89 protein-coding genes, 1 tRNA gene and 1 pseudogene are annotated in these 110,646 nt (G+C 61.6%); 56 read left to right on the top strand and 35 right to left on the bottom strand.

The window, feature by feature from the left end:
- Positions 1–44 precede the first annotated feature (44 nt).
- Entirely contained in the window at positions 45–266 is a 222-nt protein-coding gene (rpmE, locus tag RNA01_RS15190) for a 50S ribosomal protein L31 (protein WP_147181059.1), read from the bottom strand.
- Between the two features lie 188 nt (positions 267–454).
- Here rpmE and RNA01_RS15185 point away from each other — a divergent pair, with 188 nt between their 5' ends.
- Complete coding sequence (locus RNA01_RS15185) at positions 455–2,260, top strand: ABC transporter transmembrane domain-containing protein (RefSeq protein ID WP_235916666.1); 1,806 nt, start codon at positions 455–457, stop codon at positions 2,258–2,260.
- A 25-nt stretch (positions 2,261–2,285) separates the two neighbouring features.
- Here RNA01_RS15185 and RNA01_RS15180 read toward each other — a convergent pair whose 3' ends face one another.
- The 7 genes from RNA01_RS15180 to RNA01_RS15150 all read right to left on the bottom strand — a co-directional run bounded on the left by RNA01_RS15180 (position 2,286) and on the right by RNA01_RS15150 (position 10,260).
- Positions 2,286–3,929 carry an FAD-binding dehydrogenase gene (locus tag RNA01_RS15180; protein WP_147181058.1) on the bottom strand — a complete coding sequence of 548 codons (1,644 nt, stop codon included), beginning with the start codon at positions 3,927–3,929 and terminating at the stop codon, positions 2,286–2,288.
- A 98-nt stretch (positions 3,930–4,027) separates the two neighbouring features.
- Entirely contained in the window at positions 4,028–5,059 is a 1,032-nt protein-coding gene (locus RNA01_RS15175; RefSeq protein ID WP_147181057.1) for a peptidoglycan -binding protein, read from the bottom strand.
- 2 nt (positions 5,060–5,061) lie between these two features.
- Positions 5,062–6,099: a flagellar motor protein MotA gene (locus tag RNA01_RS15170; RefSeq protein ID WP_147181056.1), complete on the bottom strand. Its 1,038-nt coding sequence runs from the start codon at positions 6,097–6,099 to the stop codon at positions 5,062–5,064.
- Between the two features lie 102 nt (positions 6,100–6,201).
- Positions 6,202–7,002, bottom strand: a complete 801-nt coding sequence (locus RNA01_RS15165; RefSeq protein ID WP_147181055.1) for an inositol monophosphatase family protein — start codon at positions 7,000–7,002, stop codon at positions 6,202–6,204.
- Positions 7,003–7,144: 142 nt separating this feature from the next.
- Entirely contained in the window at positions 7,145–8,413 is a 1,269-nt protein-coding gene (locus RNA01_RS15160) for an MgtC/SapB family protein (protein WP_147181054.1), read from the bottom strand.
- A 27-nt stretch (positions 8,414–8,440) separates the two neighbouring features.
- The gene (locus RNA01_RS15155; protein WP_431308589.1) at positions 8,441–9,484 is read right to left on the bottom strand and encodes a tetratricopeptide repeat protein; all 1,044 of its coding nucleotides are present in this window, start codon (positions 9,482–9,484) and stop codon (positions 8,441–8,443) included.
- 122 nt (positions 9,485–9,606) lie between these two features.
- Positions 9,607–10,260, bottom strand: a complete 654-nt coding sequence (locus RNA01_RS15150; protein ID WP_147181052.1) for a thiamine phosphate synthase — start codon at positions 10,258–10,260, stop codon at positions 9,607–9,609.
- 105 nt (positions 10,261–10,365) lie between these two features.
- On the opposite strand from RNA01_RS15150, the gene RNA01_RS15145 reads away from it, so the two are divergent.
- Entirely contained in the window at positions 10,366–11,133 is a 768-nt protein-coding gene (locus RNA01_RS15145) for a sulfite exporter TauE/SafE family protein (protein ID WP_147181051.1), read from the top strand.
- Positions 11,134–11,212: 79 nt separating this feature from the next.
- Entirely contained in the window at positions 11,213–11,473 is a 261-nt protein-coding gene (locus RNA01_RS15140; RefSeq protein ID WP_147181050.1) for an ArsR/SmtB family transcription factor, read from the top strand.
- 122 nt (positions 11,474–11,595) lie between these two features.
- On the opposite strand, the gene RNA01_RS15135 is transcribed toward RNA01_RS15140, so the two are convergent.
- Entirely contained in the window at positions 11,596–11,772 is a 177-nt protein-coding gene (locus RNA01_RS15135; RefSeq protein ID WP_147181049.1) for a YdcH family protein, read from the bottom strand.
- 237 nt (positions 11,773–12,009) lie between these two features.
- Here RNA01_RS15135 and RNA01_RS15130 point away from each other — a divergent pair, with 237 nt between their 5' ends.
- The 6 genes from RNA01_RS15130 (at position 12,010) to RNA01_RS15105 (ending at position 15,951) form a co-directional block, all read left to right on the top strand.
- A complete protein-coding gene (locus RNA01_RS15130) occupies positions 12,010–12,213 on the top strand; it encodes a YdcH family protein (protein WP_147181048.1) in 204 nt (67 codons plus the stop codon).
- Positions 12,214–12,231: 18 nt separating this feature from the next.
- The gene (gene purE / locus RNA01_RS15125) at positions 12,232–12,732 is read left to right on the top strand and encodes a 5-(carboxyamino)imidazole ribonucleotide mutase (protein WP_147181047.1); all 501 of its coding nucleotides are present in this window, start codon (positions 12,232–12,234) and stop codon (positions 12,730–12,732) included.
- A complete protein-coding gene (locus tag RNA01_RS15120) occupies positions 12,729–13,790 on the top strand; it encodes a 5-(carboxyamino)imidazole ribonucleotide synthase (RefSeq protein ID WP_147181046.1) in 1,062 nt (353 codons plus the stop codon). The genes purE and RNA01_RS15120 overlap by 4 nt, the downstream gene beginning before the upstream one ends.
- A gap of 181 nt (positions 13,791–13,971) precedes the next feature.
- A complete protein-coding gene (gene ykgO, locus RNA01_RS15115) occupies positions 13,972–14,097 on the top strand; it encodes a type B 50S ribosomal protein L36 (protein WP_003497670.1) in 126 nt (41 codons plus the stop codon).
- Between the two features lie 118 nt (positions 14,098–14,215).
- Entirely contained in the window at positions 14,216–14,827 is a 612-nt protein-coding gene (locus RNA01_RS15110) for a tetratricopeptide repeat protein (protein ID WP_147181045.1), read from the top strand.
- 80 nt (positions 14,828–14,907) lie between these two features.
- A complete protein-coding gene (locus RNA01_RS15105; protein ID WP_147181044.1) occupies positions 14,908–15,951 on the top strand; it encodes an alpha/beta fold hydrolase in 1,044 nt (347 codons plus the stop codon).
- 123 nt (positions 15,952–16,074) lie between these two features.
- Here the strand turns inward: RNA01_RS15105 and pyk are convergent, their stop codons facing one another.
- Together pyk and RNA01_RS15095 are read right to left on the bottom strand one after the other, a co-directional pair.
- Positions 16,075–17,514, bottom strand: a complete 1,440-nt coding sequence (pyk, locus tag RNA01_RS15100) for a pyruvate kinase (RefSeq protein WP_147181043.1) — start codon at positions 17,512–17,514, stop codon at positions 16,075–16,077.
- Entirely contained in the window at positions 17,514–18,047 is a 534-nt protein-coding gene (locus RNA01_RS15095) for a DUF1036 domain-containing protein (RefSeq protein WP_371864072.1), read from the bottom strand. The genes pyk and RNA01_RS15095 overlap by 1 nt, the downstream gene beginning before the upstream one ends.
- Positions 18,048–18,191: 144 nt before the next feature.
- Here RNA01_RS15095 and RNA01_RS15090 point away from each other — a divergent pair, with 144 nt between their 5' ends.
- Entirely contained in the window at positions 18,192–18,989 is a 798-nt protein-coding gene (locus RNA01_RS15090) for an N-formylglutamate amidohydrolase (RefSeq protein ID WP_147181041.1), read from the top strand.
- 187 nt (positions 18,990–19,176) lie between these two features.
- Positions 19,177–19,440 (top strand): DUF2312 domain-containing protein, encoded by a 264-nt coding sequence (locus tag RNA01_RS15085; RefSeq protein ID WP_147181040.1) that lies wholly within the window; start codon positions 19,177–19,179, stop codon positions 19,438–19,440.
- Between the two features lie 86 nt (positions 19,441–19,526).
- Here the strand turns inward: RNA01_RS15085 and RNA01_RS15080 are convergent, their stop codons facing one another.
- Both RNA01_RS15080 and RNA01_RS15075 read right to left on the bottom strand, forming a co-directional pair.
- Positions 19,527–21,245, bottom strand: a complete 1,719-nt coding sequence (locus RNA01_RS15080; protein WP_371864074.1) for a peptidoglycan L,D-endopeptidase MepK — start codon at positions 21,243–21,245, stop codon at positions 19,527–19,529.
- A gap of 311 nt (positions 21,246–21,556) precedes the next feature.
- The gene (locus RNA01_RS15075; RefSeq protein ID WP_147181038.1) at positions 21,557–23,095 is read right to left on the bottom strand and encodes a sigma-54-dependent transcriptional regulator; all 1,539 of its coding nucleotides are present in this window, start codon (positions 23,093–23,095) and stop codon (positions 21,557–21,559) included.
- 236 nt (positions 23,096–23,331) lie between these two features.
- Between RNA01_RS15075 and RNA01_RS15070 the strand changes: the two genes are divergently transcribed.
- The 13 genes from RNA01_RS15070 (at position 23,332) to RNA01_RS15010 (ending at position 38,422) form a co-directional block, all read left to right on the top strand.
- Positions 23,332–25,185, top strand: coding sequence for a M3 family oligoendopeptidase (locus tag RNA01_RS15070; RefSeq protein ID WP_147181037.1), 1,854 nt, complete (start codon positions 23,332–23,334; stop codon positions 25,183–25,185).
- Positions 25,186–25,205: 20 nt separating this feature from the next.
- A complete protein-coding gene (locus tag RNA01_RS15065; protein ID WP_147181036.1) occupies positions 25,206–26,366 on the top strand; it encodes an aminodeoxychorismate synthase component I in 1,161 nt (386 codons plus the stop codon).
- Positions 26,351–26,980 carry an aminotransferase class IV family protein gene (locus RNA01_RS15060; protein WP_147181035.1) on the top strand — a complete coding sequence of 210 codons (630 nt, stop codon included), beginning with the start codon at positions 26,351–26,353 and terminating at the stop codon, positions 26,978–26,980. The genes RNA01_RS15065 and RNA01_RS15060 overlap by 16 nt, the downstream gene beginning before the upstream one ends.
- The gene (locus RNA01_RS15055) at positions 26,980–27,264 is read left to right on the top strand and encodes a YciI family protein (protein WP_147181034.1); all 285 of its coding nucleotides are present in this window, start codon (positions 26,980–26,982) and stop codon (positions 27,262–27,264) included. Before RNA01_RS15060 ends, RNA01_RS15055 begins: the two co-directional genes overlap by 1 nt.
- A gap of 48 nt (positions 27,265–27,312) precedes the next feature.
- Entirely contained in the window at positions 27,313–28,206 is an 894-nt protein-coding gene (locus RNA01_RS15050; protein WP_147181033.1) for a heme-dependent oxidative N-demethylase family protein, read from the top strand.
- A gap of 112 nt (positions 28,207–28,318) precedes the next feature.
- The gene (locus tag RNA01_RS15045; RefSeq protein ID WP_147181032.1) at positions 28,319–29,764 is read left to right on the top strand and encodes a homospermidine synthase; all 1,446 of its coding nucleotides are present in this window, start codon (positions 28,319–28,321) and stop codon (positions 29,762–29,764) included.
- 209 nt (positions 29,765–29,973) lie between these two features.
- Positions 29,974–30,336, top strand: coding sequence for an outer membrane lipoprotein Omp10 (gene omp10 / locus RNA01_RS15040; RefSeq protein ID WP_147181031.1), 363 nt, complete (start codon positions 29,974–29,976; stop codon positions 30,334–30,336).
- 216 nt (positions 30,337–30,552) lie between these two features.
- Entirely contained in the window at positions 30,553–32,391 is a 1,839-nt protein-coding gene (locus RNA01_RS15035) for a 5'-nucleotidase C-terminal domain-containing protein (RefSeq protein WP_147181030.1), read from the top strand.
- Between the two features lie 124 nt (positions 32,392–32,515).
- A complete protein-coding gene (gene hemH, locus RNA01_RS15030) occupies positions 32,516–33,550 on the top strand; it encodes a ferrochelatase (protein ID WP_147181029.1) in 1,035 nt (344 codons plus the stop codon).
- Positions 33,551–34,081: 531 nt separating this feature from the next.
- A complete protein-coding gene (locus RNA01_RS15025) occupies positions 34,082–34,660 on the top strand; it encodes a hypothetical protein (protein ID WP_235916664.1) in 579 nt (192 codons plus the stop codon).
- A gap of 101 nt (positions 34,661–34,761) precedes the next feature.
- Positions 34,762–36,711: a methyl-accepting chemotaxis protein gene (locus RNA01_RS15020; protein ID WP_147181027.1), complete on the top strand. Its 1,950-nt coding sequence runs from the start codon at positions 34,762–34,764 to the stop codon at positions 36,709–36,711.
- A gap of 244 nt (positions 36,712–36,955) precedes the next feature.
- Positions 36,956–37,960, top strand: coding sequence for an SPFH domain-containing protein (locus RNA01_RS15015; RefSeq protein ID WP_147181026.1), 1,005 nt, complete (start codon positions 36,956–36,958; stop codon positions 37,958–37,960).
- A gap of 3 nt (positions 37,961–37,963) precedes the next feature.
- Positions 37,964–38,422: an NfeD family protein gene (locus RNA01_RS15010; RefSeq protein ID WP_147181025.1), complete on the top strand. Its 459-nt coding sequence runs from the start codon at positions 37,964–37,966 to the stop codon at positions 38,420–38,422.
- On the opposite strand, the gene RNA01_RS15005 is transcribed toward RNA01_RS15010, so the two are convergent.
- Complete coding sequence (locus RNA01_RS15005; protein ID WP_147181024.1) at positions 38,423–39,418, bottom strand: KpsF/GutQ family sugar-phosphate isomerase; 996 nt, start codon at positions 39,416–39,418, stop codon at positions 38,423–38,425. It lies immediately after the preceding gene.
- Positions 39,419–39,627: 209 nt separating this feature from the next.
- Between RNA01_RS15005 and RNA01_RS15000 the strand changes: the two genes are divergently transcribed.
- Positions 39,628–41,142, top strand: a complete 1,515-nt coding sequence (locus RNA01_RS15000) for an outer membrane beta-barrel protein (protein ID WP_170253466.1) — start codon at positions 39,628–39,630, stop codon at positions 41,140–41,142.
- Between the two features lie 64 nt (positions 41,143–41,206).
- On the opposite strand, the gene galU is transcribed toward RNA01_RS15000, so the two are convergent.
- A complete protein-coding gene (gene galU / locus RNA01_RS14995; RefSeq protein ID WP_147181022.1) occupies positions 41,207–42,094 on the bottom strand; it encodes a UTP--glucose-1-phosphate uridylyltransferase GalU in 888 nt (295 codons plus the stop codon).
- 257 nt (positions 42,095–42,351) lie between these two features.
- On the opposite strand from galU, the gene RNA01_RS14990 reads away from it, so the two are divergent.
- Together RNA01_RS14990 and RNA01_RS14985 are read left to right on the top strand one after the other, a co-directional pair.
- Positions 42,352–43,503 (top strand): lytic murein transglycosylase, encoded by a 1,152-nt coding sequence (locus RNA01_RS14990; RefSeq protein ID WP_371864073.1) that lies wholly within the window; start codon positions 42,352–42,354, stop codon positions 43,501–43,503.
- 72 nt (positions 43,504–43,575) lie between these two features.
- On the top strand, positions 43,576–44,757 hold the full coding sequence (locus RNA01_RS14985; protein ID WP_147181065.1) for an SGNH/GDSL hydrolase family protein: 1,182 nt from the start codon (positions 43,576–43,578) through the stop codon (positions 44,755–44,757).
- 49 nt (positions 44,758–44,806) lie between these two features.
- On the opposite strand, the gene RNA01_RS14980 is transcribed toward RNA01_RS14985, so the two are convergent.
- Together RNA01_RS14980 and gltB are read right to left on the bottom strand one after the other, a co-directional pair.
- Positions 44,807–46,261 (bottom strand): glutamate synthase subunit beta, encoded by a 1,455-nt coding sequence (locus RNA01_RS14980; protein ID WP_147181020.1) that lies wholly within the window; start codon positions 46,259–46,261, stop codon positions 44,807–44,809.
- Between the two features lie 92 nt (positions 46,262–46,353).
- Positions 46,354–51,045: a glutamate synthase large subunit gene (gene gltB, locus RNA01_RS14975; protein WP_235916667.1), complete on the bottom strand. Its 4,692-nt coding sequence runs from the start codon at positions 51,043–51,045 to the stop codon at positions 46,354–46,356.
- A 449-nt stretch (positions 51,046–51,494) separates the two neighbouring features.
- On the opposite strand from gltB, the gene RNA01_RS14970 reads away from it, so the two are divergent.
- Positions 51,495–52,544 (top strand): threonine aldolase family protein, encoded by a 1,050-nt coding sequence (locus RNA01_RS14970; protein WP_147181018.1) that lies wholly within the window; start codon positions 51,495–51,497, stop codon positions 52,542–52,544.
- Positions 52,545–52,632: 88 nt separating this feature from the next.
- Here RNA01_RS14970 and RNA01_RS14965 read toward each other — a convergent pair whose 3' ends face one another.
- Entirely contained in the window at positions 52,633–53,100 is a 468-nt protein-coding gene (locus RNA01_RS14965; protein ID WP_147181064.1) for an Hsp20 family protein, read from the bottom strand.
- 412 nt (positions 53,101–53,512) lie between these two features.
- Between RNA01_RS14965 and RNA01_RS14960 the strand changes: the two genes are divergently transcribed.
- Positions 53,513–54,502 (top strand): alpha/beta fold hydrolase, encoded by a 990-nt coding sequence (locus tag RNA01_RS14960; protein WP_147181017.1) that lies wholly within the window; start codon positions 53,513–53,515, stop codon positions 54,500–54,502.
- 4 nt (positions 54,503–54,506) lie between these two features.
- Here RNA01_RS14960 and hisN read toward each other — a convergent pair whose 3' ends face one another.
- Together hisN and RNA01_RS14950 are read right to left on the bottom strand one after the other, a co-directional pair.
- Entirely contained in the window at positions 54,507–55,283 is a 777-nt protein-coding gene (gene hisN / locus RNA01_RS14955; protein ID WP_147181016.1) for a histidinol-phosphatase, read from the bottom strand.
- Positions 55,284–55,548: 265 nt separating this feature from the next.
- Entirely contained in the window at positions 55,549–56,424 is an 876-nt protein-coding gene (locus tag RNA01_RS14950; protein ID WP_147181063.1) for an N-formylglutamate amidohydrolase, read from the bottom strand.
- Between the two features lie 199 nt (positions 56,425–56,623).
- Here RNA01_RS14950 and cpdR1 point away from each other — a divergent pair, with 199 nt between their 5' ends.
- The 4 genes and pseudogenes from cpdR1 to glf all read left to right on the top strand — a co-directional run bounded on the left by cpdR1 (position 56,624) and on the right by glf (position 59,531).
- Positions 56,624–56,986 carry a response regulator CpdR1 gene (cpdR1, locus tag RNA01_RS14945; protein ID WP_028736560.1) on the top strand — a complete coding sequence of 121 codons (363 nt, stop codon included), beginning with the start codon at positions 56,624–56,626 and terminating at the stop codon, positions 56,984–56,986.
- Between the two features lie 94 nt (positions 56,987–57,080).
- Positions 57,081–57,155, top strand: a tRNA-Val gene (locus RNA01_RS14940).
- A gap of 762 nt (positions 57,156–57,917) precedes the next feature.
- Positions 57,918–58,119, top strand: a pseudogene (locus RNA01_RS14935) (IS3 family transposase); the annotation flags it as partial.
- 248 nt (positions 58,120–58,367) lie between these two features.
- Complete coding sequence (gene glf, locus RNA01_RS14930) at positions 58,368–59,531, top strand: UDP-galactopyranose mutase (RefSeq protein WP_235916660.1); 1,164 nt, start codon at positions 58,368–58,370, stop codon at positions 59,529–59,531.
- Between the two features lie 207 nt (positions 59,532–59,738).
- Here the strand turns inward: glf and RNA01_RS14925 are convergent, their stop codons facing one another.
- The 5 genes from RNA01_RS14925 to RNA01_RS14905 all read right to left on the bottom strand — a co-directional run bounded on the left by RNA01_RS14925 (position 59,739) and on the right by RNA01_RS14905 (position 65,040).
- Entirely contained in the window at positions 59,739–60,152 is a 414-nt protein-coding gene (locus RNA01_RS14925; protein WP_147181014.1) for a hypothetical protein, read from the bottom strand.
- 226 nt (positions 60,153–60,378) lie between these two features.
- Complete coding sequence (locus tag RNA01_RS14920) at positions 60,379–61,872, bottom strand: coiled-coil domain-containing protein (RefSeq protein ID WP_235916659.1); 1,494 nt, start codon at positions 61,870–61,872, stop codon at positions 60,379–60,381.
- Positions 61,873–62,163: 291 nt separating this feature from the next.
- Positions 62,164–63,525, bottom strand: coding sequence for an aspartate aminotransferase family protein (locus tag RNA01_RS14915; protein WP_147181012.1), 1,362 nt, complete (start codon positions 63,523–63,525; stop codon positions 62,164–62,166).
- 170 nt (positions 63,526–63,695) lie between these two features.
- The gene (locus RNA01_RS14910) at positions 63,696–64,316 is read right to left on the bottom strand and encodes a TetR family transcriptional regulator C-terminal domain-containing protein (protein ID WP_147181011.1); all 621 of its coding nucleotides are present in this window, start codon (positions 64,314–64,316) and stop codon (positions 63,696–63,698) included.
- 25 nt (positions 64,317–64,341) lie between these two features.
- The gene (locus tag RNA01_RS14905) at positions 64,342–65,040 is read right to left on the bottom strand and encodes a fumarylacetoacetate hydrolase family protein (protein WP_147181010.1); all 699 of its coding nucleotides are present in this window, start codon (positions 65,038–65,040) and stop codon (positions 64,342–64,344) included.
- A 266-nt stretch (positions 65,041–65,306) separates the two neighbouring features.
- On the opposite strand from RNA01_RS14905, the gene RNA01_RS14900 reads away from it, so the two are divergent.
- Positions 65,307–65,765, top strand: a complete 459-nt coding sequence (locus RNA01_RS14900; RefSeq protein WP_147181062.1) for a MarR family winged helix-turn-helix transcriptional regulator — start codon at positions 65,307–65,309, stop codon at positions 65,763–65,765.
- A 24-nt stretch (positions 65,766–65,789) separates the two neighbouring features.
- Here the strand turns inward: RNA01_RS14900 and RNA01_RS14895 are convergent, their stop codons facing one another.
- Positions 65,790–66,770 (bottom strand): zinc-dependent alcohol dehydrogenase family protein, encoded by a 981-nt coding sequence (locus tag RNA01_RS14895; protein WP_147181009.1) that lies wholly within the window; start codon positions 66,768–66,770, stop codon positions 65,790–65,792.
- Positions 66,771–66,900: 130 nt separating this feature from the next.
- Here RNA01_RS14895 and mgtA point away from each other — a divergent pair, with 130 nt between their 5' ends.
- From mgtA to RNA01_RS14805, 18 genes are all read left to right on the top strand, one after another.
- Entirely contained in the window at positions 66,901–69,528 is a 2,628-nt protein-coding gene (mgtA, locus tag RNA01_RS14890) for a magnesium-translocating P-type ATPase (protein WP_147181008.1), read from the top strand.
- Positions 69,529–69,821: 293 nt separating this feature from the next.
- A complete protein-coding gene (locus tag RNA01_RS14885; protein WP_147181007.1) occupies positions 69,822–71,249 on the top strand; it encodes a mannose-1-phosphate guanylyltransferase/mannose-6-phosphate isomerase in 1,428 nt (475 codons plus the stop codon).
- Positions 71,250–71,432: 183 nt separating this feature from the next.
- The gene (locus tag RNA01_RS14880; RefSeq protein WP_147181006.1) at positions 71,433–72,056 is read left to right on the top strand and encodes a TetR/AcrR family transcriptional regulator; all 624 of its coding nucleotides are present in this window, start codon (positions 71,433–71,435) and stop codon (positions 72,054–72,056) included.
- Complete coding sequence (locus RNA01_RS14875; RefSeq protein ID WP_147181005.1) at positions 72,053–73,027, top strand: HlyD family secretion protein; 975 nt, start codon at positions 72,053–72,055, stop codon at positions 73,025–73,027. Before RNA01_RS14880 ends, RNA01_RS14875 begins: the two co-directional genes overlap by 4 nt.
- Complete coding sequence (locus tag RNA01_RS14870) at positions 73,024–73,965, top strand: ABC transporter ATP-binding protein (protein WP_147181004.1); 942 nt, start codon at positions 73,024–73,026, stop codon at positions 73,963–73,965. Before RNA01_RS14875 ends, RNA01_RS14870 begins: the two co-directional genes overlap by 4 nt.
- Entirely contained in the window at positions 73,962–75,104 is a 1,143-nt protein-coding gene (locus RNA01_RS14865; protein ID WP_147181003.1) for an ABC transporter permease, read from the top strand. Before RNA01_RS14870 ends, RNA01_RS14865 begins: the two co-directional genes overlap by 4 nt.
- A gap of 146 nt (positions 75,105–75,250) precedes the next feature.
- Entirely contained in the window at positions 75,251–78,580 is a 3,330-nt protein-coding gene (locus tag RNA01_RS14860; protein ID WP_147181002.1) for a transglutaminase family protein, read from the top strand.
- Positions 78,581–80,995 (top strand): circularly permuted type 2 ATP-grasp protein, encoded by a 2,415-nt coding sequence (locus RNA01_RS14855; protein ID WP_147181001.1) that lies wholly within the window; start codon positions 78,581–78,583, stop codon positions 80,993–80,995.
- A 4-nt stretch (positions 80,996–80,999) separates the two neighbouring features.
- Positions 81,000–81,878 (top strand): transglutaminase family protein, encoded by an 879-nt coding sequence (locus RNA01_RS14850; RefSeq protein WP_147181000.1) that lies wholly within the window; start codon positions 81,000–81,002, stop codon positions 81,876–81,878.
- Positions 81,879–81,994: 116 nt separating this feature from the next.
- On the top strand, positions 81,995–83,209 hold the full coding sequence (locus tag RNA01_RS14845; RefSeq protein WP_307725729.1) for a TadE/TadG family type IV pilus assembly protein: 1,215 nt from the start codon (positions 81,995–81,997) through the stop codon (positions 83,207–83,209).
- Between the two features lie 275 nt (positions 83,210–83,484).
- A complete protein-coding gene (locus RNA01_RS14840) occupies positions 83,485–85,947 on the top strand; it encodes a glycogen/starch/alpha-glucan phosphorylase (RefSeq protein ID WP_147180999.1) in 2,463 nt (820 codons plus the stop codon).
- Positions 85,947–88,160 carry a 1,4-alpha-glucan branching protein GlgB gene (gene glgB, locus RNA01_RS14835; RefSeq protein ID WP_147180998.1) on the top strand — a complete coding sequence of 738 codons (2,214 nt, stop codon included), beginning with the start codon at positions 85,947–85,949 and terminating at the stop codon, positions 88,158–88,160. The genes RNA01_RS14840 and glgB overlap by 1 nt, the downstream gene beginning before the upstream one ends.
- 13 nt (positions 88,161–88,173) lie before the next feature.
- Positions 88,174–89,442: a glucose-1-phosphate adenylyltransferase gene (glgC, locus tag RNA01_RS14830; RefSeq protein ID WP_147180997.1), complete on the top strand. Its 1,269-nt coding sequence runs from the start codon at positions 88,174–88,176 to the stop codon at positions 89,440–89,442.
- Complete coding sequence (glgA, locus tag RNA01_RS14825) at positions 89,442–90,881, top strand: glycogen synthase GlgA (RefSeq protein WP_147181060.1); 1,440 nt, start codon at positions 89,442–89,444, stop codon at positions 90,879–90,881. The genes glgC and glgA overlap by 1 nt, the downstream gene beginning before the upstream one ends.
- Before the next feature lie 4 nt (positions 90,882–90,885).
- On the top strand, positions 90,886–92,517 hold the full coding sequence (locus RNA01_RS14820) for an alpha-D-glucose phosphate-specific phosphoglucomutase (protein WP_147180996.1): 1,632 nt from the start codon (positions 90,886–90,888) through the stop codon (positions 92,515–92,517).
- Between the two features lie 12 nt (positions 92,518–92,529).
- A complete protein-coding gene (gene glgX, locus RNA01_RS14815; protein WP_147180995.1) occupies positions 92,530–94,497 on the top strand; it encodes a glycogen debranching protein GlgX in 1,968 nt (655 codons plus the stop codon).
- Positions 94,498–94,588: 91 nt separating this feature from the next.
- Positions 94,589–95,074: a MaoC family dehydratase gene (locus RNA01_RS14810; protein ID WP_147180994.1), complete on the top strand. Its 486-nt coding sequence runs from the start codon at positions 94,589–94,591 to the stop codon at positions 95,072–95,074.
- A 25-nt stretch (positions 95,075–95,099) separates the two neighbouring features.
- On the top strand, positions 95,100–96,158 hold the full coding sequence (locus tag RNA01_RS14805) for a DUF2332 domain-containing protein (RefSeq protein WP_147180993.1): 1,059 nt from the start codon (positions 95,100–95,102) through the stop codon (positions 96,156–96,158).
- Between the two features lie 22 nt (positions 96,159–96,180).
- Here RNA01_RS14805 and RNA01_RS14800 read toward each other — a convergent pair whose 3' ends face one another.
- Genes RNA01_RS14800 through RNA01_RS14785 form a run of 4 tightly spaced genes read right to left on the bottom strand, consistent with a single transcriptional unit; the run spans position 96,181 to position 101,310 of the window.
- Positions 96,181–96,735 (bottom strand): sarcosine oxidase subunit gamma, encoded by a 555-nt coding sequence (locus tag RNA01_RS14800; protein ID WP_147180992.1) that lies wholly within the window; start codon positions 96,733–96,735, stop codon positions 96,181–96,183.
- Positions 96,728–99,721 (bottom strand): sarcosine oxidase subunit alpha, encoded by a 2,994-nt coding sequence (locus RNA01_RS14795; protein WP_147180991.1) that lies wholly within the window; start codon positions 99,719–99,721, stop codon positions 96,728–96,730. The genes RNA01_RS14800 and RNA01_RS14795 overlap by 8 nt, the downstream gene beginning before the upstream one ends.
- Entirely contained in the window at positions 99,718–100,038 is a 321-nt protein-coding gene (locus RNA01_RS14790; RefSeq protein ID WP_147180990.1) for a sarcosine oxidase subunit delta, read from the bottom strand. The genes RNA01_RS14795 and RNA01_RS14790 overlap by 4 nt, the downstream gene beginning before the upstream one ends.
- An 18-nt stretch (positions 100,039–100,056) precedes the next feature.
- A complete protein-coding gene (locus RNA01_RS14785) occupies positions 100,057–101,310 on the bottom strand; it encodes a sarcosine oxidase subunit beta family protein (RefSeq protein WP_147180989.1) in 1,254 nt (417 codons plus the stop codon).
- Between the two features lie 305 nt (positions 101,311–101,615).
- Between RNA01_RS14785 and rpsU the strand changes: the two genes are divergently transcribed.
- Positions 101,616–101,846 (top strand): 30S ribosomal protein S21, encoded by a 231-nt coding sequence (rpsU, locus tag RNA01_RS14780; RefSeq protein WP_147180988.1) that lies wholly within the window; start codon positions 101,616–101,618, stop codon positions 101,844–101,846.
- A gap of 137 nt (positions 101,847–101,983) precedes the next feature.
- Positions 101,984–102,847: a tetratricopeptide repeat protein gene (locus RNA01_RS14775; RefSeq protein WP_147180987.1), complete on the top strand. Its 864-nt coding sequence runs from the start codon at positions 101,984–101,986 to the stop codon at positions 102,845–102,847.
- A gap of 96 nt (positions 102,848–102,943) precedes the next feature.
- Here RNA01_RS14775 and RNA01_RS14770 read toward each other — a convergent pair whose 3' ends face one another.
- From RNA01_RS14770 to RNA01_RS14750, 5 genes are all read right to left on the bottom strand, one after another.
- Complete coding sequence (locus RNA01_RS14770; RefSeq protein ID WP_170253464.1) at positions 102,944–103,738, bottom strand: NAD(P)(+) transhydrogenase (Re/Si-specific) subunit beta; 795 nt, start codon at positions 103,736–103,738, stop codon at positions 102,944–102,946.
- A 47-nt stretch (positions 103,739–103,785) separates the two neighbouring features.
- Positions 103,786–104,088, bottom strand: a complete 303-nt coding sequence (locus RNA01_RS14765) for a hypothetical protein (protein ID WP_147180985.1) — start codon at positions 104,086–104,088, stop codon at positions 103,786–103,788.
- A gap of 27 nt (positions 104,089–104,115) precedes the next feature.
- The gene (locus RNA01_RS14760; RefSeq protein WP_147180984.1) at positions 104,116–104,340 is read right to left on the bottom strand and encodes an aa3-type cytochrome c oxidase subunit IV; all 225 of its coding nucleotides are present in this window, start codon (positions 104,338–104,340) and stop codon (positions 104,116–104,118) included.
- Between the two features lie 149 nt (positions 104,341–104,489).
- Positions 104,490–105,251, bottom strand: coding sequence for an N-acyl amino acid synthase FeeM domain-containing protein (locus RNA01_RS14755; RefSeq protein WP_147180983.1), 762 nt, complete (start codon positions 105,249–105,251; stop codon positions 104,490–104,492).
- A 201-nt stretch (positions 105,252–105,452) separates the two neighbouring features.
- Complete coding sequence (locus RNA01_RS14750; protein ID WP_147180982.1) at positions 105,453–107,756, bottom strand: putative bifunctional diguanylate cyclase/phosphodiesterase; 2,304 nt, start codon at positions 107,754–107,756, stop codon at positions 105,453–105,455.
- 419 nt (positions 107,757–108,175) lie between these two features.
- On the opposite strand from RNA01_RS14750, the gene RNA01_RS14745 reads away from it, so the two are divergent.
- The gene (locus tag RNA01_RS14745) at positions 108,176–108,727 is read left to right on the top strand and encodes a TRAP transporter small permease subunit (RefSeq protein WP_147180981.1); all 552 of its coding nucleotides are present in this window, start codon (positions 108,176–108,178) and stop codon (positions 108,725–108,727) included.
- Between the two features lies 1 nt (position 108,728).
- The gene (locus RNA01_RS14740) at positions 108,729–110,567 is read left to right on the top strand and encodes a TRAP transporter large permease (protein ID WP_147180980.1); all 1,839 of its coding nucleotides are present in this window, start codon (positions 108,729–108,731) and stop codon (positions 110,565–110,567) included.
- Positions 110,568–110,646 lie beyond the last annotated feature (79 nt).

Genomic DNA, 110,646 nt, shown 5'->3' with positions numbered 1-110,646 from the left:
CCCGGACAAGCCGGGCTTTTCGCAAAACGTCGATCGAAATTCGATCAGAGGCCAAGGCCACCGAAACGCTTGTTGAACTTCGATACACGACCACCGCGGTCCATCAGCTGCTGGTTGCCGCCGGTCCAAGCCGGGTGGGACTTCGGGTCGATTTCGAGGTTCATGACAGCGCCTTCCGAACCCCAAGTGGAACGGGTTTCGTATTCTGTGCCGTCGGTCATGACCACTTTGATCATGTGGTAGGCGGGATGAATGTCAGCCTTCATTGCGATCTTCCTGATGTGCCGGAGGGTCCATGTGCCGCAATTGCGTCCAGCGACCCTATACAATAGATGAAGCCGTAGTCCGAAAAAGCCACGGCTTCCCAATTCGATGCGGTGCCTATACATGAAGGGCACAGGGATAACAAGTGCCATGGTACAAAAGCCCGTTGCCCGGGCCGGAGAAGAGTAAAGTGTCCGCAGTCACCGAAGTTGAAAAGCCGAAACGCCGCTCCATCAAGCCCCTCGCTCGCCTCCTGCCCTATATCATGCGCTATCGCAAGCTCGTCGCCGGCGCCCTGTTCTTTCTCGGTCTGGCCGCAGCGACGACACTCGCCCTGCCGCTCGCCGTCCGCCGCATGGTCGATCACGGCTTCAACGCCTCCGACAGCGGTTTCATCAACAACTATTTCGGAATGATGGCCATCCTGGCGGTCGTTCTCGCGCTTGCCAGTGCCATGCGCTATTATTTCGTCATCACCATCGGCGAGCGGGTCGTCTCAGACCTTCGCCGCGACGTCTTCTCCCATGTGACTAGGCTCTCGCCCGCCTTTTTCGATGTCAACCAGTCCGGCGAGATTGTCTCCCGGCTGACCGCCGACACGACCCAGATCAAGTCAGCGGTCGGCGCGACCGCTTCGCTCGCGCTCAGGAATACCATCCTCTGTCTCGGCGCCATGGGGATGATGATCGCAACCAGCCCGCGACTTTCGGTGATGGTCCTGGCCGCGATCCCGGTCATCGTCTTTCCGCTCGTTGCTTTCGGTCGCTCGGTCCGCCGCCGCTCGCGCGCCGCTCAGGACACGCTGGCCGAAGCCTCCGCCTTCGCCAGCGAGACGATTGGCGCCGCCCGTACCGTGCAGGCGTTCAATGCCGAGAAGATCGCCACCGACCATTATGGCGCAGCCGTCGAACAGGCCTATGAGGCCGCTCGTGCGGCGATCAAGTCGCGCGCACTGTTGACAGGCGTCGCGATCACGCTGGTCTTCGGCAGTATCGTCGCGGTGCTGTGGTTCGGCGCCCAAAGCGTGCTGGCCGGCACGATTTCCGCCGGTACGCTCGGCCAGTTCCTGCTCTACTCGCTGATTGCCGCGGGCTCGATGGGTACGCTGTCCGAGGTCTGGGGCGAACTTGCTCAGGCATCCGGTGCCGCCGAGCGCCTCGGCGAGTTGCTGCACGAAACCTCGCAGGTGCCCACGCCGGTCAACCCGATACCGCTGCCCGAGCCTCCCCTCGGCCGCGTCAGCTTCGGCGACGTTCACTTCACTTACCCGTCGAGCGGTTCCAAATCGGCTCTCAAGGGGTTGAGCTTCCGCGTCGAGCCGGGCGAGACCGTCGCTATCGTCGGTCCATCGGGTGCCGGCAAGAGCACGGTCTTTTCGCTCATCCTGCGCTTTTACGATCCGGTCAGCGGAATCGTGCGGATCGACGATGTCGATGTTCGCGAGGCGGATCCAGAGGCGGTGCGCGCGCGCATCGCCATCGTTCCGCAGGATGTGACGATCTTCGCCTCCTCCATCCACGACAACATCGCCTTCGGCTCGCCATCCGCGACCCGCCAGATGGTCGAGGCGGCAGCCGAGGCGGCCCAAGCGACCGAATTCATCATGCGTCTTGAAAGCGGCTTCGACACGAAGGTCGGAGAACGGGGAATCACCCTCTCCGGAGGCCAGCGCCAGCGCATCGCCATCGCTCGTGCCCTCCTGCGCAACGCCCCGCTCCTCCTGCTCGACGAGGCGACCTCGGCGCTCGACGCCGAAAGTGAAACCCTGGTGCAAAAGGCGCTGGACGGCCTGATGAAGGATCGTACCACGATCGTCATCGCCCACAGGCTGGCAACAGTGCTGAAGGCCGATCGCATCCTGGTTCTCGATAACGGCCATATCGTCGAGGAAGGCACGCACCACAGCCTGATCCAGCACGGCGGCCTCTACGCCAAACTGGCCAGGCTGCAATTCGAGACCGGCGGTCGCGACTTCGCCGCACCGGCGGCCGAATAGCCGGCGGCCAAGACGTCGGAGCCGGTCAGGCTCCGACCGATCGGCCGGCGATGCGGCCGGAGAACAGGCAGCCACCGAGGAACGTGCCTTCCAGCGCATTGTAACCGTGAACACCGCCGCCGCCGAAACCGGCAACCTCGCCGGCCGCATAGAGACCCGGCACCGGCTTGTTGGTATCGTCGAGCACCCGCGAGAAAAGATCCGTGTGCAAGCCGCCAAGCGTCTTGCGGGTCAGAACGTGAAGCCTGACGGCGATCAGCGGACCAGCCTTGCGGTCGAGCAGACGATGCGGTTTCGCCGTGCGCATCAGCCGGTCGCCGAGATAGTGGCGCGCGCCGCGAATCGCCGTCACCTGGGCATCCTTGTTGAAGTCGTTGAGAATTTCGCGATCGCGTGCCTCGACCTGACCACGCAGATGGTGGATGCCGACCCGGTGTTCGCCGGTCAACTCGTTCATACCGACAACCAGATCCTCAAGCGTGTCGCGGACGATGAAATCCTCCCCTTTGTCCATGAAAGCCTGGACAGGACCCGGCGGGTTCTTACCCAGGCGTTTGAGCAGCAGACGAATGTTCTTGCCCGTCAGGTCGGGGTTTTGCTCCGAACCTGAAAGGGCGAATTCCCGTTTGATGATGGCCTTGTTGAGAATGAACCAGCTGTATTCGTCACCTCGGGCCCGAATGGCCTTCAGCGTCGCCAGCGTATCGAAACCGGGCATTGCGGGCGCCGCAAAGCGGTTCCCATCCGCGTCGCACCAGAAGGATGACGGACCGGGGAGAATGCGGATGCCGTGGTTCGGCCAGATCGGGTCAAAATTTCTGAGACCCTCCGTATAGTGCCACATGCGGTCGCCGTTGATGATTTCGCCACCGGCCGCACGCGCAATCGAGAGCATCCGCCCGTCGACGTAGTGCGGCACGCCCGCCACCATCGACTTCGGCGGCGACCCAAGCCGCTCGACCGGCCAGTTCTTGCGCACAAGGTCATGATTGCCGCCGATACCGCCGGACGTGACGATGACGGCGCCGGCAAAGATCTCGAATTCACCGACCACGTCACGCGAGGATTGGGCACCGCGCGGTGCCGCATCTGCCGCCAACATGCTGCCCCGTACGCCGGTCACCGCGCCGTTGCTCGTCACGAGCTGGTCGACCTGATGACGGAAACGGAAAGTCAGACGCCCTTCGCGTTCAGCGTTCCGGGTCCGCCGGACGAAGGGCTCAATCACCGCAGGTCCTGTCCCCCAGGTAACGTGAAAACGCGGCACCGAATTGCCGTGACCAGTCGCCAGTGCGCCGCCTCGCTCAGCCCAGCCAACGACCGGGAACCAGCGGACTCCCTGGCGATGCAGCCAGTCGCGCTTCTCGCCGGCCGCGAACTCGAGATAGGCCTCAGCCCAGTGACGGGGCCAGTAGTCCTCGGCACGGTCGAACCCAGCGGAACCGAACCAATCCTGTCGGGCCAGTTCAAAACTGTCACGGATCCCCATGCGTCTCTGTTCGGGGCTGTCGACAAGGAAGAGGCCGCCGAGCGACCAGAAGGCCTGACCGCCGAGATTCTGCTCTCCCTCCTGGTCGAGCACGCAGACCTTAAGACCTCTGTCGGCGGCCTCGCTTGCCGCCACAAGCCCTGCCAGACCGGCACCGATCACCAGCACATCACATTCCATCCGCGAACTCCCCTCGCCTGCTCCCACTTCCTCTTACTTTTACGGGCACGTCAAGGAGCGCACAACCTAGCAGTTCTGCTAGTCGCCGGCCGACCTGATCAACGCTCGGTAAGTTTCAGTTCAATGCGGCGGTTCTGGGCGCGGGCCTCCGCGCTGTCGCCTTCGGCGATGGGCTGATACTCGCCGAAGCCGGCGGCGACCAGGCGGTTGGATGGGACGCCTTTCGAGATCAGGTATTTGACCACCGAAATGGCGCGCGCGGCCGAAAGCTCCCAGTTGTCGGCATAGCGGCCCGAGCCGCTGAGCGGAACATTGTCGGTATGCCCGTCGACGCGCAACACCCAGTTGATCTCAGGCGGGATTTCCTTGGCCAGGTCAAGCAGGGCGCCGGCTAACTTGGCCATCTCGACTTCGCCCTCCGGATTGAGCACATCGCCGCCCGAGGGGAACAAGACTTCCGACTGGAACACGAAGCGGTCGCCGACGATTCGAATGTTCTCGCGATCCGCAAGGATTTCTCGAAGTCTGCCGAAGAAATCGGAGCGGTAGCGGTTGAGCTCCTGAACCCTCTGGGCGAGCGCCACATTGAGGCGGCGACCGAGATCGGCAATCTTCACCTGCGAATTCTGGTCGCGCGCCTCCGAAGCCTGCAAGGCCTCCTCAACCGCCGCGATCTGGGCCCGTAGCGCCGCGATCTGTTGGTTGAGCAGTTCGATCTGGCTCATCGCCCGCCCGCTCACCTGCCTTTCGGCATCGAGTTCCTGGGTCAGGCGGCCGAGTTTCTGGTTGGCGGCATCCGTCGAACCGGCGCCGCTATCAAGCAATTGCTGCAAACGGCTGCGCTCGCTCTCCGAGGTCGAAAGCGAGGATTGCAGCGAGGCGAGTGTGTCCTCGAGATCCTGCTTGCCGCTTTTTTCCAGCGCCAAGAGTTGCGTCAGTTCGGCGATCTGGCTGTTCAGCCGGTTAAGAACCTCGTCCTTGCCGGTGATCTCGCGGCTGAGGAGGAACTGCGCCAGGACGAAGACGGTGAGCATGAACATGATCGCCAGAAGCAGGGTCGACAGTGCGTCGACGAAGCCCGGCCAATAGTCTACGCCGCGCTCGCGGCGTCGGTTGCGGGCGAGCGCCATGGCTATTTGCCCCCGCCCATCTTCTCATTGAGCCTGTCGAGGGTCTTGCGCATGGCACGGGCATCCTCCTGCTGCGCCTCGATCCAGTCGCGTAGCATCTGCTGCTCGTTACGCATGTTCTTGACCAGCCCCTGGATGCCCTCGGCAAGCCCGGCGATGGCCGCCACCGAGCGGTCGCTGCCGCCGGCATTCTCGCGGGTCGCCAGCTTGGCCAGTTGATCGACCAGCCGCCTGATGTCTTCGGCGGGAACGCCACTCGGGCCGCCTGATGGCGCCGCCATGTCGGAATCGACGTCGGTCACGGACGACAACCAGTTTTCCAGCTCGGTATAGAAACGATTCTGCGCCCGGCCGGCCTGAAGGTCGAGGAAGCCGAGAATGAGCGAGCCGGACAGCCCGAGCAGCGAGGACGAGAATGCCGTCCCCATGCCGGAGAGCGGGCCCGTCAGGCCGGTTTTCATCGCCTGAAGCACGTCGGTGCTGCTGCCGGAGCCCGGATCGAGCGATTGGATCACCGAACTGATCGAGGCGATCGTGCCAAGCAGACCCCAGAAGGTGCCAAGCAGGCCGAGGAAAACGAGAAGGCCGATCAGATAGCGCGAGGTGTCGCGTGATTCGTCGAGGCGGGTAGCGATCGAATCAAGGATCGAGCGCAGCGCCGTGGTTGAGATCGCCATCGAGCGGCGCCCGCCGATGAGCGCCCGCATAGGCGCCAGCAGCCGCGGCTCGCGCCCGACCTTGTCTGCGTCGCCGGCGGCGCGGAACGAATTGAACCAGCGGACCTCGGGCCTCAACGCCAGCACATGATTGAACACCAGAACAATGCCAACCGCCAGAACGCCGAGAATAAGGCCGTTCAGGCCCGGATTGGTGATGAAGGCCGCATGGGCCTGCCGGTAGAGGATCGCGGTGATGAAACCGACGATGATCAGGAAGATCAGCATCGTCGTGAAGAACGGCATTGGACTGGAGAGCTTGTGACCATACTCGCCGGGCGCGGCCTCCGCCGCCTCCAGATCCGCCAGCTTAACCTTCGCCATGTCGTCCGCCGCCTCCGGTAATCTTTGCGCCGGAGGCTAGTGGAAAATTGCGACGAATTGAAGCTAAAAGCCGCCGGGTGAACTCGACGGCTGTATAAAGGCTCAGGCCTTCGGAATCGGCCGCGCGATAACCTCGACGAGAGCCTTGCGAATATACTCGTTGCCGGCGACCACGGTGCCGGTGTGGAACATATCGCTGCCGTCGTGCATGTCGCTGACGAAACCGCCCGCCTCGCGGATCAGCAAGAGACCTGCCGCCATGTCCCACGGGTTAAGCTCGGCCTCCCAGAAGCCGTCGAGCCGGCCGGCGGCGACATAGGCAAGGTCGAGTGCGGCCGCGCCCATGCGGCGGACGCCGGCGACTTCGCCCATAACGTGACGCAATTCAACGAGGAATTTGCCGTGGGCGGCGCGGCCCAGATGCGGAATGCCGCAGCCCACGACGCAATCGGACAGGACCTTGCGCGCGGCGACCCGGATACGACGATCGTTGAGAAAGGCACCACCACCCTTTTCGGCGGTATAAAGTTCGTCAGTCGCCGGATTGAAGATCACACCGGCGACAATCTCGCCATTGCGCTCAAGCGCGATCGATACAGCGAATTGCGGAATACCGTGCAGAAAGTTCGTCGTGCCGTCAAGCGGATCGACGATCCATCGATGCGCGCCGTCGGTGCCCTTGATCTCCTCGCTCTCCTCGCCAAGGAAACCATAGGTCGGACGAGCCTTCAAAAGCTCGTCGCGCACCAGCTTCTCGGCCTTGATGTCGGCCTGAGAAACGAAATCGCTCGGTCCCTTGATGGAAACCTGCAGGTTCTGCACCTCGCCGAAATCGCGCGCCAGGGACTTGCCCGCCTTGAGCGCGGACTGAACCATGACATTGAGGAGTGCTGAACGGGCCATATCGGTTTCCTTGAAAGTGCGGCATGCGCCGGGCGACGGCGGCAGGTGTGGCGCGACGGGTCGCGGCAGTTTGCGCGGTTCAAGATCACAAAAATGGCCGGAATTCAAGGGGTATCCAGCAGCAAGCGCGTGTCCTACCCGCTCATACGACACTGCCGAGCGCCCAGGCACCGAGCGCCGCCGCGGCCGACAATGCGGTTGCCCCCCAAAGATGCCAGGAGAACCGGGCACAGCCGAAAACGCTGCCATAAACCGCCTTTGCCGCCATGTTGGTCAATGCGGCGACTCCGACTGCCTGCGCGGCAACGCCCGGCTGTAGCGACGGCAGCAAGCTCGCCACCGTCACCGTTGCCGCGTCGACATCGGCGAGCGCCGACAGGGCAGAGGCAAAGATAAGCCCCGCGCCGCCAAACTGCTGCGTCGCCGCCCGCGCCAGAAACGCGACACAGGTCAGGAGCAATGCCATTTTCGCCACGGCCGCCAATTCGAACGGGTTGCCCGGAGCCACCTCCCCTCCCGTCGACTGATGACTACGCGCAAGGATCAAAGCATAGAGCGCCAAGACCGCAGCACCGGCAACCAGAGGCCAAAGAAGGACCGGTAACAGCGTCTGGGCCAGTGTGGCGACAAGCAGCGCGGTCCGCAACAGTGAGACCGCGCTTGCGCTGATCGCGCCCGCGCTCAAAGTAGTCCCGTCCTCGCCTGAGGCACTTCGCCGGGCGAAGGCTACGGTCGTACCGGTCGAGGAAACAAGGCCGCCGATGGCGCCGGCGAGGACATCGCCCCGCGTCGAGCCAAACATGCGCACCGCGACATAGCCAGCGAAGGAAATCGAGGCGAGCATGATGGCCAGCATGACAATGCTCTTCGGCGACACCCCACCGAACGGTCCAACCGGTGTGTCGGGCAGGATCGGTCGGAGCACGAAGGTCATGGCAAGCAGGATGACGGCCGAGCGCAGCTCGACCCATGTCAGGCGTCGGATCGCCTGGTGCAGGAACTCTCGGCTCGCCAGGATGGTAACCAGCGCCGCACCGCCGGCGGAGGCGAGCGCCATGTCACCGAGCGCGGCCAACGCACCAAGCCCGAAGGTCAGAATGGCGGCGACCACCGAGGTGACGCTGTATGTCTTTTCGGCGATCGCCTCGCGCATCTCGAAAATCGCCATGACCAGGGCGATTGCGATCAAAAAGCCGGTTAGCGTAATGCCGGAATAGCTTGAGGCGACACCGAAGCTTCGCTCCAGCAGACCAGCCACGCCGCCGGCCATGCCGAACAAGGTGAAGGTGCGGATGCCGGCTGTGCGACCTCCTTCCGGCTCGTCGCGTTCTCGCCAATGACGCTCGACCCCGACAGCGGCGCCGATGGCGATCGCGAGGCCGAGGCGTTCGAAGAGTTCCACATTGTCCACGTTCGCCCCCTGCCCCTACGGCCACCGTCAGATGCGGCGAAACTTGTTCGCCGCGTCGATCGCCTTCTTCTGCTCTTCTTCGGTCAGCCCGAGATAAAAGTCCTCGAGCCCGGGATCTTTCAGACCGGCCCGGCGGGATAGCACATACCACTTGGCCGCCTCGACCGGGTCCGGGGGCGTGCCGAGCGCATTGACGTAGAGATGCGCAATACGGTTCTGCGCGATCACGTTGCCGCGGTTGGCGGCGATCTTCAGCCAGCGGAAGCCCTGCTCGTAATTGCGATCCCCGCCAACGCCGTTGACGAGCCAGATACCAATATCGAGCTGCGCGGTGTCGAAACCGGCGCGCGCCGCCCGATCGAGCCAGTATCGCGCTCGCTTGCGCTTGTCCTCTGGAAGCTCCGTCAGCGCCTGGTAGATCTGCGCTACCGCATATTGCGCGTCGGCAATGCCCTGCTCGGCGGCCTTCTCGTAATAGGGCAAGGCCATGGACAGCCCCTTGGTGCCGGGATTGTCGGAAACCAGCGTCTGCGCCCAATTGAACTGCGCCGACGCATTGCCGGCATCCGCCGCCTTATGCATGTATTCGTCAGCCTTGGCCTTGTCGCGAGGGACGAGCTTTCCCTCCATCAACAGCAAGGCATACTTGAACATCGCCGGTGCATAGCCGCCGGCCGCCGCTTGGCCGTACCAGAAGGCCGCGCCTTTTGGATCGGTCTTGATGCCCAGCCCGCGATTCATCAGTTCGGCGAGCAGGGTCTGCGCCGCCGGATCGCCGAGTTGGGCGCGAGGCAAGGCCTTGTCGACAGCCGTCAGGAAGAAGCCGCGCTGAAACGCGCCATAGGCCTCGTCAATGGGTCCCTTGTATTCCGGCTCGGGCGGCAGGTCGGGAAGAGGGACCCCCATGCGGTAATAGATGTTGACCCCCTGCTGATCCTCAACTCCCGCTGCCTGCCGCTTTTCGTCGTCCTTTGCCTCCGGACGCGCACCGCGATCCAGCGTTCCGGCATCGGTCACAGGGCTCCCTCCACGCTCCAGCCCCGTCGCGTCGGCCGGCGCCAGAGGCCGCATCTTCGGGCGCTCGACGGCTTGCTGGGCGAACAAGGCTTGCGGCAAGACCGCACCCGCCGCAAGGCAGATGACGACGGCGAACAGCACGGATGGATGGAGAAGACTGGAGCGCATGATGCCTTTCAATCTTCAAACCGTGGCGCTTTTTCGTCAAGCGCGGCATTGACCTGCGCAACGATGCTGGCCGCCATGGCCGGATCGGCGAAAACCGCCTCGCGCAAGGCGACGAACTCGACGCCGGTTTCCGCGACGGCAACCGCCGAGGCCGGATCCTGCCCGCCCATCACGATACTGGGAATGGCGATCATCGATGACCACCATTCGCCGAGCGCCAGATTCTTGGAATGCGCCTCCGGCTTGATATCACCGTCGAGCTTGCCGAAGAAAACATAGTCCGGCTGCACTTCGCCCATCTCCAGCGCATGATGCCGATCCATGGCATTGCCGCCACCGACGATCATCTTCGGCACATGCTTCTCCATCGCCTCGGCCAGGGCTGCCGCATTGCCGGTAATGTGCAGGCCGTCGGCCTTTGCCCGCCCGGCCACTCGGCTATTGTCGGCAACGAGGGCCGCAGCGCCCGCGTCCTGGATCACCGGGACAAGCAGTTCGACGTGTTTCTGAAAGACCGAATCGTCGAGGCCATACTGGGGGATAATGACCGAGGCGACGTCGCCGCCCTTCAAGGCGTCGCCCAATACGCGCGCCTTTTCCTCGGCGTCTGCGATGTCGGGAACAATCAGGACGAGACGGCAGCGATCTTGGGGACTGGTCATGACGGGATCCGTTTTGCGGAAGGACGGGACTTTTCCCGCGCGCCTCCCTCGTTTTGCGTGTGTAATTCCGATAGACCGGTCCTTCGAAAGGATCAACCGAAACAAATGAGTCTAGATCTGCTGTTCTATGCCGCGGCCGTTCCCGCCGTCATCCTCGTTGGGCTGTCGAAAGGCGGGCTCGGCGGCGCATTTGCCCTGATCGGCGTGCCGCTTCTGGCCATGGTCGTCCCGCCGATGCAGGCCGCAGCGATCTTCCTGCCGATTCTTCTGGTGATGGATCTCGTCGCCCTCTGGGCCTGGAGACGCCACAACAGCCGCCCAACCCTGCTGGCCATGTTGCCCGGCGGTATTCTCGGCATAGCGATCGGCTGGGCGACGTCCGCCTATGTTTCGGTAAACGTCATGCGCCTGTTGCTCGGCGGGATCTCCGTGTTGTTCGCCCTGCGCTATTTCGTCGATGCAGCGCGGCAGTCGGCAGCGATGGAACCGGCCGCCGCCGTCGAGCGCCCGGTCGCAGCGACGCTCTGGGGCACTCTGTCGGGCTATGGCAGCTTCGTCGCCCATGCCGGTGGACCGCCTTTCCAGGTCTACACGCTTCCGCTTCGCCTCGATCCCCTGACCTATACCGGCACCAGCACGCGCTTTTTCGCGATCATGAACGCCATCAAGGTCATCCCCTATTTCGCGCTTGGTGAACTCGGCACCGCCAACCTCTCCGTCTCGGCCACCCTTCTGCCGGTCGCGCTGGCCTCGACGCTGATCGGGGCGCGCCTCGTGCACTACTTGAAGCCCCGGATTTTCTATCCGTTGATGTATGGCATGGTGCTGATCGCCGGCAGCAAACTGCTCTACGACGGTATCACCGGATTTTAGGCGAGACAGGCGCACACAGTCGATTGCTGCACCGCACAATACGCTTGCCCGCCCCGGAATATTCACGTAACCTGCGTCCATGTCGAACCTGGACCCATTCGTCGCGATCGCCGATCCGCACCGCCGGTACCTGCTGGAAGAACTGCGGCGCGCACCCAAGACCGTAAACGATCTGGCGAGCGGTCTGCCGATCAGCCGACCCGCCGTGTCCCAGCATCTGAAGGCGCTGCTCGACTGCAATCTGGTCAGCGTCACCTCGGAAGGCACCAGGCGGATCTATTCCGTCAACCGGCCAGGCTTCGATCGTCTCAATCTGTGGATCGATCAGTTCTGGTCCTGACCCTTCACCAAGACAAAAAGAAGCCCCGAAAACCGCGCTGGTCTCCGGGGCAAAATTGACTGTCCTGATTTGCCGGCCCGGATCTGCCTTCAGGCGATCCCCGGCCGGCAAGACCCGGAAAACTAGTGTCTGGTCGACGCCCGCAAGCGTTCCATTTCATCCTTGAGCCGCAATTTGAGCCTCTTGAGCTCGGCGATCCGATGGTCGTCTACGGAGGGAGACGTAAGAGCAGTATGGAGCTTTTCCTCAAGAGCGCCGTGCTTCTTTTCGAGCGATTCAAGATGAGCCTGCATGGTCATTTGATACGTCCTTCCTTTTGCCTACCTCCAGCCCTCACAACGCTGGAGTTTCAGGCTTTACGAATGTAATGTGACACGAAGTGTACGGTTTGTCGAAGGCGAAATCGGGGAGAAAGCGCGGCAAATTTGCAGACAGGGATAACTTCCCGTTACCGGTATTTGATGATAGGAGCTTGCGCGAATCTACGGCGCGTCCGAGAAGACGGATGCGTAGGTTGCGAGAATGGGGACGTGATAATGCCCGATCAGGAAAAGGCGGACATTCGGCTGGCGCTCGCTCGGCTCCGGCAGGAGCATGAAGACTATGACGCCGCCATCAATGCCATGACCATAACGGGCTGCGATGCCTTGAGAATACAGCGAATGAAGAAGAAAAAGCTGGGCATCAAGGACAAGATGACCTCGCTTGAGGACCAGATCGTCCCCGACATCATCGCCTGATCTGGCAAGGAGCGTACGATGACCGAAGAACGCCCGCCCGTCGCCATCATCATGGGCAGCCAGTCGGACTGGGAAACCATGAAGAACGCCGCTGACACGCTGGACGTCCTTGGCGTCGGCTATGAGGCGCGTATCGTCTCGGCCCACCGCACCCCCGACCGGCTCGTCGCCTTCGCCAAGGGTGCGCGTGATGAGGGCTTCCAGGTCATTATCGCGGGCGCCGGCGGTGCCGCCCATCTGCCCGGCATGGCTGCGGCGATGACGCCCCTTCCGGTTTTCGGCGTTCCGGTCCAGTCCAAGGCGCTTTCCGGCCAGGACAGCCTGCTTTCCATCGTACAGATGCCGGCCGGCATTCCGGTCGGAACGCTTGCCATCGGCAAGGCCGGCGCCGTCAACGCTGCGCTGCTGGCGGCTGCAGTCCTCGCCCTGCATGACGAGGATCTCGCCGAACGGCTCGACGAATGGCGCGCCCGCCAGAGCGCGGCCGTGGCGGAATACCCGTTGGACGAACAACCATGAACGCACGCACGATCGGCATCATCGGCGGAGGCCAGCTAGGCCGCATGCTTGCCATGGCCGCCGCCCGCCTCAATTTCCGCACCGTGATTCTTGAACCGCAGGCGGACTGCCCGGCCGCCCAGGTCGCCAACAGCCAGATCGTCGCGCCCTATGCCGATCCGCTGGCGCTCGCCGAACTGGCCGCGGCCTGCGACATCGTCACCTATGAATTCGAGAACGTCCCGGTCGAGGCCGCCGCAACGCTCGCCCGCAACGTACCGGTCTTTCCGCCGCCGCGCGCACTCGAAGTGGCGCAGGACCGGCTGACCGAAAAGCGCTTCCTCAATGATTGCGGCATCCAAACCGCCCGGTTCCACGCGGTCGACAGCCAGGCGGAACTGGAAGCCGCACTCGCTGACTTCGGCGGCCAGGGCGTTCTGAAGACCCGGCGGCTCGGCTATGACGGCAAGGGCCAACGCGTGTTCCGCTCCGCCGGCGACCGCCCCGAGGGCGTCTTCGCGGCGCTTGGCAACGTGCCGCTCATTCTCGAGAGCTTCGTCCCTTTCGAGCGCGAGATCTCGATCATCGCCGCCCGTGCGACCGACGGAACCGTCGCGGCCTACGACCCGGCAGAGAACGTCCACCGCGACGGCATTCTCGACACCTCGACACTGCCGGCCAGAATCGGTGACACGACGGCCAAGGCGGCCGGAGAATCAGCCGAGAAGCTGCTGGCGGCCCTCGACTATGTCGGCGTGGTCGGCATGGAGTTTTTCGTCCTTGCGGACGGCAGTCTGATCGCCAACGAGATCGCTCCGCGCGTCCACAATTCCGGGCACTGGACCGAGGCAGCTTGCGTCGTCTCGCAGTTTGAGCAGCATATCCGGGCCATTGCCGGCCTGCCGCTCGGCACCCCGGCCAGGCACTCCGACTGCGTGATGACCAACCTGATCGGTGACGATATCGATGACGTTCCGACCTGGCTTTCCAAGCCCGGCGCGCTCGTTCATCTCTATGGCAAGACCGAGGCCCGGCCCGGCCGCAAGATGGGTCATGTCACGGAAATCATGCGTTTCTAAACCGGAAAGGCCGGAATAATCCGGGCTTTCACCGTTGAATCAGGGCGGACACGGTTGACACCAAGGGGCAGGACGGAGTATTTGCCACCAACCCTTAAGAGCACGCCTCGGAGCGTGCTTTTGATTGTAAGAAGACAATGGCGGATGAATCATTCGCCGATAACCTTTGCGGACCAGTAAAATGAAGATCAAGAACTCGCTGAAAGCGCTCAAGGCCCGTCATCGCGACAACCGTCTGGTTCGCCGCAAGGGCCGCGTCTACATCATCAACAAGCAGAACCCGCGCTTCAAGGCTCGTCAGGGCTGAGGCAAGGGCGCCGCTTTCCAGCGGCGCAGATGTTCGCCTGGCATGGGTCCGAGACCCGAAACTGCCACAGGCGAAGATTTGAGTTTGAAAGCCGGCGCAAGCGGATTATCTTATCCGCATGCGCCGTTTTCGTATTCGTGCCCCACTGATTGCCGCCCTGTTGCTCGCCGCGTCCCATGGTCCCTCGGCCTTGGCGCAGGCGAACGCGACGGAGAGCGTCTCGCTCGATTCGGCCGCTGGCAGCGAATCACCAAGAACGATCGACCAGTTGATGACGGCGCTGAAGCGCGAGCGCGATCCGGAATCAGCCCACCAGTTGACCGAAGAGATCCTAGCGGACTGGAACGTATCGGGCAGCCCCACAATCGATCTGCTGATGCAATGGGCAGCCAGTGCGGCTGCGGAGAAACGCAACCCCGCCGCCCTCGATTTTCTCGACCAGGCCATCGTGTTGAAGCCCGACTTCGTCGGCGCCTTGAGTCAAAGAGCGACGCTCCACTACACGATGGGCAATTACCGCAGGGCGATTTCAGACATCAACCGGGTGCTGACAATCGAACCGCGCCATTTCGCGGCACTGGCCGGCCTTGCCGCCATTCTCAGTGAACGCGGCAGCGAGGCTATGGCGCTGAAGGCCTGGGAACGTTATCTGGACATCTATCCGGCCGATCGCCAAGCTCAGGAGATCGTCAGCACACTCTCGGAAAAGCTGGCCGGCAGCCGCACCTGATTGAGCCGGATACCTTCGCAACGCATCGTGCCTTCGCCAGAGTCCGAGCATTTCCGACTCCAACCTCTCGTGTCCGTCTCATGCTTGTGACCGCACTCGTCTCCCTTGCCGCCCTGTCATCGGCTTCCGTCGCGCTGACGGCGCTGCGCGCCCGTGCCATCGAGACCGATGCTCCGCGCATCGGCGAGCTGACCGATGTCGGCGGCTTTTCGCTGCACGCGCTTCACGTGCCGGCGAATGCCGATGCCAGCCTTCCGCCGATCGTTTTCATCCACGGCGCCAGCGGCAACCTGCGTGACCAGGCCACCGCCTTTCTCGGTCCTCTTGAAGGTCGAGCCGAACTCCTCTTCGTCGATCGACCAGGCCACGGCTATTCACAACGCGGTGGACCAGACACCGCCTATCCGGACGGTCAGGCCGCAGCCGTTGCCCGACTGATGGAGCAGCGTGGCATCGATCGCGCCATCATCGTCGGCCATTCCTTCGGCGGAGCGATCGCCGCGAGCTTCGGCGTGCTCTACCCTGAAAAGACCGCCGGCCTGCTCTTTCTCGCCCCGGCGAGCCATCCCTGGCCCGGCGGCGTCGATTGGTACTATCGCCTGGCCTCAACCCCGCTGGTCGGGCCACTCTTTTGCCATACCGTCGCACTGCACGCGGGAAAGGCTAGGCTGGATGCAGCGACCCGCACCGTCTTTGCCCCCAATCCCTGCCCGCATGACTATGTCCAGCACACAGCCCCCGCCCTTGTGCTGCGCCCCGCCGCCTTTCGCGCCAATGCCACCGACGTCGCCAATCTCCATGGCTATGTATCGCGCTTCGCAAAGCGCTACCGCGAGATCAAGGCGCCAACGGTCATCGTCACCGGTGGCAGCGACGCCATCGTGCTGGAGGAGATCCACGCGCGCGGCCTCGCGCGCGACATCGAGGGATCGGAACTGGTGTGGATCAAGGGTCTCGGCCACAAGCCCGATTACCTCGCAAGGGACCTTGCCATCGCCGCCATCGAGAAGATCGCCGGGCACAAGCGCGATCTGCAGGCCATGGCGCGGGCGCTGGAGCCTGAACTGGCCAAAGCCGGCGTCGCAGTGCCGGAAGGCAACTCCGGACCGCTGGACAATCAATAGCGGCTGAGCGGGAATTCCCCGCCCGTCTTCTGCCCTACCGGCCAGCGGCGGGTTTTGAAGATGTGAAAAAGCCGCCCGCAGGCGGCTTCTTCGGAACCCTATCGTACGTCTCTCTCTATACCGTCAGATGCCCGACAGGCCGTCCGAACCGATATAGGCGATGCGCAGCATATTCGTGGCACCCGGAGTGCCAAGCGGCACGCCGGCGGAGATGATCACCCGGTCACCCGGCCGGCCAAACCCCTCGGCGACGACGATCCGGCAAGCGCGGTTCACCATGTCGTCGAGATCGACCGGCTCTTCAGAGACGACGCAATGCAGCCCCCAGACCATCGACAGCCGGCGAGCCGTCTGCAGGACCGGAGACAGCGCGATGATCGGCACTTCGGGACGCTCGCGCGCAGCGCGAAGCCCTGTCGTGCCCGACGAGGTATAACAAACGATGGCGCTCAGCTTCAGCGTCTCGGCGATCTGACGGGCGGCGAGCGAAATGGCGTCGGCGCCGGTTGCCTCCGGGTGCGCGCGCTGCGCATAGATGATGCCTGGATAATGCGGCTCGCGCTCCACCGTACGGGCGATCGACGCCATGGTGGAGACCGCCTCGACCGGATACTGCCCGGAGGCCGATTCGGCCGAGAGCATGACAGCATCGGCGCCCTCGAATACGGCGGTTGCCACATCCGAGACTTCAGCGCGGGTCGGAACCGGAGCGGAGATCATCGATTCCAGCATCTGGGTCGCGACAACGACAGGCTTGCCGGCGCGCCGGCAGGCCCTGATCAGCTGCTTCTGGAGGCCCGGCACGGCCTCGAGCGGCATTTCCACCCCAAGGTCACCGCGCGCCACCATCAGCGCATCCGAAAGTTCGATGATCTCGTCGATGCGTTCGATCGCCTGCGGCTTCTCGATCTTCGACATCAGGCCGACACGCCCGCGCGCGACCTTGCGGACATCGGCGAGGTCTTCCGGCCGCTGGATGAAGGACAGTGCCACCCAGTCGACTTCATTGGTGGCAAGCACCGCGTCGAGGTCGGCACGGTCCTTGTCAGTCAAGGCGCCGACGGCGAGCAGCGTATCGGGCAGACTGACGCCCTTGCGGTCGGAAATCTTGGTGCCCGAGACAACCGTAGTGACGATCGACTTGCCGTCGCACTTTTCAGCGCGCAGGTGCAACTTGCCGTCATCGATCAGCAGGCGGTGCCCCGGCTTGACCGCGGCGAGGATTTCCGGATGGGGCAGGAAGACGCGGGTGTTGTCGCCCGGCTCGTCCCTGCTGTCCAGCGTGAAGGTCTGACCCGGCACCAGTTCAACGGTCGTCTCGGCGAACTTGCCGACCCGCAGCTTCGGCCCCTGAAGGTCGGCGAGAATGCCGATCGGGCGGCCGCATTCGGCCTCGACCGAGCGGATCTTGACGATCAGGCTACGCATCACATCGTGGCTGGCATGGCTCATGTTGATACGGAACACGTCCGCACCGGCTTCATGCAGCTTGCGGATCATCGCTTCGTCGGACGAGGCCGGGCCGAGCGTTGCGAGGATCTTCACTTTGCGATTGCGCTTCATCAGTTCTGGCTTTCCTGCGTGCCGGGCGTATCGGAAAGCTGGACCATCCAACTACCCTGTCGACCCGTGTCATATTCCTTGAATCCCATCTGCTGGTAGCCGCGCGCGAAACAGTCCTGAACGCCAACGATCTTGAACTCATTTTCGGCAACGCACATGTTGATGTCGCCGGTCCAGCGACCACCGCGCGCAGCGTCCTCGGCATAGAGGTAATAGTAGCGGGATTGCAGCTCGCCCTCGATCAACGTCGCGCAGGTCGAGGCAGGCACCTGCCACCAACCCTCGGTGATCCAGCCCTCGGTCGCGCGGTAGCCGATCGCGACCCCGACCAGATTCTGGGTTCCGTTACAAACCCGAAATTCGGCATGAGCCGCCTCGGCTGCGAACAGCGGCGCGAACAATGCGCTGGCGATCAAAAAATGTCTGAGATGACGCGTGCGCCATGAGGCGCCTGGAATTCTATTTTGCTTCAGCACGGTTTCCGCCGGAACTCCATGTTTGTGCGTCGACTGCTTTCTTGCGATGATGGCCATTGAAAGTCAACGCAATTCTAATCGATTATATTTTTGACATAAACCATCGACCGCGATCTTGGCACAAACGTGACCGGGACGAAAGCTTGCGCTCGTCTTTCCCCCATGTCATCAAGCCGACAACAACCAAAGTGGCGCATCTTCATGCAAGATTTTCCCCCCTTCGAAATCCTGTCCGGACACGATGAGCGCGGCCTCGTGCTGCTGGCGGACCATGCGATGAACCGCCTGCCGGACCGTTACGGCGGGCTCGGGCTCCCGCAGAGCGCCTTCACCCGACACATCGCCTTCGACATTGGCATCGAGGGACTGACCCGCCAGCTGTCACAGCGACTTGGCGCTCCCGCCGTTCTCGGGTGCTTCTCGCGCCTGCTGATCGATCCGAACCGCGGAGAGGATGACCCGACGCTGATCATGAAGATCTCCGACGGGGCGATCGTGCCGGGCAACCATCCGATCAGCGCAGAGGAATGGAACCACCGCATCGAGAGCTTTCACCGGCCCTATCATCAGGCGGTCAGCCAGACGATCGCCGCGGTCGCGGAGGCCTCCGGCAAGGCACCGCTGGTTCTTTCTCTGCACTCTTTCACCCCGGTCTGGAAGGATGTCGCCCGTCCTTGGCACGCCGGCGTACTTTGGGATAGCGACCAGCGTACCGCCGAACCGCTCATCCGTCACCTGAACGCGCCGGGCGATATTATCGTTGGCGACAATGAGCCTTATGACGGCGCCTTGAAGGGCGACACCATGTACCGCCATTGCATGATGACCGGCACGCCCCATGTGCTGCTTGAAGTACGCCAGGACCTGATCAGCGACGAGGCCGGCATTACCGCCTGGGCCGATCGTCTGGCGCCAATTTTCGAGACGCTTAATGCCGACCCTGCCCTGCACCGCTACGAGATACACGCGTCTCGCACCGGTCCCTACCCGACCACGTAACCGAGCCTCCGCGCAGAGCCGGGAATTCGCCGCAATTGCCTGAGCAATTTGCCGCGCGCCCTCACCAACTGCCCGGCAGAGGCCAAGCCCGGGAGCGCTGCACGCAACTTGGGTCTTGACGCAGCCCGTACTTCGCGGCAGGTCAGCCCCACAGAAATGAATTTGTCGCTACCCAAGGAGAATGCCCATGTCTGATGCCCACGGCGTCGCCCGCGACCAGCTTCGCGCTTTTGTCGAGCGCATCGAGCGCCTCGAGGAAGAAAAGAAAACCATCGCCGACGACATCAAGGATGTCTACGGCGAAGCCAAGTCCATGGGCTTCGATACGAAGATCCTCAAGAAGGTGATCGCGCTGCGCAAGAAGGACGAGCAGGAGCGCATGGAAGAGGACCTGATCCTCGATACCTATCTGCATGCGCTCGGCATGATCGAGAGCCCGCCGGAAGAATAATCCGGTCCGACCGCCCCTAAGAACCGAAAAACCCGCCGGGTACTCCGGCGGGTTTTTCGTTTTCATCAGTTGCCGGGGGCATGGCCTTAGGGCGCACCGAAACGACTGGGGTCAACCGAGACCGTCCCCCGCTGGAAGCCGACCGGCAAGGCGGCGGTCGGAACGATGAGCGAACGGCTGACCACGCGTGGCGCCTTGTTGCTCTTCTCGACCTTCTCGAAGTGATCCTGGTTCAGCGCCCAGTAGGAAATCATGTCTTCGGTGAGGCGACCACCCGTCATCGCCATGCGCGCGGTCTCGGCTTCGGCCTGGCTCGGCCGCTTGCCTTTGGTCGGCAGCCCCGCCTCCAAGCCCTTTCCGGCTGCAGGCTTGGGCATGTCGAAGCCGTCGCCGAACTCACCATCGACCTTGGCGGGCTTGGCTTGCGGATAGACTGAGGCGACCTCAACCTGAGGCGCCTCATTCTTCGGAGCCTTGTCCTCAAGCACGGCAACACTCGACGGCTGGGCCTGCGGGCGTGTCGCCGGCATCGGCATATTGCTCTCTTCAAGCGCAGCCGCAGCCTCTGGCGAGAGAATGGCCTGCTCGATTTCGTCGATCTCGGCCTCCGGCTCACTTTCCGCACCGGCCAGCAAGGCTTCGGCCACGGCAGGTCGCGCGATCGGGACGGGAACCGTGGACAGCTGGCCGTCCGCCGAGCCGGAAAGCGCTGGATCCACAGAGGCCGTCATCACGTTGGCTTCATCCGCGTCACCCTTCATGCCACGCGGTCCAAGGAGTGTCGGGACAGGGATTTTCATCGTCTGAAGATCGGCAAATCCCTCTTCGGCGGCCGGATCTGCGGCAGCGACCTTCGACAGAGCGTCCTGGGCCGGGTTACGCGTCGGCGAGTAAAGCGCGACGGCCAGACTGTTATCCGCCGGGGCAAGCGAGGGACGAGCCGCCGGCACAGGAGCATTGAGCGCCAGATTCTGTGTCGGCATCGTCAGTTCCGCCTGACGTGGAGGCGGAGCCGCCGTTGCCACCATCACCGGCTGGGCTGCGGTCACGACGGGCTGCTGCACAATGGAGGGACGCTCGCTCGGAACGCCAACGTCTTCATCCTCATCCTCGTCACCACCGCCAAACAGCATGGCAAGCAGATTCTTGCGTTTGCCCCTGCCGGATTTGTCCTCGGCGATCAGGATCTGGTTCGAGCCAAGTCGTTTCTTGTAGTCGGCCAATGCCTGCTGATAGCCCGGAAGTGGCTTTCCGTCCGAGGGGATGTGAACGGTCTTACCATCCGGGAACAGGCGAACCAGCTCCTGGCGCGACATGCGCGGCCAGGCGCGGACGCCCGCGACGTCCATATGGACAAAGGGCGAGCGGGAACTGGGATAATAACCGACGCCGCCGGCCTGCAGCTTCATGCCGATCTCGCGCAGGGTCTTGAGCTGCACACCGGGAATGTAGAAATCCATCGCCGTGCCCTTCATGTGCTGACTTTCCTTCGCCACCCCCTTGGAGCGCGAACGCAACATGGCATTGGTGGCCGGCGAACGGTAGCCCGACACGACATTGATGTAGCCGCTGCCGCCGGCCCGCCGATACACCTCCCAGACGAGGTCGAACAACCTCGGGTCCATTCTGGTGGGTTCGTTGCGGCGCCAGTCGCGCACGAGATAGCTGAGCTGCTTGAGCCCCTTGGGATCATAGCGGCCGTTGCGCTTGAAGACGATCTCCGCCTTCTCGCCGGTATGAACGAAATGGATTTTCAGGGAACGGGTCTCGGCGGAGGCGCTCGCGGCCGTGCCGAAGAGAACCATGCAGCTGAGCAGAAAGAGGGAGACAACCGACAGAAGCGACACTGCGAAGGAACGTGCATGCGCAGCCGGATGACTGCGCCCGTTTCCGCCGAAAGGCGCGCTGCTATCATGCGTTGTCAGCAATTCAATCCCCGTCCGAAAGACTACGTCCCACGTCAACTCAAATGACTGCCAAATGCGGTAACACCATGGCAAATCTGCCACAGGCGCACAAGCAATCCATATATAGTGAACGTATGCCTAACAAGTGATTAGCCGCTGGTAAAAGAACATCTTTACCCAACAGTTAACAATGGGGCATCATAGTGGCTTCAAGCCGCGTGTTTTTGCGGGTCGTCGGGGTCGATACCGTAGTCTTTCAGCTTTCTATAGAGGGTCGAGCGACCGATACCCAGCTTGCGCGCAACCTGGCTCATCTGGCCGCGGTAGAATTTGAGCGCGAATCGAATCAGCTCCTCCTCGATCTCGGCGAGCTTGCGCACATTGCCCGCTTCGTCGGTGCTGATGATGACGTTGGCGGAAGTGTCAATGACCGGAGCGCCCCGGTCAGCGGATGCGGTTTCGCCGAGCGGAGCCGGCGCCGGAGCCGCTTCGGGCGCGATTGCGGCGGGGGGTTGCGCACCGGTGAAGACTGGACGAGTGCCGACAGCATCGCTGGAAGGCCACGCCGATTGAACTTGCGAGAGAATCTGGGGGAAATCACGCTCGCCGAGAACAGCTCCCTCGGCCAGGACCACGGCCCGGAAGACGGCGTTCTCGAGCTGTCGTGTGTTGCCTGGCCAGTCATAGCCAGTCAGCAAGGCCAGCGCCGCCGCGTCGATCGCCAATGGCTTTACCAACCGCTGCTCCGCCGAGAAACGTGCGACGAATGCCCGCGCGAGATGCGGTATGTCCTCCTTGCGGCGGCGCAAAGAAGGCATGGTGACCGGAAAGACGTTGAGACGATAGTAGAGGTCCTCGCGGAACCGTCCGGCCTTGACCTCCTCGATCAGGTCCTTGTTGGTCGCCATGATCAACCGGACATTCACTTTGCGCGGGCGCTTTCCGGCAACCGTCTCCATTTCCCCGCCCTGCACCAGCGAAAGCAATTTGGTCTGGACCGGCAGCGGCAGCTCGCTCACCTCCTCGATGAACAGGGTGCCTCCCTCGGCTTCGGCGAATTTGCCCTTGATCTCGCCACTGACCAGACCCGACGCGTCCCGACCGAAAAGCACCCCCTCGATCAGGCCGTGCGGAATGGCGGCGCAGTTGACGATAACGAAAGGCCGGGCCGAACGCTCGCTCGCCGCGTGGATGGCACGGGCCATCATCTCCTTGCCGACGCCGGCTTCGCCCTCAAGCATCACAGGGATGAGGGACTGGGCAGCGCGGCGGCCAAGCTCCACGGCTCGCGCCATGGCGGCGCTTGCCGCGACGATATCGCCGAAACCGACGGCACCGGTGCGGGCCCGACGAACGGGTCGGCCTTGCGAACCGCTGCGGGTGAACTTCAGCGCACTGTCAATCGCAGCGGCGATACGCTCGAGCGAACAGGGCTTGACGAGGAACTCGAAGGCACCGGCACGCATAGCGTCGATGGCGTGATGGGTGGCGGCCTCTGACGTCTGGACGATAACCGGCACACCGGCATGCAGATCGCCGAGCGCCCGCATGAAACCGTTGCCGGCCCTCTCGGGCGCCGAAAGGTCGACAAGAACAGCACCAATATCCTCCCGATGCCTGCGGAACAGGTCGAGCCCGGCCTGATCGCTTTCCGCGACAAGAACGCCGTGTCCCAGTCCTTCGATCGCTGCCCTGAGTGAGCGGCGCTGGGCCGCATCGTCGTCGATTACAAGGATATGAGCGGTCAACTTCGAGCTCCCGGATTCATTCTGGCGCTTGATGCGAAAGGCGATGCGCACATCGCGGTTCGGGCAAGCCTGCCAGAAAGGACTGAAGATCCTGTTTTGAGAAAAGCTCGCATTTTATCAATCTCATAGCGGAGATCGGAAGAACCCTGGCTGTGGCTCTTGGCCCGGGTGCTTGCCCCATCGGGCGCGACTGACTACATCTCCTTCTCAACCAGTTCGGAAAAGGAAGGACCACCATGCAGAGAGATTTCCAACCCGCCCGCGTCCTGTCTGCGGCGCCGGCAGCCGCGGCTCCGCAGCCCGAACTCGGCGACCTCCCGCTCTGGGATCTCTCGCACCTCTATCCGTCGCAGACGTCCGAGAGCTTCCGCTCCGATCTTGAGAAAGCCGCCAAGGATTCGGTCTCCTTCGAGGCCAAGTGGAAGGGCAAGCTGACCGAGGCCGCGGGAGAGACTGGCCCCCAGGGGCTGGCGACATCGCTGCGCGAAATGGAGGCGCTGGAAGATCTGCTCGGCCGCATCGCCTCCTATGCCGGCCTCACCTATTATTCCGACATGACGAATGCCGCCAACGGCAAGTTCTTCGGTGACGTGCAGGCAAAGCTCACCGACATCTCCGCCCATCTTCTGTTCTTCTCGCTTGAATTGAACAGGATCGACGACACGACCATCGACACGGCCATGGCGAAGGATCCGGCGCTCGCCCACTACCGTCCATGGCTCGTCGACCTGCGCAAGGACAAGCCCTTCCAGCTGGAGGACAGGATCGAGCAGCTGTTCCTGGAAAAATCGATGACCGGAGCCGCCGCCCTGAACCGCCTGTTCGACGAGACGCTCGCCTCGCTGCGCTTCACGGTCGGCGAAGAGGAACTGCCGCTCGAAGCCACCCTCAACATGCTGCAGGATGCCGATCCGGCGGTTCGCGAGAAGGCCGCCAAGGCACTGTCCAAGACTTTCAAGGACAATATCCGCATCTTCGTGCTGGTGACCAATACGCTGGCCAAGGACAAGGAAATCTCCGATCGCTGGCGCGGCTTTGAAGACATCGCCGACAGCCGCCATCTGGCCAACCGGGTCGAACGCGAGGTGGTCGATGCCTTGGCTGCTGCGGTGCAGGAAGCCTATCCGCGCCTGTCCCACCGCTACTATGCGATGAAGGCCAAGTGGCTCGGCATGGAGCAGATGAACTATTGGGACCGCAATGCACCGCTCAAGGAAACGCCGGACCGGCTGATCCCGTGGACCGAGGCCAAGGACACCGTGCTGTCCGCCTATGGTGCTTTCGCGCCGGAAATGGCAGAGATCGCCGGTCGCTTCTTCGATGAGAACTGGATCGACGCGCCGGCACGCGCCGGCAAGGCGCCGGGCGCCTTCGCTCATCCGACAGTACCCTCGGCCCACCCCTATGTGCTGCTCAACTATCTCGGCAAGCCGCGCGACGTGATGACGCTCGCCCACGAACTCGGCCACGGCGTGCATCAGGTACTCGCCGGCGCTCAAGGCCCGCTGATGTGCCAGACGCCGCTGACGCTGGCCGAGACGGCATCGGTCTTCGGCGAAATGCTGACCTTCCGCGCCCTTCTTGACCGCACCGCGGACAAGAAGGAGCGCAAAGCCATGCTCGCCCAGAAGGTTGAGGACATGATCAATACGGTCGTGCGTCAGATCGCCTTCTACGAATTCGAGCGGAAGGTGCACACCGCGCGCAAGGAAGGCGAACTGACGGCGGAGAAGATCGGAGAGCTGTGGCTTTCAGTGCAGGCCGAAAGCCTCGGTCCGGCCATCAAGATCTCAGAGGGCTATGAGAGCTGGTGGGCCTATATCCCCCATTTCATCCACTCGCCGTTCTACGTCTACGCCTATGCCTTCGGCGACTGCCTGGTGAACTCACTCTACGCCGTCTACCAGAGCGCCGAGGAAGGCTTCCAGCAGAAGTATTTCGAGCTGCTGAAGGCCGGCGGCACCAAGCATCACTCGGAGCTGCTCGCGCCCTTCGGCCTCGACGCCACCGATCCGTCGTTCTGGACCAAGGGGTTGTCGATGATAGAGGGCCTGATCGACGAGCTGGAGGCGCTTGATAGAGCCTCCTGAACCGGAGAACACCCAGCCCTATGGCTGACCATCCGCCCCATGTGCTGTTTCGCGACGACAAGCGCGGAGAGAGTCTGCTGTTTGCCGATCCGCGCGAGATCATCATCGCGCGGACGGCCGACGAGGTCCTGCCGGCTTTCGAGCGACTGGAGGCGGCACGGTGGCAAGGCCGATGGCTGGCCGGGCACGTCTCCTATGAGGCGGGCTATGTCTTCGAAGAAAAGCTAAGGTCGCGGATCGTCGAAGGGCGGGAAACGCCCCTTCTGGCGATCGGCATCTTCGATGCGCCCGAGTCAGCCGGCCACCCGCTGGCGGCACCGCCTGCCGAGGCTTCGAGCGGCTCTTTCCTGACGGATCCCCAGGCGGCCTGGGATTTCGACACCTATCGCGAAAAGTTCCAGCGCCTGCACGACCACTTGCGCAAGGGCGACTGCTACCAGGCGAACCTGACCATGCCGATTGAGGCGCGCTGGCGCGGCGATCCCCGGTCCGCTTTCTGGTCGCTCGTCGCGCGCCAGCCGGTACACTATGGCGCGCTGATCGACCTCGGAGGTCCGGTGATCCTGTCGCGCTCGCCGGAACTCTTCTTCAAGGTCGATGAGCAAGGCTGGATCGAAACCCACCCGATGAAGGGCACAGCCGCCCGTGGCGCCTCGCCGGCCGAAGACGAAGCGATCATCGCCGCCATGCTCGCCGACGAGAAGACGCTCGCCGAGAACCGTATGATCGTCGATCTTCTGCGCAACGACGTCTCGGCGATCAGCGAGGTCGCTACGCTGTCCGTCCCGAAACTGTTCGAGATCGAAACCTATCCAACCGTGCACCAGATGGTGAGCCATGTGCGGGCGAAGCTTGTGAAGGGGATCGGCCTGCCCGACATCTTCCGCGCCCTATTCCCCTGCGGCTCCGTCACCGGCGCGCCGAAAATGTGGGCGATGCGCATCCTCGCCGAGCTTGAAGCCGGACCACGCGACGTCTATTGCGGCGCGATCGGCTTTTGCGACCCGGCCGGACCGATGCGCTTTTCCGTGGCCATACGAACACTGACACTTTTCAAACACGGCCGGGCGGTCTTCAATGTCGGCGGCGGCATCGTCTTCGATTCGAAGGCGGAAGCGGAATACGAGGAATGCCTGTTGAAGGCGCGCTTTGCGGTAGGGGATCAATGGATTTCTCGCTGATCGAAACCATGCGGTGGCAACCGGGAGAAGGCTTTCTCCGGGTCGACCAGCATATGCGGCGACTGTCGCGCTCGGCGGATGCGCTGGGCTTTCGCCAGCCGCAGGATGCCTTGGCCAGGCTCAACGCCGCCGTGGAGGGCGAAAAACCGCTGCGCGTCCGCCTGACCATGACCTTCCGCGGCAAGATCGATGTGACGGCGCGGCCGTTCGACCTGCAGCCGGAGGACACTGTCTGGAGGTTGCGGATCGCCACCACCCGGCTGAAATCCGACGATGCGCTCTACCGCCACAAGACCTCGCGTCGCGAGCCCTATGAGGCTGCCCGCGCCGAGTTCACCCCGGAGGAGGCCGACGAAGTGCTTTTGCTCAACGAGCGCGGCGAGATCTGCGAGGGTACGATCACCAACCTCTTCGCCGAGGTCGAGGAAGGCCAGTTCGTCACCCCGGCCCTTTCCAGCGGTCTACTGCCAGGCGTCCTTCGCGCCGAACTGATCCGCGAGCGCAAGGCCAAGAGCGAGGTGCTGCGCCCGGAAGACCTGAAATTTCGCAAGCTCTATGTCGGCAATTCACTGCGTGGATTGATCCGCGCTGAATTGGTGGAAGGCAACGCCTGATGTTCATCCTCTCCCTCACCTACAAGAAGAGCAACGACGAAGCCGACCGGCATATGGAATCGCATCTGGCCTGGGTGAAACAAGGTTACGACGGCGGCATGTTCCTCGCCTCCGGTCGCAAGGTGCCCCGCACCGGTGGCATGATCCTTGCCAAGGGCGAGCGCTCGGCGATCGAGGCCTATGTGGCGGCCGATCCCTTCGCCTTACACGGTGTCGCCGACTACGAAATCATAGAGGTTGCCATCACGACGGCCTTGCCTCAACTTGAGGATCTCAAGGGGTGACAGCGCGCCGGCCTGTCGCTACCGGCTGCACGAGGTCCTCGACAGAACATGCCCGCCTATACGCCCTACTCCAGCAACACGAGCAAACCTTTCGCCATCGGTCTTTCCGCGCTGGAAACCAGCCGCTGGATCGAACCGGACAGCGACCTTAGCGCCTATCTCGAGGAGAAGCGGCGGCTGGAGGCCGAGCATTTCCGCGACATCTATCGTGATTGTCCCGAAAGTCTGGACGCCCAGCAGGAATGTCTCGACTTGCTCGCGGCCCATCTCCTTGACCACCATGGCGACATCTATGCGCGCGAGGGTTCGATCATGTCGATGGCCGGTCATGAGGTCGATCTTGCCGACGAAAGCCGCCCGCCGCTGCTGCGCGCCGGCTCGCTCGTGCAGGACGACCTGGTGATCCTGCGCAAGAAGGCCGACGGCTGGACGATTATCGCCGCCCACCTCGCCTTCCCCTCCTCCTGGTCACTGGCGGAGAAGTTCATGAAGCCGATGGCCAAGGTTCACGCCCATGTCCCCGGCTTCCAAGGCGGCACGCGCAACGACATGATGATCAACAGGGTCTTCGATAATCTCCAACCAGATCTGCCGGCTGAGCGCTTCAACTGGTCGATCAACTGGCGCTATGCCCTCTATCATCCGGTCAGTGTCCGTCCGTCGAGCGACCCCGCCTCGCTCGGCATAGATCCGCGCGCGGCGTTCGTCCGCGTCGAGCGGCAAACGCTGCGCAAGCTGCCCGCAACGGGTGACCTTGTCTTCACCATTCGCATCTATCTCGACCCTGTCTCCGTGTTCGAACAGCACCCTGACGGCGCCCGTATGGCGCAAGGTCTGGCAAACCAACTCGAGGCGATGACCGAGGAGCAAATCGACTACAAGGGACTGGCGGAAAAGCGCGATGATCTCCTGCGCTGTCTACGCGCCGGCAACTATGCGTAAAAATCCTTCAGGATCGCTTCTCGCGCCTGAAAACGGGCCTTTATTGTGTCAGGTTTTTGTGATCTAGAACCGCCCAGATCAGCGGGCTTACCCGCATTCCAAGGAGATGGAAATGACCCAGAAAGCCTATCCGGTATACGGCGAGATCACCGGCCCGATCGTCATGATCGGCTTCGGTTCGATCGGCCGTGGCACGCTGCCCCTGATCGAGCGCCATTTCAAGTTCGACAAGAGCCGGATGGTGGTCATCGACCCGCGCAATGACGAAGCCGAACTGCTCGCCCAGCATGGCATCAAGCATATCCAGGCCCACGTCACCAAGGACAATTACAAGACGCTCCTGAAGCCACTGCTGACGGAAGGCCAGGGCCAGGGCTTCTGCGTCAATCTCTCGGTCGACACCGGCTCGGTCGACCTGATGAAGCTGTGCCGCAAGCTCGACGTCCTCTATATCGATACCGTTGTCGAACCCTGGCTCGGCTTCTACTTCGACAAGAACATGAAGAACGCCGACCGCACCAACTATGCGTTGCGCGAGACCCTTCGTCAGGAGAAGGCCAAGAACCCGGGCGGCACCACGGCCGTTTCCACCTGCGGCGCCAATCCGGGCATGGTCTCCTGGTTCGTCAAGCAGGCGCTGGTCAACCTCGCCAATGAGACCGGTCTGAAGTTCGAGGAACCGGCCGCAGACGACCGCGAAGGCTGGGCCAAGCTGATGAAGAAGCTTGGCGTCAAGGGCGTTCACATCGCCGAACGCGACACCCAGCGCGCCAAGAACCCGAAGCCGCTTAACGTCTTCTGGAACACTTGGTCGGTCGAAGGCTTCATCTCCGAAGGCCTGCAGCCCGCCGAACTCGGCTGGGGCACCCATGAAAACTGGATGCCGAAGAACGCCAAGAAGCACAAGAAGGGCTGCAAGGCGGCCATCTATCTGGAGCAGCCCGGCGCCAACACCCGTGTGCGCACCTGGTGCCCGACGCCCGGCCCACAATACGGCTTCCTCGTCACCCACAACGAGTCGATCTCAATCGCCGACTATTACACGGTCCGCGACAAGGACGGCGAAGTGACCTACCGTCCGACCTGCCATTATGCCTATCATCCGGCCAATGACGCGGTTCTGTCCCTGCACGAGATGTTCGGCAATGGTGGCAACGCCCAGCCAGTGCTGCACGTCCTCGATGAACACGAACTGGTCGACGGCGTCGATGAACTCGGCGTGCTGCTCTACGGCCATGAAAAGAACGCCTACTGGTACGGCTCGCGCCTGTCGCTGGATGAAACCCGCGAGATTGCGCCTTACCAGAACGCCACCGGCCTGCAGGTGACCTCGGCGGTTCTGGCGGGCATGGTCTGGGCGATCGAGAACCCGAAGGCCGGCATCGTCGAAGCCGACGAAGTGGACTACAAGCGCTGCCTCGAAGTGCAGATGCCCTACCTTGGTCCGGTCGAAGGCCATTACACCGACTGGACACCGCTCGACGGCCGTCCGGGCCTCTTCCCCGAGGACATCGACACCAAGGATCCGTGGCAGTTCAAGAACGTCCTCGTTCGCTGATTCGCCTATCCTCGACAGACGAACTCGCCCGCCGCTTCACGCGGCGGGTTTTATGTTGCCAAATTTCAATAAGTTGCTGCTAAACTTGAATATCCCGGCGCCGGACAGCTTGCGGCCTTGCTTTCACCCTGCCTTCGCGGCATGGTTTTTGCAAAATTGGCCAGGCGTTCCGAGGTCGCTGGCCAAGAGTGATTAGGCAGGAGACGGCGATGAAGATCAGGTCCATTGTAACTTTGCTGGCATGCACGGCGACGCTTGCCGCCTGCTCTTCGGGTGGCCCGCGTCCCCTGCCTCCGATGCGGCAGGCTCCGACCGTCGATGGCGCCTGGGTCGATCCGAACGGTATCGTCTCGACGTTCCAGGGCGGGACCTTCTCGACCCGCACCACCGATAGCAACCAGTTGCTCGCCTCCGGAACCTACGCGATGGTTTCCGATCGGCTTGTTGAGATCAATATGACCTCATTGGTGCGCAATACCCAGTCCAAGGTCAATTGCGCCATGGTCACGCCGAACCAGCTCAATTGCACCTCCGACGGCGGTGCCCAGTTCTCCCTCGCCCGCCGCGGCTAAGCCAGCCTCACATCAGATTTCTGGACACACCGGTCGATGGAAACGTCGGCCGGTGTGTTGTTTTGCGGCCCAGCCAACCTCTAAATTGCAATGCGCAATTTCGCTTGCAGTCGCACGCGCTTGATGAAAACATCGCCGCCATCAAAGACCTTTCCGCGCGCCGCATGAATGCCAAACGGCCTCTTGCTGCGCTATTGCGAAAACAGGAGCTAAGCGATGTTTAAACACCTGCGATCCGGCCTCTTGAGTGCCTCTGTGCTCGCCCTTTCCGCCAGCGGCGCCTTTGCCGATTTCGAGCTGAACATCCTGCATATCAACGATTTCCATTCGCGCTTCGAAGCCATCAACAAGTATGATTCAACCTGCTCGGCCGAAGAGACCGGCAAGAACGAGTGCTTCGGCGGCATCGCCCGCGTCAAGACGGCGATCGACAGCCGCCGTGCGGAACTGAAAGACGCCAATGTCCTGGTTCTCGATGCCGGCGACCAGTTCCAGGGATCGCTTTTCTACACGACCTACAAGAGCCCGCCGATCGCCGAATTCATGAACGGCATCGGCTTCGACGCCATGGCGATCGGCAACCACGAATTCGACGACGGCCCCGAAGAACTGGCCCGCTTTATCGACGCGCTGAAATTCCCCATGGTCTCCGGCAATGTGCTGGCCGGGCTGAACACACCGATTGCCGGCAAGTACAAGCCCTATATCGTCAAGGACTTCGGCGGCGAGAAGGTCGCCGTAGTGTCGGTTCTTGCGACCGATACCGATGAAACCTCCTCTCCCGGAGAGGGCGTGCTGTTCATCGACGAAATCGGCTATCTGAAGGATGCAGTCAAGGAGATCGAGGCGGCTGGCGTCAACAAGATCGTACTTCTGTCGCATGTTGGCTATGTCAGGGATCAGGAAATCGCCAAGGCCGTCGATGGTATCGATGTGATTGTCGGCGGCCACAGCCATACATTGTTGTCATCGACCGACGAGAAGGCCGCGGGCCCCTACCCGACACTGGTCAAGAACCCTTCCGGCAAGGACGTGCCGATCGTCACAGCCTACGCTTATTCCAAATATCTCGGCGACCTCAAGGTCGTTTTCGATGACGCCGGCACGGTGAAGACCGCCGAAGGCGCACCGAAGCTTCTCGACGCCTCGGTGACACCGGATGAAGCTTACACCGCCAGGGTCGCGGAACTCGGCGCACCGCTAGAGGAAGTGAAGCGGAAGGAAATCGGTGAGACCACTGGCATCATCGACGGCTCCCGCGAAGTTTGCCGCGTGGCCGAGTGCTCGATGGGCAATCTGGTTGCCGACGCCATGCTTGACCGGGTCAGGGACCAGGGCGTAACGATCGCCATCCAGAACGGCGGCGGACTGCGCGCCTCGATCGACGCCGGCACCGTCACCATGGGCGAAGCCCTGACCGTCCTGCCTTTCCAGAACACGCTGGCCACCTTCAAACTCAAGGGTTCCGACATCGTCGCGGCGCTTGAGAACGGCCTTAGCCAGATCGAGGAAGGCGCTGGCCGCTTCCCGCAGGTTTCCGGTCTGAAGTATTCCTTCGACAAGTCGAAGCCAGCCGGTAGCCGTGTCGTTTCGGTCGAGGTTAAGGAAGGCGACGCCTTCGTCACCCTCGCCCCGGAAAAACTCTATGGCGTTGCCACCAACAACTACATGCGCGCTGGCGGCGACGGCTACAAGATCTTCGCAACCGCTGGCCAGAATGCCTATGATTTCGGCCCTGGCCTGGAAACCGTCCTGGCCGACTACATCGCCAAGAACAGCCCCTACAAGCCCTACACCGATGGCCGCATCACGGAAGTTGCCACTGCGGCGGCGACGACGACCGAAGCTCCGGCAGCAACAGCCGCACCGGCTGGCGCCGAGGCTGTGGCTGGAACGACAAAGACATACACCGTCGTCCTGGGCGACAGCTTGTGGAAGATTGCGGTCGCAACCTATGGTGATGGCACCTACTGGACGAAAATCGCCGAAGCCAACAAGCTGAAGCATCCGAATGTCATCAGCATCGGCCAGGAACTCGAGCTCCCTGCCAAGTAAGGGCTGTATGCCGCACCTACCGAACCGGTCCGGGCTTTCTCGGGCCGGTTTTTGCTTTTAAGAGATGATCCCGATAGCGCGCTCCGACGTATTGGATATCGAGCGACACAAGCAGGATATCGACATGACCGTAGACAGATCACATCTCCCCGCAGACCACCCACCGGTGAAGTTCGGCAAGGTTGGCGTCCTTCTCGTCAACCTCGGCACGCCGGACGGCACCGACTACAAATCGATGCGCCGCTATCTGGAGGAGTTCCTGACGGATCGTCGCGTGATCGAATGGTCAAGATGGCTCTGGTATCCGATCCTTTACGGCATCGTCCTGAACAAGCGGCCTCAGAAGGTCGGCAAGGCCTATGAGACCATTTGGAACAAGGAACTGAACGAAAGCTACCTGCGCACCTATACGCGCAACCAGGCGGAGCAGATGGCCGCCGCCTTCGCCGATCTTTCGAATGTTCGTGTCGATTGGGCCATGCGCTATGGTCAGCCGTCGATCAGATCCAAGATGGACGAACTGCAAAAGGACGGCTGCGAGAAGATCCTCGTTTTCCCGCTCTATCCGCAATATGCCGCCGCCACCACGGCGACCGTCAATGACGAGGCCTTCAAGGCGCTGCTCGACATGCGCTGGCAGCCGGCGCTGCGCACCGTGCCGCGTTATCATGACGACCCGGTCTATATCGAGGCGCTCGCGGCCTCGATCCGCAAGCATCTGGCGACCCTCGACTGGGAACCGGAAATGGTGCTGACCTCCTATCACGGCATTCCACAGTCCTATTTCAAGAAGGGCGATCCCTATCATTGCCAGTGCTACAAGACGACGCGGCTACTCGGTGACGTGCTGGGCTGGGACAAAACGAAACTGATGGTCACCTTCCAGTCGCGTTTCGGGCCAGAGGAATGGCTGCAACCCTATACCGACAAGACGGTGGAAAAACTCGCCAAGGAAGGCGTGAAGCGGATCGCCGTTATCAATCCGGGCTTTGTCTCGGACTGCCTGGAAACGCTGGAGGAGATCGCCGTCGAAGCGGGCGAGAACTTCCTCCATAATGGCGGAGAGAAGTTCACCCATATCCCCTGCCTCAACGACAGCGAGGAAGGCATGCGTGTGCTTGAGCACGTGGTGCGCCGCGAACTGCAGGGCTGGGTCTGATCGCTCGCCTTGAGCCAGGCGCTCGCTGTATTGCGCCTGGCCAGACTGTGCCCCCTGGCGCGCCTGAATGGACCAATCCGGATGGGAGGGTGCCCTCCGCCCATGATGCAAGAGCGTCTTGGCGACTGCGTCCCCATGCCTTTAATTTGCATTGCAATGCCAGCCCGTGCGTAAAACACGCGGCCTCCGTGCGCTCAAAAAAGTCCAATAGTTCGGCACGTTGCGAACGCAACCCAAACAGGAACCAGATGACGCTGACGGTCACGGAGAGCGGCGGCCTCGTCGGTCAAAAAGTGAACCATATTCAGGAACATGCGCCGTCAGAGCCACATAGCCTAGCAGATCTCGTGATCACGCGTTAGTTGCAAAAATCCTTATCAAGCGCCCATTAACAAAAGTTAAGCCTATGATATTAATGGTGAATCTCGGCGAGAATTTTCAACGTTAACGCTGCTTTAATTGGCCACTGATAGATTTCGCCTTACGGAGGAGAAACCTATGGCAAAATTGAAGACAATGTTGAGCGCCGCAATGCTGGCGCTGTCCGCGTCGCAAACCTTGGCACAGTCACCAGAGCCCAATGCAAGAGCCTTGGTCACGCCGGCCGTACTGGGCGAAATGCGCAAACTTATCGATTCGGAAATTGTCCAGATCTCCATAGCCGCGCAGAACAGGCACCACCAAAAGCTCACGCAGTCCGAAATCGACGCCCTGGACAAGCAGTGGCGCGCCGAGCGCGAACAGGATGACAAACCGCTGATCGCGGCAACCCTGTCCAATCCTCTGTCAGTCTATCTCGCCCGCATCCAGGGACGCTCCCTCGGTCTGTATGCGGAAATCTTCGTGATGGACCAGAACGGCCTCAACGTTGGCCAGAGTTCGGTGACCAGCGACTTCTGGCAGGGAGATGAGGACAAGTTCCAGAAGACCTTTGATGTTTCCAACGATGCCGTCTTCATCGACGCGCCCGAATGGGACGACGAGGCCAAAATCTGGCGTGGCCAGGTCAGTTTCACCGTAGCCCAAAGCGCAGACAAGAAGCCGATTGGCGCGGTCACCGTCGAACTCAATCTGACCGAGCTGGAACGGCGCGCCGCCGCCGGTATCTGAGACTTAGCAAAGAGCCAAACGCCGATCGTCCAATGTCTACCGGATCGGCCGGTCCTCATCCGACAGATCGCTGCTACCTGCGAACCAAATAGGGTTAGATCATGATCAAGAACATATCAGTCAGCGCCAAAGGCTTCGCGGCATTCGGCATTTTGGCGGTCATCGCCATCGGCGCGTCCGGCACCATCTACACTCGCGTCACAACGGCGACGGCACTGGTCGAAAACAAACAGGTCATCGATCAACTGTTGGCAAAGAGCGCGAAACTCAGCGACGACATGGTGCAATCAGATCTGGCGCTCAAGAACTTCCTCCTGACGGGCAATCGTGATTTCGTCACCGAATTGGAGCAGGCATCCCAGAAGATTGACGCTGAACTGCCCGAACTGGAAAAGATCTTCAGCGAAGAGGCTCAGGACGAGTTGCCGATGCTGCGCGAGGCCGTGGCCAAGCTGGGCGAATGGCGTACCACCGTTGCCGACAAACAGATCAAGTTGATGCGTGATCCCATGACCGTCGAGCTCGCCCGCGCGATCGAACTGACCGGTGACGGCTCCAGATTGCTGCACGAGTTCGAGGGAAAGCTCAAGAACCTCACCACGGACTTGCAGCTCCGCGCGGACGCCGCGTCCAATGCTCAGATGGCCGCACTGACCACCGTTGAGATGATCAGCCTGCTGGCCTCGGTTGTGGTTGCGCTGGTTGCCGGCCTGATGGGCTTCCTGAACTTCCAGCTGGTCTCGCGCCCACTGGCTCGCTTGGCCAGCGTGACCTCCCGCCTCGCCAATGGCGATCTGAATGTCACCATCGACAAGGGTGGCAAGGACGAGATCGGCCGGATGGCCGAAGCCATGCAGGTGTTCCGTGAAGCGGCGATCGCCAACCAGCGACTGCAAACGGAGGCCGAGGAAAGCCGTGCGCGGGCGGAAGCCGATCGGATTGCGACCCAGGAACGTGCCGAAGCCGAGGCTGCCGAGCGCCTGCGCATTGCGACCTCCGGCCTGGCCCATGGTCTGAAGCGTCTGGCCGCCGGCGAACTCTCCTTCCAACTCGACGAAGCATTTGCACCTGATTTCGAAGCCTTGCGCCACGACTTCAACCAATCGGTCCGCCAGTTGAACACGACCCTGGCCGCCATCACCAACAGCGTCGCCACCATCGAGACCGGCACCAACGAAATCGCCTCGGGGACCGACCACCTCTCCAAGCGGACGGAACAGCAGGCGGCAGCTCTTGAGCAGACCGCTGCCGCGGTAGAGGAAATCACCGCAAACGTTCTCAACTCGACCAAGCGGACAGAAGAAGCACGCTCCGTCTCCTCCCAAGCCAACTCGTCGGCCAATCAGTCGTCCGAAGTTGTGGCGCGCGCCGAGGAGGCCATGCGCAAGATCGAGGAAAGCTCGTCGCAGATCTCCAACATCATTGGCGTCATCGATGAAATCGCGTTCCAGACCAACCTTCTTGCCCTGAACGCCGGTGTCGAGGCCGCCCGCGCAGGCGATGCAGGCAAGGGCTTTGCGGTCGTCGCCCAGGAAGTACGCGAACTGGCCCAGCGCTCGGCCAATGCCGCCAAGGAGATCAAGGCGCTCATCCACAATTCGACGACCGAAGTCTCGAGCGGTGTGGATCTGGTTCGCCAGGCGAGCGAAGCCTTGCGCACCATCGGTGTCTTCATTGCCGACATGAACACCCATATGGACGCGATCGCGATCTCGGCCAAGGAGCAGTCAACCGGTCTGTCCGAGGTCAACCAGGCCGTTAACTCGATGGACCAGACCACACAGCAAAACGCCGCAATGGTTGAAGAATCCAACGCGGCCTCGGCGGCACTGGCCAGCGAAGCGGCAAAGCTGCGCGAATTGATCTCGCAGTTCACCATCAACGGAGCCACAGCGGTCCAGGCATCCGCCCTGCGGGAAACGGCGCGCAGCATGGCCCGGCCTAGCCAGCCGGTCGCCAGACGCCCGGCACCGCCGGCCCGTAGCAGCGCCCCTGTCATGCGCAGTCATGGAAGCGCCGCAGTCGCCAACGACAGCTGGGAAGAATTCTAGACGTGTCCTGTCCTCTTCCAAGGACGGCACTCGAACAGCAGATGAAAGGGCCGCGCGAATAGCTCGCGCGGCCCTTTCTCGTTTCGATTGCGCAGCTTGATGATTTGACCTGACCCGCCGGGCAAAGCTTCGACCGGAATGGCCACAGACCGGTTTTACCCAAAGCAACCTTGCCATCCGCACCAAGATCGCCCACTTGTATCTGAAGCGGAACCGCCCGCACCATTATGGAGGAGAGAGTTTCATGTCTTTTGCCGGTCCCGACATCGTCGTCGTCGCGCTGGTCGCGCTGGTCATTCTCGTCCTCTTCGCCGGCATTAAGACGGTTCCACAGGGCTATCGCTACACGATCGAGCGCTTCGGCCGCTACACCCGCACGCTGGAACCGGGCTTGAACCTCATCGTGCCCTTCATCGAAAGCATCGGCTCCAAGCTCAATGTCATGGAACAGGTGCTCGACGTCCCGACACAGGAAGTTATCACCAGGGACAACGCCAGCATCTCGGCAGACGCTGTCGCCTTCTACCAGATCCTCAACGCAGCCCAGGCTGCCTATCAGGTCGCCGATCTCGAAAATGCCATCCTCAACCTGACCATGACGAATATTCGTTCGGTCATGGGCTCAATGGATCTGGACGAATTGCTCTCCAACCGTGAGGCGATCAATGACCGCCTGTTGAAGGTGGTCGACGAAGCCGTCCGTCCCTGGGGCATCAAGGTCACCCGCGTCGAAATCAAGGATATTCAGCCGCCCAAGGATCTCGTTGATGCCATGGGTCGCCAGATGAAGGCCGAGCGCGAGAAACGCGCTCAGGTTCTGGAAGCCGAAGGCTTTCGCAACGCCCAGATCCTGCGTGCGGAAGGCGCCAAGCAGTCCGCCATCCTGCAGGCGGAAGGACAGCGAGAAGCCGCGTACCGCGAGGCGGAAGCCCGCGAGCGCCTTGCAGAAGCCGAAGCCAAGGCGACACGCTTCGTCTCGGAAGCAATCGCCGCCGGTGACGTCAACGCCATCAACTACTTCGTCGCCCAGAAATACACGGAGGCAATGGCCGCGATCGGCACGGCGCCCAATTCCAAGATTGTGTTGATGCCGATGGAAGCCGCAAGCCTGATCGGTTCACTCGGCGGCATCGGCGCCATAGCCCGCGAGGTCTTTGGTGAACAGACCTCCGCACCGAAGCCCCGCAGCGTTCCCCCCGCCCGAACGAAGCCGGCCATCAACCCCTTCGCGCCGGATCGGGAAAACTGAGTGATGCTGGGCCGTCTGGTCACCGAACTCGGTCCATGGAGCTGGTGGCTACTCGGACTGTTGCTGCTGGCCGCCGAACTGCTTCTGCCCGGCGTCTTCCTGGTGTGGATCGGCATAGGCGCGCTGGCGACCGGGATCATCTCTCTGGTGCTATGGGAAAGCGCGGTCTGGGCCTGGCAGATCCAGTGTCTGGTCTTTGCTGCGCTGGCGGTTGCCGCCACGCTGCTCGGCCGCCGGTTTCTGTCGAAGCCCGACACGCAGACCGACGAACCAATGCTTAATCAGCGTGGCGCGAGCCTGGTCGGCCGCACAGCAACCTTGCAGGAACCAATAGCCGAAGGCCGCGGCCGCATTCGGCTCGATGACACCCATTGGTCAGTCACCGGGCCTGACCTCCCGGTCGGCACCAAGGTACGGATCGTTTCGTGGAACGGCAATGACCTGACAGTAGAAGCCGACTGATCAGGCGACGCCGATTCTCAGAAGGTCGTGGAAGTGGACGATACCGAGCGGCGTGCCGTCTTCCTCGGTCACGAACAACGCCGAAATGTTGTGCTGGTTGAGGATGCCCATCGCACTGGTCGCCAACGTGGTCGAGTTGACGGTCTTCGGATTGCGGGTCATCACATCGTCAACCACCTTTTCAGCGAGATTGATGCTGAGGTGACGGGCAATATCGCCATCGGTGACGATACCGCATAGCGTTCCAGCGTCATCGATCACACCGACGCAACCGAAACGCTTCATCGACAACATGGTGATGGCCTCCGCCATGGGCGTGCCGGCCGGAACGATCGGCATGCTGTCGCCCGTGTGCATGATGTCGGAGACGTGGCTGAGCATGGCGCCGAGCTTGCCACCCGGATGGAAGGTCCGGAAGTCGTTGGCTGTGAAACCGCGGGCTTCGAGCAGGGCGATGGCAAGCGCGTCGCCCATGGCCAGCTGCATGATCGTCGACGTCGTTGGCGCCACACCGTGCGGACAGGCCTCCTGCTCCTTCGGCAGAAGCAATACGATGTCGGCTTCGCGCGCCAGCGTCGAGGTCGCGCCGGACGTCAGGGCAATCAGCGGAATGGAAAAGCGTCGCGAAAAGGAGAGGATACCGTGCAGCTCAGTGCTCTCGCCGCTCCACGACATCGCAAAGATCACGTCGTCGCGAGCAATCATGCCCAAGTCGCCATGATTGGCCTCGGCCGGATGGACGAAGAAAGATGGTGTCCCGGTCGAGGCAAATGTCGCTGCGATCTTCGTGCCGATGTGGCCACTCTTGCCAACGCCGCTGACGATAACCCGACCGGAAATACCGCCAATAACCTTGATGGCCTTGCAGAACGGACCAGCAAGGTTCCCGGTCAGAGCCTGCTGCAAGGCATCCAGCCCTGCTCGCTCGGTTGAAACCACCCGGATGGCCGATTCAATGGCTCCGGCTTCGACGAGATTTACAGCGCGCTTGATCATGCTGGGTCCATACTGCGTTTGCTTGGCCGTGTCCAGAAAATGACGTGGGAATCCTGATTGTGCGACAGGTCATACACAGCGTCGCCGCGAGAACCGAGCACTCGCAGCGCGTGACTCCCAAGATGCTACAGTCTGGCGATCGATACCAAACGTTAACCACATGGCTTTACCTTTGGGTAATCATTCCAACATCGCCAGGCAAAGTGCAGATGGTTCAGAATTCAAAGACCGAAGCGGAAGGCGCACGCCGTCGGCTTTCCGTCCTATCGGCCAGCATACTGACCTGCGGCCTGCTCGGCGGCGTCGAGCCGTCCGTCGCACAAACCGCGACGTTGTCTCCGCTGCCAACGGAAACGCTCACAGGCACCACCATGCAAGGTGCGGCGGCGGCCACGGATACGACCGGAATGAATGTCGATCCCACCACGACCGCCACGGCGGGCGTGGCGGAAGACACTGCGACTCCGCTCGCAGCGGATTCGGCGGTGAACAATGAGGAAGACCTGGGACCCCGGGCCCAGCCGCTCGACTTCGCTCGACAGAACTTGCGCGAGACGACGCTCGATGATCCGACTGCGCTCAGGACACGCCGCGATGCGGATACCGACGGGATACGTCTCGGCACCATGGTGCTTCGCCCGTCGATCAGCGAAAAGCTGGGCAATGAGCGCACAACCATCGGAGACGGAACAGAAAGTCGCACCTTTTCCGAAACCGGCCTCAAGGGCACGCTGACATCCGACTGGTCGCGTCACGAGTTGACTGTCAGCGGCGAAGGCTACTGGCAGAAGAACCTCGCCGGTCAAGGCACCACGGACCCCCGCGCCAACATCAACGCCGATCTGCGACTCGACCTCGCCGACCAGACTGTCGCGCATATCAAGGGCGGCTATTCCTTCAGCCGGGAGGACAACAACGATCCGAACGCCGTTTCCGGCGCCTCGGTCCAGTCAGGCATCCACAGGTACTCCGGCGGCGTCTCCGTCGAACATGACTTTGGCCGGCTGCGCGGCACGATCGCGGCCGACATTGTCCGTTTCCAGTATTCCGATGCCGAGCTCTCGGACGGCAGCACACTGTCGCTCAGTGACCGCAACCGCCTGTCGGGTGAACTGCGTGGGCGCATCGGCTATGAGATCTCCCCCGCTATCACCCCCTTCGTTGAAGTGGCGATCGGCAAATTGAGTTACGATCAGAAACATGACAACTCCGGCTACGCGCGTTCCGCCGATACCTATGCCGCAAGAGGCGGTATCGCCGCAGACTTCGGCGACAAGCTCAGGGGCGAACTGGGCATCGGCTATGAACGTCAGCGCTTCGAGGACAGTCGCCTCAGCGATCTCGCCGCCCTGACAATAGACGGCAATGTCACCTGGTCGCCACACCGGGGTACCGACGTCGACATCGGCCTTTCGACCACCATCGACCCTTCTACCACAGCGGGTCAGAATGGCTCGGTGATCTACACCCTCGATTCCGTGGTCCAGCACCAGCTTCGCAACAATCTGGTTCTGCGCCTGTCCAATGCGATCAAATGGACGCAATATCCGGACAGTTCAGCCGCTTCAGACTCCGTCACCTATACGACCGGCGCCGGTCTCGCCTGGAGCATCAACCGCTATCTCGACCTGACAGCCGATGTCGAATACGAGCGAAAGCGGCAGCATGGGGCGGACGACAATAACGTCCTGACGACCTCGATCGGGCTCACCGCGAAACGATAGCCACTTGATAAAAAAACGCGCCCTCAAGGGGCGCGTTCCATTTCGATCTTAAGATCCGTGCAGCCTACTTCAGGGCCGCGAGCAAAGCCTTCAGCGGTTCCTCGATCATCGGCCGGATATCGGCTCGCTCGATGGCAAAGGAAACATTGGCGAGGATGAAGCCGTCTTTGCAGCCACAATCGAAAGTCTCACCCTTGAAGTGATAGCCGGCAAAGGCCTGCTCCTTGGCGAGCTTCAACATGCCGTCAGTCAACTGGATCTCGTTGCCGGCACCACGCTCCTGCGTGCCGAGAATCGAGAAGATCTCGGGCTGAAGGATGTAGCGGCCGTTGATGAAGAAGTTGGAAGGCGCGGTCCCTTTGGCCGGTTTCTCTACCATTTCGGTAATCCGGAAGCCGCCTTCGAGCGCCTCGCCCACGCCGACGATGCCGTATTTATGGGTATGCGCCGGGTCGCATTCCTCGACCGCGACGATATTGCCACCGGTCTTGTGGTAGAGCTCGACCATGCCCTTCAGGCAGCCCGTCTCGGCGCGCATGATCATGTCAGGCAGCAACAGGGCAAACGGTTCGTTACCGACGATGTCACGAGCACACCATACGGCGTGGCCGAGACCGAGGGGCTCCTGTTGGCGGGTGAAACTTGCGGACCCCGCCTTCGGCAGCAGGCCCGAGAGCAGAGTCAACTCGGCATGCTTGTTGCGCGCCTTGAGCGTCTGCTCCAACTCGTACTGGATGTCGAAATAGTCCTCGATGACCCCCTTGCCGCGACCCGTGACAAAGACGAAATGCTCAATTCCCGCTTCGGCAGCCTCATCGACCACATATTGAATGACCGGCTTGTCGACCACGGTCAACATTTCCTTCGGAACGGCCTTCGTCGCAGGAAGAAAGCGCGTACCGAGACCGGCAACAGGGAAAACGGCTTTACGGAGTTTATTACGTCGAACCACACATTCCTCCTCAAGGATTCTGCCAAGGCGTCTTCAATACGCACGCGCCGGGTACTATATATTCACTACCATTTCGCAAAGGTTCCACTGGCCAGTGCGCGATGGTAAAGACTTTGTTGACGCTGTTGCCTTAACGTAGGCTGAACAGCCTCCAGATCGGCTGGAAAAGAACCGTAACACGACACGGGGAAATTCCCATGACCAGACAAAATCGCAAGCTTCTCGGAGCACTTGCCATTTCCATCGCCGTCGGCCTGATGCCGCAGACGGCATCGGCGGACGCTGGCTTCAAGAAATGGATCAACGGCTTCTATTCGACTGCCGCCAAGAGCGGCATCACTCAGAAGACCTATAACCAGGCCTTCGCCGGTGTCTCCGAACCCGATCCCTTTGTACTGGAAAAGGCCCGGTATCAACCGGAATTCAAGTCTCAGATTTGGGACTATCTCGACTCACGCGTCAACCCCTACACGGTGAAGATCGGCCGCGAGATGGGGGCTAAATACGGCTCAACTCTTGCTGCGCTCGAACGCCATTTCGGCGTTGATCGGAATATCCTGCTGGCGATCTGGTCGATGGAATCGAATTATGGCGCGGCTCTCGAAAGTCAGGACCGCCTGCACCACGTGCCGCGCGCGCTGGCCACCCTTGGCTACGCCGACCCGCAGCGGTCCAAATATGCCAAGCGCCAGTTGATCGCCGCCCTGAAGATGCTGCAAAATGGCGATGTTGCCTCCAAGAATCTGATGGGCTCCTGGGCCGGTGCGATGGGCCATACCCAATTCATCCCGACCAGCTACCTTCTCTATGCGATCGATGCGGACGGCAACGGCCGCAAGGACATCTGGCACTCGGTGCCGGATGCGCTCGCCACATCGGCCAATCTTCTGGCGAAGAACGGCTGGCAAACGGGCCAGACCTGGGGCTACGAGACCGTCGTGCCGAAGGGTGGCCAAGCCCATGCCGGCAAAGCCAAGACACTTGCCCAGTGGGCGGCCCTCGGCTTCGTTCGCCCGAATGGCAAGGGCTTCAAGAATGGAAGCCAGCGGGCAGAGTTGAAGATGCCGGGTGGCGGCAACGGTCCGGGCTTCCTGATGATCAAGAATTTCTTTGTCATCAAACGCTACAATGCCGCCGATAGCTACGCGCTCGCGGTCGGCCTGTTGGCCGACGAAATCGCCGGCTATGGCGGAATGCGGCAGGGATGGCCGCGGCCGGACGGCAGCCTCGACATCAAGGAAAAGTTCGAGTTGCAAAGCCGCATGCAGGCACTTGGATACTATAACGGCGAGATCGACGGCAATTTCGGCTCAGGCTCGAAAGCGGCGATCACGGCGATCCAGTCCCGTCTCGGCATGGATGCAGACGGCCAGCCGTCGCGGGATCTGCTCAACAAGCTGCGCAATTGACAATTGCGCGACTGCGCCACACATATCCTCTGACTTCGCGCGAAGAACACGACACGAACAGGAATGAATGCAATGCGGGAGGCGGGGCGAAATACAGGCGCTCGGGGCTGGCTGGCAGGCGCATTCGCGCTCGCCCTGATTGCTGTCTGCGTGCTTGCGACCGAGGTCGAGGCCCAGCAGAGCCGCCAGCCGCGCAACCTGCTTGAGCTTCTGTTCGGACGTCGCGAACAGCGGTATCCGGAACCGCCGCCGCCGCGCAAAATTCAGACGCCGCGGGCGGTGAAAAAACAGACGAAGAGCATTACCAGCATCACCACTGCGCCGTCCCGCCCGCAGCCTTCGCCGAAAATCGAGAGCGCCCACAAGGTTCTCGTCGTCGGCGACTTTGTTGCCGATGGTCTGGCGTCAGGACTGGATGAAGCCTTCGCAGCATCGCCGGGTGTCGTGATCGATGAGCACAGCAACGGCTCGTCCGGTCTGGTGCGCACAGACTATTTCGACTGGCAGGCGCAACTGCCGGCCATGATCGCCGAAGTGAAGCCCGCCGTGGTGATCGTCGAGATCGGCGCCAACGACCGCCAGCAGATGACGACGTCCTCCGGCAAGCTCAACTTCCGCACCGATGAATGGTTCCAGGAATATGAACGCCGGGTCACCGCGTTTGGCAAGATCGTCACCGATGCGAAGATACCCTTGCTGTGGGTCGGGCTGCCGGCCTTTCGCCCGCAAAACATGACGGCGGACGCCCTGACACTCAACGCCATCTATCGACGCGCGGTCGAGCGCATCGGCGGCGAGTTCATCGACGTCTGGGACGGTTTCGTCGACCAGGACGGTCGCTTTATCATCACCGGTTCGGACATCAACGGCCAGCAGGTTCGCCTGCGCGGCTCCGACGGGATCAACCTGACGGCCGCTGGCAAGCGCAAACTCGCCTTCTACGCTGAGAAATCCGCCCGCCGGCTGCTTGGCGACATGACGAGCCCCGATCTCGTGCGGCTGGATGGCAGCAACCTGCCGGAGTTGCTGAGCCTGCCGCCATCGGAAATGCAGAACGTGGTGAAGACGCAACCAATGGATCTTTTCGATCCGGAGCTTGATGGAGCGACGGAACTGCTGGGAGCGACACCTTTACCGGTCGCAACGATGCCGACACCGCGCGAACAGTTGGTCAAGAACGGCTCGCTGCCACCACCGCCAGCCGGCAGGGTCGATGACCTGGGCGTGCCCCAGCCCGACACCCTCCAGAAATGAAAGGGCCGCGTCGAACGCGGCCCAATGCATCGCTGAGGATTTGAAACGTTCAGCGCGGCAAGACGCTTGCGCCCATCAACGCCTCGTCGATCGCGCGCGCCGCCTGACGCCCTTCGCGGATAGCCCAGACGACCAGCGACTGGCCGCGACGTACGTCGCCCGCAGTCCACAGCTTGTCGACCGAGGTCTTGTAGTCACGGTCATTGGCTACGACATTGGTCGAACCGCGACGGTCGGTATTGAGCGTCAGCTTGCCGTCCAGTTCCTTCAGCAGGCTGTCGGCGAAGGGACCGCGGAAGCCGATCGCGATGAAGGCGAGATCAGCCTTGATGATGAACTCCGAACCGGCGATCGGCTTGCGCTTCTCGTCGACCTGGCAGCACTTCACGCCGGTGAGCACGCCGTCCTCACCGACGAATTCGAGCGTACCAACCTGGAACTCGCGAATCGCACCTTCGGCCTGACTGGACGAAGTGCGCATCTTGGTTGCCCAGAACGGCCAGATGGCCAGCTTGTCCTCGGTTTCCGGCGGACGCGGACGAATATCGAGCTGGGTGACCTTCACCGCACCCTGACGGAAGGCCGTGCCGACACAGTCCGAAGCCGTATCGCCACCGCCAACGACGACGACATGCTTGCCACCGGCCAGGATCGGATCCGACGGCCAGCCGTTGCTGTCGATGTTCTCGCGGCCAACGCGACGGTTCTGCTGCACGAGATAGGGCATTGCATCGTAGACGCCGTGGAAATCGACGCCGGGAATGCCGGCCTCACGCGGCGTTTCAGAACCACCACAGTAGAGAACGGCATCATAGTCCGACAGAAGCTTCTCGACCTTGACGTCGACGCCGACATTGACCCCACAATGGAAGGTGACGTTTTCGCCCTCCATCTGCTCGACACGACGATCGATGAAGTTCTTCTCCATCTTGAAGTCCGGAATGCCATACCGCAGCAGGCCGCCGGGCTTGGTCTCGCGCTCGTAGACATGCACTTCGTGACCGGCACGACCCAACTGCTGGGCGGCAGCCATACCCGAGGGGCCGGAGCCTATGATCGCGACCTTCTTGCCGGTATGCACCGTTGCCGGCTGCGGCACGATGAAACCCAGTTCATAAGCCTTGTCGGCAATCGCCTGTTCGACCGTCTTGATCGCAACCGGCGTATCCTCGAGGTTCAGCGTGCAGGCCTCCTCGCACGGCGCCGGACAGACGCGGCCGGTGAATTCGGGGAAGTTATTGGTCGAATGCAGGTTGCGGATCGCCTCTTCCCACTTGCCGTTGTAAACCAGATCATTCCAATCGGGGATCTGGTTGTGCACCGGGCAGCCAGTTGGGCCGTGGCAATAGGGGATGCCGCAGTCCATGCAGCGCGCCGCCTGCTTGGTGACCTCGGCGTCCGACATCGGGATGGTGAATTCACGGAAATGGCGGATGCGGTCGGAGGCGGGCTGATACTTCGCCACCTGCCGGTCGATTTCCATAAAGCCTGTAACCTTGCCCATAGTTTAGATCCTGCTCAATATCTCGTGGACGGCACGTTTGCGTGCCCGAAGGGTGTCCCGCCGCATAAGGGCGGGACGGCTTCGTAAGGCGGCTATTCCGCCGCGACTCCCATGCGCATGCGTTCCATTTCCTCAAGCGCACGACGGTACTCGACCGGCATGACCTTGCGGAATTTCGGACGGAAACCGGCCCAGTTGTCGAGGATCTGCTTGGCGCGGGCCGAACCCGTGTAGTGCAGATGGTTCGAGATCAACTGGTAGAGACGCTCCTCGTCATGACGGGTCATGTCACCGGACACATCGACACGGCCCTTGTGCATGAGGTCGCCGCCGTGATGGTGCAGCTTCTCAAGCATGTCATCCTCTTCCGGAACCGGCTCGAGTTCGACCATCGCCATGTTGCAGCGCGAGGCGAAGTCGCCGCTCTCGTCCAGCACATAGGCTACACCGCCCGACATGCCGGCCGCGAAATTGCGTCCGGTCTGGCCGAGCACGACGACCACACCGCCCGTCATGTATTCGCAGCCATGGTCACCCACGCCCTCGACCACAGCAACCGCCCCCGAGTTGCGCACGGCGAAGCGTTCGCCAGCCACACCGCGGAAGTAGCATTCGCCGGCGATCGCTCCGTAAAGCACCGTGTTGCCGACGATGATCGACTCTTCGGCGATGATCTTGGTGTTTTCCGGCGGACGGACGATGATGCGTCCTCCCGACAGGCCCTTGCCGACATAGTCATTACCGTCGCCGACGAGGTCAAAGGTAATGCCACGGGCGAGGAAGGCGCCAAAGGACTGGCCAGCCGTGCCGTTGAGCGTAACGTGGATCGTGTCGTCCTTCAGGCCCTTGTGGCCATGGCGCTTGGCGAGCTCGCCGGACAGCATGGCGCCGGCCGAACGGTCGACGTTCTTGATATCGATGTCGAACACCACCGGCTGCTTGGCCTCGAGAGCCGGCATGGCCTTTTCGATCAGCCTGCGATCCAGCACGTCGTCGATCGGGTGCTTCTGCCGCTCGGTCCAATAGGTGGCAGGCTTCGGTGCCTCAACCTTGTGGAAGATCTTCGAGAAGTCGAGACCCTTGGCCTTCCAATGCGCCAGCATCTCCTCCTTTTCGAGCAGCTCGGACGCGCCGATGATCTCGTCGAGCCGGGCAACGCCCAGTGATGCGAGGATCTCACGCACTTCCTCGGCGACGAAGAAGAAGTAGTTGACGACATGCTCCGGCGTACCCTTGAAGCGTTTACGCAGAACCGGGTCCTGGGTGGCGACGCCGACCGGGCAGGTATTGAGGTGGCATTTGCGCATCATGATGCAGCCGGCGGCGATCAGCGGCGCGGTAGCGAAACCGAATTCGTCGGCCCCGAGCAGCGCACCGATGATGACGTCACGGCCGGTCTTGAGACCGCCGTCGACCTGAAGGGCGATTCGCGAGCGCAGACCGTTGAGCACCAGCGTCTGCTGGGTTTCGGCAAGACCGATTTCCCATGGCGAGCCGGCATGCTTCAGCGAGGTCAGCGGCGACGCGCCGGTGCCGCCGTCGAAGCCGGAGATCGTGATATGATCGGCGCGCGCCTTGGCGACCCCGGCAGCAACCGTGCCGACACCCACTTCCGAGACGAGCTTGACCGAGACATCGGCCACCGGATTGACGTTCTTCAGGTCGAAGATCAGCTGCGCCAGGTCCTCGATCGAATAGATGTCGTGGTGTGGCGGCGGCGAGATCAGGCCGACACCTGGGGTCGAGTGGCGGGTCTTGGCGATCGTCGCATCGACCTTGTGGCCGGGCAACTGTCCGCCCTCACCGGGCTTGGCCCCCTGTGCCACCTTGATCTGCAACATATCGGCATTGACCAGGTATTCGGTGGTGACACCGAAGCGGCCGGATGCGACCTGCTTGATCGCCGAGCGTTCCGGGTTCATCGAACCATTCGGCAGCGGCATGTAGCGATCGCTTTCCTCGCCGCCTTCACCGGTGTTCGACTTGCCACCGATCTTGTTCATCGCAATGGCCAGCGTGGTATGCGCTTCGCGGCTGATCGAACCGAAGGACATGGCGCCGGTTGCAAAGCGCTTGACTATTTCGGCTGCCGGCTCGACCTCGTCGATCGAGATCGGCTTGCGGCCAAGCGTCTCGGCACTCTTGATCTTGAACAGGCCACGGATGGTATTGAGACGCAGCGTCGTCTCGTTGACCATCTTGGCGAATTCACGGTAGCGTTCCTGACTATTGCCGCGCACGGCATGCTGCAGGGCCGCGATCGAGTCCGGGCTCCAGGCGTGATTTTCGCCACGCATGCGGAAGGCATACTCGCCGCCGATGTCGAGCGCATTGGCGAGAATAGGATCCTTACCGAAGGCTGCCTTGTGACGGGAGACGGTTTCCTCGGCGATCTCGACAAGACCGATGCCCTCGATCGTGGTGGCGGTCCCGAAGAAATACTTTTCGACCAGTTCCGACGACAGGCCGACCGCGTCGAAGATCTGCGCGCCGCAATAGGACTGGTAGGTCGAAATGCCCATCTTGGACATAACCTTGAGAATGCCCTTCCCGACCGCCTTGATGAAGCGGTAGACAACCTCGTCTTCCGACACTTCCTTGGGGAACTCGCCATGCTTGTGCATGTCGAGCAGGGTGTCGAAGGCGAGATAGGGGTTGATTGCTTCCGCGCCAAAACCGGCGAGACAGCAGAAGTGATGCACTTCACGCGGCTCGCCCGATTCGACCACGAGGCCAACCGAGGTGCGAAGCCCCTTGCGGATCAGGTGATGGTGCACGGCTGCCGTCGCCAGAAGCGCCGGGATGGCGATACGGTCCGGGCCGAGCTGGCGGTCGGACAACACGATGATGTTGTAGCCACCGCGAACCGCTGCCTCGGCCCGTTCGCACAGGCGCTCGAGCATTTCCGGCATGCCTTCGGCGCCGCGCTCGGCGTCATAGGTGAAGTCCAGCGTCTTGGTGTCGAAGCGATCCTCGGTATGGCCGATCGAACGGATCTTCTCGAGATCGCCATTGGTCAGGATCGGCTGGCGAACTTCCAGCCGCTTGGCATGGGCCATGCCGGCGTGGTCGAGAATGTTCGGGCGCGGGCCGATGAACGACACCAGGCTCATCACCAGCTCTTCGCGGATCGGGTCGATCGGCGGGTTGGTCACCTGGGCGAAGTTCTGCTTGAAATAGGTGTAAAGCAGCTTCGACTTCTGCGACATGGCGGAAATCGGCGTATCGGTACCCATCGAGCCGATTGCCTCCTGACCGGTCGTGGCCATCGGCGACATCAGAAGCTTGGTGTCTTCGATCGTGTAACCGAAAGCCTGCTGGCGATCGAGCAGCGAGACGTCGCGCCGCAATGCGCGCGGCTCCACCGGCTTCAGGTCTTCGAGGATCAGCTGGGTACGGTCCAGCCACTCGCGATAGGGATGCCCCATGGCGAGATCGGACTTCACCTCCTCGTCGGAAACGATGCGCCCCTTCTCCATGTCAATCAGCAGCATCTTGCCCGGCTGCAGGCGCCATTTCTTGATGATGCTCTCCTCGGGAACCGGCAATGTACCGGCTTCCGACGCCAGGATGACGCGATCGTCGTTGGTGACGAGATAGCGGGCCGGCCGAAGGCCGTTACGGTCGAGCGTGGCGCCGATCTGTCGGCCGTCGGTGAAGCATACCGCCGCCGGGCCGTCCCACGGCTCCATCAAAGCGGCATGATACTCGTAGAATGCCTTACGCTCGGGGCTCATCAGCTGGTTGCCGGCCCATGCCTCCGGGATCAGCATCATGACGGCATGCGCCAACGGATAACCGCCCCGCTGGAGGAACTCGAGCGCATTGTCGAAGCAGGCGGTGTCCGACTGGCCTTCGTAAGAGATCGGCCAAAGCTTGGAGATGTCCGGACCAAACAAGGGCGACGAGACCGAAGCCTGACGCGCCGCCATCCAGTTGACGTTGCCGCGAAGCGTGTTGATTTCGCCGTTGTGGGCGACCATACGGTAGGGATGCGCCAGCTTCCACGACGGGAAGGTATTGGTCGAGAAGCGCTGGTGGACAAGCGCCACGGCCGACTCGAAGCGTGGATCAGCAAGATCCTTATAGTATGCCCCGACCTGATAGGCGAGGAACATGCCCTTGTAGACGATCGTCGAAGAGGACAGCGACACCGGATAGAAGCCGATCTCCTCGCCCTTGAACTCGTCATAGATGCGGTTGGAGATGACCTTGCGCAGCAGGAAGAGACGACGCTCGAACTGCTCCTGGGTCGCGGCATCGCGGCCGGCGCCGATGAAGACCTGAATATGGCGAGGTTCGGTCGCGGCGATGTCAGGCGCCTTGGACAACGACGAGTTGTCGACCGGCACGTCGCGATAGCCGATCAGCTCCTGCCCTTCGGCCTGACAGACGTCGGCGATGACTGTCTTGAAATGGGCGATCTGCGCCTCGTCCTGCGGGAAGAAGAAATGGCCGACGGCGTATTCGCCGGCCTTCGGCAGGGTGATGCCCTGCTTGGCCATTTCCTCGCGGAAGAAGCGGTCCGGGATCTGCACCAGAAGACCCGCGCCGTCGCCCATCAGCGGATCGGCCCCGACGGCGCCGCGATGGGTGAGGTTTTCCAGGATGAACAGACCATCCTTGACGATCTGGTGCGACTTCTGCCCCTTCATATGGGCGATGAAGCCGACGCCGCAGGCGTCGTGCTCGTTCCGCGGGTCGTAGAGACCCTGCTTGGCGGGAAGACCATAGGCTGCCGTTCGCACGGCGGAATCGTCGTGCGCCACGGTGGATGCCTGCATGATCTCTTCGGATGGCGTCATCTTGGTCATTGCCTTCCCTCCAAAATGGGCCCGGATACCCGGACGAAACTTGCCAGAATCGCTGACACCGACGCCAGCGCAGTCGCTTCACTCTGGTGGAAATTGCTCTCACCATCATGACAAGCGAACCGAGCCGGCTCAAGAGCTTTGAATTAGGTCAATCGCTCTGACCTATTTTTCAATTTTCTATGACAGAAACCGCATGCCGACGCAAGGCACCTCGAAAAAAAATTATCGCCGCAACATACCTTTAATTGCCGCCCTATGCGCAATTGAGTAATTTTCTTGCTCAATCTCGCATCTTTATCGAGGCTTATTGCGCAAACGTATAAAGCGATATCGGTCCGATACGGAATAGATTGATCAGGCCCGTGAAATCCCTAATCTGGCGCTTACCGATTTCACCTCTCCCACACGGAATTATTGTCATGTTTTTCGCCTCCGACAATTGGGCCGGCGCCCATCCCAAGATCGCCGAAAGCCTGGCGCGCGAAGCCGCAGGCTATGCCGCCGCCTATGGTACCAGCGATCTCGACCGTCACATGGAGGAACGTTTCAACGAACTGTTCCAGCGCGAGGTCGCCGTCTACTTCGTCGGAACCGGCACCGCAGCCAACTCACTGGCGCTCGCCGCCGTCGCCAGACCCGGCGGCGTCACCTTCTGTCATTCGGAGGCCCACGTGACGGCCGACGAGTGCGGCGCGCCGGAGTTCCTGACCGGCGCCTGCCGGCTGGTCCCTGTTCCCGGCCCCGGCGGCAAGATCGACAAGGATGCACTGGCCGCCGCGATTGGTCGCTTCCCGCCCGGCGCCGTGCATCAGGGCCGTCCCATGGCCGTCACCATCACCCAAGCGACGGAATCGGGAACCATTTACACGCTCGACGAGATCGCGGCGATCGGCGCCATCGCACGGGCGAACAATCTGCCACTCCACATGGACGGCGCGCGCTTCGCCAATGCGCTGGTCGCGCTTGACGCCAGCCCGGCCGACATGACCTGGAAGCGCGGCGTCGACATCCTCTCCTTCGGTGCCACCAAGAACGGTTGCTGGTGCGCAGAGGCGATCATCTTCTTGAAGCCGGAACTGGCGAGCGAAATGCCCTTCATTCGCAAGCGCTCGGCCCAGCTCTTTTCCAAGACCCGTTTCATCTCGGCGCAATTCGAGGCCTATCTCGAGGGCGGCCTCTGGCTTGAACTCGCCCGGAATGCCAACGCCATGGCCGACAGACTGCGCGCCGGCATCGCCGCCTCGGCAAAGAGCAGGCTTGCCTGGAGCACGACAACCAATGAGGTTTTCACCGTCCTGCCCAAAGAAGCCGCAGCCCTTGCCGAAAGCCGTGGCGCCAAGTTCTACGACTGGCCCGTGCCTGTAGAAACCCCAAACCTGCTCCAGCAAGACGAGATGCTGATCCGCCTGGTGACAAGCTTCGCCACGACGCAAGATGACGTCGACCGTTTCCTTGAAGTGCTGGCCTGATCGGCCGCACCCGAGGCATGGCCACGAAAAAGGGCGCCTCCCGTCCGGGAGCCGCCCTTATTAATTGAATGAACGCCAGACGCGCCGATCAGGCGACGCGGGCCTCGATCGCCTTGGGGGCGCTCGCCGCCTCGGCGCTGATCGCAATCCTGCGCGGCTTCATCGCCTCGGGAATGTTGCGCAAGAGATCAATGTGCAGCAGACCGTTCTTCAGCGAAGCGCTCTGCACCTCCACATGGTCGGCAAGCTGAAAGCGTCGCTCAAAGGCGCGCTTGGCAATACCGCGGTAGAGGAGTTCGCTCTGCTCGGCCTTGTCTTCCTCGGCCTTCTCGCCCTTCACCGTCAGTACATGGGCATGGGCTTCGATCGAAAGCTCGGTTTCGTCGAAACCAGCCACAGCCATGGTGATGCGATAGGTGGTCTCGCCAGTACGCTCGATATTGTAGGGCGGATAGGTCTGGGTCTGCTCCGGCTGACCGAGGCTGTCCAGCATGGTGAACAGCCGATCGAAGCCGACGGTAGAGCGGTAGAGTGGGGAAAAATCGACGTGACGCATGATGTCCTCCTTGAAGCGACGTTTTGCGGTTTTCTCGTTCATCGCCCCTTGCTGGCGGCGACGAAATGGAATGCGATCCCTGATTGGCGACCACTCCAATGAAATGGGAGCCGCCGCCTTGGGTTTCAAGCCCGCGCGCCCCTCGCCGAGTTCTCGGATCGATGAATTGAATGTGAACGGAGGCTTCAGCGGCCGTTCAAGGCATTGATGCGAGAAAGCCTACATCGGATGCCTCGCAACCGATGGCCGGAAGCAACCGTCCCTTCCCTTTCCGGCCCCCCTTCGCCGGAACCGCCCTCTAGTCCCCCCCGTGACCGGTTCCGGCTTTTTTCTTTGACCTCGACGGACCTTGTCCCTATCCCTTTGTCCGAGAGCAGCGGTTGCGCCTGCACATAAATCGGCGAATGCGAGCATGGACCCCATCCTTTACGCCACACCCGGCAACCCCATTCCTGGCAATCCCGTCACCGGCTTCTTCACCGGCTATCGCGGTGCCCAGCTACGCTATGCGGTCTTCCGCTCCGACGCCTCCGTCGCCAAGGGAACCGTCGTGCTGCTGCATGGCCGAAACGAGGCAATCGAGAAATATTTCGAGACCATCCGCGACCTCAATCAGCGCGGACTTTGGGTCGCGACCTATGATTTCCGCGGCCAGGGGGGCTCGCAACGCTTGCTGAAGAACACCCGCAAGGGCCATGTTCATCGCTTTTCGGATTATGTCCGGGATCTGGAGATCTTCCTCGAGCAAATCGTCCTGCCGGATGCTCGCCTTCCCTTCTTCCTGCTAGCCCATTCGACCGGCGGACTGATCGCCCTTTCAGCGGCACCGCGACTGGCCAACCGCATCGATCGCATGGTGCTGACAGCGCCCTTCATTGGCCTGGGCGGACAGAAGCTCTCGCCGAAGAACATCCACCGCATCGTGACGCTTGCAACATTCACCGGCCTCGGCCGCATTTGCCTGACGTCTGACGATCCGACGAAACCCTACGACGACAACCCCCTGACCTCAGATCCACTGCGCTACCAGCGCAATGTCGACATCCTCAAGGCGCACCCGCAACTGGCGCTCGGACCGCCCACGGCGCGCTGGCTCTATGAGGCACAGGAGACGATCCGTCGCGTGTCGTCGCCGAAGCATCTTGCATCGATCACCGTGCCGACCGTGATCATCGCGCCGGGCAACGACCCGATCGTTCCGTTTCATTATCAGGAAAAACTGTCGCAATATTTCCGCGCCGGCCAGCTCGTGCCCGTGCCGGGGGCGATGCACGAAGTCCTGCAGGAGCGTGACCGCTATCGCGCCCAGGCGCTGGCCGCCTTCGACGCCTTCATTCCCGGCGGCGATCCGCAGCCGGAAACCGGTGCAGCGAACGACGCGCCGCAATTGCCGGAAAGCTGACGGGTCAACCGGCGCGCAATATGTCCATGGCCTGCGCGTGCAGCGCCGCGCTGCCGGCCGCGACAACGCTACCGCCACCCTCGGGACGACCGCCCTCCCAGGTGGTGATCACCCCGCCCGCCTGTTCGATCAGCGGAATCAGAGCGCCAACATCATAGGGCTTCAGCACCGTTTCGATGACGATATCCACGTGGCCCGCCGCCAGCAGCGCATAGGCATAGCAGTCGATGCCGTAGCGGAACAGTTTGACCTTGTCCTGCACCGCCTCAAACCGCGCCATTTCCGCCCCTGTGAACAGATGCGGCGAGGTGGTGAAAAGAATGGCATTGTTGATGTCGCCGCAGTCGCGGGTATGGATCTGCCGCTCGCCGTCGGGACCGCTGTACCAGGCCCGCTCGCCATCGGCGAAATAACGCTCGCCGGTAAACGGCTGGTCCATCATGCCCATGACAGAACGACCCTTTTCCTGAAAACCGATCAGCGTACCCCAGACCGGCACACCTGATATGAAGGCACGTGTCCCGTCGATCGGATCGATCACCCAGACGCAGTCGCGGTCCGTGCCGATGTCTTCCTGCTCTTCGCCGAGAATGCCGTGTTCGGGATATTCCGCCTCGATCAAAGCACGGATGACCGCCTCCGCCGCCCGGTCCCCTTCGGTAACCGGATCGAAACCGCCCTGCTCCTTGTTGGCTATGCTGAGCGGGGAGCGGAAACGCGGCAGGGTTTCGGCCTTGGCGGCATCGGCGAGACGATTGAAGAAGCTGCGGTCGGGGCGCATCGGCATTTCCGCTCGTTGGAATGGATAGGGACTGCCGCTTCATAAAGCAGTTTCGCCGATTTGCAATCGCCGAGCGCCCTTGCCTCCCGGCACAAAATTGCACAAAAAAGCGCCGCGCTTAAAAAAGTGACGTTTTTCACTTGACGATTGTGCGCCGCAGCAATAATGTGATTGGGCAGTCTCCGGACTGCAAATACCCTCCTTGGGTGTTTCCTCCCTAGACTTAGCCGCGCCAATGGCGCGGTTTTTTTTGCTTTGCGGACGGCTACTCGGCGGCAAGCGCCGTATCGCCGGCATAATCGGCGACGAACTCGGCCATCTGCTGCATGAAGATCGCGATCGAGCCGGCAAGCGCATTGAAATCGCCACGCTTTGCCAGTGTCGCCTCATCGATATAAAGCGCTCGGTTGACCTCGATCTGCAAGGCGTGCAGCCCGCGCGCCGGGCGCCCGTAGTGTTCCGTGATAAAGCCGCCCGCATAGGGCTTGTTGCGCACCGCAAGAAAGCCCAACCCCTCGAGAAACTCCAGCGCGGCCTGCGAAAGCTCGCTCGAGGCGCTGGTGCCGTAGCGATCACCGATGATGAAGTCCGGGTGAATGCCACTGCCGGCCACGCGGATATTGCCAGGCATGGAATGGCAATCGATCAACACACCGAAGCCGAAGCGGGCATGGGTGCGGGCGATCAGCCTTCGCAGGCAGGCGTGATAAGGCTTGTAGATTGCCTCGATCCGTTCCAGCGCCTCGGCGAGCGGCAGCCGCCGCGCATAGATCTCGACGTTTTCCGCGACGATGCGCGGAATGGTCCCCAGCCCGCCGGCAACACGCGCCGAATTGATGTTGGCATAGGGCGGCAGCGTCTCGCTGAACATTTTCGGATCGAGTTCATAAGGCTCGCGGTTGACGTCGACGAAGGCGCGCGGGAAATGCGCAAGGAGCATGGGGGCGCCGAACGCCGGCGCCGCGCCGAACAGTTCGTCGACGTAGTGATCCTCCGAGCGCCGGATGGTGCGGTCGTCGAGTCGCGACTGATCGAGGAAGCTCAATGGATAGCGCCGGCCGCTATGGGGCGAGTTATACACGAAGGGGATGGACTGCGTTTCCGGCTCGCGCACCTCGAACAGATCGAAATCGCCTGTCATCCCGTTCACGGTTCCTCTTTTTTACCAAGTCACAACCTTGTTGCGTCGTTCATGTTGCCAGTTGCCCTTGCGAAAGTCCATATTGGCGCAAATGGCGATCGAGGCCGGAAACCGGTTCTTCACCGGATGTTTACTCGGCAAGAGGAAACTAAAAAGCCCGAAAGCCTTCCTTGGAAATGAGTGAGTAGCGGACCCTTCAATGATTCAGAAAATTCTTCTCGCCGAAGACGACAACGACATGCGCCGGTTCCTGGTAAAGGCGCTCGAGAAGGCGGGATACAAGGTCTCCTCCTTCGACAACGGCGCCAGTGCCTACGACCGCCTTCGGGAAGAACCCTTCTCGCTGCTTCTCACCGACATCGTCATGCCGGAAATGGACGGCATCGAACTGGCGCGCCGCGCCACCGAGCTCGATCCGGACCTGAAAGTGATGTTCATCACCGGTTTCGCCGCCGTCGCTTTGAACGCCGATTCGCAGGCACCGAAAGACGCCAAGGTCCTTTCCAAGCCTTTCCACCTTCGCGACCTGGTCAACGAAGTCAACAAACTCCTTGCCGCGTAAGGGCTTTCGCGGGCGGCGTAAAAAACTCGTCACAAAACCGAAAAAACCCTATTGACGGGCCCAAGGGTTTTGTGGTCTTAAGCCGCCATCGGATGGGCGTGTAGCTCAGCGGGAGAGCACTACGTTGACATCGTAGGGGTCACAGGTTCAATCCCTGTCACGCCCACCATCCGATCCCTTGTATTACAAGGCGTTGCAGAGGCCGCGAGAGCGGCCTTTTTGCTTTCTGTTCATTGACATAATGTGCCTATGGAACGCCCTCCTCCGACCTTCCTCACGACCTGGTGAGGCTACCCGCGAGGCTGCCAGCTCATCTTTCAGATGCTCCACGAAGCCGTACAGATGCGCACCCTCTGGAGCGTCCGGGGCACATGCCCGTCACAAAATATGCGGCGTCTCATCGTCGTCAACGCCGTCAAGGTCCGTCGGCCTGCAAGCGCGCGCCTTTTGCCAAACAAGCCAATGGCCGCGAATCCCTATGAGGCAATGAGCTTGCCAAAGTGAGTGCAAGCGTGTCGCTAGACAAGCTGGCGAAGAGCTGGTCGGCACGACCAGAAACCGCTATGCCTTCTTAGTCATGCGCGCGGCAGCCGGAAGTTCCGCACCTTCGGAGGCGGCCAATCTAACAGCACGAGAATCGTCGGCATGCCAAAACCCAGGTGAAAGACCCGGGCGCAGCAAAGACCTATCCCATGCCGGACAGTGCGCCACCCACCACCGCGCTTGAAGGTAAGAACCCCGTAAGCGGCCATCCAAGCTATGCTGGATTGACCAGGAACGACATACCGTGCCATCCGAACTGGCAGTAGGGATCAAGCCGGTATCGCTTCCCTCCAGCGTCCTTCCATTCGTGTAGCGCTCGCTGCTCTCCACGGCGGGGATCACCATTCTCGCAGTACCAATCATCGAACGACAGTATCGCGCCGGGCGAAACTGCCATCACAATGCGGTGGCTAAGAGCTTTTTCAATCCCTTGAAGCGAGAGCGGATACGTCGGAAAATCTACCGGTCACGCGATGAAGCCCGCACCGATGTGTTCGACTACATCGAAATGTTCTGCAACCCAAGAACGCACGTACGTCAGGAACGGGATGCTGTCACCTGTTGACTTTGAGAGGCAGCACAAATTCTAACCCGAGGGTGTCTACGAAACTCGGGGCTATTCAGTCCTCACCGCGAAGCTACTGCGGAAAACGCCAGTCAAGAGCGATCTCTTCGGGACCAGCGCAATCAGGGCGACTTTCGCGCCCATCCTTCCCCGTGCAAAGTGCACCTAGTCGCGTCCCCGCAAATTTACTGAAAACAAAGCCTGTGCTAAGCCCCCCTCACCGCAACGCCGCACGCAGGAAACTGGAATCTCAAGATGAGCACGATCAGATATTTGGACCATTTCGAGCCGTCGGCTTTCGACCTTATCATTGTCGGAGCGGGCTTTTATGGAGCGACGATTGCGGAGCGCGCCGCCGAGCTTGGCAAGCGCGTGCTTGTTCTGGATCGCAGGCCGCATATTGGTGGCAACGCCTACAGCGAGAACGAATCCGAAACCGGGATAGAGGTCCACAAGTATGGTGCTCATCTCTTCCACACGCCGAACGAGGCTGTCTGGAACTATCTCAATCGCTTCACCAGCTTCACCGACTACAAGCATAGGGTGTATACCAGCCTTCGTGGGCAAGTTTATTCGATGCCGATCAATCTTGGCACCATCTGCCAGTTCTTTGGTCGTCAGATGAGCCCGGACGATGCGCGCCGGCTGGTGGCCGAGCAAGCGGCGGAAATGGCAGACAGAATACCTTCAAACCTTGAGGAAAAGGCGATCTCGCTGATTGGCCGCCCCCTCTACGAGGCGTTCATTCGCGGCTACACGGCAAAACAATGGCAGACAGATCCTCGTGATCTGCCTGAGTACATCATTACACGCCTGCCCGTACGCTATAACTTCGATAATCGCTATTTCAACGACCGTTTCGAGGGGCTGCCGGTGGATGGCTATACAGCCATTTTCGAGAAAATGCTGTCATCGCCAAACATCTCGGTAGCCTTGAAGACCGATTACTTCGCGCTTCGCGACACAATCCCGAAGACCATACCGGTTGTCTATACCGGCGCGATCGATCGCTTCTTCGACTTCTCCCACGGAGAACTCGGATGGCGGACGATCGATTTTGAGACGGAAGTTCTCCATACTGGCGACTTCCAAGGGACGGCCGTCATGAACTATGCCGACGAGAGCATCCCGTTCACCCGTATCCTGGAGTTCCGGCACTTCAATCCCGAACGCGACTACCAGACCGATAAGACCGTCGTCGTGAAGGAATACTCGCGCTCGGCCTCGAAACTTGATGAGCCGTATTACCCGATCAACACCCCGAGCGACAAAGAAAAATACCTGAAGTACAAGCAGATGTCGGAAAATGAAGGCAACGTCTTCTTCGGCGGTCGGCTTGGAACCTATCGCTACCTTGACATGCACCAAGCAATTGGCGCGGCGTTGAAATCGTTCGAAAGCGAGATAGCCCCACGCCTGAAGGCTCAACAGGAGTAACGCAGAGCGACCAAAGCGCCAAGATGGAACGGGCAGGCAACTTGTTGTGCCCTTACCAGGCCTTGTTATCTGCACACGCAGAGTCGGGAGGCGCGCGCCAGTTTTTGAACAGCTGGAGCGCCATCTTCTCAAGACAAGGGCTTGGCGAGAAGCCGCCGGGCCCTTTTGATTTTGGGTCACCGTCGTCCACGGCCGGTGTGGCACGTCTCACGCCCCGACCTTGAACACCTCGTCCCCCACCCACACGATAACATAGCCGCCGTTTGCCGCAGCCTGCGCCGCCCAGCGCTGCAACTGGCCATGATAAGGCTTCTGCGTCCAGACCTGCGGATGGCGCGGATCGACCAGCACGGTGAGTTGCGGTCCCTGCGCATAGACCATCATGTGGCTCACCGCAGGATCCCATTCATCAGCCATGTCGGCATCGGTCATCCAGGCACAATAAAAGGCCCGGCAGGTCGCCGGCCGCGCCTCGTAGGCAAGACATCCCTGATCGCGCGCGCAATGACGACAGAGCGTGTTGGCAGGCTTGTCCAGCTCATCGATGTCCGGCAGTTCACAGCACAACGTACAGGCCCCGCAAGCACGTCCGTGAACCGTTTGTGGAACAAGATCAGGCATCGGGCACTCTTTTTGATGACGCATCGCTCATATCACGCCGAGCGGTCGCCGCGCACCCGCTTTGAGCTCCGCCTGGGTGAACGCTCGACTAATCATCCTTGATCGCGGCGAGATGCCCTCATCCGCAATCAAAAAAGCCGCCGGCTCATCATGAACCGGCGACCTTCAGAAACGCCCTTTACGGGCGGCTGTTTCGTCACGCCACAGCGTGACGAGCAGACAGGTGTCAGGCTTCGGCCGGAGGCCAAGCGCTGCGCAGTGATTTCTCGGAAATATCGATGATGGGTTTCGCTCCCGTCTCGACGGGCAGGCTCCAGTCCTCGAGCGGCCCGAGTGACGCGGCCGGCATGGCTGCGGCCGGCGCGGCCTGACGATCATTGCGTGCCACTTCGAGCTGGCCGGTCAGGATGGCTATTTCCGAGCGCAGTTGACGCATCTCTGCCCTGGCCACTTCGGCGCTGGAGCGATACTGGCGGATCTCTTCCTGATCGGCGCGGTTGCGCTGATCAAGATCGCGCTTCATCGTCTCGGCGTCGCGATCGCGCTTGCCGCGTGTGTTCTCCGAATCCCGCAGTCGCATGGTCAATTCGCTCACCTGCAGCGACAGGTCGCGCCTTACGGATTCGTTTTCGGCTTGGCCGGCGCGGGCTGCGGAGAGCTCCTGTGCCAGACGATCTGCGCGGACCACCGCGGTCGCCAGTTCGGCCTTCGTCTGCTTCAGTTCCGAACGGGTCGCCTGCAACTCGTCCTCGACCATTTTCAGACGCCCCCGCGCCGTCACCAGCAGCTTTTCGACCAGTTCCGCCTTGGAATTGATCGCTTCGTGGCGGGTCGCAAGTTGCGACATTTCCACCGCCATGGCGCCCTGCTTGTTGTCGAGGTCGGATTGAAGCCGCTTCAGCTTCTCCTCGGTGAAAGAGAGCTCCTGCTTGAGGCTCGTGACCTCACCGGCCAGATTGCGCGACAGGTCGTCCTGATGCGCAAGACTGTTCTTGAGCCGGCCCTTCTCTTCGGTCAAACGGGCAATCTCCCGCAATTGCGCGTCGTTTTCGCGACGCGACGTCTCAGCCAGCACCTGATGCTGGGTTCGCTCGGTTTCGTATTTCTCGCGCATCATGGAAAAATCACGGTTGCGCTGCTCGAGATCCACATGGGCCCGCTTCAACAGAGCGGCGGTCTCGTCATACTGACCGATGCGCTCGTCGAGTTCACGCGTCGCGTCACGCAGACGGGATTCGACGACAGAAAGATCCTGGGCATTGGCCTCGTAGAGCGCCTGAAGCTTGACCAGCTTTTCACGGCTTTCCTCGGTCTCCGCCCGCAATTGGACATTGTCGGTCTTGAGTTCCTTGCACTCGGCAGCCAGCCGCAGGCTTTCACCGTCGAGCTTCTTGCGGGCATTGCTCTCGTAGTCGAGCAGCGACGCGATGCGCGCCCGCTCGGCCCGTAGCGCCGCCAGTTCCGCCAGGGCGTCATTGTGTGCGCTCAAAAGTGAGGAAACACGCTCCTGCAGGAAGCCGAAACCGGACAGAAGCTGTTCCGAGGAAAGCTGGCTTTCCTCAACCACGGAACCGAAGGCGTGGCACTCGCCGAGCTCGCCCCCCGACTGCGTCGCCGCAGTCGAGAATGCGGCGGACGCGGCGCTGCTTCCCAGACCAGCGGCCGCACGCGAGCCGGCCACACCCTTGGCCTGCTCTTCGATACGACGAAAAAAACTCATGACCATGCCTATCCCCAATCCGACGCAAACAACTAAATAAAGACTTCCTAAGTTATTGTTTTAGAAATATCTTTATATACCGCATTTCCAACATGACGTCCCACGCGAAAAAAGATCAGGCATGTTTTGATCCACGTCAAAGCAAAGTTTGAGCGCCGTGGCCGAACGGGTCACGATTCCAACAGCTTTCTTTTGAGTGTGAAACTTTGGCGACGAAACGGGCGCGCGACCTGTGCCAAAACGCTACTTTCGATTGGTCATCGGGGCGGCCAGGCCACCCCGATCAAGCCTTCAGCGGGTGGCGACAGTCCGCCGAGCCTCGACGACAGAATCACGAATCACCTGCGACAGTGTCGAGACGATTTCGCCCAGTTCCTCTTCGCTGGCGTTGTAGGGCGGAGCGAGAATGACTGTGTCGCCCGCCGTACCACCGACATTGCCAGTGCAGGGATAGCAGATCAGCCCGGCGTCGAAGGCACGACGCCCGATCGCCGCATGAAGGCTGGCATAGGCCGGGAACGGCACCTTGGTGATCGGATCACTGACCAGCTCCAGACCGATGAAGAAGCCACGGCCGCGCACATCGCCCAGTTCGGCGACGTCGGAAAGCGCCGATCTCAGCTCCTGCTGAAGTTTCGCGCCACGATCGAGCGCCCGTTCGAGCAGGCGGTCGCGCGCCACGATCTTCTGCACCGCGACGCCGGCGGCGCAGGCTGCCGTGTGGCCGGTGAAGGTGTGGCCGGTCATGGCACCGCCATGGGCGGCGACCAGCGCCTCATGCACCTTGTCGCTATAAAGAGCGGCGCCCAGCGGCTGATAGCCGGCGGCCAGACCCTTGGCCACGCTCATGATGTCCGGCACGACACCGTCATGCTCCAGCGCCCTCCAGGTGCCGGTGCGGCCCGATCCACACATCACCTCGTCGCCAATCATCAGCACGCCGTACTTGTCACACACGGCCCGCATGGCCCGGGCATAGCCTTCGGGCGCCGGCACCACGCCGCCAGCGGCTCCGACGACCGGTTCGAAGATGAAAGCCGCGACCTTGTCCGGCCCGATCTTCAGGATCTCCTCTTCCAGCTCCTTGGCAAGGTGGGCGACCAGCCCTTCCGGGGTCACGCCTTCCGGTGGACGATAGGCGTTGGCAGCGGAGACGAAAGCAACATCGAGCAGGCTGCCTTCGAAGGGCTCGCGGCGGGTCTTGAAATGCGAGACCGAGAGCGCGCCGAGCGTATTGCCGTGCCAGGAGCGCTCGCGGGCGATGAAGCGACGACGGCTCTTCTCGCCGCGAGCCGTGTGATACTGGAGCGCGATCTTGAGACAGGATTCGACGGCTTCCGAACCGCTCGACACATAGATGATATTGGGGAAGTGCCCATCGGTATTGCGGGTGATGATCTCGGTCAGTTCCTCCACCGCGTCGGAGGTGAAAAGATAGCGATAGGCATGCGCGATCCGGTCGAGTTGCTGCTTGACGGCTTCGGTGACTTCCGGATGAGCATGGCCAAGGCAATAGACAGCCGGCCCGCCGGAGCCGTCGAGGTAGCGTTTGCCGTTGACGTCATAAAGGTAACTCCCCTTGCCATAGGCGATCTTGGGAAGGGCCTGGACCCCGTAGCTGCTGCCGGTGCTGGTGACTTTCGCTGTAGACATGACGGTTCTCTTGAATGGCCGGCGACTTGCAGGTGACATGTCGGACGCGGCGCGCGGAGTGGATCGAAGGCCGGGGCCGCGATCACGGCTCCTCGGACAACACGATGATACAGGCGCCCCTGCGGCTTGCAAGAGAAATTAAACGAGTGTTCAGTTTTGTCGCGTGAACCTCAAGCCGGCGCGGTGGCAAGCATGGCGTCGGTCCACTGTTCACAAAGCCCGATCGCCTCCTCCGACGAGAAGGTGTCGGGGTTGAGGCACCATTCGAGCCACAGCCCATCATGGATGGCGACCAGCCCGATCGCGGCAAGCCTGAGGTCGGGCAAGGGACGGCCCTTTTCCTGCCAGACCTCGGCCAGCAACGTTTCGAGAAGCCTCCGATATTCCGCATAGGTGCGGTCATGCACCTCCGTCATGATCGCCGAATGCTCGATCATACCCCAGAAGACGACCCAGGTCCGAAGCGTGCTGCGCTGGAGCACGGGCGCCGAAAGCGAGGCGCGGAAATAGGCGCTCAGCCGCGTGCGCGGCGCATGACCAGCCGCCTCCACCTTGTCGCGAATATCCGCGAGCAGGCCAAGTGACAGGGCCTCGTAGGCATGGCCTACCAGCTCGTCCTTGCTGGCATAATGGTGATTGATGAGACCGACGGAAATGCCGGCCTCCTGGCTGATCTTGCGAACGGAGAGCCCCGCGTGGCCATCGCGCGCAAGGCAGGCGAGCGTCGCCTCGATCAGCGCCCGGCGCCGTTCCTCCGGCAGTTTACGCTCGAACTTGCCCAGTTCGCCCATGCGCGGCTCCTTCCGGCGATACGCCTTACTGTGCGGCGCCGATGGTGATTTTCACCGGCGCAAGCCCGTCAATCTCACCGGTGATCCGATCGCCGGACGTGACAGGCCCAACCCCCGCCGGCGTCCCGGTGAAGATCAGGTCGCCTGGGACGAGATGATAAAAGCGCGACAGGTGACTGATCAATTCCGGCACCGACCAGACCAGATCGGCCAGATGCGCATCCTGTCGGGCCTCGTCATTGACCTTCAGCCAGATCCGCTGCGGGCCGATCGGGGCAAAATCGGCCACTTTGGTAATCTCGCCGATCGGCGCCGACATTTCGAAGGCCTTGCCAAGCGACCAGGGACGCTGCTTGGCCCGCTCCGCGAGTTGCAGGTCGCGCCGCGTCATGTCGAGGCCAGCGGCATAACCGTAGATTGCCTTAGCTGCCTCCTCGACACTTACCTTGAACGCCGGAGCGCCGATCGCCACCACCAGTTCCATCTCATAGTGAAAGTTGGAGGTGCCCGGCGGATAGGGGATCTCGCTGCCGCTCGAAACAATCGCCGATGCCGGCTTGGTAAAGTAGAATGGCGCCTCGCGATCGACCTCATAACCCATTTCAGCAGCGTGTTCGGCATAGTTGCGACCGACGCCAAAAATGCGGTGAACAGGATAGCCGGCCGCCTCGCCCCGGACGGGCACCAGCGGAATGGAGGGGATCTCGAAAAGCGCGTTCATCATGTTCCTCTGCTTCCATGCTTGCCTGGCCGCGCATCTGGGGGCGACAGCCTGTTCAACGACATAAATCAGGAACGCCGGCATGTCGCCAGTATGGACGAGATAGCGCCTGCAAAAAAGCGTTCTCGTCGTCCGCGAGCCTGCCAGTTCCGGTCTGCTGACCTGTCCCTTACGACGAATGGCCAAAGCCAGGTCGAGCCGCCGCTCTTTTTTGTTGGCGCGATAAGCGCTAGAGAAAAGCTACAACTTGCGGGGGGAACGCATAGGTGATGCTCGAGATTTACGAAATGCCCGGCCATCTGGTCCGGCGGCTCAACCAAGCCGCGGTTTCGGTCTTCATGGACGAAATCGCCAAGAAGGGGTATGATTTAACGCCGGTGCAATATGCGGCGCTTAGCGCCATTGAAGCAAAGCCGGGAATGGATCAGGCGACGCTCGCCAGCCATATCGCCTATGACAGGGTCACGATCGGCGGCGTTGTCGACCGCCTCGTCCAGAAGGAACTGGTCCAGCGCGAGACCAATCCCAACGATCGGCGGGCACGCAATCTCCACGTGACGGAAAAAGGCACGCAGGTGCTGGCCGACATCCGGCCGGTCGTCGAGGACGTGCAGTCGATCCTGCTTGAAGGACTGAGCCGCGACGAGCGCCAGCAGTTCGTCAAGCTCTTGCAAAAGGCTTGCGAGGCGGTCAACGAGCGTAGCCGCGCGCCGCTCAGGATCACCTGACACGCTCGAAATGCCGAAAGGCGGCTAAGGAACCAGAACGGCGGCGCCCTGAAAACGGCCGGCACGCAGGTCATCCAGCGCCTCATTGGCCTTTTCCAGCGGGTAGACGGTCGTCGTCGTCGTCACCCCGGCGCGCGGTGCGAGTTCGAGAAACTCGATCGCGTCTGCCCGGGTGAGATTGGCGACCGAGAGGATCTGCCGCTCGCCCCACAGGATCGAGTAGGGAAACTGCGGAATATCGCTCATGTAGATACCGCCGCAGACGACGCGGCCGCCCTTGGCCACGGCTCTGAGTGCTGCCGGCACCAGGTCGCCCACAGGAGCGAAGATGATCGCCGCATCCAGCGGAACCGGCGGGCTCTCTTGCGAACTGCCCACCCAAACCGCGCCGAGCGAACGGGCCAGCGCCTGCGCCGCCTCGTCGCCGGTCCGCGTGAAGGCATAGACCTCACGCCCTTGGAAGACGCAAACCTGCGCGATGATATGTGCCGCCGCACCGAAACCGTAGATGCCGATCCGCTTGCCTTCGCCGGCCATCTTCAGCGAACGCCAGCCGATCAGCCCGGCGCACATCAACGGAGCCGCTGCCACCGGGTCGGAAAAACCATCGAGCGGAAAGGCATAGGCCTCATCCGCCACGACATGGCTGGCAAAGCCGCCGTCGCGGGTATAGCCGGTAAAGCCGGGATTGTCGCAAAGGTTCTCCCGCCCGGTCTGGCAATAGCCGCAGCAACCGCACGTATGTCCAAGCCAGGGAATGCCGACACGCCGGCCGGGCGCCAGAGCGCCCCCCACCCCGACGCTCTCTACGATACCGACGATCTCGTGACCCGGCACGAGTGGCAGCTTGGGCTCGGTCAGGTCACCATCGACGACATGGAGATCGGTGCGGCAGACGGCGCAGGCTTCGACACGCACGACAATCTCACCCGGACCTGCCACAGGATTAGGCCGCTCCTCCAGCCGCAAGGGCTCGTGCGGCGCGTGAAGGACCATCGCTTTCATATTTTCTCTCCCGGCCAAGGCACGCATGGCGGCGCGCATTCCGATCGTCTATGCTTCCTCAGATTTCATTACGCCATGATCGGAATCAAGTTCTTTCGCATATTGCCGCCACACCAAGACGGATGCCTCCATGCCATCCCCACCCTATGGTCTCTCCCTCAAACCGCATGAGAGGCCGGCTTACTGGAGCCGACCGCAGGCGACCCTTCTGACGGAACTCGACACGTCACCGAGGGGACTGTCGACGCAAGACGCCGAAGCGCGACTGAGAAAGGTTGGCGCCAACCTCTTGCGCGACGAGCATCGCTTTTCCGGTTTGCGAATCTTCCTGTCGCAGTTCAAGAGCCCGCTCGTGCTGATCCTTGTGGCCGCCGCTGCGATTTCCACCGCCGTCGGCGAATGGAAGGAAGCGACGATCATCACCGCCGTCATCCTCGCAAGCTCGCTGCTCAGCTTCTACCAGGAATATTCCGCCTCTCTCGCACTACAACAGTTGAAGGAGCGCATCTCCTTCAAGGTCAAGGTCTGGCGTGACGGCGGGTCGCTTACGCTGCCCGCCAGCGTGCTCGTTCCAGGCGATGTGATCGATGTCGCGGCCGGCGACCTTATCCCCGCCGACGCCGTGGTCATCGAGGCGACTGACCTTCATGTCAGCCAGTCGGTGCTGACCGGAGAAACCTTTCCGGTGGAAAAGAGCGCCGGCGAGACACCCGCGCAGGCACCGCTCGCCCAGCGCTCCAATATGCTCTTTGCCGGAGCCTCGGTACGAAGCGGCATCGGGCGGGCAGTCGTCGTCGCGACCGGATCGGCGACAGAATACGGGATGATCGCCGGCCATCTTCAGCTGGAGCCGCCCGAGACCGATTTCGCCCGCGGCATCCGCCGCTTCGGTTATATGGTGACCCGGATCACGCTGATCATGGTTGTCGTCATCTTCGCCGGAAACCTCCTTCTCAACCGCCCCTTGATCGACTCGCTGCTCTTTGCCCTGGCGATCGCTGTCGGTCTGACGCCGGAAATGCTGCCAGCGATCGTCAGCGTCACGCTGTCGAGCGGCGCGCGACGCATGGCCAAGGACGGTGTGATCGTTCGCCGCCTCGCATCGATCGAGAACCTCGGCGGCATGACCCTGCTGTGCACCGACAAGACCGGCACGCTGACCGAGGGCGTCGTCCGGCTGGAACGCGTCGAGGGCGCGTTCGGTGGTGCACCGGCGCAATTGATGCGCCTTGCCGCTCTCAATGCGCGGCTGCAGAACGGCATGGCCAACCCGCTCGACGAAGCCATCGCGGCCGCGGCGACGGAAATGGGCATCGACACGTCCGGCGACGTGAAGGTTGCCGAAATCCCCTATGATTTCCTACGCAAGAGGCTGTCCGTGATCGTGCAGGATCAGGACACGGCCTGCCAGGTGCTGATCGCCAAGGGGGCGGTGGCCAATATGCTCGACATCTGCGACACGGTTGAAGACGACGGCAAGACGCGCCCCTTCGACGCAAATGCCCGTGCCGTCATCGAAAGCCGCTTCGCAGAGTGGAGCGAACAGGGCTACCGCGTCCTCGGACTGGCGACGCGCCGGTTCGAAGCGGCTCCGGCCAGCTACCATCGCGACAGTGAAACCGCCCTGACCTTCATCGGTTTTCTGCTGTTCAGCGATCCGCCCAAACCGGGCATCGTCGAGACCCTGTCCGCCCTTGCCAGGCGCGGTATCGCCGTCAAGGTGATCACCGGCGACAACCGTTTCGTTGCCGCCCATCTGGCGCGGTCCATCGGACTGGCCACTGATCACATTCTGACGGGAGAAGAGCTCGGGCACACGTCCTATGAGGCGCTGGCCGCACTCGCCGCCAGGACTGACCTGTTCGTCGAGATCGACCCCAACCAGAAGCAGCGCATCGTCGCTGCCCTGCGCCGGCGCGGCCATGTGGTCGGCTATCTCGGCGATGGGATCAACGATGCCCCCGCCCTGCACGAGGCCGACATCGGCATCTCGGTCGAGGGCGCCGCCGACGTCGCCCAGCAGGCTGCGGACATGGTGCTTGTCGACAAGAACCTCGACGTGCTGCTGGAGGGCGTCGACAACGGGCGGCGAACATTCGCCAACACACTCAAATACATATCGACCACGACGAGCGCCAATTTCGGCAACATGATCAGCATGTCGGTCGCCTCCTTCGTACTGCCCTTTCAGCCACTGCTCGCCAAGCAGATCCTGCTCAACAATTTCCTCTCCGACATTCCCTCGCTGGCAATCGCCAGCGACAATGTCGATAAGGAAAGCGTCTTGCGTCCGCAGAGTTGGGATATTGGCTATGTGCAGCGATTTATGGTCGTGTTCGGCCTGATCAGCACCGTCTTCGACATACTGACATTCGGTTTCCTGATCATGGTCGCCAGGGAGACCGCCGCCATCTTCCAAACCGCCTGGTTCGTCGAATCGCTGATCACCGAACTCGCCATCGTGCTTGTGATCCGCACGGCCAAGCCGGTGTGGAAAAGCCGGCCGGGCCGCTGGCTGATCCTGTCAACTGTCGCGGTGATCATACTTGCGCTCTTCGTTCCCTACCTTCCGGGGGCCGGCTGGTTCGGTTTCGTCGCGCTCCCGCCGCATGTGCTCGCCGGATTGGGGGTCATCACACTGCTTTATCTGGCGGCGTCGGAACTTGCCAAACACTGGTTCTTTTCCAGTGTCCCGCAACATAAGTCTCTCCGGCGCCAGGCCCGATCGAGACGCGTGACGAGGGCATTGCGTCACTGAGCGGAGCCGGCGGTTTCACCGGATCAGCAGCGCGGCGGCAGCCGGCGCCCGGCATCTGACCACAGGCCCCAAGACGCGACCCGAGGCGACCAGGATTGAGGCGAGACGATACCGGCCGACCGATCCGGCATGCCGCACGAGCTTGGAGTTGGCGGCAAAAAATGCAACAACCCAAGCATCCAGGCGTTAGGATCTTGGGCCGAGCCACAGGCAATCGAGCGGGAAGGCCCGAGTCCCATGCCCGGCAGCCGTACCGTCGCCATCGTCCGCAAAACCGAAAGGCAAAGCAGAACATGACCGAGAAGATCGTACCCGTCATCATGGCAGGGGGAAAAGGAACCCGTCTCTGGCCGCTATCGCGGGCCACCGCCGCCAAGCAGTTCATCCGGTTTATCGGTGACAAGACCCTTTTCCAGGGCACCCTCGCCCGCGTCGCCGACAAGAGCCGCTATGAACCGCCGCTCGTCGTCACCAATGAGGAATTCCGTTTTCTGGTCGCCGAACAGGCTCGCGAAATGGGCGCCGCGCTTTCGGGCATCGTGCTGGAACCCGAAGCGCGTAACACGGCAGCCGCCGTCGCCGTCGCAGCACTGATCGTCGCCAACCTTTACGGCAACGACACGCTGCTTCAGGTTCTCCCCTCCGACCATGACATTGTCTCGGACGAGACCTACCGCAAGTGCGTCGATGCGGCCGTCACCGCCGCGCGCGCCGGCAAGATCGTCACCTTCGGTATAACCCCGACCGAGCCGGCCACCGGCTATGGCTATATAGAGATGGGCGAGGCACTGACCGCCGGCGCCAATACGGTGAAGCGCTTCGTCGAGAAGCCGCAGGTCGAAGATGCCGAGAAAATGCTCGCCGCCGGCAACTACTTCTGGAACTCGGGCATGTTCGTCTTCACCGCCGGGCAGATTCTCTCCGAGTTGCGACTGCTGGCGCCCGACGTGGCGGCCGCCGCGGAGAAGTCGGTTCTCGCCTCGTCCAAGGATCTCGACTTCATTCGCCTCGACGCAAACGCCTTCGGCGAAAGCCCGAGCATTTCGATCGACTATGCGGTTATGGAGAAGACCGACAATGCTGCCGTCGTTCCCTCTCCGATCAGCTGGTCTGACCTCGGCAGCTGGGATGCCGTCTGGAAGCTCGGCGATGCCGACGCCAACGGCAATGTCGTCAGCGGCAATGCCACACTGGTCAACACGCACAACTCACTCGTCATGTCGCGCAACAACCATCTCGCCGTCCAGGGGATGGATGGCGTCGCCGTGATCGCCAGTGAGGATGCCGTCTATGTGGGTCGCCTTGACGAGAGCCAGCAGGTCGGAAATCTGGTCAAGCTGCTCGCCGCCGACGAGAAGACTGCAGTCCTTACCGAAAACCATCCGACTTCGCTGCGCCCCTGGGGCGGCTATACGTCAGTGCTGAACGGCGAGCGCTTCCAGGTGAAGCGACTTTTCGTTCATCCGGACAAGAAGCTGTCGCTGCAAAAGCACCACCATCGCTCGGAGCACTGGATCTGCGTCAAAGGCACGGCCGAAGTGACGATCGACGACAAGGTGACGATGCTGCATGAGAACCAGTCGATCTACATCCCGCAAGGAGCCGTGCACCGCCTCGGCAATCCCGGCAAGATCCTGCTGGAACTGATCGAGATCCAGACCGGCTCCTATCTCGGTGAGGACGACATCATCCGTCTGGTTGATGAATTCGGCCGCAGTTGATTATGGCTCACCACGCCTGACGAGTTGAAACGGACAGATCCCGACCCGCGAACCCGGTTTCGCGGGTCTTTTCTTGCCGGCACCAGCGACCTTTCTGCCGGAGGCTCGCCGTCGAAAGAAGTTGCCAAGAGAGGTGCCATGCGGTACTGACTGACCGGGCAGTCAGTAATGGATTCTCATACCATGGCAGAGAAAGCCCGCAAGCGTAGAGACCCGGAAGAGCGCCGCGCCGAAATCCTCGCAGCCGCTTTTTCACTCTTTTCGGAGCGCGGCTTTGCCGCAACCCGCATCGAGGACATTGCTACCCGCGCCGGGATCGCCAAGGGCACCGTCTATCTGCACTTCCCCGACAAGGAGGCGCTCTTCACCTCGCTTGCCGCCGGCATGGCCTCGCCCATCCTCGCCCGGATGTCAGCCATGACGGCCTCCGACGCGATGGCGCCCAAAACCATTATCGCTGGCCTCTATGCCTTGGCCGAGAGCGAAATTCTCGGGACCGACCGGCGCCACATGCTGCGTCTGCTGATATCCGAGGGACAGTTCTTTCCGGTTGTCGCGGAGTTCTACCACCGCAACGTTCTGTCCGTCGGCCTCGGCATGCTGCGCCAAGTGTTGCAGCGCGCCGCCGAACGCGGCGAACTGCGCAATCCGGCGCTCGCCGCGATGCCGCAGCTCATCTTTGCCCCCATCCTGATGTCGGTGATCTGGAAGTCTCTTTTCGAACCCTATGAGCATCTCGACACCAAGGCATTGTTCGAGACCTTCCTCGAAACTCTGTTCCTGCCCTCTGAAGGAGAGGACTCATGAAACGCGTCGTCCTTCTTGTCGTCGTCATCGCGGCGGTTCTGTTTGCCCTGCCGATCTACCTAAACGGCCATGCGGAGCGTCCCTATCAGGGCTGGGTCGAGGCCGACCTGCTGTTCATCGGCCCGGAGACGACCGGCCGGCTTGCGACAGTCACGATCGCGGAAGGCGACCCCGTCGAGCGAGGCAAGCTTTTGTTCCGGTTGGAAGAGACGTCCGCTCAAGCTGCGGTGGCCGCCAAAGAAGCCAATCTCGCCGCGCTCCAGTCCCAGTATGATCTGGCAACCGCCGCTCAGAAACGCCCCGAGGAGATCGAGATTCTCCAGGCCTCGCAACGCCAGGCCGAAGCCCAGCTTTCGCTTTCCGTGCAGGAACTCGACCGCACGCGGGCGCTCGCCCGCAACGGCACCGCGACCCGCGCCAATCTCGATGCCGCCATCGCCACCGAGGCGGCGAACCGGGCGGCTCTCGACAACATCCGCGGACAGGTCGCGCTGGCCGGCCTCCCCGCCCGCGCCGAAGCCATCCGCCAGGCGGACCAAACGATGGCGGCGGCCAGGGCCGAGCTTGCCTCCGCCCGCGACGCCCTGTCCCGCCTGTCGGTCAAGGCTCCCGCCGCCGGCTCCGTGCAGACCCTCTATTACAAGGCCGGCGAAGTCGTACCCGCCGGACGTCCGGTCGTCGCCCTTCTGGCGCCGGACGCAGTGCGAATCCGTTTCTTCGTTGCGGAAACGGAGATCGCAAAGATCGGCATCGGTCAAACCGTGCATGTCGCCTGCGACGGCTGCGCGCCGATGGATGCCAGCGTGAGCTTCATCTCCGCCAAGGCCGAATACACGCCGCCGGAGATCTACAGCCTTGAGGAACGGGCAAAGCTCGTCTATCGCGTGGAAGCCATCCCCCAGCAGCCCGGAAAGCTGCGGGTTGGCATCCCGGTCGACGTCACCGTCGCAAGCCCGGGCGAGAGCAAATGACCACCGTCACCGCCCCGTCCGACCTTGTCATAGACGTCACCAACCTCACCAAGAGTTTTGGCGACCGCGTTGTCGTCGACAATCTTTCTCTCACGGTTCGCAAGGGCACCATCCACGGTTTTCTCGGGCCGAACGGCTCAGGCAAGACCACCACCATCCGCATGTTGTGCGGCCTGCTGACCCCCGACAGCGGCAGCGGCACCTGCCTCGGTTACGACATTCTCACCCAGTCCGAGAGCATCCGCCACCGGGTCGGCTACATGACGCAGAAGTTCTCGCTCTACCAGGACCTGTCGATCCGCGAGAACCTCGAATTCGTCGCCCGCGTCTATAATCTCGACAACCCACGGCAAAAGGCCCGCGACGCCATCGAGCGGCTCGGCCTCGCCGGCCGCGAGAAACAGCTCGCCGGCAATCTGTCGGGCGGCTGGAAACAACGGCTGGCACTCGGCGCCTGTATCCTGCCCGAACCGGACCTGCTGCTGCTTGATGAGCCGACCGCCGGTGTCGATCCGAAGGCGCGGCGCGATTTCTGGAGCGAAATCCACGCGCTGGCCGCCGCTGGTCTCTCGGTGCTCGTTTCCACCCATTATATGGACGAGGCCGAGCGCTGCCATGAGATCGCCTACATGGCCTATGGCAAGCTATTGGTGCGCGGGACGGTCGACGAGGTGATCGCCTCGACCGGCCTGCATACCTGGACGGTATCAGGGCCCGCCGTGCACAAGCTTCAGTCGGAACTGGAGGAGCGTGAAGGCATCGACATGGTCGCCCCCTTCGGCACCAGCCTGCATGTCTGCGGCCGCAACGAAGCGCTGCTGCTCTCCGCCATAGCCCCATACCGTCAAACGTCGGACCTTATCTGGACACCGAGCGAACCGACGCTCGAAGACACCTTCATCGAGTTGATGAACCTGTCGAAAGACAATTTCCAATGAGTGCGGCAAGGGGCAACAACGGCTTCCTACGCCGCTTCTGGGCGATGACGATCAAGGAATTCATCCAGATGACCCGTGACCGGATCACGCTGGCGACCATGGTGATGATCCCGGTGATGCAGCTCTTCCTGTTCGGCTTTGCCATCAACACGACGCCGCACCACCTGCCGACGGCAGTACTGATGCGCGAGAATTCCGACATCGGCCGCTCGATCCTGGCGGCCCTGAGAAACACCGAGTTCTTCGACATCCGCAGCGTAGTGACCCACTCCGACGACATGGACCGGCTGCTCGAGTCTGGCGACGCGCTCTTTGTCGTGGAGATTCCGGAGGGTTTCGAGCGGGCGGTCCGGCGCGGTGAATCCCCGGCGCTGCTGGTTGCCGCAGACGCCACGGACCCGGTCGCAGCAAGTTCGGCCCTCGGAGCCCTGTCCGGCATTGTTAGCAGCGCGCTCGAACATGACCGCATGGTGTCAATCGCCGAGGCGAGCAAGCCTCCCTTTACCATCGTTCAGCATCGTCGCTACAATCCGGCCGGCTCTTCGACTCTCAACATCGTGCCCGGACTGCTCGGAACGATCCTCACCATGACGCTGCTGATCTTCACCGCGCTCTCGGTGACCCGTGAGCTGGAGCGCGGCACCATGGAGAACCTGCTCTCCATGCCGATCAAGCCGGTCGAGATCATGCTCGGCAAGATCGCCCCTTACGTAACCATCGGCCTCATGCAGGCGATCATCATCATCGCCGCCGGCTATTTCGTCTTTCGTGTGCCGATCCTCGGCAACCCTCTCGCCCTGGCCGGTGTGACCGCGCTGTTCGTCATCTCCAACCTGTCGATCGGCTACACCTTCTCAACCATCGCCACCAACCAGCTTCAGGCGGTGCAGATGGCGATGATGTATTTCCTGCCGAACATCCTGCTGTCGGGCTTCATGTTCCCCTTCGCCGGCATGCCGAACTGGGGCCAGTGGATCGGCGAGGCACTGCCGCTCACCCACTACATTCGCGTGGTGCGCGCCATCATGCTGAAGGGAGCATCGGTCGAGGTTCTGGCCTACGACACCTTGGCTTTGGTTGGGTTGACGATGGTCGCCATGACGGTTGCCGTCCGACGTTTCCGCCGCACGCTCGACTGAGCCGCAAGGCACGGGCGCGATAGCATCCGGGCCGGAATGCGCAGGATAAAGCAAGGCTTTGCACCCTTGCTTTATGGCGTTGCATTGCACAAGATCGCAGATCAGCCCGGCAGAAAGAACAATGGGCAGAGAGGCGAACAGCAGACATGTCGATCAAGGCGAGCATCTACCATCTCACCCATTACAAGTACGACAATCCGGTCCGCCTCGGGCCACAAATCATCCGGTTGAAACCGGCGGCCCACTCCCGCACCAAGGTGCTCAGCCATTCGCTGAAGGTCACGCCGGCCGATCACTTCGTCAACCTGCAACAGGACCCCTACGGCAACTATCAGGCCCGTTTCGTCTTTCCCGACCCCGTCACCGAATTCAAGATCGAAGTCGATCTGATCGCCGACATGACCGTCTATAACCCCTTCGACTTCTTCGTCGAGGAGGAAGCGACCAAATGGCCCTTCGACTATCCGTCCGACATCCGCGATGACCTGAAGATCTACATGACGCCGGAGCCGGACACCCCGGCGGTCACCGCCTTTATGGCAACGCTCGACAAGACGCCAGGTCAGGGCACCGTCGACATGGTCGTCGGCCTTAACGCCGCCCTGCAACAGAAAATCGGCTATGTCATCCGGCTGGAGCCCGGCGTTCAGACACCGGAAGACACACTGACCATCGGCCAGGGCTCGTGCCGCGACACCAGCTGGCTGCTGGTGCAGGTGCTGCGCCGCCTCGGCCTCGCCGCCCGCTTCGTCTCCGGCTATCTGATCCAGCTGAAGCCGGACCTCAAGGCGCTCGACGGCCCCTCCGGCACCGAGGTCGATTTCACCGACCTGCACGCCTGGGCGGAGGTCTATCTGCCCGGCGCCGGCTGGGTCGGCCTCGACCCGACTTCGGGTCTTTTAACCGGCGAGAGCCACATCCCCCTTGCTGCGACCCCGCACTATCGCAACGCCGCGCCGATCTCCGGCGGTTACATCGGCCACGCCAACACCGAATTCCATTTCGACATGACGGTGAAGCGCGTCGCCGAGCACCCGCGCATCACCAAGCCGTTCTCCGAAGAGAGTTGGGAGGCTCTCAATGCGCTCGGCCAACGCGTAGACCAAGAACTCCAGGCGCGCGACGTGCGTCTCACCATGGGCGGCGAGCCGACCTTCGTGTCGATCGACGACTTCGAGTCCGGCGAATGGAACACCGATGCCGTCGGCCCGACCAAGCGCGACAAGGCTGATGACCTGATCCGCCGATTGCGCGAACGCTTTGCGCCAGGCGGTTTCCTGCATTACGGCCAGGGTAAATGGTATCCCGGCGAAACCCTGCCGCGCTGGACCTTCTCGCTCTACTGGCGCAAGGACGGCAAGCCGATCTGGAAAAACAGCGAACTCGTGGCCGAGGAAGGCAAGCGCTATGACGTCACTGGCGACGACGCCGGTCGGCTGCTGGGCGAGATCGCCGGGGCGCTCGGCATCGAGCCCGAAATGGTCGTGCCTGCCTATGAGGATCCCGGCGAATGGATCCTCAAGGAAGCCAACCTTCCAGACAATGTCGATCCGGCCAATTCCAAGCTCAAGGACCCGGAAGAGCGCAGCCGCATCGCCCGCGTCTTCGAACGCGGCCTGACCGAGCCGAGCGGCTACGTGCTGCCGGTCCAGACCTGGAACAGCAAGGCCACCGGCAAACGCTGGGTGAGCGAGAAGTGGAAGACCCGCCGCGGCAAGATCTTCCTGGTGCCCGGCGACAGCCCCGTCGGCTATCGCCTGCCGCTCGGCGCGCTGCCCTATGTCCCGCCGTCTCAATTTCCCTATATCCACCCGGCCGATCCGAGCGAGCCGCGGGAGGCGCTGCCCGAGGCCGTCCAGGCCACAGGTCGCGTCATGCCCGAAGCCTCGTTTCAGGTGGACGACACGATCCAACAGGGACGCGTCGAACAGGTTCTCGGTGAGATCGGCGGCGCGGTGCGCACCGCGATGTCGGTCGAGGTGCGCGACGGTCGACTGAGCGTCTTTATGCCGCCGGTCGAGCGGATCGAGGACTATCTCGAATTGGTGGCGGCGGCAGAACAGGCGGCAACCGCCATCGGCCTGCCCGTTCATATCGAGGGCTATGCGCCGCCGCATGACGAACGCATCAATGTCGTGCGCGTCGCACCCGATCCAGGTGTCATCGAGGTCAATATCCATCCTGCATCCAACTGGGACGACTGCGTGGCGATCACCACCGCCGTCTACGAGGAGGCTCGCGAATCGCGCCTTGGCGCCGACAAGTTCATGATCGATGGCCGCCACACCGGCACCGGCGGCGGTAACCATGTGGTGGTCGGCGGTGCCAATCCGAACGACAGCCCCTTCCTGCGCCGTCCAGACCTGTTGAAAAGCCTCGTGCTGCACTGGCAGCGCCACCCGTCGCTCTCCTACCTGTTCTCGGGTCTGTTCATCGGCCCGACCAGCCAGGCGCCGCGCATCGACGAGGCGCGCCACGACAGCCTCTACGAACTCGAGATCGCCATGGCGCAGATCCCGATGCCGGGATCGGGCGAGGCACCGCCGCTGCCCTGGCTCGTCGACCGGCTGTTTCGCAACCTCTTGATCGACGTGACTGGCAATACCCACCGCGCAGAGATCTGCATCGACAAGATGTTCTCGCCGGATGGCCCGACCGGCCGCCTCGGCCTCGTCGAGTTCCGCGGCTTCGAAATGCCGCCGAACGCCCGCATGTCGCTCGCCCAGCAACTGCTGGTGCGCGCGCTCATCGTCCGCTTCTGGAAGAATCCGACCGGCGGCAATTTCGTGCGCTGGGGCACGGCGCTGCACGACCGCTTCATGCTGCCGCACTACATCTGGCAGGACTTCCTCGAAGTGCTGGCCGACCTGCGCGACAATGGCTTCGACTTCAAACCGGAGTGGTTTGCCGCCCAGCTCGAATTCCGCTTCCCCTTCTATGGCGAGGTCGAATACGGCGATTCGCGACTGGAACTGCGCCAGGCACTCGAGCCATGGCACGTCATGGGCGAACAGGGCGCGATCGGCGGAACGGTGCGCTACGTCGACTCCTCATTGGAGCGCTTGCAGGTTCGGCTTGAGACAGGCAATCCTGAACGCTATGCGGTCGCTTGCAACGGTCGCCGTGTTCCGTTGACGAAGACAGGCACAAACGGCGTTTCCGTCGGCGGCGTGCGCTACAAGGCCTGGCAGCCTGCCTCCGGCCTGCATCCCGTCCTGCCGGTCAACACACCGCTAACATTTGATGTTTATGATATATGGTCAGGCCGATCGATCGGTGGCTGCGTGTATCACGTGGCCCATCCGGGCGGGCGGAACTATGACACTTTCCCTGTGAACGGGAATGAAGCGGAAGCACGACGGCTTGCGCGTTTCGAGCCATGGGGCCATACAGCGGGAGATTACCCACTGTGGCCGGAGACGGTTTCTCCGGAATTCACCCATACGCTGGATTTGCGGCGACCCCAGGGCATTTAAATGGCGAACCAACCGGCGGCGGACGACAGCCCGGCAGACGAAGAGATGGCAGAGGCGAGAACCGCCAGCTATCGCGCACTTGCGGGCGCCGCCGACGAAATGCTCGACGCTGCCGGTAATATCCGGCCGGTGTGGCAATCCTTCGTGTCGGCGCTCGACCGCATATCCGAACATGACCTGCATGAGCGCGTCGCGCGGGCCGACCGTTATCTGCGCGACGCCGGCGTCTTCTACCGCGCCTATGGCGCCGCCGGCTCGAGCGAGCGCGCCTGGCCCTTCTCCCATATTCCGGTGCTGATCGACGAGAAGGAGTGGAACGTTCTAGCCGAAGGGTTGGTGCAGCGTGCCAACCTGCTTGAAGCCGTCGTCGCCGACATCTACAGCGACAACAAGCTGGTCGAGCAGGGTTTCCTGCCACCGGCATTGGTTGCCGCCAATCCGGAATTCCTGCGACCGCTGGTCGGCATCAAGCCGAGCGGCGGCCATTACCTGCACTTTTGCTCCTTCGAGATCGGCCGAGGACCGGACGGCAACTGGTGGGTTCTCTCCGATCGCACCCAAGCGCCCTCCGGCGCCGGCTTCGCCCTGGAGAACCGCGTGGCGACGACGCGCGCCTTTTCCGATCTCTACGGCGAGAGCCATGTCCATCGCCTGGCTTCCTTCTTCGGCGCCTTCCGCGAGGCTTTGCAGGCGCAAAAACAGAATCGCGACGACCGGATCGCCGTACTCTCCCCTGGCCCGGCCAACGAGACCTATTTCGAACACGCCTATATCGCTCGTTATCTCGGCATCATGCTGCTCGAGGGCGAGGATCTTGCCGTGGTCAACGGTCGCGTCATGGTCCGCACCGTCGCCGGGCTGAAGCCGATCAGCGTACTCTGGCGCCGTCTCGATGCGGCATTCGCCGATCCGCTCGAACTCAACCAGCATTCCCATATCGGCACGCCGGGCGTGGTACAGGCGCTACGCAATGGCACGGTCACCTTCGTCAACGCGCTCGGTTCGGGCATTCTTGAAACACGCGCCTTCCTCGCCTTCATGCCGACGATCTGCCACCATCTGCTGGGCGAGGACCTGAAACTGCCGTCGATCGCCACCTGGTGGTGCGGTCAGAAATCGGAGCGCGAGCACGTGGCGCGCAACATCGACCGCATGGTGATCGGTCCCGCCTATTCCCGCCAACCCTTTTTCGACGACAACGGCCGCTCTGTGCTCGGTTCGCGCGTGTCCGGTTCTTCGCTACAGTCGACCGCCGAGTGGCTGGAAACGGAAGCGGCAAACCTTGTCGGACAGGAAGTCGTCACCCTTTCGACCACGCCGGCGCTCGTCGACGGCAAGCTCACACCACGCCCGATGTCGCTCCGGGTCTACGCCGCGCGCACCCGAGACGGCTGGCAGATCATGCCGGGCGGCTTTGCCCGTATCGGCTCCGGCGATGACGTCACGGCGATCGCCATGCAGTCGGGCGGCCGCGCCGCCGACGTCTGGATTGTCTCCGACAAGCCGGTGGACCGAATCTCGCTTCTTCCCGCCGAGGAGAGCTTCGCCCGCAACATGCCGGGCAGCCTGCCGAGCCGAGCCGCCGATAATCTCTACTGGCTAGGCCGCTATATCGAGCGGGCTGAAGGCGCATTGCGCATCCTGCGCGCCTGGCACTCGCGCTTCGCCGAATCCGCGAATCCTGACCAGCCCCTGCTTGCCTACGTCTCCCGCTATCTGTCCGATCTCGACGTCGAGATGACGCACGGCGTGCCGGAAAGCCTGTTGCGCAACATCGACGGCGCTGTCTATTCGGCCAGCAATATCCGCGACCGCTTCTCACCCGATGGCTGGCTAGCCCTGAACGACCTGGCCAAGACCGCGCGGCGTTTCCACGATACCGTCAAGCACGGCGACGACGCGGCTCACGCGATGACCGTACTGCTGCGCAAGCTGGCCGGCTTCGCCGGCCTGGTGCACGAGAACATGTACCGCTTTACCGGCTGGCGCTTTCTGACCGTCGGACGCCTTCTGGAACGCGGGCTGCACATGACGCGCCTGCTCGGTCACATGACGGGCAAAGAGGCCCCGGACGGCGCGCTCGACATGCTTCTGGAGATCGGCGACAACGTCATGACCCATCGCCGCCGCTACAATGTCAGCACCACCCGGCTGACCGTCACCGACCTTCTGGCGCTTGATCCGCTTAACCCGCGCTCGATACTCTTCCAGTTGAACGAAATCCGCACCGAGGTCGAGCAATTGCCCAACGCCTTCGTCAACGGCCAGATGTCTCCCTTCTACCGCGAGACCATGCGGCTGCATTCCGGCCTCGCGGTGATGACCCCGGAGGCCATGACCGTCGAAATCTATTCCAGCCTCGAGCGCGACCTCGGAAAGCTGTCCGACCTGCTCGCTCGTACCTATCTCGGATAGCCCGATGCTCTATGACATCTCCCTGCGCATCGGCTATCTTTACGACACTCCGGCGTCGGGCGCCCACCATATCCTGCGGCTGTTGCCAATGTCGCTTTCCGATCGCCAGCGCCTCGTGGCAGGCAGCATCACGGTCGAACCGAAGCCAGACGAGACGGCACGTTTCACCGACTTTTTCGGTCATCCTGCCACCTATTTCACCTATCGTTCATCGCATGAGAAGCTCGACATCCACATGCAGGCCCGTGTCTCGGTCCAGGCACTGCCTCTCACGGCGGATTTCTCCCCGATTCTCTCAAAGCTTCCGGACGAACTAGCCGACGTCTGGTCGCTCGGACCGGATTCTCCCCATCACTTTCTGGGGGCGAGTCCGAGGCTTGGCGCCGAACCTTTGATCGCCGATTATGCCCGCGCCCACCTGCAGCCGGGTTTCACCGTGCGCCAGATCGCCGAAGCAATCTGCGCCCATATCTATACCGACTTCACATACGACCCCGAGGCCACCACCGTCGACACGCCGCCGATAGAGGCCTTTTCACTGAAACGCGGGGTCTGCCAGGACTTCGCCCATGTGATGATCATAGCCCTGAGAAGCCTGGGCATTCCGGCAGGCTACGTCAGCGGCTTCCTCAGAACCATTCCCCCACCCGGAAAGGAACGGCTTGAGGGCGCGGATGCCATGCACGCCTGGGTACGGGTCTGGTGCGGCGAGACCGCCGGCTGGGTCGAACTCGACCCGACCAACAACATCACAGTCGGCGCCGACCATATCGTCACCTCCTACGGCCGCGACTATTCTGACGTTGCGCCGGTCATCGGCGTACTGAAGAGCTATGGCAGCCACCAGACGGAGCAGGCCGTCGATGTCATTCCGGTGAAATAGCCCCATTTTCCGGGTGTTTTTCTCGCAATTGACTAGAATTTTACCAACATCCTTAAATCGAAAAACAGCTTTGTTCTGTATCAGATCATCAAACGTGCTCCCTCGGACGGATGAACATGATGATCGATACCTGCGAAAAGCACTCCCTTTTCAGCCGCTTCGGTTCGGATCGCAGCGGTAACTTCGGCATAATGACCGCGATCCTCGTCCCGGTGCTTCTGGCAAGCGCCGGCGTGGCAATGGACTTGGCGAATCTTGTTCAGGTGAGAGCAGCGCTCCAGGACGCAGCCGATTCCGGCGCTTTGTCCGCAGCTTCCGCCCTGGCCGGCAAGGGCATTACCGACGCGGAAGCCATCGAACTTGCCAAGAAATTCATGGCAGCGCAGTTCAGCAATACCAACCAGAACGGAACTGAGCTCACAGAAGAGGAGAAAGACGCCGCCAAGGAACTTGCCGACACGGCATTGGCCAGCGTTCACCGCACCGCGGGCGCAAGCGGTGCCACCAACACCTACGAAGTGACGGTGAATGGGCACTACGACGTAAAGATGAACGCCTTCACCAGACTGCTCGGCTATGACAAGGTGCGCATCAGCGTTTCCAGCACATCGGAAAGCACGACGGAAAGCAAGAACGCCCTGTCGATGTACCTCGTCCTCGACCGCTCGGGATCGATGGGCGAGGACACCAGCACGGTGAACGAGGCACAGCCGACAAAGCTCGAATACTATAGATGCGGCTGGAATACCTGCTCCCGGAGCGTTACCAACTATGTCCTGAAGATCGACGCGCTGAAGCTTGCCGTCGCCGACCTCGTGGATCAGCTCAACACAGCAGATCCAGAACAGAAATACGTCCGCACGGCGGCGATCTCCTACAATTCATCCAGCCAGAATCCGACAACGTTCCAGTGGGGGACAAGTCTGGTTTCCAGCTACGTCAGCGCGCTGTACGCCACCGGGGGCACAGACTCCTCCAACGCGGTCAAGACAGCCTACCAGAAGGTCACGGCCGCCAGCGAGGTCAGTGCGCATGTCGCCAAGAATGGTCAGAAGGATCCCGGTAAGTTCATCGTCTTCATGACCGACGGCGACAACAATTACTCCAGCGCCGACACCTCGACCAAGGCCTGGTGCGACAGCGCCAAAGCGGCCGACGTCGAGATCTTCAGCGTCGCCTTCATGGCTCCGAGCGGAGGCCGCAAGCTCCTATCCTACTGCGCGACAGACACGTCCCATTACTATGACGCGAGCGATGCCGCCGAGCTTGTCGCAGCCTTCAAGGAAATCGGCGAGAAGGCCTCCATGGCAGCGACGCGCCTCACCAATTGAGGTTTGCGATTGCGGCCGCGACGGCCACGCTTCGATCGGAAGAGGCCACGCCCGCATTGGCGCGCGGCCTTTTTTATTGTCTGCCCACCCGCTCGCAAGTCCATTTATTTCAGCCACTTGAATGAGAGGCACCGGCCTGCGGCGATTTTCGCATGCGCAAATTTCCTGTGTTGCAAGTGCTTCATAACGATGCGTAAACTGCGTCTGACGAGCGCGTGCCGTTAGGGGAGAATCGGTGCTGCGTCCCGATTGGTGGACAACAGAATGGCGAGATCATGATCAAGAGCCTCAACAAAGCCGACCTGCCCCTGCCCCAACCCCGCGTCTCCGACCCGGAAGTGCTGGCCGCCGAGATCATCGAGCACCTGACCTACGGAATAGGCAAGGACGCTACGGTCGCGACGCCGCACGACTGGCTGACGGCAACCATCCTCGTGGTACGCGACCACATCATCGATCGCTGGATGGAATCCACCCGGGCCGTCTATGCCAACAATGCAAAACGGGTCTACTATCTCTCGCTTGAGTTCCTCATCGGCCGGCTTATGCGCGATGCCATGTCCAATCTCGGCCTGATGGACGAGATCCGGGAAGCGCTTGCCTCGATAGGCGTGGAACTAGACGTGATCGCCGGCCTCGAGCCCGACGCTGCGCTCGGCAACGGCGGTCTCGGCAGGCTTGCCGCCTGTTTCATGGAATCGATGGCGACCGTGCACATTCCCGCCTACGGCTACGGCATCCGCTATGTGCACGGCCTGTTCCGCCAACAGATGGCGGACGGGTGGCAGGTGGAGCTTCCAGAGACCTGGCTCGCCCACGGCAACCCCTGGGAGTTCGAACGGCGCGAAAGCTCGTATGAAATCGGTTTCGGCGGCGCGGTCGAGACTGTCGCCGAGAACGGCGAGGAAGCGCACTTCATCTGGAAACCTGGCGAGCGGGTGATCGCCACCGCTTATGACACGCCGATCGTCGGCTGGCGCGGTGGTCACGTCAACACGCTGCGCCTGTGGTCGGCCCAGCCGATCGATCCGATCCTGCTGGAAGCCTTCAATGCCGGTGACCACATCGGCGCTCTCAGAGAGAGCAACAAGGCGGAGGCGCTGACACGTGTCCTTTATCCGGCCGACGCGACGGCGGCGGGTCAGGAACTCCGGCTGCGCCAGGAATACTTCTTCTGTTCGGCATCGTTGCAGGACATTTTGCGGCGCCACCTGCAACAGGGCAACGAGCTTTCGGCCCTGCCCGACAAGGTAGCGATCCAGCTCAACGACACCCATCCCGCGGTCTCCGTTGTCGAACTCATGCGCCTGCTCTGCGACGTTCACGACCTGGACCTCGACACGGCCTGGGATCTGACCTCGCGCACCTTCTCCTACACCAATCACACACTCCTGCCCGAAGCGCTCGAGAGCTGGCCTGTGCCGTTGTTCGAGCGGCTTTTGCCGCGCCACATGCAACTGGTCTATGTGATCAATGCCAAGATCCTGCGCGACGCGCGCAAGAACCGCAATTTTTCCGACCACGAAATCAGCCACATCTCGTTGATTGATGAGAGCGGCGACCGGCGGGTGCGCATGGGCAATCTCGCCTTCATTGGCTCGCACAGCATTAACGGCGTTTCAGCGCTGCATACGGCACTGATGAAGGAAACGGTGTTCGCCGACCTGCACAAGCTTTACCCCGAGCGCATCAACAACAAGACCAATGGCATTACGCCACGGCGCTGGCTGATGCAGTGCAATCCGCGCCTGACATCGCTGATCCGCGACACGGTCGGCCCAGACTTCCTCGATGACGCCGAGAAGCTGAAGGCGCTCGACGCCTATGCCGACGATGCCGAGTTCCGCAAACAGTTCGCGGCGGTCAAGCGTACCAACAAGGAGCAATTGGCCAATCTGGTTGCCAGCCGCATGGGTATCCGTCTCGATCCGTCGGCGATGTTCGACATCCAGATCAAGCGCATCCACGAGTACAAGCGCCAATTGCTGAACATCGTCGAGACTGTGGCTTTGTTCGACCAGATCCGCACGCATCCGGAGCGCGACTGGGTGCCGCGCGTCAAGCTGTTCGCCGGCAAGGCCGCCCCGAGCTACCATAATGCCAAGCTGATCATCAAACTCGCCAATGACGTCGCCCGCGTCATCAACAACGACCCCGCGGTGCGCAATCTGCTGAAGGTCGTCTTCATCCCCAATTACAACGTCTCGCTTGCCGAGGTGATGGTGCCGGCTGCCGACCTGTCGGAACAGATTTCCACCGCCGGAATGGAGGCGTCAGGAACCGGGAACATGAAGTTCGCGCTAAACGGCGCGCTGACCATCGGAACCCTTGACGGGGCCAATGTTGAAATGCGCGATCATGTGGGCGAAGAGAACATCGTGATCTTTGGCATGACGGCCGATGAAGTTGGAAAACTACGGGCGGAAGGGCATAACCCTCGCGCCGTGATCGAAAGCTCGCGCGAGCTTTCCCAGGCCCTTGCAGCGATCGCCTCGGGAGTCTTCTCACCCGACGACCCAGGTCGTTTTTCCGAGCTCGTCGACGGGCTGTACCAGCATGACTGGTTCATGGTCGCCGCCGACTTTAATGCCTATGCAAAGGCCCAGCGCGACGTCGATGCGCTGTGGGCGGACGAAGCGTCATGGTACTCCAAGACCATCCGCAATACCGCGCGCATGGGATGGTTCTCCTCCGATCGGACGATTCAGCAGTACAACACCGATATCTGGAGAGCCTGATGGGCAAGTCGCCGAAGAAGGTCGATGGAGCTGGACGGCAGGACATACCGCCGGCGGGCGAAATCGAAGCTATCGTTAGCGGCGCTCACGACGACCCCTTTTCCATCCTCGGCCCGCACCAGACGACATCGGGTTTCGTTGCTCGCTGTTTCATCCCCGGCGCGGAATCCGTCACTGCCTTCTCCATCGCCGGCGCCGCTCTGGGGCCCCTTGAACGCCTGAATCCCGCGGGTTTCTTCTGCGGGAAGGTGGCGCTCGACGGTTTCCAGCCACTGCGTTATCGCGCCACGCGGGGCGACGTGGAGTGGACGGTCACCGATCCCTACAGCTTCGGTCCCGTGCTCGGTCCGATGGACGACTATTTCGTCCGCGAGGGGTCGCATCTCCGGCTGTTCGACAAGATGGGCGCCCATCCGCTCAAGCATCAGGGCGTCGAGGGCTTTCACTTCGCCGTCTGGGCGCCGAATGCGCGGCGCGTTTCCGTCGTCGGCGACTTCAACGACTGGGACGGCCGCCGCCATGTAATGCGGCTCAGACGCGACACTGGCATCTGGGAGATCTTCGCGCCGGACGTCCGCACGGGCTCCGCCTACAAGTTCGAGATTATCGGCAAGAATGGCGAATTGCTGCCGCTGAAGGCGGATCCCTACGCGCGCCGCGCCGAACTGCGCCCCAAGAATGCCTCGGTCACCACTGCCGAGCTCGAACAGACCTGGGACGATGACGCGCACCGCAAGCATTGGGCGAGTATCGACCAGCGCCGCCAGCCTATCAGCATCTACGAGGTTCATGCCGGTTCCTGGCAGCGCCGCGATGACGGATCAATGCTCAGCTGGGACGAGATGGCGGCACGACTCATCCCCTATTGTGTGGACATGGGCTTCACCCACATCGAATTCCTGCCGATCACCGAACATCCCTACGATCCGTCCTGGGGCTACCAGACCACCGGTCTTTACGCTCCGACAGCACGATTCGGCGAACCGGAGGGCTTTGCCCGGTTCGTCAACGGCTGCCACAAGGTCGGCCTCGGCGTCATCCTCGACTGGGTGCCCGCCCATTTTCCGACAGACGCCCACGGACTGCGCTGGTTCGACGGAACCGCGCTTTACGAGCATGCCGATCCGCGCAAGGGTTTTCATCCGGACTGGAATACGGCGATCTACAATTTCGGCCGGACCGAAGTCGTTTCCTATCTGGTCAACAATGCTCTCTATTGGGCGGAGAAATTCCATCTCGACGGGCTGCGCGTCGATGCCGTCGCCTCGATGCTCTACCTCGACTACTCGCGCAAAGAAGGCGAATGGATCCCGAACGAATATGGCGGACGGGAGAATCTCGAGGCGGTACGTTTCTTGCAGCAGATGAACCGCGCGGTCTACGGCACCCATCCGGGCATCATGACCATCGCCGAGGAATCGACCTCTTGGCCGAAGGTCTCCCAGCCGGTGCATGAGGGCGGCCTGGGCTTCGGCTTTAAGTGGAATATGGGCTTCATGCACGACACGCTGAGCTATATTGCCCGCGACCCGCTGTATCGCAAGTTTCACCACCAGGAGCTGACCTTCGGCCTGCTCTACGCATTTTCGGAAAACTTCGTCTTGCCGATCTCCCATGACGAGGTGGTGCATGGCAAGGGTTCGATGATCGCCAAAATGCCCGGCGACGACTGGCAGAAATTCGCCAACCTGAGGAGCTATTACGCCTTCATGTGGGGCCATCCGGGCAAGAAACTCCTGTTCATGGGCCAGGAATTCGCCCAGTGGAGCGAATGGAGCGAGGAACGGGCGCTCGACTGGAATCTGCTTCAGTACCCGCTGCACGAGGGAATGCGGCGGCTGGTGCGCGACCTCAACCTCACCTATCGCTCCAAGCCGACGCTGCATGCCCGCGATTGCGAGGGTGAAGGTTTCGAATGGCTGATCGCCGACGACCAGGACAACTCCGTCCTCGCCTTCCTACGCAAGGCGCCGGGAGAAAAGACAATCGCCGTGATCTGCAATTTCACGCCGGTCTATCACGAAGGCTATGTCGTGCCGCTCCCCACCACCGGGCGCTGGCGCGAGATTCTTAATACCGACGCGGAAATCTACGGCGGTAGCGGCAAGGGCAATGGCGGACGCGTGGAGGCAGGACCGGGAGACGGCGGCCGCGCCTACGCCATACTGACATTGCCGCCGCTCGCCGTGATCATGCTGGAACAAGAAAACTGAGTCGGGAGGCAAAATGATGCAGAAGCGACCCCAACCCCTGGCGCGCGATGCCATGGCCTATGTGCTTGCCGGCGGCCGGGGCAGCCGCCTGAAGGAGTTGACCGACCGACGCGCCAAGCCCGCGGTCTATTTCGGTGGCAAGGCCCGCATCATAGATTTCGCCCTCTCAAACGCGCTGAACTCGGGCATTCGCCGCATCGGCGTCGCCACGCAGTACAAGGCCCACTCACTCATCCGCCACCTGCAACGCGGCTGGAACTTCCTGCGGCCGGAGAGAAACGAGAGTTTCGATGTCTTGCCGGCCAGCCAGCGCGTCTCGGAAACACAATGGTACGAGGGCACGGCCGACGCCGTCTTTCAGAACATCGACATCATCGAGCCCTATGGCCCGGAATACATGGTGATCCTGGCCGGCGACCACATCTACAAGATGGACTACGAGCTGATGCTGCAGCAGCACGTCGATTCCGGCGCAGACGTCACCATCGGCTGCATGGAAGTGCCACGCGCGGAAGCAACCGGCTTCGGCGTCATGCACGTCGATGCCACCGACGAGGTCATCGCCTTCGTCGAGAAACCCGCAGATCCGCCGGGCATACCCGGCAACGAAGACTTCGCGCTCGCCTCGATGGGCATCTATGTGTTCCACACCAAGTTCCTCATGGACATTCTGCGCCGCGACGCGGGCGATCCCCATTCGAGCCGTGATTTCGGCAAGGACATCATTCCCTACATCGTCTCGAACGGAAAGGCCGTCGCCCATCGCTTCGCCCGGTCCTGCGTGCGATCCGATTTCGAGAGCACCCCCTACTGGCGCGACGTCGGCACGCTCGACGCCTATTGGCAGGCAAACATCGACCTGACCGACATTGTTCCGGAACTCGACATTTACGACAAATCGTGGCCGATCTGGACCTATTCGGAAATCACCCCCCCGGCCAAATTCGTGCATGACGACGAAGGCCGGCGCGGGTCGGCGATATCCTCGCTGGTAGCCGGTGACTGCATCATATCGGGCTCATCGCTCTTCAAGAGTCTGCTCTTTACCGGGGTCAGGGCCAATTCCTACTCGCGGCTGGAGGGAGCTGTCATCCTGCCCAAGGTTCAGATCGGACGTCATGCGCGCCTGACCAACGTCATCATCGACCATGGTGTCGTCATCCCTGAAGGTCTGATCGTCGGAGAGGATCCAGAAATGGATGCGCGACGCTTCCGACGCTCGGAGGAAGGCGTATGCCTGATCACGCAGCCGATGATCGACAAGCTGGGCATGACAGTCTGATGCAGGTTCTCTCGGTCACCTCAGAACTCTACCCCCTCATCAAGACCGGAGGCCTCGCTGACGTCGCCGGCGCACTGCCGCTCGCGCTGCGTGGCCATGGCATCGAAACCAAGACCTTGGTCCCCGGATATCCGGCGCTGATGAAAGCGATCCGCAATCCGGTAAAACGGGCGGAATTCGCCGACCTCTTGGGCGAACAGGCCGTGTTGCTCGAGGCCAATCATGATGGCCTCGACATTCTCATCCTCGACGCCCCAACCCTGTTCGATCGCCCCGGCGGCCCCTACGTCGATCCCAACAGCCGCGACTATCCCGACAACTGGAAACGCTTCGCCGTGCTCTCCAAGGCCGGCGCGGAGATCTCCGCGGGCGCCCTGCCAGGCTGGCAGCCCGACCTGGTACACGCCCATGACTGGCAGGCGGCGCTGACACCGGTTTTCATGCGCTACAGTGAGATGCCGGAACGCCCAAGCCTCCTGACCATCCATAACATCGCCTTCCAGGGCCAGTTCGGCGCCGAGATCTTCCCGTACCTGGGACTGCCAGTCCACGCCTTTGCCGAAGCACTCGAATATTACGGTGGGATCAGTTATCTGAAGGGCGGGCTGGTCACCTCCCATGCCATAAGCACAGTCAGTCCCTCCTATGCCGAGGAAATCCTTACCCCGACCTTCGGCATGGGCCTGGAGGGTGTAATCGCCAGCCGTGCCGACGATCTCTACGGTATCGTCAACGGCATCGATGCCACGGTCTGGAACCCGTCGACCGATCCGCATCTCGCCGCGCACTACACCGCCGCCTCGCTGAAGAAGCGGCAGGCGAACCGTTCGGCACTTGAGGCGCGCTTCGCGCTCGACAGCGACGGCGGACCGATCTTCTGCGTCATCTCACGTCTGACCTGGCAAAAGGGCATGGATCTGCTCGCCGAGGTCGCCGACACGCTTGTTGCCGCCGGAGGCAAGTTGGTGATCCTCGGTTCAGGCGATCACGGGCTTGAATCGGGCCTGTTATCCGCTGCGGCGCGTCATAAGGGCCGGGTTGCCATGGTGGTCGGATATAATGAACCACTGTCGCACCTGATGCAGGCCGGTTCCGATGCCATCCTCATCCCGTCGCGCTTCGAGCCTTGCGGCCTCACGCAGCTCTATGCCTTGCGCTACGGTTGCGTACCGGTGGTCGCCCGCACAGGCGGACTGGCGGATACCATCATTGACGCCAACGAAGCGGCTCTGGCCGCCAAGGCGGCAACCGGCATACAGTTCGAATCCGGCTCGGCCGAGGCCTTACGCTCGGCCATTCGCCGAACCGTGCGCCTTTACGGCGCGGCTAAAGTCTGGAGCCAATTGCAGAAACAGGGGATGAAATGCGACGTCTCCTGGGGCAGAAGTGCCGAACGCTATATCGACCTCTATCAACGCCTCGTCTCGAAAGGCCAGTAAGTCCATGATTTCGACGGTTGCCACCACACCCTTCGGGGACCAGAAGCCGGGCACATCCGGCCTGCGCAAGAAGGTACCTGTCTTCCAGCAGCCGAACTATGCCGAAAACTTCATCCAGTCGATCTTCGACAGCCTCGAGAATTTCAACGGCGAGACGCTGGTGATCGGCGGCGACGGCCGTTTCTACAATCGCGAGGTTATCCAGAAGGCGATCAAGATGGCCGCCGCCAACGGTTTCGGCAAGGTTCTGGTCGGAAAAGGCGGCATTCTCTCGACACCTGCTGCCTCTCACGTCATCCGCAAGTACAAGGCTTTCGGCGGCATCATCCTCTCGGCCAGCCACAATCCCGGCGGGCCGACCGAAGATTTCGGCATCAAGTATAATATCGGCAACGGCGGGCCCGCGCCGGAAAAGATCACCGACGCGATCTTTGCGCGATCCAAGGTCATCGATACATACAAAATCGTCGACGCTACCGACCTCGACCTCGACGTGATCGGCAGCGTGACCGTCGAGGGTATGGCGGTCGAAGTCATCGATCCGGTCGCCGATTATGCCGCGCTGATGGAGGAACTCTTCGATTTCGGCGCGATCCGCAATCTGTTCGGTCTCGGCTTCCGCATGGTGTTCGACGCGATGAGCGCCGTCACCGGCCCCTATGCCAAGGAGATCATCGAACGCCGGCTCGGCGCGCCCGAGGGCACGGTCAGAAACTTCATCCCCCTTCCGGATTTCGGCGGCCATCATCCAGACCCGAACCTCGTTCACGCCAAGCAACTCTATGACGAGATGATGGCGGGCGACGCCGCACCCGACTTCGGAGCGGCCTCGGACGGCGACGGAGACCGTAACCTCATCATCGGCAAAGGCATATTCGTCACGCCATCCGATAGCCTTGCCATTCTTGCCGCCAATGCTGATCTGGCACCGGGCTACGCAGGCGGCATCGCCGGCATAGCCCGTTCCATGCCAACCAGCGCCGCAGCCGACCGCGTGGCAGAAAAGCTCGGCATCGGCATGTACGAGACGCCGACCGGCTGGAAGTTCTTCGGCAACCTGCTCGACGCCGGCAAGGTGACGATCTGCGGCGAGGAATCGGCGGGAACCGGCTCGAACCATGTTCGCGAGAAGGACGGGCTCTGGGCCGTCCTTCTATGGCTCAACATCCTTGCGGTGCGCGGCGAGAACGTTCTGGACATCGTGACCCAACATTGGGCGACCTATGGTCGCAACTATTACTCGCGTCACGACTATGAAGAAGTTGACAGTGACGCGGCCAACGGCCTGATCGCGGCGCTGCGCGCCAAGCTGGAGAGCCTTCCAGGCACGAAGATCGGCGACCTTACCGTCACGGCGGCCGACGATTTCGCCTATCACGACCCTGTTGACCAGTCGGTCAGCAAGAACCAGGGCATCCGCATCCTGTTCGAGGGCGGCTCGCGCATCGTTTTCCGCCTTTCCGGTACAGGTACGTCCGGAGCCACGCTGCGCGTCTACATCGAGCGCTATGAACCCGACGCCAGCCGTCACGATCTGGAGACTCAGGCCGCGCTGTCCGATCTGATCGCGACGGCCGAGAGCATCGCCGACATCCGTGTCCGGACCGGCCGCGACGCCCCGAGCGTCATCACCTGAGCGGGTCCCCCCATGAACCCCTTTGAGACCAGGCAAGGCGGCGTCGTACTGACCGACAGCGGAGCCGATTTTGCTGTGGGATCGCACCATGCCGAACGGATCGAACTCTGCCTGTTCGACGCATCAGGCCGGGCCGAGGTCGCCCGCCTGCCAATGGAGCGCGACTGCGATCATGTCCACCGTCTGCATGTTGACGGCATCGTCCAGGGCGCCCGGTACGGCTTCCGCGCCCATGGCCGCTATGCGCCGGATCATGGCTACTGGTTCGACCCGTCCAAGCTTCTGGTCGACCCCTATGCGACGGAGATCGACCGTCCTTTCGCCCACGACCCACGGCTTTCGGTCTTCGGTAGCGATACGGCAGCACTGGTGCCGAAAACAATCGTTACCAACCACCCGCTGGCCAAGCCAATGCGCCCGCTCCTGCCCAAGGGCGGCTTTATCTACGAACTGGCCGTAAAAACCTTCACCATGCGGCATCCAGAGGTACCGCCCGAGCAGCGTGGAACGGTTGCAGCCCTTGCCCATCCTGCCATCATCGCCCACCTCAAAAAGCTCGGCGTCAACGCCATCGAACTGATGCCGATCGTCGCCTGGATCGATGAGCGCCACCTGCCGCCCATCGGGTTGACCAACCTCTGGGGCTACAACCCGATCGCACTCATGGCGCTCGATCCAAGGATCGTGCCGGGGGGCATGAGGGAGTTGCGCGAAACAGTGCAAACGCTGCATGACGCCGGCATCGGCGTGCTGCTTGATCTGGTCTTCAACCACACCGGCGAAAGCGACAAGCTTGGTACGACACTGTCGCTACGCGGCCTCGACAATCTCTCCTGCTACCGCCACCTGTCCGATAATCCCGGCGTGCTGGTCAATGATACGGGCTGCGGCAATACACTCGCCTGCGATCACCCCTATGTCCGACACCTGATCATCGACAGCCTGCGCCATTTCGTCATACATGCCGGCGTCGACGGCTTCCGTTTTGATCTCGCGCCGATCCTCGGCCGCACGACTCAGGGCTTCCACACAACCTCCCGCACGTTGCACGCCATCCTTGTCGACGAGGTTCTGGAAGACCGGGTGATGATCGCCGAACCCTGGGACATCGGTCCCGGCGGTTACCAGCTCGGCAATTTCCCCGCTCCGTTCCTGGAATGGAACGACCGGGCCCGCGACGACATACGCCGCTACTGGCGCGGCGACAGCCACATGGCCGGCAACCTTGCCACGGCCCTGGCCGGGTCTTCCGAAATCTTCACACGGCACAAGGAGAACGAAACCCGCAGCGTAAACTTCGTCGCCGCCCATGACGGTTTCACTCTATTCGACCTGGTCTCCCATAGCCACAAGCGCAATGGCCGCAACGGCGAGCACAACCGCGACGGCCATGATGAGAATTACAGTTGGAACAATGGGGTGGAAGGCCAGCCCGACAATGTGACCGTGCTCGCCGACCGTCACCGCGACGTGACCGCCCTCCTCGCGACGCTCTTTGCCACGCGTGGCACCATCATGCTGACTGCGGGTGACGAGTTCGGGCGGACCCAGCACGGCAACAACAATGCCTATTGCCAGGACAACGAACTGACCTGGCTCGATTGGGAGGCGGCGGATCAGGCGCTGATCGCCCATGTCTCCCGGCTTTCTCAGCTACGCAAACGTTTCTCGGTCTTTGGCGAGACGCACTTTTTCGCCAACGGCGGCGAAGTGGAATGGCTGAGCCCAGGCGGAACGCCTATGTCTGTCTCGGATTGGGAAGACGGCGAGGCCCTTGGCTTGGCCATGGTCCTGCAGACGATCGACTATGAACTGAAGACCAAGCTGCGTCTCGCGGTGCTGTTCAACCGCTCGCACGTAGAACTGGATTTCCGTTTGCCCCAAGTCAAGAACCGGCATTGGCACCATTTGCCGGACGAACAACACGTCGAGAAGGTCCGACTAGGCGGCCGTTCAGTCGCATTTTACATTGAGCAATGATTTTTCATATTCCTTGCGCACGGGCGCGCTATTCCCTGTTCGAGCACGCCCCTGTAAGGATTCCTTCTACTGCAACCATTGGTGAGATTCCATGCCCCGTGAGATTTCCCTGTCCGAGGTTTCGGCGCTGATCGGCGAGGAGATCGGCGTGTCCAAGTGGATCACCGTCGATCAGACCATGATCGACGCCTTTGCCAGTGCGACAGACGATCACCAATTCATCCATGTGGATCCGGCCCGTGCCGCCGAAACGCCTTTCGGCGGAACCATCGCCCACGGTTTTCTGACGCTCTCGTTGCTGTCTACGATGAACTACGACTGCCTGCCGAAAATTCGCGAGCAGACGATGGGGATCAACTACGGCTTTGACAAGGTGCGCTTCATGACGCCGGTGAAGTGCGGCAAGCGCATACGCGGGCATTTTGTTCTGGCCGAAGCACGGTTTCGCGGCGCCGGTATGATGATGGCCACCTATGACGTGTCGATCGAGATTGAGGGCGAACGGAAGCCGGCGCTCACCGCCAACTGGATCACCATCATCCAGTTCGATCCGAAGGACCGCCCCGAAGGGGTATGACAACAACGTCCTGAAAGGGAGAACCATGGATAGACCCGAAAGCGTTCGTCAGTCCTTCCTGCGTCAAGCCCGCGCCTGCAACGATCTCGGTTCGCCTTTTACCGCCCGTCTCTGCCGGATGGCCGCCGAACGTCTCGACGAGAGTACCGCCGTGGGCCGCCGTCTGCTGCAATGGCAGGGCGACCCGACCAGCAGCGGCGATGCCTTGGCATTGCGGCTGGCGGGCTCCCTGCATGCCGTCGTGCGTTCCGGTCAGGATCCGCACCTTGCCGGCGTCTACCCGCCCCACACCAACCTCGATGACGATGCGCTCTGGGCCGCGGTCGATGCCGCGCTGCGCCGCGACGAGACTTTTATCCTCGCATGGCTGCGCTCGGCACCACAGACCAACGAGGTGCGCCGCTCCGCAGCCCTTCTGCCGGGTTTCCTCACTATCGCCAAGCTGTTCTCCAAACCGCTCATGCTGTCAGAGGTGGGAGCGAGCGCCGGGCTCAATCTGCAGTGGGATCGCTATGCCTATCGGCTCGGCGATTTCTCCTGGGGGACAACGTCAAGCGTCACACTCACACCCGACTGGGAAGGCCCGCCACTGCCGGATGCCGATCTCGTTGTCTCGCAACGGGCTGGCTGCGACCTTAACCCACTGGATCCCTCTTGCTCAGACGATCGGGAACGCCTTGCAGCCTATATCTGGGCCGATCAGACGGACCGGCTGGAGCGAACCCGAAAGGCGCTTGAAATCGCGGAGGCGTCCGGTTTGAAGATCGAGCGCGCCGACGCGATCCAGTGGCTGGCCGAGCGTTTGGTGCAGCCGCATGAAGGCTTGGTCCACGTCATCTACCATTCGATCGCCTGGCAGTACTTTCCGGAAGATTTGAAGGCCCGCGGCGAGGCCCTGATCACGCAAGCGGGCGACCGTGCCACCACAGACGCACCGCTTGCGCGCCTCCAGATGGAAGCTGACGATCAGGCCGATGGGGCAGCGCTGAGCTTGCAGGTCTGGCCGACAGGCGAGCGCCATGAGATCGGCCGCGCCGATTTCCACGGTCGCTGGATCAAGTGGAAAGGCTGGCCGGGACTTTAGGCCCGGCCAGGTTCTTCAAAACTCAGGCCGCAGCGTCTTCAGCCGCCTCGTTAAGCAGGCCGAAGGCGTATTCAGCGAAAGAGCGCCAGCATTCGAGGCGGAAGGTTTCCTCGTCGACCCGATAGATCACGGCCTCGATCTTGCCGAACACCGTGCGGGCGACTGCGCCGACGGGGAAGGTTCTCAGCGAGAGGTTCAGCGGGCAGCCGGCATTGATGGCATTGGCAGCCACCGGACCGGAGACCACGATCGCGGCGTTCCTGTGCGAGACATCGGTCGCAGAATGGAGCGCACCTGAAGCCGCGCAATCCGCCATCAGATCGCCGCCCTTGTCATCGATCAGCAGCCACTCGTCCGGTCCGAGCCAGAAGGCCAGGCGCCCCTTGGCGGCGGTTGTGCCCTTCGGCTTGACCGGCAAATTGAGGCCAAGCGCCTTGGACAGCGCGGCGACGTCTTCAGGTCGAGCCCGCAGCGATACTCGGGTTGCGGCCTCGGCAGGTCGCAGGCGAACCGATGGCGAGCCGCCATGAGCACCAGCGAGTACGGACTTGCGTTCAGCGACGAAAGCATCAGCCATGGATGCGGCCCCCTTCCTTGTCAAAGAATACCGTGTCGGTCACCTCGACCGCGATGGTCTTGTCCTTCATCGGCACATAGAGCGTCTCACCCATGCGCGCCCGGCCGCCGGCCAGAGTGGCGATAGCGATCGACCGACCGAGGTTTTCCGACCAGTAGGACGAGGTCACGTGCCCAAGCATGGTCATCGGCTTCGGCTGGTTCGGATCGGCGACGATCTGGCCGCCCTCTTCCAGAACCTCGTTCGGGTTTTTGGTCAACAGCCCGACGAGTTGCTTGCGACCGTCCTTCACCAGATCCGGGCGCTTGAGCCCGCGGATGCCGACGAAGTCCTTTTTCTTCTTCGACACGGCCCAACCATAGCCGGCATCGTCCGGCGTGAGCGTGCCATCGGTATCCTGGCCGACGATGATATAGCCCTTCTCGGCGCGCAGCACGTGCATGGTCTCGGTGCCATAGAGGCAGGCGCCGAGGCTTTCGGCCTGCTTCCAGATCGCCTCGAACACCGAGGCGCCGAAATCGGCCGGCACGTTGACTTCAAAACCAAGTTCACCGGTGAAGGAGACGCGGAACAGCCGAGTCGGAACGCCACAGAAGCTACCCTCGGCCACACTCATATGCGGGAAGGCCTCGTTAGAGAGGTCGATGCCTTCGACGAAGGGGGCGATGATGTCGCGCGCCTTCGGCCCCTGCACGGCGATAACCGCCCACTGTTCGCTGGTGGAGGTCAGCCACACCTTAAGGTGCGGGAACTCGGTCTGCAGATAGTCTTCCATATGGTTGAGCACACGCGGCGCGCCGCCCGTCGTCGTCGTCACATGGAAGCGATCCTCGGCCAGGCGACCGACAACGCCGTCGTCGTAAACGAAGCCGTCGTCGCGGGTCATGATGCCGTAGCGGCACTTGCCCGGCTTCAGCGTATCCCAGGCGTTGGTATACATGAGATTGAGGAAGGCGGCAGCATCCGGACCGACCACCTCGATCTTGCCCAGCGTCGAGGCGTTGAACACACCGGCAACGTCGCGCACCGTCTTGCATTCGCGGTTGACTGCGGCGTGCATGTCCTCACCCGGACGTGGATAGTACCAGCCACGCTTCCAGTTGCCGACGTCCTCGAACTCCGCACCGAGAGATGCCTCCAGGGCATGCATCGGCGTCTTGCGGGTCGGGTCAAACAGCTCGCCGCGCGAGTGATTGATCAGCGTGCCGAAGGTCACGGGCGTATAGGGCGCGCGGAAGGTCGTGAGACCGACCTGCGGGATCTCCTTGCCCAACACTTCGGCGGCGATCGCCAAGCCATGCATGTTGGACAGCTTGCCCTGATCGGAGGCCATGCCATTGGTAGTGAAGCGCTTGATGTGCTCGATCGAGTGCATACCTTCGCGCACTGCCAGGCGGATGTCCTTGGCGCAAACATCGTGCTGGAAGTCGATGAAGGCCTTGACGCTGGTGTCGCGTCCTGCCCCTTCCGCCGCCCCGATCATGCCGCCGGTCCATGCGAACGCATTGACACCCGACAGCGCTGTGGCCGGGTCTGCGCTCGCACCGGCACCCTTGGCCATCACCACGCCGGCTGCGACCGCCTCGTCGAGGACAGCCTGAAGGTCGTCGGTGCCTTTGCAGGTGCCGACGCAGATGCAGTCCTGCGCGTAGACGTCCGGTAGGAAGCGATCGTTGAGAGCGTCGAACTTCAGCTTGCCGCGAGATTGCGAGAAGAGATGTACGGACGGCGTCCAACCGGCCGAAACAATCAAAGCATCAACCTCGATCTTGCGACCACTGGAAGCACCGTTCCGCTTGACCGTCATGGAGCGGACACGCAAGCGACCCGAGGTATCGGTGACTGAATGGCCGACCAGAACCTCGATGCCGAGTGAACGCGCCTGGGCGAGAACCTTTTCGCCCGGCTTTTCGCGGCAATCGACGATCGCGGGGATCGTGATGCCTGCGCGTTTCAGGTCGAAGGCGGCCTCGTAGGCCGAATCATGGGCGGTATACACGCCAACCTTGGCGCCAACCGCGACGCCGTAGTGGTTGAGATAGGTGCGCGCCGCCGACGCCAGCATGATGCCGGGACGGTCGTTGTTGGCAAACACCATGTGACGTTCGATCGAGCCGGTCGCCAATACCACCTTCTTGGCCCGAACCTGCCAGAGCCGCTCGCGCGGCAGGCTCTTGGCGGGCTTGGCGACATGATCGGTGACGCGCTCGGCAAGCGCCACGAAATTGTGGTTGTAGTAGCCGAACGCGGTGGTTCGCGTCAGGACCCGGACATTCGGCATACCGGCCAGCTTGTCCGCTGTCGCCTGTGCCCATTCGTAACCGTTCTGACCGTCGACGGTGGCACCGATGTCGAAGTGAAAGGCACCACCCATTTCCGGTTGTTCGTCGCAGAGAATGACCTCGGCTCCGCTCTCGGCGGCAGCCAGCGCGGCCGCAAGACCGGCGGCACCACCGCCGACGACGAGTACGTCGCAATGCGCGTAGCGGCTGGAATAATGATCCGGGTCATCTTCCTTCGGCGCCACACCGAGGCCGGCGGCACGGCGGATGAAGGGCTCGTAGACCGAATGCCAGAAGCTCTTCGGCCACATGAAGGTCTTGTAGTAAAAGCCGGCGGCGAAGAACGGCGAGAAAAAGTCGTTGATCTCGCCAATGTCGAGCGACAGCGACGGCCAACGGTTCTGCGTCTCGACCTTCATGCCGTCGAACACTTCCTGCACCGTGGCACGAACGTTCGGCTGCTTGCGTGCGGCATCGCGCGAAACGTCGAGCAGCGCGTTCGGCTCTTCCGGACCAGCAGTCACGATGCCGCGCGGGCGGTGATACTTGAACGAGCGGCCGACGAGATGCATGCCGCCGGCCAGCATAGCCGAGGCGACGGTATCGCCCTCATAGGCCGTCAGACTCTTGCCGTCGACGGTGAAACGGGCGGTACGGGCAGGCGTCAGGCGGCCTGTCCCTGGAATACGATTGGCGCCGCTCATTTCGACGCTCCCTTCTCGACTGCGTTCGGGAGGAAGGCGGAAACATCAGCCTTGGGCTCTCCCGCCTTGTAGGTCAGGTGGATCTTGTCGCTCACGGTATCGCGCACGGCATTGAAGAAACGGCCACAACCGTTCATGTGGCGCCAGCGCTCGAAGATGAGGCCCTTCGGATTGTCGCGCAGGAAGAAGTAGTCGGCGAACGCCTCATCCGAAATGTCAGCGATATTCTCCGGTCGGGCGATATGCGCTTCGCCGGCGGCGTGGAACTCGAGCTCGGAGCGCTCTTCCTCGCAATAGGGGCATTTGATCAGCAACATGATGAACGTCCTTCGGGATCAGTGCGCCACGGCGGCAGCGGCCGCCTCGTCGATCAATCGGCCGGTTCGGAACCGGTCGAGGGTGAGCCCCGCTGCCAGGCGGTGCGGCTCGCCCTTGGCGATCAGGTGCGCGAACAGGTTGGCCGAACCGGGGGTCGCCTTGAAGCCGCCGGTTCCCCAGCCGGCGTTGACGAACAGGTTTTGAACCGGCGTCACACCCTGGATCGGCGAACGATCGGACGTATTATCGGTAATGCCGCCCCATTGACGCATCATCTTGACGCGGCGGAACATCGGGAAAAGCTCGCAGATCGCATCCAGCGTGTGGGTGATGATCTGCAGGCCGCCTGTCTGCGAGTAAGAATTATACTGGTCCGTACCGGCGCCGATGACAAACTCGCCCTTGTCCGACTGGGAGATATAGGCATGCACGGTGTTCGACATGACGACGCAGGGGAAGATCGCCTTCATCGGCTCGGACACGAGCGCCTGAAGCGGCTGGCTCATGAGAGGTAGGCGAACACCAGCCATTCCCATGACAACCGAGTTGTGGCCCGATGCGGAGACACCGATCTTCTTGGCGCCGATGAAGCCACGCGTCGTCTCGACGCCAGTGACTTCGCCGTTCGGGCCACGACGAATGCCGGTCACTTCCGTATTCTGAATGATGTGAACACCGCGATCGGAGGCCGCACGTGCGTAACCCCAGGCAACCGCGTCATGGCGGGCTGTTCCGCCGCGACGCTGCAGCGCCGCACCGTTGATCGGGTAACGCGCGGTCTTGGAGATGTCGAGCGGCGGGCAGAAATCCTTGGCCTTTTCCGGCGTCAGCCACTCGTTGTCGATACCATAGAGGTTGTTGGCATTTACGTGACGCTTGAAGGACTGCATGTCATGAGTGTTGTGCGAGAGCATCAAAACCCCGCGCGGCGAATACATGACATTATAATTGAGCTCCTGACTGAGCCCCTCCCAGAGCTTCAACGAATGCTCGAAGATGTCCATGCTCTCTTCATAGAGATAATTGGACCGGATGATGGTCGTGTTACGGCCGGTATTGCCACCACCCAGCCAACCGCGCTCGATCACGGCGACATTGGTGATTCCATGCTCCTTGGCGAGATAATAGGCCGCGCCGAGGCCATGACCGCCCGCACCGATGATGATGACCTCATAGGAATCGCGGGGTTCCGGAGAAACCCATTGGGCCTCCCAGCCTTTGTGGGCGCGAAGAGCTTCGCGTGCCACGGCAAAAACCGAATATTTGCGCATTTCGCCTCAAACTCCTGTAGTTCAGGCTATTGGATAGGACGAGACAGTTGCAAATCCAAATGCGTCAAGACCGTCCCTTTGCGACGTCGCGACATGCGTCTTTCGACACGCACGGGCCGCATCCGTCGACCAGTGTTTTTTGCCTCGCGAAAACGCCTGCACCATATGGACTTTGCCGCGATGTTCTGGTAATTGGCCTCGCTAATCGCTGGGCCCTGCGGCCGGGCGAAAAGGATTGTTATTCATTCCGCTGGCGACCTGACTTTGGCGGAATGACCACTCAAAACCAAAGGAACGGGATAAACGTGCAGGTACTAGTCCGCGACAACAACGTTGATCAGGCGCTTCGCGCTCTCAAGAAGAAGATGCAGCGCGAAGGTATCTTTCGCGAGATGAAAATGCGTGACTATTACGAGAAGCCCTCGCAGAAGCGTGCGCGCGAAAAGGCCGAAGCGGTTCGCCGCGTTCGCAAGCTGGCTCGCAAGCGCATGCAGCGCGAAGGTCTGATCGCAGCCCCGGCGCGCGCCGCTCGCTGATCTGTCGTTTTTTCGACGTTTTCCGATGTTTTAAGGGCGGGGGCGATCTTTTCGCCGCCGCTCTTTTCCTATTTAGTCAACATCGCTGCCGTTCGGCTCCTCGGCGGCGCACAGCCCTGCCGGACAATTGGCCTGCCATGATTGATCATTCACTCCTCGAGACCTCCAAGCTCGCCATCGCCGAAACACGTCGCCTCGCCGGCGCAGTCGCGTTCGCGGCTCTCGTCGGCCTTGCCGGCTGCCAGTCGATCGAAACCCCCGACACGATTCGGATCGACCGCGAGCAGGGTTCGCAGGAGAACATCGCCTCTCTGTCTTCCGTCATCGCTGCCAATCCGCGCGATCCGGAAGGCTACAACGTTCGTGGCTCCGCTTACGGCCGGGCCGGACAGTTCAGCAGGGCGCTGGACGACTTCAACACGGCATTGCAGCTCAACCCGAACTTCTACCAGGCCTACGCCAACCGCGCGCTCGTCTATCGCAACATGGGCAAGCCGGTCGAAGCCGCCAGGGATTACAACGCCGCGCTGCGCCTCAACGCGAACTACGATGTCGCCTATATCGGCCGCGGCAATATCTACCGTCAGGCCGGCCGCATTGACGAAGCCTTCGGCGACTTCAATCGCGCCATCCAGCTCGATACGACGGACGGTCGCGCCTACCACAACCGCGGACTGATCTATCAGTTGCGCGGCCAGCACGACAAGGCCATCGACGACTTCTCGAAGGCCATCTCGCTGTCGCCGAGCGCGCCGGAGCCCTATAATGGCCGTGGCATATCCTATGTCGCCCTGAATGACGACGAAAACGCCTTCGCCGACTTCAATCACGCCATCGAGCTCGATGGCAAGGTCGCCGAGTCGTGGGCCAATCAGGCGCTGATTTACGAGCGCCGGGGTGACAAGGCCCGTGCGGCGAAATCCTACGCCCACGCCCTGCAGCTGGATCCCAAGTATCTGCCGGCCAAACAGGGCCTGGACCGGGTTCGCGCCGGCGGCTGATTGGCGACCGTCTCATTCATTCATCCGATTGGAAGAAAACGCCGGCATCGCCCGGCGTTTTTTTGCGTGCGGGGCGCGTGCCGCACGGCGCAGAGGTCAATCGCGTCTGCCGAACAACAGCCCGACCGGGCCGCGACCGGCTTCTCGACACAAACCGGAAAACACCGCGGCCATGGATGCCCCCACCAGTCCGCCGACCATGATCAGCACAAGGTTCGCAAGCGCAAAGCCGATCGCCGCGGTTGCCATGCCACACAAGCCGGTGAGCAATATGGAAAGAGGCCAGTTCGCCCTTGCGTCCATGGCCTGAACGACAATACCGCCGGCCAGAACCGCAGCAACCACAACCGCCCAATAGGCCAGCGGGCTGACTGTGACGAGGAAGACGACCGCCAAAAGCAGGACGCCCCCGGCAAGAGCAATCTGCAGGCTCAGAGCCGGCCTGGGCCACGCCCGACGACCTTCGCGCGCAGGCAGCAGGCGGCGCAGAAACAGCACGCTGCCGCCGGCCAGCACCAGCGCACCGGCAATTCCGGCAAGCACAGCCGAGCCTGCACGCTCGAGATCACCCGAAACGGGACCCGCACTCAATAGCAACCCACCAGAATCGACCACTGCGAAGGATAGCAACAACGCTACGAGGCCATAAAGAACCAATGAGCCCGTGAGAAAAAGGGGAATATGAGCAACCGGCAAGCCGAGGGCTGCCACGGCACCGAATGTCGCGCCGACGCCGAGCGCCAGAACGACGAGCAAGAAGCCGCCAAAGCTCGGCTCAGCCGCCAGCATCGCGGCCACCGCGGCGAAGGATAGGCCGGAGGCCAGCAAGGGGACGGCGGTAGACAGTGGGTAGCCGCGCGCACCGCGCGCCGCGGCGATGGCAAGGAGCATGATGGATGCCAAATCACAGATGGCCGCAACACCTTGCATTCCGACCCTCAGCGATCATCGCGAGCGGCAGCGGCGGAAACCCGCCGCCCGGCGATCAGCAGCCCAGCAACCACGCCAGCCGACGCCAGCATCAATGCTAAAAAGGACAGATTGCGCCCGTACCCCGCCGGCAGCCCGATCACAGCCAGGATCGCCCCGCTCGACATCGCCGAAGCCAATAGGCCGGCAACCACCACGAACGGCTGGCGATGGTCGCGCGTTCCACGCGAAGCCAGAAACCAGCCGGCGAGGATAGCCAGTACAAACACCGCCAGTCGAAAAAGAAACGGATCATGCGCGGCGGTGAACATGCTTGCGCTCTCCCGACCGCTGAACGATCAGCGCATCATGAAAATGCCGGCGGCGGTCAACACGATCAGAACGATCAGCCCCCCGATGAAACCAGCGCCGCCGAAGAAACCAGCGGCCATGGCGACCAGCAGCGCAACCAGGAATACGGTGCTGTACTTGGTTGCAGCGATAAAGAGACCATAGGTCTTCTCGTGCTCGCCATAGTTCATCGACGCGCCAGTTTCGACCGGACCGCTGTGGTGTTCGCTCATGATTTGTCTCCCCTTGGGCCGGCCGCTTCACGCTCTTCGTCGGGCACGGCCTGGAATTCGTCACAGTGCAGGCTGCGTCAATACGCCTCCCCCACTTTCGCATTACACAAAGGTCGCAGGGAGTGCAATCAGTCGCATGCGGCGATCGATCAATAATGTACGCCCGCAACGGCTCCCGGAACTTGTCCGTCTGCCACCAGACGCGCGGTTGGCAGAACCGTCAGAGACGGGAGCCCCTGCCGCCTGTCGCGGTCAAACATGAGGCGCCGCTCGTGTTCGGCCGAATTGAAGAACGGATAGCGCTCCAGCAGTTTGTGGCCGGCCGTACGGGTATTGGTGGCGAGCAGCGTGAGCTCCAGCCCATAGATTTCGGTCATCCGGCGGTCGACGATCGTATCGGCATAGAAGACGCGCTTGTAGAACGCCGCATGCGGCGGGCGCACATGCTGAAGAACGCGATCCGCCTTGAAATGGGCTGCCGCCACAATGCTTGGCCTCAGGGTAATGTAAGGCAGAACCGGGAGTTCCGCCGCCACATGCGGTTCGACCGCGAAACGCGCCGGATCGATGAGGGTCAAACCGGTGTCGAGAAAGTTGTCGATCGCATCCGGGAATACGCCTGAAGATTGTGCAACCGGATGACTCGGCGTAACGTAGTGCAACCGCACCGTGCTCACCAGCTCTTCGAAATAGTAAACGCCGAAGACATAGGCATGGTCGTCGAAGTCGATGTCATCGATGAGGTTGGCGGCGCCGACCGGCAGGACGTCTGCGGCCTTGTAAGCGCGGTAACGGAGCCGCTCGATGGCGTCAAAGTCCTCACTGCTTTCGATCCGCCGATACTCGATATTGTCGAGCAACGACATGAGTTTCGCGGAAAAACTCCCTGGCATCGGTGTCTGCGCGTTCATTTGATCGCCTCGCTGTTTACGTTTTGTTAACCAACACTAGCAAGCTAAGGCCGGTTACACATGTGCGAAATCCTGTAATGGGACAATTTACTATCTACTAAGGTTAATAAATACTTAAAAAACATGGTTAACCGTGCATCGGACACGGAGAACACCCTTTAGAATATGGGGGAAAAACGAGTTTTCAGGATGGAAGGGACGTCAGGCCACGTGGACCGGATGGGCCGAGATCGGCCTCTTTTGCGCCTGCTCTGCCAGCTCAGGAACAGCATCCGAGGCAATCGCCATCGAAAAAACATAGCCCTGGATCAAATCCGCGCAGCCATATTTGCTGATGAGCGCCAGTTGCTCGCGGGTCTCGACGCCTTCAACGATAATGCCGAGATCGAGTTGGCGCGACAGGTTGACGATACCGCGCAGCAGTTTCAGCCGTCTGGCATCCTCTCCGATATTACGCACAAAGGAACGGTCGATCTTGACGTAATCGACCGGCAGGGAATCGAGATAGCTTAGGCTGGAGAAGCCGGTGCCGAAATCGTCGATCGCGATGGAAATGCCGTGCGTGCGCAGTTCCTCGAGAATGACGCACACAGCAGTAAGCTCTTCAATCAGACTCGACTCCGTTACCTCAAGATGCAACCGCTTCGGATCGAGTCCGCAATCGGCCAGCGCCTCGAGAACCGTTTTGACGATGTCATCATTGCGCAGATCGAGAACCGACAAGTTGACCGAAACACCGATCTCCTCGGGCCATGACGCACAATCCCGGCATGCCTTGCGGATCATAAAACGAGTGATGTCCGTGACGATCCCCATTTCTTCGGCGATCTGAATGAAGATATTCGGTGGAATTGCGCCCTTTTCCGGATGTGTCCAGCGGGACAACGCCTCGCAACAGACAATCTTCGATCCGTCGGGCACGAACATCGGCTGATAGACGACCTGCAAGGCACCCGCCGTCACCGCCGCCTTCAGATCAGTCTTCAATCGCTGGCGTTCGATATAGCGTGCGTCCATTTCCTGAGCGAAAGCGGTAAAATTGCCCTTGCCATGGGATTTGGATTCGAACACGGCGAGATCGGCTTTGATCTGCCACTCCTCCATCCGAAGCTCGGAGCTCTCGATCAAGACAGCACCGGCGCAGAAGGTAATGGCAAATATGGTGCCGTCGACCTCATAGCTGCCGGCGATCGCCGCATGGACGTCCCGCATCTTCTGCTCCAGGTCGGCACCACCACCGACATTCGGAAAGAACAGAGCGAACTGGTCACCGACCAGATGGCCAACGATAACCGACCCCGCCGCCAGTTTCAGCAAACGATTGGCGACCGCGGCTAGAAGCCGGTCGCCAGTCACATGCCCCTTCATGTCATTGACGTGCTTGAACTCGTCAATATCGAGAACCATGAAACCCACGACACCGCTCTTTTTGCGGGCCGCGATCTGATCCAGAACAAGCTCGGCGAAATAGCCGCGTTGCGGCAGGCCGGTGAGGGAATCGAAACGTGCCATGTGCAGGATGCGACGCTCGGCGCGAATTCGGGCGGTGACGTCCTCAAAGATCAGCACGACGCCGCCTTCCGGCCGGCGGCTAGCCGAAAACTCCAACACCAGATCCTCGGAAAACTGCATGATGGCGCGGGAGACCGTGCCATCCATTAACTGCGCCAGCTGACGCTGGATCAGGCTTGGCATCGACCCGTCAACGAACGTGTGGCGTACGCCGTAGCGCAGCACGACGTCCAGGTCGCAGTTTTTCAGCCGCGCCCGATCGCCAAGGTGCAGCAGTTCGCAGGCCTTTCGGTTGATCACCTCGATACGGTTCTGCGGATCGAGCATGATAAGACCATGCGTCATGTTGTTAAGCGCGGTATCGAAGCTACCGACAAGTTTCTTCATTTCCCGCGAGGCGATGACATTTTCGTAGAGGAACTCGCGCACGCCCGTCGCCATCGCCTGGGTGGTCAGGACGAAGGGAATGAGCAGGATAGACAGCAGCACCTTGTAGGGATCATTGGAAAAGAAGGCGCCGACGATAATCGGAAGGCAACAGGCCAAGCTTTGGAGATTAACAGCCAGCCGCGAACCATAATTGCGGCCGACGATGGAAACCATCGAGGCCATTGTGACGGCGATGCAAGCGAGTTCGACGAACGTATCCTCGAACTGAAGAATGGAGTAACCACAGCCGATACCGAGAATGGCGGCGGTGGCTGCGCCGCCCACAACATAGCGTATCTCCCAGTGTCGGATATCCTCGAGCGTCCAGGTGGATTTCTCCGCCCGGCTGAAACGCGCGAAGAGAAAAATGCGATTGGCGAAGACCACGACGAAAGCGATGGCCAGCACGATGAAAACCGGATCGCCAGTCTTATGATAAACTGTGAGATAGGTTAGGATGTGGACCAGCATCCCGGTAAACAGAGTCCGCCGGTTGCCGAACAGCGAAGTCACGAAGGACAGGTAAACGTCCGCCGGCACAGCTTTCGCGCTTAAAGCCCTCATCCGTTGGCCTCCTTGTTCCTGCAACTTATGCAAAACGATTTAAAAATCGATTGCGACCATAACAGGATATTCCATACCCCCACTACGGCTGCGGCGCCGAGGGTGGGAAGCCCCCACAGTCGCAAAGCATTGCCTCGTTTTGCGACGGTTGGCAATTCACTCCGGTCGAACGTGTTAAGAACGATGAAATGCCCAGGCCGCCCTTGTCCCGAAATGGTACGACGGGCAAGAGGCGGTCTGGACCTGGCGCCCTTGCGGGTCGATAGCGCCTGACGACAGAATTGACGGAAAACACTAGACGAAAGACTAATATAGAGGGCCGCGCATACTGCGAAAAGGCCGGAACTCCCGAGATTCGACCCGTTGCACGTCACGTTTCCATGCTCTAAGGACGACCCTTAGTATTTGGGGAGACCAACATGAAAATGTTATTGGCAATCACCCGGGTGATCGACACGATCAACGGGGCAATAGGACGCTGGGTTTCCTGGCTGCTCCTCGCCGCGGTACTGATCAGTGCTGGTAACGCTGTTGTCCGCAAGACATTTGACATCTCATCGAACGCCTGGCTCGAGTTGCAGTGGTATCTCTATGGCACCGTGTTCATGCTTGCCGCGGCTTACGCCCTGCTGAAGAACGAACATATCCGCATCGATATACTCTCAAGCTCGTGGAGCAAGAAAACGCGCGACTGGATCGACCTGATCCTGCACATCATCTTCCTCGTTCCCTTCACCTTCCTGATGACCTGGCTTGCCTGGCCGTGGTTCTGGAACTCGTTCAAGATCGGCGAGATCTCCTCGAGCGCCGGCGGGCTGACGATCTGGCCGGCGAAGGCCGCCATTTTCTTCGGCTTCCTGCTGCTGAGCGCCCAGGCGATTTCCGAGATCATCAAGCGCGCCGCCATCATCTTCGGCCAACTCGAAGACCCGGCACACGAAAAAGATGCCGCTGAAGTGACGGGACACTGACATGATCGATTTCATCGCGCACAATCTCGCCCCGATCATGTTCACCTCGGTGATGCTGATGCTCTTGCTCGGCTATCCCGTGGCCTTCACGCTGGCTGCCGGCGGCCTCATCTATTTTGCCATCGGCGTCGAATTTTCGTCCATCTCTCCGGAGATCCGCCTCTTCTGGCCGCTCTTGCAGTCGCATCCAGACCGCATCTACGGCATCATGTACAACGATACGCTACTGGCCATTCCCTTCTTCACATTCATGGGATTGATCCTCGAGCGTTCACGCATGGCCGAAGACCTGCTTGACACCATCGGCCAGTTGTTCGGCCCGATCCGTGGTGGCCTTGCCTATGCCGTCATCCTGGTCGGCGCATTGCTCGGCGCGACCACCGGCGTCGTGGCGGCCTCGGTCATGGCAATGGGTTTGATCTCGCTGCCGATCATGCTGCGCTACAATTACAATCGGCCGCTGGTTGCCGGAACGATCGCCGCTTCGGGCACTCTCGCCCAGATCGTTCCGCCCTCGCTGGTTCTGATTGTCATGGCTGACCAGCTTGGCCGCTCTGTCGGCGATATGTATGTCGGCGCCCTCTATCCCGCCTTGCTGATCATCGCCGCCTATTGCGCCTATATTTTTGCAGTGACTCTGATCAAACCGCAATGGGTCCCTGCCCTTCCGAAGGAGGCACGGACGCTCGGAGGTGGTATCACCTCCCTGTTCGTCATGCTCGCTATCACGGTAGCGCTCTATTTCCTTGGCCATGAAGTGCTATTCACGGGCATCGCCAGCGCCGACTGGCGCCTCGTGGCAGCGCTCGCCTTTGGCGTCTTTGCCGCCTATCTGATCGCGCTGGCCAACCGCACCTTCAGCCTCAACATCATCTCGCGGCTGACCCAGCAGGTCATCATCGTCCTGATCCCGCCGCTTGCCCTGATCTTCCTCGTTCTTGGCACCATCTTCCTTGGCATCGCAACGCCAACCGAAGGCGGCGCGATGGGCGCGACCGGCGCGCTGATCATTGCGGCCCTCAAGGGTCGCCTTTCGTTTGGCACGGTCAAACACGCCCTTGATGCCACGACGAAGCTCTCGGCTTTCGTCATGATGATCCTGATAGGCGCCCGCGTCTTCGGCCTGACCTTCTACGGTATCAACGGCAATGTCTGGATCGAGGAACTGCTGAGCGGGCTTCCGGGCGGTGAGTACGGCTTCCTGATCGTTGTCACGATCATCGTCTTCATCCTCGGCTGCTTCCTCGACTTCTTCGAGATCGCCTTCATCATGGTGCCGTTGCTGGCTCCGGTCGCCGACAAGCTTGGTATCGACTTGATCTGGTTCGGCGTCATCCTCGGCATCAACCTGCAGACGTCGTTCCTGACCCCGCCCTTCGGCTTCGCCCTCTTCTACCTGCGCTCGGTCGCGCCAGCCGGAAAATGGAAGGACAAGACGACAGGCAAGATGATGGATGGCATGAAGACGCTGGAAATCTACAAGGGTGTGCTGCCTTATATCATCATCCAGTTCATCATGATCATGGTGATCATTGCCTTCCCCGGCCTCGTCTTGCGCTACAAGAGCGGCGCGCAGGCGATCAACCCGGCCGACGTCCAGATCAACGTGCCCGGCTTCGGCCAGGGCGGGGGCATGTCGCTTCCGCCGCTCGGCTCCGGTGGTGGTAACGGCGCGCCGAACTTCGGTTTGCCGCCACTCGGTGGCGCAAACGGCAATGGAGCACCGGCAATGGGCCTGCCGCCGCTCAACCTCGGCGGACCGCAGCCGGCGCCTGCGGCACCCGCTGCTCCGGCTGCCAACCCGGCCATGGACCTCAGCCAGCCGCCTGTCATCAAGTGAAATACGCGCGGTGCCCTCAGAGGCGCCGTGCGGCCCAACTTGCCAACCGAACATGGACGCCCCGGATCACAGGTCCGGG

Origin of the sequence: Paenirhizobium naphthalenivorans (assembly GCF_007992095.1) — a bacterium.
Taxonomy (GTDB): Bacteria; Pseudomonadota; Alphaproteobacteria; order Rhizobiales; family Rhizobiaceae; genus Allorhizobium; species Allorhizobium naphthalenivorans.
Note: the sequence above shows the minus strand (reverse complement) of the source record. Positions and strands in the feature narration are given on the sequence as shown.

Excerpts from the sequence above, each read along its gene's own strand:
- rpmE (WP_147181059.1), bottom strand. The coding sequence starts at position 266 with ATGAAGGCTGACATTCATCCCGCCTACCACATGATCAAAGTGGTCATG.
- RNA01_RS15180 (WP_147181058.1), bottom strand. The coding sequence starts at position 3,929 with ATGGAATGTGATGTGCTGGTGATCGGTGCCGGTCTGGCAGGGCTTGTG.
- RNA01_RS15175 (WP_147181057.1), bottom strand. The coding sequence starts at position 5,059 with ATGGCGCTCGCCCGCAACCGACGCCGCGAGCGCGGCGTAGACTATTGG.
- RNA01_RS15170 (WP_147181056.1), bottom strand. The coding sequence starts at position 6,099 with ATGGCGAAGGTTAAGCTGGCGGATCTGGAGGCGGCGGAGGCCGCGCCC.
- RNA01_RS15165 (WP_147181055.1), bottom strand. The coding sequence starts at position 7,002 with ATGGCCCGTTCAGCACTCCTCAATGTCATGGTTCAGTCCGCGCTCAAG.
- RNA01_RS15155 (WP_431308589.1), bottom strand. The coding sequence starts at position 9,484 with ATGCGGCCTCTGGCGCCGGCCGACGCGACGGGGCTGGAGCGTGGAGGG.
- RNA01_RS15150 (WP_147181052.1), bottom strand. The coding sequence starts at position 10,260 with ATGACCAGTCCCCAAGATCGCTGCCGTCTCGTCCTGATTGTTCCCGAC.
- RNA01_RS15145 (WP_147181051.1), top strand. The coding sequence starts at position 10,366 with ATGAGTCTAGATCTGCTGTTCTATGCCGCGGCCGTTCCCGCCGTCATC.
- RNA01_RS15140 (WP_147181050.1), top strand. The coding sequence starts at position 11,213 with ATGTCGAACCTGGACCCATTCGTCGCGATCGCCGATCCGCACCGCCGG.
- RNA01_RS15135 (WP_147181049.1), bottom strand. The coding sequence starts at position 11,772 with ATGACCATGCAGGCTCATCTTGAATCGCTCGAAAAGAAGCACGGCGCT.
- RNA01_RS15130 (WP_147181048.1), top strand. The coding sequence starts at position 12,010 with ATGCCCGATCAGGAAAAGGCGGACATTCGGCTGGCGCTCGCTCGGCTC.
- purE (WP_147181047.1), top strand. The coding sequence starts at position 12,232 with ATGACCGAAGAACGCCCGCCCGTCGCCATCATCATGGGCAGCCAGTCG.
- RNA01_RS15120 (WP_147181046.1), top strand. The coding sequence starts at position 12,729 with ATGAACGCACGCACGATCGGCATCATCGGCGGAGGCCAGCTAGGCCGC.
- ykgO (WP_003497670.1), top strand. The coding sequence starts at position 13,972 with ATGAAGATCAAGAACTCGCTGAAAGCGCTCAAGGCCCGTCATCGCGAC.
- RNA01_RS15110 (WP_147181045.1), top strand. The coding sequence starts at position 14,216 with ATGCGCCGTTTTCGTATTCGTGCCCCACTGATTGCCGCCCTGTTGCTC.
- RNA01_RS15105 (WP_147181044.1), top strand. The coding sequence starts at position 14,908 with ATGCTTGTGACCGCACTCGTCTCCCTTGCCGCCCTGTCATCGGCTTCC.
- pyk (WP_147181043.1), bottom strand. The coding sequence starts at position 17,514 with ATGAAGCGCAATCGCAAAGTGAAGATCCTCGCAACGCTCGGCCCGGCC.
- RNA01_RS15095 (WP_371864072.1), bottom strand. The coding sequence starts at position 18,047 with ATGGCCATCATCGCAAGAAAGCAGTCGACGCACAAACATGGAGTTCCG.
- RNA01_RS15090 (WP_147181041.1), top strand. The coding sequence starts at position 18,192 with ATGCAAGATTTTCCCCCCTTCGAAATCCTGTCCGGACACGATGAGCGC.
- RNA01_RS15085 (WP_147181040.1), top strand. The coding sequence starts at position 19,177 with ATGTCTGATGCCCACGGCGTCGCCCGCGACCAGCTTCGCGCTTTTGTC.
- RNA01_RS15080 (WP_371864074.1), bottom strand. The coding sequence starts at position 21,245 with ATGGTTCTCTTCGGCACGGCCGCGAGCGCCTCCGCCGAGACCCGTTCC.
- RNA01_RS15070 (WP_147181037.1), top strand. The coding sequence starts at position 23,332 with ATGCAGAGAGATTTCCAACCCGCCCGCGTCCTGTCTGCGGCGCCGGCA.
- RNA01_RS15065 (WP_147181036.1), top strand. The coding sequence starts at position 25,206 with ATGGCTGACCATCCGCCCCATGTGCTGTTTCGCGACGACAAGCGCGGA.
- RNA01_RS15060 (WP_147181035.1), top strand. The coding sequence starts at position 26,351 with ATGGATTTCTCGCTGATCGAAACCATGCGGTGGCAACCGGGAGAAGGC.
- RNA01_RS15055 (WP_147181034.1), top strand. The coding sequence starts at position 26,980 with ATGTTCATCCTCTCCCTCACCTACAAGAAGAGCAACGACGAAGCCGAC.
- RNA01_RS15050 (WP_147181033.1), top strand. The coding sequence starts at position 27,313 with ATGCCCGCCTATACGCCCTACTCCAGCAACACGAGCAAACCTTTCGCC.
- RNA01_RS15045 (WP_147181032.1), top strand. The coding sequence starts at position 28,319 with ATGACCCAGAAAGCCTATCCGGTATACGGCGAGATCACCGGCCCGATC.
- omp10 (WP_147181031.1), top strand. The coding sequence starts at position 29,974 with ATGAAGATCAGGTCCATTGTAACTTTGCTGGCATGCACGGCGACGCTT.
- RNA01_RS15035 (WP_147181030.1), top strand. The coding sequence starts at position 30,553 with ATGTTTAAACACCTGCGATCCGGCCTCTTGAGTGCCTCTGTGCTCGCC.
- hemH (WP_147181029.1), top strand. The coding sequence starts at position 32,516 with ATGACCGTAGACAGATCACATCTCCCCGCAGACCACCCACCGGTGAAG.
- RNA01_RS15025 (WP_235916664.1), top strand. The coding sequence starts at position 34,082 with ATGCTGGCGCTGTCCGCGTCGCAAACCTTGGCACAGTCACCAGAGCCC.
- RNA01_RS15020 (WP_147181027.1), top strand. The coding sequence starts at position 34,762 with ATGATCAAGAACATATCAGTCAGCGCCAAAGGCTTCGCGGCATTCGGC.
- RNA01_RS15015 (WP_147181026.1), top strand. The coding sequence starts at position 36,956 with ATGTCTTTTGCCGGTCCCGACATCGTCGTCGTCGCGCTGGTCGCGCTG.
- RNA01_RS15010 (WP_147181025.1), top strand. The coding sequence starts at position 37,964 with ATGCTGGGCCGTCTGGTCACCGAACTCGGTCCATGGAGCTGGTGGCTA.
- RNA01_RS15005 (WP_147181024.1), bottom strand. The coding sequence starts at position 39,418 with ATGATCAAGCGCGCTGTAAATCTCGTCGAAGCCGGAGCCATTGAATCG.
- RNA01_RS15000 (WP_170253466.1), top strand. The coding sequence starts at position 39,628 with ATGGTTCAGAATTCAAAGACCGAAGCGGAAGGCGCACGCCGTCGGCTT.
- RNA01_RS14990 (WP_371864073.1), top strand. The coding sequence starts at position 42,352 with ATGCCGCAGACGGCATCGGCGGACGCTGGCTTCAAGAAATGGATCAAC.
- RNA01_RS14985 (WP_147181065.1), top strand. The coding sequence starts at position 43,576 with ATGCGGGAGGCGGGGCGAAATACAGGCGCTCGGGGCTGGCTGGCAGGC.
- RNA01_RS14980 (WP_147181020.1), bottom strand. The coding sequence starts at position 46,261 with ATGGGCAAGGTTACAGGCTTTATGGAAATCGACCGGCAGGTGGCGAAG.
- gltB (WP_235916667.1), bottom strand. The coding sequence starts at position 51,045 with ATGCAGGCATCCACCGTGGCGCACGACGATTCCGCCGTGCGAACGGCA.
- RNA01_RS14970 (WP_147181018.1), top strand. The coding sequence starts at position 51,495 with ATGTTTTTCGCCTCCGACAATTGGGCCGGCGCCCATCCCAAGATCGCC.
- RNA01_RS14965 (WP_147181064.1), bottom strand. The coding sequence starts at position 53,100 with ATGCGTCACGTCGATTTTTCCCCACTCTACCGCTCTACCGTCGGCTTC.
- RNA01_RS14960 (WP_147181017.1), top strand. The coding sequence starts at position 53,513 with ATGGACCCCATCCTTTACGCCACACCCGGCAACCCCATTCCTGGCAAT.
- hisN (WP_147181016.1), bottom strand. The coding sequence starts at position 55,283 with ATGCGCCCCGACCGCAGCTTCTTCAATCGTCTCGCCGATGCCGCCAAG.
- RNA01_RS14950 (WP_147181063.1), bottom strand. The coding sequence starts at position 56,424 with ATGACAGGCGATTTCGATCTGTTCGAGGTGCGCGAGCCGGAAACGCAG.
- cpdR1 (WP_028736560.1), top strand. The coding sequence starts at position 56,624 with ATGATTCAGAAAATTCTTCTCGCCGAAGACGACAACGACATGCGCCGG.
- RNA01_RS14925 (WP_147181014.1), bottom strand. The coding sequence starts at position 60,152 with ATGCCTGATCTTGTTCCACAAACGGTTCACGGACGTGCTTGCGGGGCC.
- RNA01_RS14920 (WP_235916659.1), bottom strand. The coding sequence starts at position 61,872 with ATGAGTTTTTTTCGTCGTATCGAAGAGCAGGCCAAGGGTGTGGCCGGC.
- RNA01_RS14915 (WP_147181012.1), bottom strand. The coding sequence starts at position 63,525 with ATGTCTACAGCGAAAGTCACCAGCACCGGCAGCAGCTACGGGGTCCAG.
- RNA01_RS14910 (WP_147181011.1), bottom strand. The coding sequence starts at position 64,316 with ATGGGCGAACTGGGCAAGTTCGAGCGTAAACTGCCGGAGGAACGGCGC.
- RNA01_RS14905 (WP_147181010.1), bottom strand. The coding sequence starts at position 65,040 with ATGATGAACGCGCTTTTCGAGATCCCCTCCATTCCGCTGGTGCCCGTC.
- RNA01_RS14900 (WP_147181062.1), top strand. The coding sequence starts at position 65,307 with ATGCTCGAGATTTACGAAATGCCCGGCCATCTGGTCCGGCGGCTCAAC.
- RNA01_RS14895 (WP_147181009.1), bottom strand. The coding sequence starts at position 66,770 with ATGAAAGCGATGGTCCTTCACGCGCCGCACGAGCCCTTGCGGCTGGAG.
- mgtA (WP_147181008.1), top strand. The coding sequence starts at position 66,901 with ATGCCATCCCCACCCTATGGTCTCTCCCTCAAACCGCATGAGAGGCCG.
- RNA01_RS14885 (WP_147181007.1), top strand. The coding sequence starts at position 69,822 with ATGACCGAGAAGATCGTACCCGTCATCATGGCAGGGGGAAAAGGAACC.
- RNA01_RS14880 (WP_147181006.1), top strand. The coding sequence starts at position 71,433 with ATGGCAGAGAAAGCCCGCAAGCGTAGAGACCCGGAAGAGCGCCGCGCC.
- RNA01_RS14875 (WP_147181005.1), top strand. The coding sequence starts at position 72,053 with ATGAAACGCGTCGTCCTTCTTGTCGTCGTCATCGCGGCGGTTCTGTTT.
- RNA01_RS14870 (WP_147181004.1), top strand. The coding sequence starts at position 73,024 with ATGACCACCGTCACCGCCCCGTCCGACCTTGTCATAGACGTCACCAAC.
- RNA01_RS14865 (WP_147181003.1), top strand. The coding sequence starts at position 73,962 with ATGAGTGCGGCAAGGGGCAACAACGGCTTCCTACGCCGCTTCTGGGCG.
- RNA01_RS14860 (WP_147181002.1), top strand. The coding sequence starts at position 75,251 with ATGTCGATCAAGGCGAGCATCTACCATCTCACCCATTACAAGTACGAC.
- RNA01_RS14855 (WP_147181001.1), top strand. The coding sequence starts at position 78,581 with ATGGCGAACCAACCGGCGGCGGACGACAGCCCGGCAGACGAAGAGATG.
- RNA01_RS14850 (WP_147181000.1), top strand. The coding sequence starts at position 81,000 with ATGCTCTATGACATCTCCCTGCGCATCGGCTATCTTTACGACACTCCG.
- RNA01_RS14845 (WP_307725729.1), top strand. The coding sequence starts at position 81,995 with ATGATGATCGATACCTGCGAAAAGCACTCCCTTTTCAGCCGCTTCGGT.
- RNA01_RS14840 (WP_147180999.1), top strand. The coding sequence starts at position 83,485 with ATGATCAAGAGCCTCAACAAAGCCGACCTGCCCCTGCCCCAACCCCGC.
- glgB (WP_147180998.1), top strand. The coding sequence starts at position 85,947 with ATGGGCAAGTCGCCGAAGAAGGTCGATGGAGCTGGACGGCAGGACATA.
- glgC (WP_147180997.1), top strand. The coding sequence starts at position 88,174 with ATGATGCAGAAGCGACCCCAACCCCTGGCGCGCGATGCCATGGCCTAT.
- glgA (WP_147181060.1), top strand. The coding sequence starts at position 89,442 with ATGCAGGTTCTCTCGGTCACCTCAGAACTCTACCCCCTCATCAAGACC.
- RNA01_RS14820 (WP_147180996.1), top strand. The coding sequence starts at position 90,886 with ATGATTTCGACGGTTGCCACCACACCCTTCGGGGACCAGAAGCCGGGC.
- glgX (WP_147180995.1), top strand. The coding sequence starts at position 92,530 with ATGAACCCCTTTGAGACCAGGCAAGGCGGCGTCGTACTGACCGACAGC.
- RNA01_RS14810 (WP_147180994.1), top strand. The coding sequence starts at position 94,589 with ATGCCCCGTGAGATTTCCCTGTCCGAGGTTTCGGCGCTGATCGGCGAG.
- RNA01_RS14805 (WP_147180993.1), top strand. The coding sequence starts at position 95,100 with ATGGATAGACCCGAAAGCGTTCGTCAGTCCTTCCTGCGTCAAGCCCGC.
- RNA01_RS14800 (WP_147180992.1), bottom strand. The coding sequence starts at position 96,735 with ATGGCTGATGCTTTCGTCGCTGAACGCAAGTCCGTACTCGCTGGTGCT.
- RNA01_RS14795 (WP_147180991.1), bottom strand. The coding sequence starts at position 99,721 with ATGAGCGGCGCCAATCGTATTCCAGGGACAGGCCGCCTGACGCCTGCC.
- RNA01_RS14790 (WP_147180990.1), bottom strand. The coding sequence starts at position 100,038 with ATGTTGCTGATCAAATGCCCCTATTGCGAGGAAGAGCGCTCCGAGCTC.
- RNA01_RS14785 (WP_147180989.1), bottom strand. The coding sequence starts at position 101,310 with ATGCGCAAATATTCGGTTTTTGCCGTGGCACGCGAAGCTCTTCGCGCC.
- RNA01_RS14775 (WP_147180987.1), top strand. The coding sequence starts at position 101,984 with ATGATTGATCATTCACTCCTCGAGACCTCCAAGCTCGCCATCGCCGAA.
- RNA01_RS14770 (WP_170253464.1), bottom strand. The coding sequence starts at position 103,738 with ATGCTCCTTGCCATCGCCGCGGCGCGCGGTGCGCGCGGCTACCCACTG.
- RNA01_RS14765 (WP_147180985.1), bottom strand. The coding sequence starts at position 104,088 with ATGTTCACCGCCGCGCATGATCCGTTTCTTTTTCGACTGGCGGTGTTT.
- RNA01_RS14760 (WP_147180984.1), bottom strand. The coding sequence starts at position 104,340 with ATGAGCGAACACCACAGCGGTCCGGTCGAAACTGGCGCGTCGATGAAC.
- RNA01_RS14755 (WP_147180983.1), bottom strand. The coding sequence starts at position 105,251 with ATGAACGCGCAGACACCGATGCCAGGGAGTTTTTCCGCGAAACTCATG.
- RNA01_RS14750 (WP_147180982.1), bottom strand. The coding sequence starts at position 107,756 with ATGAGGGCTTTAAGCGCGAAAGCTGTGCCGGCGGACGTTTACCTGTCC.
- RNA01_RS14745 (WP_147180981.1), top strand. The coding sequence starts at position 108,176 with ATGAAAATGTTATTGGCAATCACCCGGGTGATCGACACGATCAACGGG.
- RNA01_RS14740 (WP_147180980.1), top strand. The coding sequence starts at position 108,729 with ATGATCGATTTCATCGCGCACAATCTCGCCCCGATCATGTTCACCTCG.